The sequence below is a fragment of the Streptomyces sp. NPDC058295 genome, from assembly GCF_042880655.1.
Classification (GTDB): domain Bacteria; phylum Actinomycetota; class Actinomycetes; order Streptomycetales; family Streptomycetaceae; genus Streptomyces; species Streptomyces coriariae.
On sequence record NZ_JBHVYO010000015.1, the window covers coordinates 54,496 to 168,986 of the forward strand.

A 114,491-nucleotide genomic window follows, 5' to 3' on the forward strand; every position below is an offset into this window, starting at 1 on the left:
CGACGTCACCGGCCGAGACCATGGTGTTCTCGGCGGCGGTGTCGGTCTGCACGTACTGCCCGTCCTGGAGCGACCAGCTGCCGCCGCCCGTGTGCGTCCACTGCGAGGCGTCGCCGGAGAAGTCGTCGCCGAGCAGCGCGTTGCCGTCCGCGTCGGTCACCTTCACGTCGTCGTACGCGGCGCCGGTGGCCCAGGTCGACAGACCGACGGCGCCGGTGATGGGGCCCTGGAGGGACGGGGTGCCGGTAGCCGTGGACGGTACCACCCGGTCGCCGACATTGGTCATGAACAGCTTCTGGACCTCGTAGTTGGCCGAGTTCCAGGAGGCGTGGTTGTTGAACCACACCAGGTCCGGGCTCCACTGCACATAGTCCTCGTTCGCGAACAGCGGCGCGTAGGAGGCGAGCTTGACCACGTCCGCGTTGCGTTCCAGACCCGTCATGAAGGCCGCCTCGGCCAGGCCGTTCTTGAAGGCGTTGCCCCAGGAGGCGTACTCGCCGAGGAAGACCTTGGGGCCGCTGCGGTCGTAGGTGTCGTAGCGGTCGTTGTTCTGCAGGAACCACTGCGGGCTGTTGTAGTAGTGCTCGTCGACCATCGCGACATCCGCGTCCCGGTTGAGCTGCCAGGCCGTGTCGAAGGTCGAACCCGCGTCGTCGGGACCGGAGTTGGAGATGACGGTGATGTCGGGGTACTTCGCCCCGATCGCGGCGCGGAACTGCTCGAAGCGGGCGAAGAACTCGGCGGGCAGGTTCTCCTCGTTGCCGACCTCGAGGTGGGTGAGGTGGAAGGGCTTGGGGTGGCCCATCCGGGCCCGCTTCTTGCCCCAGGTGGACGTGACCGGGCCGTTGGCGAACTCGATGAGGTCCAGGGTGTCCTGGATGTGGCGCTTCAGCAGCGCGTCGTCGACGACGGCCTGGTTCTGGCCGCAGCCGGTGACCAGGGCCGGCACGACGGGCAGCGGCATAGCGCCGATGTCCTCGGCGAAGCGGAAGTACTCGTAGTAGCCGAGGCCGTAACTCTGGTTGTAGCCCCAGAAGTTGGAGTTGGTGGCGCGCTCCTCGACGGGTCCGACGGTGTCCTTCCACTGGTAGGAGCGGGCGCGCTGCCAGCCGGAGGCCTCGCTGTAGTCCTGCATGGAGCCGGTGTTGACCAGACAGCCGCCGGGGAAGCGCACGAAGCCCGGGTCGAGGGCGGCGATCTTCTCGGCGAGGTCCTTGCGCAGGCCGTTGGGCTCGTTCTTGTACGTGTCGCGGGGGAACAGGGACACCATGTCGAGGGCGGCCGCGGCCGAGGAGGCCACCGACAGGCGGCCGTCACTGCTGGTGCGGGTGGCGGTGAAGGCCGCCCGGTACTGGACCCAGCCATCGCCGCGCACGGCGACCCTGCGGGCGGTGGCCAGCGCGCCGTCGGCGTCCTGGAGGCCCACGGTGAGCGTGCTGCCGCTCTCGGCGCGGGCCCACACCGAGAAGTCGTACCTCTTGCCCTGCTCGACCCGGACACCGGTGTTGTAGCCGGCGTTGGTCACGGAGGAACCGGCGCCCAGGGAAAGGTAGTTGCGGTTGCGGTCGTTGAGCCGGCCCGCGTCGTCCAGGACCTGCGCGGTGCCGTCGACCGTCCAGGAGGTCAGCGGGGTGTACGACCGGTTGTCGACGGTGGAGTACTCGAAGGACCGGTTCTGCACGAGTTCGGCGTACAGGCCGCCGTCGGCCGCCCGGTTGATGTCCTCGAAGAAGACGCCGTACATCGTGTCGTCGATCTTCGCGCCCTTGGCGGTGGGGTCGACGGTGATGGCGTAGTCGGTCACGGCCTCGGCGTGCGCCGGGACGGGGACGAGGACGGTGGCCGTCAGGAGGGCGGTGGCGGTGAGGCCCAGTCTCCAGCGGGTGCGGGTGGTGCTGCGTGACATGAATACTCCGCGGCTCGGTAAGGCGAGTTGTTCGAAATATCAGACGGTGATCAGCACTTCGAACGGCAAGATAGGGAGGGGGCCGGGACGCGTCAATGGGGCGTGCGGCAGCGAAAGTGTCGGAAGCGAGGAACGCATGGACGAGTTCCGGCCAGTGCCGGACGCCCTGGCCTACCTCCGGGGAAGCTGGCGGGTCACCCGGTCGGTACGGGACCGGGCGAGCGGCGCCGAGGGCCGCTTCGACGGGGTCACGATGTTCAGCGCACTGGACGGGGGCGAGGCCGGCGGCGAGAGCGGGCTGCTGCACCGGGAGTCCGGCACGTTCGTCTGGCTCGGTGTCCCGCGGCCCGCCGAACGCACCCTGCGCTTTCTGCCGGGGCCGACGCCCGGCACGGCGGACGTGCGGTTCGCCGACGACCGTCCCTTCCACGACCTGGACCTGACGACCGGACGGCACATCGCCGACCACCCCTGCTCCGCCGACCTCTACCGGGGCGAGTTCACCGTCCGGGACGCCGACCACTGGCGGACGGTCTGGCGGGTGGCGGGCCCCGCCAAGGACCTGACGCTCACCACCGACTACGCACGGCTGGGCTGAGCCGAGGCCCCTTCGAGGCGGAGGTTCCAGCGACCGGCCCGGCCGGTGACCGTGGTCGTCGACAGCGGACGCACATCAATGTTCCAGTACGTCGCGGGCGGCGCCTTCAGCGCGTACACCAGGGCCGCGCGGATGACGCTCGGCTCGGCGACGGCGACGATCCGGCCGCCGTCGCCCACCGGCCGCGTGTCGAGCCAGCCGGCGACCCTGGTGATGAACGCGAACAGCGACTCGCCGCCGTGCGGGGTGGCGAGCGGATCGGCGAGCCAGGCGTCCACGGCCTCCGGCTCGCGGGCCATCGCCTCGCCCAGCGTGAAACCGCGCCAGCGGCCCATGTCGCAGTCCCGCAGGGCGAGCTGCACCAGCGGGGCGTAACCGAGCGCGTCCCCGGTGGCGCGGCTGCGCGGGGTCGGTGAGCAGTAGCGCAGCTCGGCGGCCGCGAGCGGCAGCAGCGCGTCGGCCACCTGCAACACCTCAGCCCAGCCGTCCTGGTCCAGCGGCCGGTCGTCCTCGAAGCGTTCCGCGAGCAGCGCGGAGCTGCGAGCGGCGGCGACGAACGTGACCCGAAGTGGCATGCGGTGATGGTGAGCCGCGTAACTGCGCAGGTCAAGAGCTGTCGGCCGACGGCCGGAAGAAAACTGACCGACGGGTCAGGACCTGCCGGACAAGTCGCCAGAAAACCGTGTCACCCACACGGTGTCCGGATCACGCCGTCCCCCTCGCGCCGCCCCGCGCACGCGGATCGACCCATCCCGGCCCGCTCACGCCGGCCCGCTCATCCCGGCGCGCTCATGCCGGGGCGCTCACGCGGACCCGGGCTTCGCGAAGATCAGTGCCATCCACTGGTCCGGCTTCTCCAGCGCCTCGAAGCCGACCTGCCGGTAGACCCCGTGCGCGTCGTGCGTGGCGAGCAGGATGCGGCGCAGCCCGTACGCCCGCAGGTGGTCGCGGACGGCGGCGACGAGAGCCGTCCCGAGACCCTTGCCGCGCGCCGCCGGGTCCACGTAGACGTCGCACAGCCACGCGAACTCCGCGAGGTCGGTCACGACCCGCGCGTAGGCGACCTGCTCCCCCGACGCGGTGTCGTAGACGCCGAAGTTCAGCGACCCGGCGATCGCCCGCTCCTGCCTCTCCCGCTCGCGTCCGAGCGCCCAGTACGCGTCCGTGGACAGCCACTGGTGCACCCGCGCGACGTCGACGCGGGCGGAGTCGGCGGAGATCTCGTAGCCCTCGGCGAGGGGCGGAACGGCGTTCATGGCATTCATGGCCGGATCCTCACAGGACGGCGTTCATGATGTCGAACGCTTTCCGGGGAACACCTCGTCGCACGCCGACCGCAGCCGCCGCACTCCCTCCGCGATCTCCTCCGTCCCGGCGACGGCCGCGAAGCTCAACCGCACATGGGCGGCCGGGGGTTCGGCGCTGAAGTAGGGGCGGCCGGGGGTGAGGGCGACCCCCGCGCGCAGGGCGGCGGCCGTGAACGCGCTCTCTCCCCGGGCGCCTTCGGGCAGCCGCAGCCACAGGTGGTAGCCGCCGGACGGGATGTGCGGGAGGGCCAGTTCGGGCAGCCGCAGCCGCAGCGCGGCGGTCATCGTGTCCCGCCGGACCCGCAACTCGGTTGCGACGGACCGCAGATGACGCGGCCAGGCGGGCGAGCCGACGAGTTCGAGGGCCGCTTCCTGCAGCGGGCGGGGCACGAAGAAGGTGTCGACGACCTGAATGGCGCGCAGGCGTTCCAGGACCGGCCCGCGGGCGGCCAGCGCGCTCACCCGGAAGCTCGGCGAGGTCGCCTTCGTCAGCGAGCCGACGTGCACGACGACGCCGTCGGGGTCGTCGGCGGCGAGCGGGCGCGGCAGCTGCCCGGCGTCCTCGTGCGCGAGCCGCCGCACGAAGTCGTCCTCGACGACGAACGCGCCGGCCTCCCGCGCGATGCGCAGCACCTGCGCGCGCCGATCCGGGGCGAGGACGGCGCCGGTCGGGTTCTGGAACAGCGGCTGGCAGACAAACACCCGGGCGCCGGTCGCCCGGAACGCGTCGGCGAGCAGCTCGGGCCTGACTCCGTCCGGGTCGACCGGGACCGGTACGGGGCGCAGTCCCGCCGTCCTGGCGATCGCGAGCATGCCCGGGTAGGTGGGCGACTCGACGAGCACCGGCGCCCCGGGCGGCGCGAGGGCGCGCAGGGCGGTGGTGAGCGAGGTCTGGCCACCGGCGCTGACCAGCACCTCGGCCGCGGTGATGGAGCCGCCGATGGTCCGCGCGAACCACTCGCGCAGTTCGGGCAGACCCTCCATGGGCGGCCTGCCCCATGCGCCCGGCCGCCGCCCGGCCCGGGCCAGGGCCGCGGCCATCGCCCGCTCCGGCTGGAGCGAGGGATGCAGATAGCCGCCGTTGAACTCGATCACGCCGGGCGGCGGGGCGGCCAGCGACACGGTCACGCCCGAGGCGTCCACCGAGCGCGGGACGAGGTCGGCGGCGCCGTCCGCGCTCAGCGCGATCTCCTGCCAGGAGGTGTCGCCCGCGGGGGCGGCACTCGCCCTCGCCGGCCGGGCGCGGAAGGCGCCCGCACCGGGCCGGGTGACCACCAGCCCCTCGGCGGCCAGCTGCGCCAGTGCCCGCGAGACGGTCACCGGGCTCACCCTGAACCGTTCGACCAGGGCTCGGCTCGACGGCAGCTTTCCACCAGGAGAGTAGCGGTCGAACTCCTGCCGCAGCCGATCCGCCAGCTCACCCACACTGCTACGCTCTTGCATGAAGCCACAGAGTAGCGCTACCGACCGGCCCGCGATAGCGGTCAGCACCCGGTCCGACACCCCGGCCGGCACCGGGGGCGACGTCCCGGCCGGTGCTCCCGCGGGAACCCCCGTCGGCGCGCCCCAGGCGAGCGGCCGCGGTACTCTCCTGGCCGCCCTCGGTGTCGTCGCCTTCTCCCTGACGTTTCCCGCGACCGCCTGGGGCCTGGAGGGGTTCGGCCCCTGGTCGCTGGTCGCCGTGCGCAGCGTCCTGGCCGCGCTGATCGCGGGCGGGTGCCTGCTGGCCCTCCGCGTTCCGTCGCCGGCCCGGCGGCACTGGGCGGGCCTCGCCGTCGTGGCCGCCGGGGTCGTGGTCGGTTTCCCGCTGCTCACCACGCTCGCGCTGCGGACGTCCACCACCGCGCACGCCGCCGTCGTGGTCGGCCTGCTGCCGCTGACGACCGCGCTGCTGTCCGCCCTGCGCATGGGGACCCGCCCCTCCCGCACCTTCTGGGCGGCCGCGCTGGCGGGTGCCGCCGCGGTGGTGGCGTTCACCGTGCAGCAGAGCGGCGGGGCCCTGACCACCGCCGATCTGTATCTGTTCGGGGCGCTGCTGGTGTGCGCGGCCGGCTACACCGAGGGCGGCCGGCTGGCCCGGGTCATGCCGGGCTGGCAGGTCATCGGCTGGGCGCTGGTGTTCTGCCTGCCGCTCACGGTGTTCGGCGCCGCGTTCGCCCTGGCCCATGAGCCGGTCCACCTGACCGCGCACAGCGTGGCCGGGCTGCTGTGGGTCGCGGCGGGCTCGCAGTTCCTCGGCCTGGTCGTCTGGTACCGGGGGATGGCGCTCATCGGCATTCCGAAGGCCAGCCAGTTGCAGTTGGCGCAGCCCCTGCTCACACTGGTGTGGTCGGTGCTGCTGCTGGGCGAGCACCTCACGCCCGCCGCTCCGCTGACGGCCGCCGCCGTGCTCGTGTGTATCGCCGTCACGCAGCGGGCGCGCGGCTAGCCACGGCAGACGTACCGTCGCACCCGGTGAGGAGGCCCCGCAGATGCGCGCAACCAAGGGCGACCAGTTCGTCCAGCACGGCAGGGTGGTCGGCCAGCACGACAAGGTCGGCGAGATCGTCGAAGTCATGGGCCAGGGAGGAAATCCCCCGTACCGCGTCCGCTTCACGGACGGGCATGTGGGCGTGTGCTCGCCCGGCCCCGACACCGAGATCCGTCACAGGACGGCCGAGGAACAGCGGTAGATCAGCGCGGGGGCTCCGCCGGCTGCCGGTAGTGGTCGGCGACCACCCGCGCCATCGCCCCGATCCGGTCCGTCCGCACGTCCTTGGCGGCGAAGAAGACATGCCCGCGCACCTGTGGATGGGCGGCGGCCAGATCGAGGTGGTCCGACAGCTCGGCCGGGTCCTGCCAGGCCGCGGGCTGCGCCGGGTCGCCCGCCCGGTACAGGGCCTCGCCGAGATACAGCCGGGTGCGGCTGCCCTTCGCCACCTCCGCCCACCAGGGCACGAGCTTGGCGTAGTCGGCGACCGAGAGCCCGATGTTCCAGTAGAGCTGCGGGACGATGTAGTCGATCCAGCCCTCCCGCACCCACTTCCGGGTGTCCGCGTGGATGTCGTCGTACGACTGGAGCGCCCGGGTGTCCGAGCCGCGTGAGTCGGTGGAGGCGTTGCGCCACACCCCGAAGGGGCTGATCCCGAACTGGGTGGTGGGCCGTGCCGCCTTGATCCGGGTGGCCGTCTCCAGCACCAGCTTGTCGACGTTGTCGCGCCGCCAGGCCGCCCGGCTGGGGAAGGCGCCGCCGTAGGTGTCGTACGCGGCCCCGTCGTCGAAGGTCTGGCCGGCCACCGGGTACGGATAGAAATAGTCGTCGAAGTGCACGGCGTCCAGGGGGTACTTCCTCACGGCGTCGAGGATCGCGTCCTGGACGAAGGCGCGGACCTCGGGCAGACCCGGGTTGTAGTAGAGCTTCCCGCCGAAGGAGACCACCCACTGCGGGTGCCGACGCGCGGGGTGGGAGGCGACGAGCTTGGAGGGGTCGTCGTGGGTGGCGACCCGGTAGGGGTTGAACCAGGCGTGCAGCTGCAGGCCCCGCGCATGTGCCTCCGTGACGGCCGTGCCCAGCGGGTCCCAGCCCGGTGACCTGCCCTGGGTGCCGGTGAGCACCTGCGACCAGGGCTCGTACGGCGAGGGCCACAGCGCGTCGGCCGTGGGCCGCACCTGGAAGATCACCGTGTTGAGCCGCCGGCTCACCGCCAGGTCGAGCATGGCGATCAGTTCGGCACGCTGGGCGGCGGCAGTCAGGCCGGGGCGGGACGGCCAGTCGCGGTTGGAGACGGTCGCCAGCCACATCCCCCGCATCTCGGTCGCCGCCCGCCGTTCCCTCGCGGGAGCGGCCGCCGCGCCCGTCGTGGTGAACGCCGACAGCGCTGCCAGCGCGAACGCCCGCCGGGTCAGTCGACCCATCGCACACATCCCCACACACTCTGCGGATCCGCTCGGTCACGGATCGTTTCGCGCTCCAGCATGCCTCCACCCCGGCGATCGATCATCGATACTTGCTAGTAACGTGCACGATCGGAGCAGGGGCGGCCGGGACCCGGCAGACCTGCCCCGGCCATCTGAGTCAGCGCGGCGAAAGGGACTGATGTGACGGGCACCCCAGCGGGAGATCTCTCACGGGTCGGAGTGGTGGGCTGCGGCCAGATGGGGGCGGGCATCGCGGAGGTCTGCGCCCGCGCCGGTCTCGACGTCAAGGTCGCCGAGACCACCGGCGAGGCCCTGGAGATCGGCCGTACCCGGCTGTTGAACTCCCTGGCCAAGGCAGCCGAGCGCGGCAAGATCTCCGAGGAGGAGCGGGACGCCACACTCGCGCGCCTGAGCTTCACCACCGATCTCGGCGAGTTCGCCGACCGTGACCTGGTCGTCGAGGCCGTGGTCGAGAACGAGCAGGTCAAGACCGAGATCTTCCAGGTTCTCGACCAGGTCGTGACCCGTCCGGACGCGATCCTCGCCTCCAACACCTCCTCCATCCCGCTGGTGAAACTGGCGGTCGCCACCTCGCGGCCCGACCACGTCGTCGGCATCCACTTCTTCAATCCGGCCCCGGTGCAGCAGCTCGTCGAGCTGATCCCGGCGCTGACCACCTCCGAGGGCACGCTCAGCCGGGCCCAGCTGTTCGCCGAGAAGGTGCTGGGCAAGCACGCGATCCGCGCCCAGGACCGGTCCGGTTTCGTCGTCAACGCACTGCTGATCCCCTATCTGCTCTCCGCGATCCGGATGTTCGAGACGGGCATCGCCAGCCGCGAGGACATCGACAACGGCATGGAGATGGGCTGCGCCCACCCGATGGGTCCGCTGAAGCTGTCCGACCTGATCGGTCTGGACACCGTCGCGTCGGTGGCGCAGAGCATGTACGACGAGTACAAGGAGCCGCTGTACGCCGCTCCCCCGCTGCTCCAGCGCATGGTGGACGCGGGCCGGCTGGGCCGCAAGACCGGCTCGGGCTTCTACGCCTACTGATCACCCACCGTGTTCCCCACGGGCCCGGCGCTCCTCGGAGTGCCGGGCCCGCGGCATTCACACGCCGTGTGCGCCACGGGTCCGCATATGCCTGGCGCACACTCTCCCGGTCGGCCCACCAGGCGAGTTCACTCGTCATGCGCATGCAAGGGATGGGAGACGACTACGGAAAGGAGCGGCCACGTGACCGCCGACCCCGAACATCCCGTGGTTCAAGGAGAACTCGCAGAGTTACGTCGCCGGCTCGATGTGGCCTACGCCCGCGTCGAGGGCGGGCTGGCCCTGCTGTCCCACCGCACCGAGCAGACCGCCAAGGAAGTGGACGAGCTGAACACCCGCATGATCTCGCTGGAACACGCGCGCTGGCCGCTGCCCTCGCTCGCGGCGCTCACGGCCCTGGGGGCACTGGTCGCCACGGTCTGGCAGGCGCTGGCCCACTGAACCCGGCCCGTCCACGGCCGGTCCACGGCGGGTCCACGACCGGTCGACAGCCGGTCCACGGCCCGTCCCGCGGCTAGCCCTCGGCGAGCCTGAGATGGTGCAGCAGCATCAGCGCGGCCACCATGTTGGCGGCCGGGACCTCCCCCCGGGCGACCAGGTCGGGAACGACCTTGAGGGGGACCCACTCCCGGCGGTCCGACTCGAAGTCGTCCACCGGGTGTCCCACGTACTCACCGTGCTCCGACCAGTAGATGTGATGGACTGCGTCGGTGAGCCCGTTGGACGGCTCCACGCTCATCAGGTGGCGCAGCGGCCCCGGCCGCCAGCCGGTCTCCTCCTCCAGTTCCCTGGCGGCCGCGCGGACGATGTCCTCGCCGTCCTCGACGACTCCCGCCGCGAGTTCCCAGCCCCAGCTGTCGGTGATGAAGCGGTGGCGCCACAACAGGAGAACCTCGTTGGCCCGGTTCACGACCGTCGCGACCGCGACCGGCCTCAGCCGTATGAGGAAGTGGTCGAGGTGCCGGCCGTCGGGCAGCTCCACATCTGCCAGGTTGACGCTGAACCAGCGGTTTTCATACACAGTTTGTTCGTTCTGTTTCGTCCACTGCACGGTTCTGCCACCTTCCGTCGGGTGAGTGGCAATATCGCAGCAGGAACTATGCAGCGTCGGCGAAGCAGCCGGTGTCGGCGCCCGGGTGGGTGTCGTGACGGTGTCGTGTCAGTGGTCGGATGCTGGTCGGATACCCCACCGCGCCCCGCCTACAGCGGTACGCGCAGTGCCCCGTCGATGAGTTCGGCGGCCTCGGCCGTGCCCGCGCAGCCGCTGCGCACCAGATGCTCGCGCACCGCCCGGAGTCTGTCGCGCAGGCGCTGGGACTCCATGCCCCGGGCCTGTTCGGCCATCTGCACCGCGGTGACCACCGCCTTGTCGGTGTTGCCCTGGCGCAGTTCGATCGTGCTGAGCATGGCGAGCCGGTGTACCCGCCCCCGGTCGTGCGCCGGGGTGTCGACGGCGGCCGCGGCGTGCTCGGCGGCGGCGGCGAGGTCGCCGAGGCTGAGCAGCGCCTCCGCCACCTGGACGTTGACCAGGCCCGGTTGGACATAGCCGGTCTCGTCGGGCTCGCGTCCGCGCCGGATGTGATCGGCGGCGGTTTCGGCACGCCGGATGCACGACAGGGCGCTCGTGCCGTCGCCGAGGTGGGCGTACGCCTTGGCCTGCATCGCGTACAGGTCGGAGGCGAGGGCGGGCGTGATCTGCCGGCCCGCCGCCCGCAGCGCGGCCTCCGCGAAGGCGACGGCCTGCCGGTACTCCCGCATGAACAGCGACTGGTTGACGAGGAGGGCGATGACGTACGCCCCGAGTCCCCGGTCCCCACTGGCCTTTGCCAGCCGCAGCGCCTGGTGGAAGTAGCGCTGGGCCAGGCCGTGCGCGTCCGAGTCGTACGCGCAGATCCCGGCGACCGCCACCAACCCCCCGGTGGCCCGGTGCAGTTGACGGCCCGTCTCGTCGGTGTAGCTGCCGCGCAGCAGCGGCGCCGTCTCCGCGTTGAGGAAGCCGACGACACGGCTGCGGGTCGCGATGCCGCCCGCCTTGCGGTACATCTGCTCGTAGTGGGCGCGGGCGGACCGCAGCATCTCGATGTCGGCCGAGGTGACACGGTGCCGGCCGCCCCGGGAGACGTCGACGTCCTCCGGCGGGTTCTCCCACTCCCACACCGGCATCACGGCCGGCGTGCCGGTGACCGCGGGCGCCCCCAGGAGGTGCGGGCGCTGCTGCTCGTCGGAGCGCCACAGGGCGGTGGCCCGCTCGACGAAGCCGGAGAGCGAGGTGCCGTGCGGGCCGGCCGGTTCGCCGGGCACGCCGAGGCCGATGTCGTCGAGGGTGACCGGCCGGTGCAGCCGCCCCGCGAGCACCTCGCAGATCAGGTCCGGCACCTGGCCCCGCGGCCGCTGGCCCTTCAGCCAGCGGGCCACCGCCGTGTGCTCGTACCGCAGCGCGAGTCCACGGGCCCGTCCGGCCTGGTTGACGTGGGCGGCGAGGCCCGCGTGCGAGACGCCCGCCTCGTCCAGGATCGCGTCGAGCAGAGTGTTGGGCTGCATGGGTGCCCCCCGGGTGCCTCGATGCCGTCAGAGTAGTGGCTCCGTCCTCACACGGGGTGTGAACGGAGTACGCGCATCCGCAGGGTGCGCGCGCTGTCGCGGAGCGTTTCCGGTCGCTTGACTGAAACCCCTCGCAAGAGGTTCGCCGGGCCGTCGGCTCCCCCTCATAAAGCGACGGCCCGGCGGTGCGGTGCGGTGCGCTCCGCGGGTCGGGCGGAGGACTATCTGCGCGTTGTCGGCTGCGGGTGTGTCGTGGCTGGTCGCGCAGTTCCCCGCGCCCCCAGGGGGCTGGACTCGCGGTCGTTCTCCAGTGCCAGCAGGGCGGATGTCGTCCGTGGGTCTGCCGGTCGTGTGGCGCAGGAGTGCGGCCAGGATCGTGCGGAGGATCTGCTGGGGGGAGACGGGATGGTCGTGCGCCGCTTTGGTGAGCGCCTCCGGCAACGAGAAGAACCGGCCCCTGGCGTCCCGCGCGTCCTCCACGCCGTCCGTGAAGAGGACGAGGGACTCGGCACGGAGCAACCGCCCGCAGGGTGTGGCGGACAACTCCGCCGGCAGCGGGAACGGGCCCGGGGGCGGCAGCGGATCCGCCCGGGACAGCGGCCGCACGCTCGCGCCGCTCATCAGGTACGGCCAGGGATGCCCGCAGTTCAGGACGTGCAGCTCGCCGTCCTCCCGGATCTCGAGCACCAGGACGGTGACGAACTCCTCCGTGACCGTGGCAAGGATCCGGCGTGACGGCCGCCTGATGCCGAACATGTCGTTGGTCCCCCGTCCAGGCCCCGACAACGCAGATCGGACCGGCCCCGAAAGGCCGGTCCGATTCTGTCGAGGTCACGGCCCGGAAGGCCAGATCACCAGGAGATCTCATCCGAAGGAGTGAGGTAACCGAGGAAGCGCCCCCAGGGGTCGGGGAACCGCGCGACCAGCCGCGACGACGTCGCGGTCGGCCGCGAACCGCGGCTCCCCCGCCGCCTAACCGCGCAGCACCGCTCCCGTACGCTCGCCCGCCAGGGCAACGGCCGCATCCCTCGCGGCCGACGCCTCGTCGACGGTCAGCGTCCGGTCGTCCGCGCGGAAGCGCAACGCGTACGCGAGCGACTTCCGCCCCTCACCGAGCTGCTCCGCGTTCTCGTACACGTCGAACAGCCGGATCCCCTCCAGCAGTTCACCCGCGCCATCGCGCAGCGCGGCCTCGACGTCGGCGTGCGGGACGAACCTGTCGACGACGAGGGCGACGTCCTGCGTGGCCACCGGGAACGTCGAGATGCTCGGCGCCTGGGGCGTGTCGTCGCCGACCTGCTCCAGCACGTCCAGGTCCAGCTCCATCGCGGAGGTGCGCGAGGGCAGCCCCAGGGCCTTCAGCACCCGCGGGTGCAGCTCACCGGCGTGGCCCACGACGCGCTCGGCACCGTCGACGACGACCAGCAGCTCGGCGCACCGGCCCGGGTGCCACGGCCCGTACTGGCCGCTGCGGACGACCAGTTCGGCCCCCGCCTCACGGGCGACGGCGCGCGCCGCCTCGACGGCGTCGGCCCAGTCCGCGGGGCGGCCCTTGCCCCACCAGCCGGCCTGCTCGCGGGCGCCCGCGAGAACGACGGCGACATGGCGCGGCTGCGCGGGCAGCACGGCGTCCAGGGACGCGATCTCCTCCTCGGTGGGGCGGCGGTCGACGGGCAGATGCCCGGCGACGCGCTGCTCCTCCTGCGGGAGGAAGACCAGCCCGGTCTCGAAGAGCGCCAGGTCGTGCGAGCCCCGGCCGTCGTTGCGGCGCAGGGCGGCCAGCAGGCCCGGCAGCAGCGACGTACGGAGCGCGGGCTCCTCGTCGTTGAGCGGGTTCGTCAACCGGACGACACGGCGGGCCGGGTCGTCGGCGTCCAGGCCGAGCTGGTCGAAGACCTGCTCGGCGATGAACGGGTAGTTCGGCGCCTCGACATAGCCGGAGCCGGCCAGGGCGCGGCCGACGCGGCGGTGCAGCCGCTGGCGGTGGGTGAGACCGCGGCCGGAGGGCGGCTTGGGCAGCGTGGAGGGCAGGTTCTCGTAGCCCTCCAGCCGGATGACCTCCTCCGCGAGGTCGTTGACCTCGGCGAGGTCGGGCCGCCAGGACGGGACGGAGACGATCAGCTCGTCCTGCCCGTACACGTCGCAGCCGATCTCCTGGAGACGGCGGACGACGGTCTCCCGACCGTACTCCACGCCCGCGACCTTGTCCGGGTGGTTCGCCGGGACGCTGATCGTGTGCGGGCCGGAGGGGGCGATGATCTCCGTGACGCCCGCGTCGGCCGTACCGCCGGCGAGCAGGACCAGCAGGTCGACCGTGCGCTGCGCGGCGGCCGCCGCGGCCTGCGGGTCGACACCACGCTCGAAGCGCCTGGACGCCTCGGAGGACAGCTTGTGCCGGCGGGCCGTACGAGCGATCGACACCGCGTTGAAATGGGCGGCCTCGATGACCACGTCGGTCGTCGAGGCGCCGCCGTTCTCGGCGGCCTCGTGATCGGCGATCTCGGTGTTGGCGCCGCCCATGACGCCGGCGAGGCCGATGGGACCGCGGTCGTCGGTGATCACCAGGTCCTCGGCGTGCAGCTCCCGCGTCACCCCGTCGAGGGTGACGATCCGCTCGCCCTCGCCGGCCCGGCGCACGCCGATGGTGCCCTGGACCAGCGAACGGTCGTAGGCGTGCAGCGGCTGGCCGATCTCCATCATCACGTAGTTGGTGATGTCGACGGCGAGCGAGATCGGGCGCATGCCGACCTTCTGGAGCCGTCGCGTCAGCCAGATCGGGGAGCGCGCCTCGGGGCTCAGACCGGTGACGGTGCGGGCGGTGAAGCGGTCGCAGCCCATCGGCTCGGAGACCTGCACCGGGTAGCCGAAGGCGTTCGGCGCCGGTACGTCGATCAGCGCCGGGTCGCGCAGCGGCAGACCGTAGGCGATGGCGACCTCGCGGGCGACACCGCGGATGGACAGGCAGTCGCCGCGGTTGGCGGTGACGGCGATGTCCAGGACCTCGTCGACCAGCTCGAGCAGCTCGATGGCGTCCTTGCCGACCTCGGTCTCCGGCGGCAGCACGATGATGCCGTGGCTGCCGTCGTCGCCCATGCCCAGCTCGTCGCCGGAGCAGATCATGCCGTGGGAGGTCCTGCCGTACGTCTTGCGCGCGGCGATCGCGAAATCGCCGGGCAGGACGGCGCCCGGGAGGACCACGACGACCTTGTCGCCGACGGCGAAGTTGCGGGCGCCGCAGACGATCTCCTGGGGCTCACCGGTGCCGTTGGCGGTGCCGACGTCGACGGTGCAGAAGCGGATCGGCTTCTTGAAGCCCTCCAGCTCCTCGATGGTGAGCACCTGGCCCACGACGAGGGGGCCCTTGAGGTCGGCTCCGAGAGGCTCGACGGTCTCCACCTCGAGGCCCGCCGACACGAGCTTGGCCTGCACGTCACGGCCGGTCTCGGTGGCCGGCAGGTCGACGTACTCCCGCAGCCAGGAAAGCGGGACCCGCATCAGATCTCCATCCCGAACGGCCGGGTGAACCGGACGTCACCCTCGACCATGTCTCGCATGTCTTCGACGTTGTGGCGGAACATCAGCATCCGCTCGATGCCGAACCCGAAGGCGAACCCGCTGTACTTCTCCGGGTCGACGCCGCAGGCGGCCAGCACCTTGGGGTTGACCATGCCGCAGCCGCCGAGCTCGATCCAGCCCTCGCTGGAACAGGTGCGGCAGGGCCGGTCGGGGTTGCCGACGGACTCGCCGCGGCAGACGTAGCACACCATGTCCATCTCGGCGGACGGCTCGGTGAAGGGGAAGAAGTTCGGCCGCAGCCGGGTCTTCATGCCCTCGCCGAACAGCGACTGGACCATGTGGTCCAGGGTGCCCTTGAGGTCGGCCATGGTCAGGCCCTCGTCCACGGCCAGCAGCTCGACCTGGTGGAAGACCGGGGTGTGCGTCGCGTCCAGCTCATCGGTGCGGTACACGCGGCCGGGGCAGATCACGTACACCGGCAGCTCGCGGCCGAGCAGCGAGCGGATCTGGACCGGCGAGGTGTGGGTGCGCAGCACGACACCGGACTCGGTGCCGCCCTGCGGGCCCTGCACGAAGAACGTGTCGGCCTCGCCGCGGGCCGGGTGGTCCGGGCCGATGTTGAGCGCGTCGAAGTTGAACCACTCGGCCTCGACCTGCGGGCCCTCGGCGACCTCGTAGCCCATGGCCACGAAGACGTCCTCGATGCGCTCCGACAGCGTGGTGAGCGGGTGGCGGGCGCCGGCCGGTACGCGGTCGTACGGCAGTGTGACGTCCACCGCCTCCTCGACCAGCACGCGCTGGTCACGCTCGGCCTCGAGCTCCTCCTGGCGGGCGGCGAGGGCCTTGTTCACGGCGCCCCGGGCCTGGCCCACCAGCTTGCCGGCGGCCGCCTTGGCGTGCGGCGGCAGCGCGCCGATCTCGCGGTTGGCCAGGGCCAGCGGGGAGGTGCCGCCGGTGTGCGCGACCTTGGCCTCCTGGAGCGCTTCGAGGGAGTCCGCGGCGGCGAAGGCGGCGAGCGCCCCGTCCCGCATGCGCTCGATCTCTTCCGGTTTCAAGGCCTCGACCTCTACCGGGTCGTACGACTTATTCGGTGCCGACATCTCTTCCCGTGCTTCCGGTTGGCTGGCTGAAGGTCCCCGTCACCGACTCACGCAGAGGTCAGAGGGCCGTCCATGGGACACAAAGGTGCCAAAGGCCGAGTCTAACGGGGTGGAGGTATACGGATGCGCCCGCGGGCTGCCCGGCCGGTTCTCAGGTGAGATACGCCGGGGTGCTCACGGGCAACGTAAATCGGAACTCGGCGCCGCCGCCGGGGGCGCGGCCGACCGTGATGACGCCGCCGTGGGCTTCGACGATGCCCTTGACGATGTACAGCCCGAGGCCCGTGCCGCCGCGCTTGCTGCCCCGCCAGAAGCGGGTGAAGACGCGGTTCATGGACTCCTCCGGGATGCCGGCGCCCTCGTCGCTCACGGTGACCGACGTGCCGGTGTCCTCTCCCTCACGGGGGGACGCGGCGGGCGTGACATCGATCGTGACGGTTCCCTCGCCGTGGCGCACCGCATTTTCGATGAGGTTGCTGAGCACCTGGTCGACCTTGTCGGGGTCCGCCCACAGGGCGGGCAACGGCTGCTCGAGACGCAGCAGGAACCGGTCGGCGGGCTGTCCGGCGGCGACGTAGGCCTGGATGTGCCGGCCCACGGCCGCGCCCATGTCGACGGGCTGACGGCGCAGCTCCAGCCGTCCCGAGTCGATGCGCGAGATGTCGAGCAGCTCGGCGATGAGGCGGGTGACCCGGTCCGCGTCGGCGTCGACGGTCTCCAGCATCAGCCGCTTCTGGTCGTCGGTGAACCTCGACCACTTGGCGAGCAGGGTGGCGGTGAAGCCCTTGACCGAGGTGAGGGGGGAGCGCAGCTCGTGGGCGACGGTGGCGATCAGCTCGGCGTGGCTGCGTTCGGTGCGGCGGCGGGCCTCGGTGTCGCGGATCGAGACGACGACCCGGCGGACCGGTCCGGTGGGTTCGCCGCGGACGTACCGCACCGTGACGAGCACCTCGCGACCGCCCGGCAGCAGCAGGTTGCGCTCGGGCTGTCCGACCCGGATGGCGAGGCCGCCGTAGGGGTCGGTCAGCTGCCACCAGCGGCGGCCTTCGAGGTCCTCCAGCGGCAGCGCCTTCTCCAGCCGCTGTCCGAGGGCGTCCGAGGCGGACACGGCGGTGATGCGCTGGGCGGCGGCGTTGAAGCAGACGACGTGCCCGTGTTCGTCGGCGACCACGAGCCCGTCGGGCAGGTCGTCGGGGTCGATGCCGAGACCGGTGAGGTCACCGGCCGGCCGGGGTGCGGAGGCGTCGGGGACGGCCTGCGTATCCCGTGTACCGCTCATGCCGACGCTCATTCCCCGTACCCCACCTCTCAGACGACTGAGGGGCCCCCGAGCTGGTCACCCTACTAGCTCTCGGTGACGGAGCGGCACCCTCCGGAGGCGCGCTGTGCACGGGCCGATGCATAGAGACATACGGCGGCGGCGGTCGCGAGGTTCAGGCTCTCGGCCTTCCCGTGGATCGGAACCCGCACGACGGCGTCCGCGAGGTCCCGGGTCTCCTCCGGGAGCCCCCAGGCCTCGTTCCCGAACACCCACGCCGTGGGCCCGCCCATCGTCCGCTTGTCCAGCTCGTCGTCGAGGTCGTCGTCCCCGGCGCCGTCGGCGGCGAGGATCCGCACTCCGGCGTCCTTCAGCCCGGCCACGGCCTGTTCGACGGGGACCCCGACCGCCACGGGGAGGTGGAAGAGGGAGCCCACGGAGGCGCGGACGGCCTTGGGGTTGTAGAGGTCGACGGAGGCGTCGGTCAGGACGACGGCGTCGGCGCCCGCGGCGTCCGCGCACCGCAGGACGGTGCCGGCGTTGCCGGGGTCGCGCACATGGGCCAGGACGGCGACCAGCTTCGGCCGGGCGGCGAGGATCTCCTCGAAGGGCGTGTCCAGGAACCGGCAGATGCCGACCAGCCCCTGCGGGGTCACCGTGGTGGAGATGTCCTCGATGACCTGTTCGTCGGCGAGGTGCACCCGGGCGCCGACGGCGCGGGCCTCGCCGATGATGTCGGCGTACCGCTCCGCGGCCTCGACGGTGGCGAACAGCTCCACGAGGGTCGCGTCGCCGCCGGCCCGGTGCGCGGCCGCCTCCCGCACGGCCTGCGGCCCCTCCGCGAGAAACAGCCGTTCCTTGCCCCGGAAGTTCCGCTTGGCTAGCCGCCGGGCGGCGGAGACCCGGGGCGAGCGGGGGGAGATCGGCTCGGGGCTGGCGGCGGGCATGTTCTGGTTCACCTTCGATATCCGTGCAGCTCGCATGGCAGCGAGGGACGACTGCGACCCCTCGGGGGCGCGGGGAACTGCGCGACCAGCCACCGACGGCCCGAACCCGGACGACGGCCGCAACGGGGCAGAAGCAAAGGACCCGCAGGCCGTCAAACCTGCGGGTCCTTTCACGTCGGCCTAAGGCCAGCGCAGCGTCACGCGGCCTTGGGCGCGTTCACGTCCGCCGGGAGGGCCTTCTGCGCGACCTCGACCAGCGCGGCGAACGCGGTGGCGTCGTTCACGGCCAGCTCGGCGAGGATCTTGCGGTCGACCTCGATGTTCGCGGCGTTCAGACCCTGGATGAAGCGGTTGTACGTGATGCCGTTGGCGCGGGCAGCCGCGTTGATGCGCTGGATCCACAGCCGACGGAAGTCGCCCTTGCGCTTCTTGCGGTCGTTGTAGTTGTAGACCAGCGAGTGGGTGACCTGCTCCTTGGCCTTGCGGTACAGGCGCGAACGCTGCCCGCGGTAACCCTTGGCGGCCTCGAGGATCGCCCGGCGCTTCTTGTGGGCGTTGACTGCCCGCTTGACGCGTGCCACTTGTTTAACTCCTTGTAGCGGGGCCGTGGTGGGACTCACACGACCCGGAATCGATGGGGTCCCGGTCTGTCATCAGGCGCGCGTCACGCGCCCGACGTCACTTGCCGAGAAGCTTCTTGATCTTCGCGGCGTCGCCCGGGGCCATCTCGGCGGTGCCGGTGAGGCGGCGCGTCACGCGGGACGACTTGTGCTCGAGCAGGTGGCGCTTGCCGGCACGCTCGCGGAGCACCTTGCCGGAGCCGGTGATCTTGAAGCGCTTGCTGGCACCGCTGTGCGACTTGTTCTTCGGCATAGCGCCGTTATCTCCTCGTCGGTGGCGTTCCGGTGCCCGGTCGTGAAACCGGGCACGGTGGAACGTCGCTTGTATCGGTTACGTCCTTGGGACTCGCGTCCCGCGGATCACGCCTCGGCGGAAGCCTCGGCAGGGGCCTCGGCGTCAGCCTCGGTGCTCACGACGTCGGTGTCGACGTCGCCCTCGGCGTTGACGGCGTCGGCATCCGCGGCGTTCTGCGAACGACCCGGGTTGGCCTTCGCCTCGGCCTTGCGGGCCTCCTGCGCCTGACGGGCCTCGGCCATCGCCTCGGTCTTCTTCTTGTGCGGACCGAGAACCATGATCATGTTTCGGCCGTCCTGCTTCGGGTTCGACTCGATGAACCCGAGGTCCTGGACGTCCTCCGCGAGACGCTGCAGCAGCCGGTAGCCCAGCTCGGGCCGGGACTGCTCACGACCGCGGAACATGATCGTGATCTTGACCTTGTCGCCCTGCTTGAGGAACCGAACGACGTGACCCTTTTTGGTGTCATAGTCGTGCGGGTCGATCTTCGGCCGGAGCTTCATCTCCTTGATGACCGTGTGCGCCTGGTTCTTGCGCGCCTCACGGGCCTTCATGGCCGACTCGTACTTGAACTTCCCGTAGTCCATGAGCTTGCAGACCGGGGGGCGGGCTGTCGCCGCGACCTCGACCAGGTCCAGGTCGTACTCCTGGGCAAGCTCCAGTGCCTTGGCCAGGGGGACGATGCCCACCTGCTCGCCACTGGGACCGACAAGTCGCACCTCTGGAACGCGAATCCGGTCGTTGATGCGGGGCTCGGCGCTGATGGATCCTCCTAGATAGCACCACGCGGCGGTCTGGCGAACGGCCGCGTAACGTCTTGGTTGTTAGTCCTGTAACCACGCCGAAGCACAAAAAAATGCCCCGGACGATCACATGCGGGGCTCCAAGCACTACCGGAGCACCGCCGCGTGAACGCGGGGCGCACTACCGGGCGACTCCATCGTCCGTACGGAACGATGGTGGCCGCCTGACCGGGGTGACCCGCCGTCCGTGAGGACAGTCGGGTGGGAGTTCGGAGCCTCCACTTGTGGGCCGGGCCCGCCTGCTGAGGGGCACGCGTGTCCGACCGGTCGTTACACGAGATTAGCAGTCTGCGCCAGGAACGGCCAATCGAGCCTCGGTACGGAGACCGGGCCGGCCTGCGCCTATCGTGTGGGGCATGAGTGACTCCTCCCCCGCCGGCCCCGCCGAGACCCCCGGCGCCCCCGACTTCGACGAGATGACCCGCGACATCGCCGAGGTCCCCGCCGTCGAGGTGATCGTGACGGTCGCCGTCAACCTGATGAGCGCCGCCGCCGTGAAGCTGGGGCTCACCGAGGAGGGCGACAAGTACAAGGACCTCGACGAGGCCCGCAAGCTCATCCACGCCCTCGCCGGCCTGCTGGACGGCAGCGCGACCGAGATCAGCTCCTTCCACGCGGCGCCGCTGCGCGACGGTCTGAAGTCGCTCCAGCTGGCGTTCCGCGAGGCGTCGATCGTCCCGGACGAGCCGGGCCAGGGCCCGGGCGAGAAGTACACGGGCCCGGTCTACGGCTGAGCCGGCTTCGATCTACGGCTGAGCCGGCTTCTCCGCTTCTCCGCCGGTCCGGCGCAACCGCCGGTTCAGTTCTTCACGTACAGGGGCTCGCCCGGAGGCGTCGTCCCGGCCGGCAGCAGTGCCAGGTCGAGGCCGCGCACCAGGCGGGCCCTCAGTGTCTCGTCGGCGGCGAGCCGCCCGGCCACCGCCCGGGCCGCCTCGGCGGGGACGGCGGCCGGGTCGAGGACGAGGGCGAGGGTGCCGTCCGCCTGCCCCGGCCCGAGGTGGGCGCTGAGGACCGACGGTTCGGCGGCCACGGCAGCCCGTACCGCCGCCCGCACCGCCGGATCGGCGAGCGGGTCGGCCGACGTACGGCCCTCGGCGAGTGCCAGCAGCGCCGGTCCGGTCAGTTCGAAGGCCACCGGTCCCGCCAGGTCGAGGACGACCGTGTCGGCCTTCTCGTGGGCGGCGGCCTGGAGCGCCTGGTGCAGCGGTACGGCGACCGGGCGGGCCTCCGGATCCCAGCGGGCGAGCGAGTCCGTGGACGTGAACGCGGGCAGCGCGGTGCGACCGCCCGCCTTCAGCGTGGGCACCGCCATGTCACTGGTCTTCTCGCGGCGCAGACCCTTCTCGTCCACCTCCACCTCGCCCAGCACGGCCACCACGGGCACCAGGAGCCGGGCGCCCTTGAGGGCCGCCAGGACCGGGCCCACGGCGGTGCGGTCCTCGGCCCAGGCGGCGAGCGCCTCGCTCAGCCGGGGGTCGGCGGAGCCGTCGTCGTCGGAGAAGCCGGAGTCGGGAATGTTCTTGTTCGCCACGGTCGTCGACCCTATCGGGGGGATGATGCTGCGCTTGTGCGGGGCCCGAAACACGGCGGTGACGCCTTTCACCGGATTCTCAGACTTCCCTGACGTGCCTCTAACCTCCGTCTAACGGTGCGCACAGTCGCCGCCCCGAGCATCGACGGTCATGGAGTCCTCCAGAGCACGTCGCAACCGCCGCGCTCGACCCTCCCGGCGCCGTCCGCTCCTCTGCACGGCACTCGCCACGGTCGCCGTCCTCGGGGCGACGGCGGGCGGGACCGTTTATGTGAAGGCACAGGCGCACTCGGGTACGGGAGTCGTATCGTCGTCCTCCGCGACGCCGTCGGCGTCCGGTTCGGGGAGCGGAGAGGTGTCGGTGGAGACGGTGGCGGCGCCCGAGGTGGACCACGACGCGCTGCTGGCGTCCGCGATGAAGTCGGTGACCGTACCGGGCGACGCGGCCGTGTCCGTGGCCGTGCTCGACCTCGGCTCCGGTGACAACGCCACCTACGGCGAGAGCGCCTTCGACACGGCGAGCATCGTCAAGGTGGACATCCTGGCGACGCTGCTGCTCCAGGCACAGGACGCGGACCGGCGTCTCAGCGCGGCCGAGAAGACGTACGCCACCGCGATGATCGAGAACAGTGACAACGACTCCGCGTCGGCGCTGTGGCGGATCATCGGGAAGGCGCAGGGGCTCGACGCCGCGAACGAGCGGTTCGGGCTGACGGACACCGCGGGCGGCGACGACATGCTGTGGGGGCTGACGCAGACCACGGCCGCCGATCAGCTCACCCTGCTCCAGGAGGTCTTCGGGGACGACTCGGAGCTGAGCGAGGCGTCGCGGACGTACCTCCGGGGCCTGATGGGGCAGATAGCCGTCGACCAGCGGTGGGGAGTCTCGGCAGCGGCCGACGGGTCCTCGTGGGCGTTGAAGAACGGCTGGCTGGCGCGCAGCACGACCGGGCTGTGGGACATCAACAGCATCGGCCGGGTGACCGTCGACGGCCACGACACCCTGGTGGCCGTGCTGTCGAACGGCAACGCGACGCAGACGGCCGGGATCTCGCTGGTCGAGAAGGTGGCGCGGACGGCGGTGTCGGCGCTGCGGGACGGTGGCGCCTCGACAGCGGCCTCCGCGTCTGCCGCCGCGTCGGCCTCGCCGTCCGCCGCCGACTAGCCGGCGGGCCTCGTCAGGGCTGGAGCGTCTCGTAGGCCCCGGGCCGGTCGCGCTCGCGGCGGCCGCGCCACAGGACGACCGCCGCCACCAGCAGCACTCCCCCGGCACCGCCCGCCAGCGGCCCCGCCCAGTCGGCCGTGTCGTCGTCCGCCTTCGGCTTGTCCGGGCCGGAGCCGAAGTACCGCTCGCCGTAGGCCGCCGATTGCAGGCCCTCCGGCTTGAGGTCGGCGGCGGCCGTGATCGCGGCGGCCGGGTCGATGAACCCGAAGCCGCGGGAGTCGTCGCGCCCGCCGGTGGGGGCGTTGCGGGCGGTGTCCTCCAGGAGCTTCTTGATCTGGGCCGGGGTGAGGCCGGGCCGGGCGCCCTTGATGAGCGCCACGGCCCCCGAGACGAAGGCGGAAGCGGCGCTGGTCCCCCAGCCCTCGTAGTACTTGTGGTCCGGGTCCGCGATCACGACGTCGACGCCGGGCGCGCTGACCGTGGCGTACCAGCGGCGGGTGGAGAAGGAGGCGCGGGTGCCGTAGCGGTCGACGGCGGTCGCGGCGATGACGCCCGGGTAGGCGGCCGGGTAGGAGATGTGGTCGCCCTTCTCGCCGCCGTTGCCGGCCGAGGCGACGACGACCGAGCCCTTCTTCAGCGCGTACTGGACGGCCTCGTCCTCGGCGGGCTCGGGGTGGGCGGAGGCGGAGTCGTCGCCCAGGGAGAGGTTGATGACGTCGGCGCCCTGGTCGGCGGCCCAGCGGATGCCCTCGGCGAGGGCGTTGCCGCGGGTGTTGCGGGCCTTGGTGCGCTGCGGGTCGCCGTCCTCCAGGATCACGCGGACGGGCAGGATCTTCGCCTCCGGGGCGACGCCCAGCACACCGTCGGCGTTGCCGCTGCCATGGCCGTGACCAGCGATGATGCCGGCCATCGCGGTGCCGTGGCGGGCCCACGCGCGGTCACCGGGACCGGCTCCGAAGCCGACCATGTCCTTGCCGGTGAGCACGTTGCCGGTGAGGTCGGGGTGGTCGGCCTCGACGCCGGTGTCCAGGACGGCGACGGTGACGCCCGCGCCCTTGGTGGTCTGCCAGGCCTCCTGGGTGTGCAGGGCCTCCAGGGCCCACTGCTTGGCACGGATGCCGTCGGCGTAGGCGGTGGAGGGCGGCACGAGGGCGACGGTGGCGGCGAGGAGACAGCACAGGAGCCCGGCCCTGCGGGTCGTACGGCTCGTACGGGTGCTCATGAGGGCTGCTCCGAGGGCGTGACGGCGGTCTTGCGCAGGCCGCGCTCGATGCGGTCGGCGAGGCCCTGGGCCTCGTTGCCGAGACCCGCCTGCGCGGGGGCCGTGGTGGCGCCCGTCGCGGTGGCCGCCGGGGCGGACTGCGGGGTGTCGACCACGCGGCCGTCGGCCCAGCCGGAGACGGCGTAGACGACGACGGGTGCGTCGGTGAGGACGGAGACCGTCCACGCCGCGCGCTGCTTGTCGCCGAAGGCGGCGGCGACGGTGCCCTTCACGGCGTACGGCCGGGGCATCAGATCGGCCCGCTCCGCCAGCTTCTCCTTGGTGAAGCGGGTGTCGAGCGCACGCATGGCGGTCGCGTCGGCCGTGGTGAACAGCAGACCGACGGTGGTCACATAGCTCTGGGTGGCGTCGGTGTAGGTGGCCCGCAGGAGCCGCCCGCAGCCGACCGGGGCGAGGGTCTTGAGCAGCAGCGGGTCGAAGGCGCCGGCGCAGTCGCCGTCCGGGGCGACGGCGATCCGCGTCCAGGTGCGGTCGGCGCCGCCGGGACCCGCGCCCTGCCCGTCGACCGTGGGCGGGAACAGCTGATCGACCGGCACGTTGTGCCACAGGCCGCCGGCGGTGGTGTAGGTACTGCGCTCGGCGGCGTCCGCGGAGTCCCCGACCAGCCAACTGCCGGTGACCGCACCGCCGATGAGCCCCATGCCGAGGACGACACAGACGGCGGCCGCGACGACGCGTCCCCGGCGGCCGAGGATCCCGGACATGTCCCGGTACCCCTCGGGGCGCGCGAAGGTCACCACGGGCCGGGTGGCGCCGCGGGTGCCGCCCGGGGCCATGGGAGCGCTCCAGGACAGGGACGGATCGGGGCCGCTCGCCACGCCCGGGCCGCCGTCGGTCCGCCGCGGAGTCTCCGGCGCGGGAGGCGCGGCGGGAACGGGCGGCACGGCGAAGCCGGGCTGCCGCACGGCCGCCCCGGGGCTCCAGGCGGGCCCGTCGTCGGCCACCGCCGGGCCCGCCCGGGAGTCACCGCGCAGACCGCCCCCGGCGTCCTCCGCCTCCGTCTCCCTCCGACTCCGCCCGGGCGCGGGCACCCAGCTCCGGGGCAACGGCGACCAGGCACTGTCGGACGCGGGCGCGGCAGAGGGGGCACCCGTCGAGCCTGCGGGCCGGGAGGGCGGCGGCGGGCCGACAGGCCGGGAAGGCGGCGGGGCGACGGGGCGGGTGCCCGAGCCCGCGGAGAAGAAGTCGCCCGGGGCGGCGGGCCGGGAGTTGCCCGAACCACTGGGGTACGTGCCCGAGCCCGCGGAGAAGTCCGAGCCTGCGGGACGCGAGCCGTTCGAGCCGGCGGGACGAGCACGCGTGGGACCGGCGGAACGGGGACCGGCAGGGCCCCCGGGAGGGGAGCTCTCGGGGCCGGCCGGGCGGGCGGCCTCCCCGTCGGTGGGACGGGGAGCAGCCGTACCGGCGCGAGGGGCGGCGCCGCCCGGGCCTGCGGGACGGGAGTCCTCGGAGGAGGCGGGGCGGGGGGCCGGCCTGGTGGGCCGGGGGGCGCGGCGGAAGTCGTGTGGCGGGGCCGGACGGGGCACATGAGGGGCCGCCGGGCGTTCTTCGGCTCGCGGGGGCGTCCCCGCGTCGTCGCGGCCTGGGGCCGGGGCGGGGCGGGGTGGCTGCGGCGGGATGTCCGGGAAACGGGCCGACGCGGGCGGCGGGGGCGGGGTCATGGCGTCCGTGTGCTGGGCCCGCAGGTCGGTGAAGCGCGGGGCGGTGCGGGGAAGGGAGGAATCCGTGCCCGCCGAAGGGAAGCGGCCCCCCGCAGAGGAGGAACCGTCCCCCGAGGAAGGGAAACCGTCCCCCGAGGACGGGAAGCCGTCCCTCGGAGACGAGAAGTCGTCCGCCGGGGAGGGGAAGTCGTCTCCGGATGTGGGCTCGCCCGGGGCGGCTGCCTTCGCTCCGGACGCGCCGGGCGTCGCACCGTGCGGGGACTCCCGCTCAGCCCGCTGTCGCGGTGGGCCGGTCGGCGTCCGAGGCGGCGCGGCGGACTCCCGCGGCTCGGCGGCGGGGGTCGCCCGGCGCTCGGGGTCGCGTTTCGGCGGCTCGGCGGGGGCCTGGCCGGCGCTCTCCCGGTCCGTCGGGGCCGTCGGGGGCTGGGTCGGGCGGGGCGGGGTGGCGGGGCGGGGCGGGACACCGGGGTGGGGCGGCACGTCCGGGCGCGGGGGGACCGAGGCGCGGCGTGCTTCCGTGCTCATGCACCCCCCGTTTCCTCGTCCCCGGGCCGTCGTTCTGGTACGCGGGCGGTCGGTCTCGTGCCCGGGCGGCCCGGCGCGGACGCGGTGGTCCGCCCTGGGCACGCATACCCGCACCGGCGGACCGGCATCCCGACGCGGTTGCCCGGCCGGAGCCGTCCTCCGTGCGTGCGCGTCACTCTACGGCTTGTCGCGGGGCGAACGGGAACCAGTCCGCGACGCCCGGGGCTTCTGCCCGGAACGTCCCCCTACCCTGCGGTAATCCTGTCTGGCAGGCTTCGTTCATGACTGCGCGCGCCGCCGACCGGGCCCGTTACGACCGGGCCACCGCCCATCTCGACGCACCTCTCGCCCTCGTGGACCTGGACGCCTTCGACGCCAACGCCGAGGACCTGGTCCGCCGGGCCGGCGGCAAGCCGATCCGTGTCGCCAGCAAGTCCGTCCGCTGCCGGACGCTGCTGGAACGCGTCCTGGCCAAGGACGGTTTCGCCGGCATCATGTCGTTCACCCTCGCCGAGTCCCTGTGGCTGGCCCGGTCCGGGTTCGACGACATCCTCCTCGCCTACCCGTCGGCCGACCGCACCGCCTTCGCCGAACTGGCCGCCGACCCCAAGCTCGCCGCCGCCGTCACCGTCATGGTCGACGACGTCTCCCAGCTCGACCTCATCGACGGCGCGCGCGGCGAAGGGCGCGAAGTCATCCGGGTCTGCCTGGAGTTGGACACCGCGTTGAAGTTCCTCCGAGGCCGGGTCCGGGTCGGCGCCCTGCGCTCGCCGCTGCACTCCCCCGCCCAGGTCGCCGACGTGGCGAGGGCCGTCGCCCGGCGGCCCGGTTTCAAGGTCGTGGGGATCATGGCCTACGAGGGGCACATCGCCGGGGTCGGCGACGCCGTCGCCGGGCGGCCCTTCCGGTCCCGGGCCATCCGGCTGATGCAGGCCACCGCCCGGCGCGAGCTCGCCGAGCGCCGCGCCGCGGTCGTGCGCGCGGTGCGGGCCGTCGTACCGGATCTGGAGTACGTCAACGGCGGCGGCACCGGCAGTGTGCAGCACACCGCCGCCGAGGACGCGGTCACCGAGATCGCGGCCGGGTCGGGGCTGTACGTGCCGCGTCTGTTCGACAACTACACGTCCTTCAGCGGCCGTCCGGCTGCCCTGTTCGCCCAGCCCGTCGTCCGGCGGCCGGGGGTGGGGATCGTCACCGTCCTCGGCGGCGGGTATCCCGCGTCCGGGGCCGCGGGGCCCGACCGGCTGCCCGTGCCGTACCTGCCCGAGGGGCTGCGGTACGACCCCCAGGAGGGGCCGGGCGAGGTGCAGACGCCGCTGCTCGGCTCGCCCGCCGACGATCTGCTGATCGGCGACAAGGTGTGGTTCCGGCACGCGAAGGCCGGTGAGCTGTGCGAGCGGTTCGACGTGCTGCACCTCGTCGAGGGGGACGCGGTGACGGCGACCGTGCCGACCTACCGGGGTGAGGGCCGGACCTTCCTGTAGGCGGCCGGCCGTGCGGCGGCCTAGAGCGGGGTCACGTAGGCCCCGGAGATCCCGCCGTCCACCAGGAAGTCGGAGGCGTTGACGAAGGAGGAGTCGTCGCTGGCCAGGAAGGCGACGGCGGCGGCGATCTCCTCGGCCTCGGCGAACCGGCCGACGGGAATGTGCACCAGCCGGCGGGCGGCCCGCTCCGGGTCCGTGGCGAACAGCTCCTGGAGCAGCGGGGTGTTGACCGGCCCCGGGCAGAGGGCGTTCACGCGGATGCCCTCCCGGGCGAACTGCACGCCCAGTTCACGGGACATGGCGAGGACTCCGCCCTTGGACGCCGTGTACGAGATCTGCGAGGTGGCGGCGCCCATCCGGGCCACGAAGGACGCCGTGTTGATGATGGAGCCCCGGCCCTGGCGCCGCATGTAGGGGATCGCGGCCTTGCAGCACAGGTAGACGGAGGTCAGGTTGACCTCCTGGACGCGCTTCCAGGCCTCGAGGCCGGTCTCCAGGATGGAGTCGTCGTCGGGCGGGGAGATGCCGGCATTGTTGAAGGCGATGTCGACGCTGCCGTAGGTGCCATAGGCGGTCTTGAACAGCGCCTCGACCTGCTCGGGGTCGGTGACGTCGACCTTCACGAAGGTCCCGCCGACCTCCTCGGCGGCCGCCTTGCCGCGGGTCTCGTCGACATCGCCGCAGACGACGTGCGCACCCTCGGAGGCGAGCCGGCGCGCGGTGGCGAGGCCGATGCCGCTGCCGGCTCCGGTGATGACTGCGGTGCGGCCGACCAGACGGCGGCAGATGATCTCGTCAGGCGATGCGGTCACTGTGCGGGGCCCTCCGTGCTGATGAAGACGTTCTTGGTTTCGGTGAAGGCGGTCAGGGCGTCCGGACCCAGTTCACGGCCGACGCCGGACTGCTTGTAGCCGCCGAACGGGGTCCAGTAGCGGACGCTGGAGTGGGAGTTGACGGACAGGTTGCCGGCCCGGACCGCCTGGGAGACGCGCAGCGCCCGGCCGATGTCCCGGGTCCAGATGGAGCCGGAGAGGCCGTAGGGGGTGTCGTCGGCGAGCCGGATCGCGTCCGCCTCGTCGGTGAAGGGGAGCAGGACGGCGACGGGGCCGAAGATCTCCTCGCGGGCGGCGGGCGCATCGGGTGCGGCGCCGGTGAGGACGGTCGGCGGGAACCAGAAGCCGGGTCCTTCGGGCGCGGTGCCGCGCAGTGCCTCGGCGTCGTCCGGGACGAACGACCGTACGCGGTCGACCTGTTGACGGGAGATCAGCGGGCCCATCCGGGTCTTCGCGTCGGCCGGGTCGCCGACCGTCACGGCGGCCAGTTCCCGCGCCAGGTGGTCGGCCACCTCGTCGTAGACCGATTCCTGGACGAGGACGCGGGTGCGGGCGCAGCAGTCCTGGCCGGAGTTGTCGAGGAAGGAGAACGGGTCGACCGCGGCCTTCAGGTCGGCGTCCGCGAAGACGATGTTGGGGCTCTTGCCGCCGAGTTCCAGGGTGACCGGCTTGACCTGCCGGGCACAGCGTTCCATGACCTCGCGGCCGGTGCGGGTGGAGCCCGTGAACACGATCTTCGCCACGCCCGGGTGGTCGACGAGCGCACGGCCGGCGACGGCTCCGTGGCCGGGCACCACCTGGAAGAGGTGCTCCGGCAGGCCCGCCTCCAGGGCCAGTTCGGCCAGGCGCAGGGCGGTGAGCGGGGTGGTCTCGGCGGGCTTGAGGACGACGGCGTTGCCTGCCGCGAGGGCCGGGAAGGAGCCCCAGGCGGCGATGGGCATCGGGAAGTTCCAGGGGGCGATCACCCCGACCACGCCGAGCGGCTCCTGGAAGGTGATGTTCCAGCCGCCGGGTACGGGGATCTGGCGGCCCAGGAGCCGCTCGACGCCGCCGGCCGCGTACAGGAGCAGATCGCGGGCGTTGCCCGCCTCCCAGCGGGCGTTCCCGAGGAGGTGGCCGGCCTCGCGGACCTCGAGGAGCGCCAGTTCCTCGACGTGTGCGTCGACGACGTCGGCGAAGCGGCGCAGCAGCCGGGCCCGGTCGGCCGGGGCGGCGGCCGCCCAGGCCCGCTGGGCGGCGCTCGCGCGGGCGACCGCGCGGTCCACGTCGGCCGCGTCCGCGGCCGGGACGGTGGCGACGATCTCCTCGGTGGCCGGGTTGAGAACGATCAGCTCGGGCGGGTGCGGATCGGGCACGGAAGGGCCTTTCACGGGCGGGTGCGGCACGGACGGGCGGGACGGCTCACAGGCGTTCGAAGGAGCGGCGCAGCTCCCAGTCGGTGACCGCCGCGTCGAAGGCCTCCAGCTCGACGCGTGCCATGTTGCGGTAGTGCGCGACGACCTCCTCGCCGAACGCGGCCAGCGCGATCGGGCTGGCGGCCCAGATCTCGGCGGCCTCGCGGAGGGTGGTCGGGACGTGTGCGTACTCGGCGGTGTAGGCGTTGCCGGGACAGGCCTCGGGCAGCTCCAGCTTCTGTTCGATGCCGTAGAGGCCTGCCGCGACCAGGCCCGCGACCGCGAGGTGCGGGTTGACGTCACCGCCGGGCAGCCGGTTCTCGAAGCGCATCGAGCGGCCGTGGCCGACGACGCGCAGGGAGCAGGTGCGGTTGTCGTATCCCCAGGCGACGGCGGTCGGGGCGAAGGAGCCCGGCTGGAACCGCTTGTAGGAGTTGATGTTCGGGGCGTAGAGGAGGGAGAAGTCGCGCAGGGCGGCGAGCTGTCCGGCGAGGAAGTGCCGCATGACGTCGGACATCCCGCCTTCCCCGTCGCCGGCCATGACGTTGGTGCCGCCGGCGTCGGTGAGCGAGAGGTGGATGTGGCAGGAGTTGCCCTCGCGCTCGTTGAACTTGGCCATGAAGGTCAGCGAGACGCCTTCCTGGGCGGCGATCTCCTTGGCGCCGGTCTTGTAGATCGCGTGCTGGTCGCAGGTGACCAGGGCCTCGTCGTAGCGGAAGGCGATCTCGTGCTGGCCGGGGTTGCACTCGCCCTTGGCGGACTCGACGGTGAGTCCGGCGCCGGCCATCTCGTTGCGGATGCGGCGCAGCAGTGGCTCGACCCGGCCGGTGCCGAGCACCGAGTAGTCGACGTTGTACTGGTTGACCGGGGTGAGTCCGCGGTAGTTCGCGTCCCAGGCAGCCTCGTAGCTGTCCTTGAAGACGATGAACTCCAGCTCGGTGCCGACCTGGGCGGTGAAACCGTGCCCGGCGAGGCGCTCCAGCTGGCGGCGCAGGATCTGGCGCGGCGCGGCGACCACGGGCGAGCCGTCGTTCCAGGTCAGGTCGGCGATGAGCAGGGCGGTGCCGGCGTTCCACGGCACGCGGCGCAGGGTCGACAGGTCGGGGCGCATGGCGAAGTCGCCGTAGCCGCTCTCCCAGGAGGACATGGCGTACCCGTCGACGGTGTTCATCTCCGTGTCGACGGCGAGGAGGTAGTTGCAGCCCTCGGTGCCGTGCTGGAGGACCTCGTCGAGGAAGAACTGGGCGGCGAACCGCTTGCCCTGGAGACGCCCTTGCATGTCGGGGAAGGCCAGGACGACAGTGTCGATCTCACCGCTCGCGACGTGAGCGTGCAGCTCCTCGACGCCGAGCGGGGGTGTGCGGTCTGCCACGGGAAGGGCCTCCTTCGGCTTCCCCGGCTCCCCCGTCTTCTTCGGGCGGGCCGGGAGCCATAAGGTATTGCGGAGAACCATTGCTTGGGAAGGGGGCGCGGCCAGATGTCGGTGGACGCTGACAGCGGACCGGACGACCGGTTGACGCCGGTACTGCGGCCGGTGCGGGCCGGGAACGGCTTCGAGGAGGCGCTGGAGCAGATTCTCCAGGTGGTACGGCTGGGCCTGGTGCCGGGCGGCGAACGGCTGCCCGCCGAACGGGACCTGGCGGAGCGGCTCGGGATCAGCCGGGTGACGCTGCGCGAAGTGCTGAAGGTCCTCCAGGACCAGGGCCTGGTCGAGTCCCGCCGGGGCCGTTACGGCGGAACGTTCGTGCTGCCGCGTACCGACGCCGGCGGCGAGGACGAGCTGCGGCGGCGGATCGCGGAGGTCGACATCGAGGACGTGCTGCGCTTCCGCGAGGTGCTCGAGGTGGGCGCGGCGGGCCTGTGCGCGACGCACGGACTGACGGACGAGCAGGCGGAGCGCCTGCGCGAGGCGCTGGCCCGCACGGCGGACGCGCCGCTGGCCGACTACCGCCGGCTGGACACGATGCTCCACCTCACCCTGGCCGAGTTGTGCGGCTCGCCCTCGCTGACCGCGCGGTACGCGGCGGTCCGGGCCACGGTGAACGACCTGCTCGACTGCATCCCGCTCCTGGTCCGCAACCTGGAGCACTCGCAGCGGCAGCACCTCGCACTGGTGGAGGCGGTGCTGGACGGGGACGCGGACGGGGCGCGGGAGATGATGCGGGAGCACTGCGCGGGGACGGCCGCCCTGCTCAGGGGCTTCCTGACGTGAAATGGTATGACTACGATCCATTGCGGCGATCCCTTGCGGGAGCGGGAGGGCACATGACGGACGGCGCACGTCCGCTGATCGGCGTCAGCACGTATCTGGAGTCCGCGGCACGCTGGAGCGTGTGGGCGCTGGACGCCGCGCTGCTGCCCGTCGGGTACCCGCGGCTGGTGCAGCGGGCCGGCGGGCTGGCCGCGATGCTCCCGCCGGACGCTCCCGAGCACGCGGCGGCGGCCGTGGCCCGCCTCGACGGCCTGGTGATCGCGGGCGGCCCCGACGTGGAACCGGTCCGCTACGGCGCCGAGCCGGACCCCCGCACCGGGCCGCCGGCCCGGGAGCGGGACGCCTGGGAGCTGGCCCTGATCGAGGCGGCGCTGGCGGCGGACCTCCCGCTGCTGGGCATCTGCCGGGGCATGCAGCTGCTGAACGTCGCGCTCGGCGGCACCCTGACCCAGCACATCGAGGGGCACGCCGAGGTCGTCGGCGCCTTCGGCCGGCACCCGGTCAAGCCGATCCCCGGCACGCGGTACGCGGCGGCCGTCGAGGAGGAGACCTCCGTACCGGCCTACCACCACCAGGCCGTGGACCGCCTCGGCACGGGCCTGATCCCGTCGGCGTACGCGGCGGACGGCACCGTGGAGGCCGTCGAACTACCGTCGGCGGCCTGGGTGCTGGGCGTCCAGTGGCACCCGGAGATGGACGAGGACGTACGGGTCATGCACGCCTTGGTAAGAGCGGCGCGACCCAGCCCGTCCGGCGTTTGAGGACGAGGCCCTTTCGGGGCCGAAGGGGGGTCTGGGGGCACCGCCCCCAGGTTCGGGAAGGGAAGGGGCGGCGGGGGCGAGAGAACCTACCCCCGGGTCAACGACAACAGCTCCCGCGCCGGCCCCGCGGGCCGATGCCCCGTGGGCCACACCGCCCGCAGATCGCGCGCCAGCTCAACCCCCTCCACCGGCACCTTCACCAGCCGCCGCAGCCCCAGCTCCTCACCGACCGCCAGCTCACTCAGTACCGCCGGCCCCGCCCCACTGACCGCCGCCGCCTTGACCGCCGTCGTCGAGGAGAGCTCGATCAGCGGCCGGGCCAGACCACCCAGCGCCGTGTCGAGCACCTGCCGGGTCCCCGAGCCCTTCTCGCGCAGGATCAGCGGCGTCGAGGCCAGCTCGGCCGCGGGCAGCGGCCGCCGCCTGCGGGCCCACGGGTGGGCGGGCGCGACCACGACGATCAGATGGTCGTGGGCTATCACGGCCGAGTCCAGGCCGGGCGGCACCGTGAGGCCCTCCACGAAGCCGAGGTCCGCCTCCCCGGAGAGCAGCCGTTCGGCGACGGCCGCCGAGTTGCCCGCGAGCAGCGACACCGCCGTGTCCGGCCGCCCGGCGCGCAGCGCGAGCAGCCAGCCGGGCAACAGGTACTCGGCGATCGTCATGCTGGCCGCCACCCGCAGCCGCGAGTCGCGGCGGACCCGCAGCGCCTGCGCCCCCGCGTCGAACGCCCGTGCCGCCTCGACGACCCGCCCCGCCCAGTCCGTCACCAGCGCGCCGGTGTCCGTGAGCCGGGAGCCGCGTGGCGAGCGGTCCACCAGGGCGACGCCCAGCTGGCGTTCCATGGAACGGATCCGGCTGCTCGCGGCCGGCTGTGTGATGCCGAGCTCCCGTGCGGCCGCGCCCAGGCTGCCCAGCCGTGCCACCGCCAGCAGCAGCTCCAGCGCGCCCAGGTCCGGGACCCGGTGCGCGATCGAACCCGTTCCGCCGTCCGCCGGCTGTTCCTCGACACTCCCCATAAGCCCAGCTTATGTCCCCATAGAGTCATAGTCCCTGGTCGCGGAAGGGCGGCCGGGCGACCGTGGAGGCATGGTCACCGCCGCCCAGCCCCTGTACACCCTCCCCCGGGTGCCCGCCGGCGCCGTCCGTCACCTCGGACCGAACTGGTACGCCACGGTCATGGGAACCGCGATCCTCGCCACGGCGGGAGCCGCGCTCCCCGTCCGCCCGCCGGGGCTGCGGCCGCTGCTCACCGCCTGCTGGGCCCTCGCCCTCGTCCTGCTGCTCGCCCTGCTCGGCGCCCGCGCCCTGCACTGGCGCCATCACCGCGACCAGGCCCGCGCCCATCTGCTGGATCCGGCGACGGCGCCGTTCTACGGCTGCCTGGCGATGGCGCTGCCGGCCGTCGGGGGCGGCGCCCTCACCGTCGGCCGGGACTGGATCGGCGTCCGGGCCGCGGTCGCCCTCGACGCCGTCCTGTTCACCGTCGGGACGGCCGTCGCCCTCACGGCGGCCGTCGCCGTCCCGTACCTGATGGCCGTACGCCATCGGGTGCGGGCGGCCCAGGCGACGCCCGTGTGGCTGCTGCCGCTGGTCGCGCCCATGGTGTCCGCCGCGCTCGGGCCGCTGCTGGTGCCGTATCTGCCGGCCGGGCAGCCGCGGCAGACGCTGCTCCTGGCGTGCTTCGCGCTGTTCGGACTGAGTCTGCTCGCCACGCTCGTCATGCTGCCGGTCGTGTTCGCGCGGCTGCTGACCGGCGGGCCGCTGCCCCTCGCCCTCACCCCGACCCTGTTCCTCGTCCTGGGGCCGCTCGGGCAGTCCACCACCGCCGTCGGAAAGTTCGCGGAGGCCGCTCCGGGGGTCCTGCCCGGCCCGGACAGCCGTGGTCTCGCCGTCCTCGCCGTGCTGTACGGGGTGCCCGTCATGGGGTTCGCGCTGCTCTGGCTGTGCCTGGCCACCGCGCATGTGGTGCGGGCCCGCCGGCACGGGATGGGCTTCGCGATGACCTGGTGGGCGTTCACCTTCCCGGTCGGCACCTGTGTGACCGGAGCGGCGGCGCTGGCCCGGCACACCGGGCTGGTCGCCTACGACGTGCTCGCCTGCGCGTTGTACGTCGTCCTGGTCGCCGCGTGGGCCGTCGCCGCCACGCACACCGTCCGCGGGCTGCTCAGCGGTGAGCTGCTCGCAGCGCCTAAGTGAAAGTAACTTCTCGCTCGCGCCTCCAGCCTTCACCATCCTTGTTGGAGGGCCACGGCTTGTTCCTCATCCGTATCCCCGCTGCCTGGAAGCGGGACCGCATGACGTGGATCAAGCAGCCGCTCCTCTTGATCAACTTCCATCGATGGTGGACTCCTGGCGCCGCTTCAGGAAGTCGCTGATGAAGTGACTCCGGGGGACGCGTAGGGCCGGGGCCCCGCCTTGGACATGATGCGGGGCCTCGGAGCTCTGTTCAGGCTTCCCGGAGCTACGCGCAATGCCGTGATGAACGTCGAGTACTTCGGGCAGGCTGCTTCGCACGCGGCGTTTGACCTTCGCAAATGAGCAGATGAAGAGACCTGTAGGCCTAATTGGATCATGATGTTCTTTCGCGTTAGTCCTTGCTGATCGTGGTCCATGTGCTGAGCCGGTGCTGACTATTCAGCGGTTGCTTGTCCCACTGCGGGCCACCTGAGCGCGGTCGTAGTCGGGCCTGGCCGAGGGCCGGTTGTCACTCGTAGGCACGCTGAGCGGCGGTACCGCGCTTGGTTTGGGGCTGATGGTGTATCCCTCAGTACGTCACGTACCGTCAGAGGCATGAATCTGCTGCCGCTGACGGTCAAGCAGCCCCCTCCAGTTAGCTGAGCCGGGGGCAGGTGGGAAAAAGCAATGGGACGGCTTCGATGAGATCCTGACCGAGGTGCGTGGGTCCGGGTGCACTGGATGCCGTCAGACGCGGTCCTGAGATCTATTGGACCTGATACGGGCCCACGTGTTCACGCAGCCGATGCATGGCGACGGATTAGCCAGCGCAAGAATCGCCCCTTGCTCCACTGTTTCGATGCACGGCGGGTCTCGACCAATTCTCGTTGACTGCTCACTGTCTCTGGGTGGTCGGGGCCGTGGATGCGTGCGTGGTCGGCTGCAACGGCTTCGTGCAAGGTGATGGCTTCGTCGAATCGGTTAGCGACTCGGTATGTGTTGGCCAGATTGCGCCGGCTGGCCAGGGTGTGGGGATGGTCGGGGCCGTGGATGCGTGCGTGGTCGGCTGCAACGGCTTCGTGCAGGGTGATGGCTTCGTCGAGTCGGTTAGCGGCTCGGTATGTCTTGGCCAGACTGTGCCGGCTGGCCAGGGTGTGGGGATGGTCGGGGCCGAAGATGCGTGCGTGGTCGGCTGCAACGGCTTCGTGCAGGGTGGCGGCTTCGTCGAACCGGTTAGCGGTCCGGTATGTGTTGGCCAGACTGTGCCGACTGGCCAGGGTGTCGGGGTGGTCGGGGCCGTGGATGCGTGCGTGGTCGGCTGCAACGGCTTCGTGCAAGGTGATGGCTTCGTCGAATCGGTTAGCGACTCGATAGGCTAGCGCGAGGCAATTACGCGACTCTAGCGTTGCTGGGTGCTCAGGCCCGAACACGCGAAGCCGGTCATCTAGAACTGCCTGGTGAAAAACCATTGCGTCGTCGAATTTCCCTGCCTCCTCATAAGCGTGAGCAAGACCATGTCGCGCCGCCAAAGTGCTTTGATCATTTGGGCCGAAGATCCGTGTGCGTCCTTGCAGTACTTTTTGATAGAGGAGCAAGGCTTCCTTTTTATGCGGAGTTTGGCCATATGCGGAAGCGAGGCAGTGCTGTGCATCCAGTGTAAGCGGGTGATCGGGGCCAAGTATCTTTTCTCGGTGAGAGTACACACCTTGATGCAGAGGGAGGGATTCCTCCACCCTTCCTGCATCCTGATATGTGTGGGCCAAAGTGTGGCGATAGTTAAGAGTCGATCGATGGTCGGGGCCTAGCACCTGCTCTGCAATCGCACAAATTGACTCGAGCGTAGAGATAGCTTCACTATGGTGCCCTGCTGCGCTATAGGCTCGAGCCAAATATTCACGGAAGGAAAGAGTACTGGGGTGCTTTGCCCCCAGCAGCTCCTCTCGCTCCTGTACAAGTACGCGATGAATATCAATAGCCTCTTTTAGGCGCCCGGACGCCGCGTAGGCTGAGGCGAGCTTGCGGCGAGAGTTTAGGGTGCTCGGATGATCGGGCCCGAGAATGCGTTCTCGATCCGCACTCACCTTTCTGTACAGCGGAATTGCTTCATCGAAGTGGCCGGAGATTTCGTAGGCAGAAGCCAAACAGTGGCGAGCTTCCAAGGTTTGTCGCGCGTTGGGCCCAAATATCCTAAGGCGATCCGATAGAACAGCCTTGTGAAGCTCGATTGCTTTTACGTGATGACCGGCAGATTCGTAAGCGTGAGCAAGATTATGGCGTGAGGTGAGCGTGTCAGGGTCATCCTGGCCCAGAAGTCGCTCGCGATCAGCCAGGACAGACTCGTGAATCGCCACACCTTCTGCGATGCGGCCCTCATTGACGTACGCAGTGGCTAGGCAATTTCTATTCTTTAGAGTTCTCAAGTCGTCCGCGCCGAAGATTCGCTCATGCTCAGCCGTAACCGTCTGGTGCATCTCTAGCGCTTCCTCAGCCTGTCCAGCTTTACCTAAGGCATGGGCAATGTTGTGAAAGGCCGACATGGTGAATTCGTTCTCGCGTCCGAGGATTTTTCTACTGTCACTCGCCAACGAGGTGGCAATTGTGACGGATCGATCATATTCCTGGACCTCGGAAAGGAACCGTTGAGCCCAGGAGCGGAGATGCAGCAGCAAAAGTTCCCATTCTGCGCCGTGACGCCGCGACCTCTGAGAAGTAGCATGGGTTAAAGATGTGATCTGCTCACAAAGGTGCAGACCATCGCTTCTCCGTTGCCATGCTTCGCCACTCGAAAATGTGTAATCGCTCAAGGATGCAACGAGCTGTGTGGCAATTCTCTCGAATTCTTCATCGTCGTCGTCCCTGTCGCGCAACACTCGCTGCACGAGCCTATGCATCATTACACTGCTGCGATCTACGCTGTACGTGATAAGCGACGCTTCAGCGAGATTTCCTAGTGCTTGCTCCAGAGATCCTGGCGATATCGTCCGGAGGATTTGGCGTAGGAGTACTTTTTGGATCCCTGTGGGGGATAGGAAAGGGAGAACCTCAAGGACTGCGTGGATGGCTCCGGCTGGATCACTACTTTTGGCCTGCTCAACCGACAGGAGAATGGACTGTGCCGTGCTGTGCGGGTACGAGTCGCCGCGAGCCGCACTTAGGGCATGGGAAATTGGCGCCGAGCGCACGCGGGCAAGGTAATCGGCATAGGTGTAACCGCGGATGTTAATTAGCCAGGCGGCTTGTGCAAGTGCTAGGGGAAGATATCCCAGTTCCTCCGCAACCTGCGCTGCACCATGTGGGTCAGCTATATTCGTCCGCGAAGTCAAGTAGTCTTGTGCTTGCTGCGTGGTATAAACCGATACGTCAATATTATGCGCCGTGTTAGAGAAGGCCTGATGGGTGGTAGTAATGACAACTTGGGTCAGGCCGGCTGTCGGAATCCAGGGTAGAACTTCTTCAGGTTTTTCGGCGTTATCGATGACGACCAACGCGTGATCCGTGGTTGTTTCAAGATAATTGCGAGCTGCTCGTGCTGCGGTGGCAGAATCTTGATCGGAGGTACGAATGCCAAGCTGTTCAGCCATGCTGGCGAGACCCGATATGAGCTGTTCTGGATCTTCACCGTTTAGCCACGCAACCAAGATCCATTTATCACTAATGCATTCGCGAGCGTATGCAGCGGCGAGATGGGTTTTCCCGACCCCGCGAAGCCCGGTCAGAGCATGTACGACGGTCAGCGAGTTTTCGGTCTTTGCCTGTCGAAGGCTTCGCAGGAGATCTGTTCGCTGTTGGTATCCAGGAGGTTCACGCGGGATCTCCCCCAGTCTGATTACTTTTGGGGGCACCACCCCACCCTCACTGTCAGATTTTGTGACTTCAGGGGGAGTCGTGCCGAAAGTGAATGTGGCACCTTGGAAGTTTGTTCCGCCGTTTCCTGCCGAGAGGTTGAACCCAGACCCTCCAATGCTCTGCTGCGTGGCTCCGTTTCCGTCAGATGCCTGTTCAGCTTGATGAGCTGGGTCTCTGTCAGCAGGTGCAGTAGGACCTGTAGTTATCGTATTTGATCGCTCGATTACGGACGGCGCCCATGCGCCAATAAGTCCGCCGACCAAGCTGCCCACTGCCGTCCCTATGGCAATACGGTTTGACACGTCGCCTGGGATTGCCATATATGCGGCACCCACGCAAACCGCCAACACGCCTACAGCAACGCTAATGATCATCAACCACTTGCTAGTGCGAGACACGGTCCCCCGCCTCTATGTGCTTTATTTAGCCAGAGTGAGGCAGTATCTTCCCAGACGTTGCGCGGTTGTGTCTTGCATCCTGCCGAAGTCGTTGCCTTAAGGCGCCGGCGTTCCACCTATCGTCGACGAGCGCTTGGTGGGTACGGTCCTAGTCGTGTCTGGCGTGCGTCGGGTTGGTCGCCCGTGGGCGTGCGCTGGTTGATCGCGCGCGACTAGGGGAGCTGGTACGGGCATGGCGGTTGACGCTGCTCGCACGGATGAGGGGTTCACGTCGGCTGGGGCTGCGCGGGTGTTACGTGCCGCGTGCCGGACGGCGGGGCTCGACGACAGAGGCGCCGAGCTGATCCGCCTCGGGGAGAACGCGCTGTTCCGGCTGGCTTCCGTACCAGTGGTCGTCCGCATCGCTCGGGGCGAGGAATGGGTGCCCACGGCGCGCAAAGAGGTCGCCGTGGCCCGGTGGTTGGCGGCGGAGGGATTCCCGGCTGCTCGGATCGTCGAAGACGTGGAACAGCCACTCCTGATCGATGGGCATCCGGTGACGTTCTGGCATCTGATCGTTGAGGGGGGCCGCAAGGCCACGTACGGGGAGCTGGGTGGCATCCTGCGGGACCTGCACTCGCTGACCGTTCCCGCCGGCCTTGAGCTGCCGTCGTTCGATCCCTTCGAGAAGCAGGAACTGCGGATCGATAGGGCTGCGATCCCGGAGGATGACCGGGCGTTCCTGCGGAAGCGGTGGCGGGAGTTGCAGGACAAGTACTTGGAGCTGCGGTTCGAGTCGTCCAAGGGGCCGGTGCACGGCGATGCGCATGTGCAGAACCTCATGGTGAATGGCCGCGGGCGCGTGATCCTGATTGACTTCGAGGTGTTCTGCTTCGATCATCCTGAGTGGGATCTCATGGTGACTGCCGTGGAGCATCACAGTCTCGGTTGGCAGACCGATGCGCAGTACGCCGATTTCGTCGCGTCGTACGGGCGGGACCTGTACGACTGGCACGGGTACGAGACCTTGCGAGGGATGCAGGAGTTCGGCATGACGACGTGGCTCATGCAGAACGTGCGGGAGAACGAAGAGACCGCGGCTGAGTACCGGCGGCGCATCGCTGGCCTTCGGAATGATCAGGCGCCTCGGGACTGGCGGCCGTCGTAGCCGTTACTCGTCCTCGTCCAGCCGTGCGAACGCGTCGCTCACCTTCTCGTGGAAGGCGGCTACGGCGGGGCTTGTCGCATGCACGCTGATCTCGCGCTGGAAGTCGGTGACGTAGCGCTGGAAGCGTGAGGACTGAAGGGAGTCTCCGCGCTCGACTGCGAGGCTCGCGGTGGTGAGGGCGGCGTCCACCTCGCCGTTCAGTAGCTGGCTCTGGGCCAGCACCATGCGGCAGAAGCCGAGAGTGCGGGCGTACTTCGGGTCGGTGCTGTCCACGGCGCGCTGGGCCTGCTCGACGGCCTGTCGACGCATCTTGAGGTCGCGGAAGCAGTGGCAGAGTTCGCCCATAAGTTCCGCTTCGTCGAAGTAGGCGAGCCAAGCCGGGTCCACGACGGTGTCGGCGTGCTCGAAGTGGCGCGCTGCCTCGTTCATAGCGCGGGCTGCCGCGACGCGGTCGCCTGCGTTGGAGAGGGCTCGGGCCTCCATCGCTGAGCTGAGTGCCATGGCGCGTGGGGTGGCTCGGTTCTTGGCGCCCTCGACTGCGGCCCGCGCTAGCTGAACAGCCTGGGCATGGTTTCCGAGGTAGTTGGCCTGGTGACTGAGGTTGCCGAGAATGCGAGCCCCGAACATGCGGTCGTCGATGACCTGGGACAAGCGCAGCGTGGAAGTGAGATAGCGGTGTGCGAGGCGGTGATTCCCGGTGTCGTAGGCGGTCCACGCCAGTAGCTGAGAGACCTCGGCTGCGGCGCCGAATAAGGCCGTTCCCACCTTCTCGCTGTAGCTCACGTTCAGCAGGGGCAGCACCTCATAGCGGAAGTAGTGACGTAACGCCCGGTGACCGTGGCCTCCGCCGTACTTGAAGTCGAGCTGCATGAAGGTGGCGGCGGCGTCCCTGATCGCGCGGACATCGCGCATGCCAACGCGCTGTTGTGCCGGCCGGTCGGCCTCGATGCCGTCAGGGCGGGCGATCATCCATGACAAGACTGCGGAGCTGAGGTCGGCGTCCGCGATGATCAACGGGTCCGACGTGGGCGCGTCGGCGCGCTCCTGGGCCAGCTCGTCAAGCGCGGAGAGTGCCTCGGGAAGCGTGTTGGGATAGCCGGTCGGCTCCGGTGCGCTTGCTCTGGTGTGGTCGAAGAAGCCGAGATCACCGAGGGCGACTCGGCGTCCGAGCTTGGCTGAGAGAACGTCTGCCATGATCGCTGCCGTCTCGGGCTTGATGCCTGAGCCGTCGCGCCATCGCTGCACTGCGATATGTGTCGTGCCGAGACGGATGCCGCGCTGGGTGGCGGCGTCTTGCATGCGCTTGGCCAGTCCCTTATTCGAAACCTGAGCCTCGGCCATGACGGCGATTAAGTGCGCGTTCTGCTCCCGGCTCATGCTCCCCTGCCAACCCGAGAATGACGGCGAGTGTTCATCCTGACACAGCAGTTTCGTTCAAGGGGGTCCATTGGTGAACCCCCTTGCCTTTGCGGGTGTTCACGTGAACCCCCTGGTGAACGCTGCCGGTCACGTCCGTCTGCCCGTGTACTGGCTTGCGTGATGCAAGCGGTGCCGTGAGGGGGCTTACGGGGCCCGGAGAGGGATGTGATGGAGGCAAGAAGAGCTGAGCGCCTGGCGCACGAGGTGGACGCGTTCGACCACTGGTTCGCGGTGCCGGATCCGTCGGCCGGTGGGCACTTCCTGACGGCTTCGCTGTTCGCCGAGTCACCGAACACTGCGCGGGTCGCCCGTGACATGACGGCCGTGTTCCTGACGGATGCGGACGCGAGTGAGTTCGTGGATGACGCGCGGTTGGTCGTGTCCGAACTGGTCGGCAACGTGGTGAACCATGTGGTGCCCGAACGGGGCCTCGCTCGTCCTGGTGGTGCCCGACGTATCGACCTGACGTTCAAGGTATGGCCCAAGTGGGTGTTCATCGGCATCGCGGATGAGGACTCCTCGCCCCCGCTGCTGCCGCTGGGAGACGCGTTCTCGCCCGGTCTGGCGGGCGAGCTGTCGGAAGCGGTCCTGCCGGACAACGGCCGTGGACTGTTCATCGTCCAGCGGCTGGCCTCCTCGGTCTGGTGGCGTCCCGGCGATCAAGGCGGCAAGACCATCTGGTGCCGCTTCGACCGTGACGACGGCGCTACGGGACGAACAGCCTGCTGATCTCCGGGCCGCCAACCCCTGCCACTCCCACGCGATCGGGAGCGGACGGCGGCCCGGTCCCCGGCTGGAGATGACCACTCCAGCCAAGAGGTGCGGCCCCTCGCCGGGGCTCTCCCAATCCCTCTGAGCGAGGGTCCGCGCTTCACAACCCAATACCGAGACCGGGCCACCCCGTATGCCCTGGAAAGCGAAGGGTGGCCCGGCTGGGAACACGGCGGTTCCCGGTGCCTGATGGTACCGGGGCCGTCGTGCTGCGTTTCCGCCCCGGTCAAAGGAAGTTGATGATCCGTTATCTAGATCGGGGTCGGAAGTGAGTAAGGCAATCGATGCGGGTGAGAATGCGCCGGACGACGGGCCTGATGTCGCAGATGCGGATCACGGTCTTTGGGTGCGTGGGGTGGACTACATGGCTGGCTGGCGAGCAGCGCGGGCGGCGGCCGACCAAGTGAACCGTGCTCTTCACACGGCAGCGTTCGAGCCGTCGCAGTTACGTGCGGTGGCTTCGACGGATGACGTAGGGCGGGGTGTGGTCCGCCTGGTGGGCGTGCCCGCTGCGGCCGTCCGGCTCGCGGAACTTCTCGAGGGTCTCGTCGACGACGGGGGTGCGCTGTGAGGTGTGTGTCCGCGGGTTGGCGGTGCGGGTGGGCACGTCGTCGGGTGGAGAGACTTTGGGCGGGAGCTGCCATGGGGCGAGTGAACAGGGGGCCTTACGCTCGCCCGGCGAATCGGGCAGGTACTGGACCTGCCCGGTGTTGTGCCCGATGGGCCCCCTGTTCTTCGAGGCTCGCCCCATGGTGGCTGCCTAAAGCCTCGGAGGTCGGCGACCCCCAGCCACCCACGCCCCGGCCCTCGACCACCGGTCGACGCTTCGACTCCTTGGGCTGGCTGCGGTGTGGGGCGTCCGGCGTCCGGCCGGGACCGGCGGTCACGCCGCATGCCCGGCCGGGGCGGCCGGGCGGCCCGGCGCGCCGCAGGCGCGCCCTTGAGGAAGTGAAGACTGTTTCGACCGATTGCCGTTCGCGCTCACGCCTTGCCGCGTCGGGTGGGCTCCTTGTCGGCGGTGATCCGGTAGGTGAGTTCGGCGCGGTCGGCTGGGATGCGGAGTTCTTCGAGGATCAGGGCCTGGTCGTCGGTGCCGCAGGTCACGCGGGACACGTGCAGGACCGGGGTCGCGTCGGGAAGCCGCAGCGCGGTGCGCTCGTCGGGCAGCGGCATGCGGGCCCGTACCGTCTCGGACCACCACAGCGTGTGCCCGGCCTTCGTCAGCAGCGCGTACACGCTCGCCGGTTCGGTGTCCGGTGCTTCGGCGAGGGCGGGTACGGCCTCGGCCGTGGTGAAGGGGATCAGCGTGCGGTGCATCGCCCGCGCTCCGGACGCCGGGTCGGCCAGCAGCCGGTCACAGCCGAACAGCGCGTCCTCCACTTTCAGTTCCAGCTGGTGGGCTGTGGCTTCGGTGGCGTGGGTGCGGTAGGTGGCCGGTTCCTCGGTCTGCTGCCAGGCGGCTACGCCGTACAGCGTGAAGTGCCCGGTCGGCGTCTTGCCGACGTGGCGGGAGATGCCCGCGGCGGGCCCGTGGTCGGCGCGTACGAAGCTGCCCTTGCCGTGGCGGACGTCGATCAGCCCTTCCGACCGCAGGGCGGCGACCGCGTTGCGGACGGTCGGGCGCGAGACCTGGTAGCGCTCCATGAGCTGGGCTTCCGAGGGGAGCGGGGCTCCGGGCTCGTGCTCGCCGGACAGGATCGCTTCGCGGATCGCGGCGGCCACCTGCTGGTAGAGGGCTCCGGGGCGCTGGATCTCCGACATCTGGGCATCTCCGACGGGTCGGGGTCATAGGCACGTCGCACGCGCGGCGTCACTCGTCAGCATAAGTAGTTGCGCACTCGCCGTACAGCACTCCAAACTCGTCACTCGTAAGGACAAGTGACGTCAGCATATGACTGGCGTCCGATTGGCCAGGGAGGCCGAAGACATGCAGTCCATTCCCGTGGACACGGCGCGGCTGGGCGTACTGCGGTGCGCCATCGCTCCGGAAGTGAAGATCAGCAACTCCGAGACGCAGGAGGTGAAGAAGGACCGGGACGGCAACCCCGTCTACACCGTCGCCGTCACCGTGCGGCAGGACCGGCGGCGGATCTCCGTCATCGAGATCGCCGTCAGCGGCGAACCGACCGGCATCGAAGAAGGACAGATCGTCAAGGTCACCGGTCTGGTGGCGTTCATGTGGGCCATGGGCGACCGGCACGGCGTCAGCTTCCGCGCCGACGCCATCACCCCCGTCCGCACGAGTGCTGCCCCGCATGGCAAGGGCGGTGACGCGTGATGGGACCGATCGTGTTCGCCTTCGCCCTCGCCGTGCTGGCCTGGATGCTCGTCGTCGGCGACCTCGTGCGCCGGCACCGTCCGGTCTGGCATTGGTACCTCATCGGCTACCCGATCACCGCGTGGCGGGCGGTGTTCACCTGGCGGCGGATCGCCGTCCTGAACGACCTCGCGGTCTCGCGGCTCCCGGCTCGGACCCTCGTCGGTCACCTGCTGGTCAAGGGCGACCCGGTAAGGCCGGTCGCTCCGCGCTGCTCCTTTCCCCGCGTCACACCCATGGGGCTGACCATGGTGGTGCGGCTGCACGCGGGGCAGACCCCGGCGACCTATCTGAAGGCGGCGGACGCATTCGTCCACGCATGGAAGGTCCACGCGGTGCGGGTCACCTCGCCCGAACGCGGCATCGTGCTCCTGACCGCCATGGCCCATGATCCGCTTCAGCGGCCCGGCTTAGCCACCGCCCCGGCCGAACTCCTGTCCGCCCTCATCGGGGCGTTAGAGACCGGCGGGGCATGGGTGATGGACCTGCGGCTGGTCCCGCACTGGCTGATCACCGGGGCCACCCGCTCGGGCAAGTCGACGCTGCTGGCCCGGCTCATCACTCAACTCGCCACGCAGCGGGTCGCCCTGGTCGGCATCGACTGCAAAGGCGGCATGGAACTCGGCCTCTTCGCCGGACGGCTCAGCGCACTGGCCACCTCACGGCGGGAAGCGGTCGCCGTCCTCGCCGCCCTGGTCGTCGACATGCAGGACCGGATGAGTGCCTGCCGGTCGGCCGGGGTCCGCTCGGTCTGGGAGCTCCGGGACAAGCTCCGCCCGGTTCCGGTCGTCGTCCTGGTCGACGAGATCGCAGAGCTGTACCTGTCCGACGGCACCCGCGAGAGCAAGGCGGAAGCCGAACAGTGCTCCACCCTCCTGCTACGTCTCGCCCAGCTCGGTGCCGCCCTCGGCATTCACCTGGTCGTGGCCGGCCAACGCGTCGGATCCGACCTCGGCCCCGGCGTCACCGCCCTGCGCGCCCAACTCGGGGGCCGGATCTGTCACCGGGTCAACGACCCCGGCACCGCCGAAATGACCCTCGGCGACCTCAACAAGGACGCCGTCGCCGTCGCACAGGCCATCACGCCGGAAGAGCGTGGCGTGGCCGTCTGCACCGGCCCTGATGGTGGATGGAGCCGCGCCCGCTCCCACCTCACCCCCACCGATGAGGCCGTGGCCACGGCCCGCAAGTACAGCGCGATGACCCCAGAACTGCCCCTCGTCACCCGCGCTCTGACGGCGCTGGAAGGAGAGTCGAAGTGATCAGCGAAGGTACGGCGTTCACGTTCGCGGTGATCTTCGGGATCATCACCGTCCTCCTCGTCCGCTCCCGCGACGTCCGCGCCTGGGAAGCCGTCTGTGTCGGCCTCTTCGGCGTCTACCTCGGCCAGACCCCCGTGGTCTTCACCGTCCACGGACTCGTGACCTGGTTCATCAGCGGCTTCTCCCACACCTGAGCAGAGAAGGGACGTACCCCCCATGCCTATGCCTCGCGTGAGGTGCCCGCACTGCAAGGGCGACGGAGCCCGCAAGACCTGGACCGGACGCCTCCGGCGCTGCCGCGTCTGCCGCGGCACCGGCACCATCCGCTGAACCCCCACCACACCCACCACCCAAGGGAGTGATCCCCATGACCCACCTCGTGCCACCCACCCACATCCGTGCCGCTGCGGCGGCTCACCCCGGAAGGCCACCACCATCACCCCGCACTACACCCCGGCTGACAGGCGCGCCGCTCTCGACCGCGCGGCGCGCCTGCGCCAGCTCCCCGAAACCGACCGCGACGCAATCCGCCTCGCCCAAGACCCCCAATTCGCCCGCTGGCTGGAACAGATCACCGCAACCGGCGGCTGCTCCCACCCCGTCCACCTCACCGGCTCCACCACCACTCTGGACGGCACGACCGGCGAGATACTCCACCACTACGACACCCGCAACGAACCCGGCGAACGCCTCCTCATCCGCTGCCGCAACAGACGCTCAACCGTCTGCCCCGCCTGCTCCCGCCTCCACGCCGGAGACACCTATCACCTGATCCGCGCGGGCCTCCTCGGTGGCAAGAACATCCCTGCCACCGTGCGCCACCGCCCCCGGCTCTTCATCACCCTGACCGCCCCGTCCTTCGGTTCGGTCCACCGTGCTGGCGAACGGTGCCGTCCCCGCCGCGACGGCGGCGTATGCGAACACGGGCGACCCCTCGGCTGCGGCCTGATCCATGCCCAGGATGACCCGGCTGTCGGTGGACCGCTCTGCCCCGACTGCTACGACTACACCGGCCACGTCCTCTGGTACGCACACGCGGGCCAGCTCTGGGACCGCTTCGTCATCGGCGTCCGGCGTCACCTCGCCTCGTCGGCCGGCATCACACAGTCCCGCTTCCCCCAGCACGCCCGACTGTCCTTCGCTCGCGTTGCCGAATACCAGAAACGCGCCGCCGTCCACGTCCACGCGGTCGTCCGCCTCGACGGCCCGACCGGACCCGACGACGAAGCCCCGGCCTGGGGCGCAAGCAACAGACTCGCCGACTCAGTACGTGCCTCCGCAAGCCGGGTCGTGATCCGTACGGCTCACAGTCCCGCCGTCGGCGAACTCGCCCTCCGCTGGGGTGTCCAACTCGATGTCCGACCGCTTCGCATCGATGGTGACGGACCGGCCGACGATGCCGTAGCTGCCTACGTCGCCAAGTACGTCACCAAAGGAGCGGGCGAGACAGGGGCCGGCACCGACTACCGGCTCACGAGCCGGGAGGACATCGACGCTGCCCGCGTCTCCGACCACGTTCGGGCACTCATGCGGATGTGCTGGCGCCTCGGCGGTCTCCCGGAGTTCGCACCCCTGCATCTGCGGGCCTGGGCTCACACACTCGGCTACCGGGGCCATGTCCTCACCAAGTCGCGCGCCTACTCGACGACATACGCCGCCCTGCGCGCCGACCGCGCCGAACACCGCGGCCACGACACCGCGCCTGGCACGGTCACAGATGCTCAGTGGCGCTACGTCGGCTCCGGCCATACGCCGGGCGCGGCACTCCTGGCCGCCGCGGTCGCTGAAGACCTTGCCGTAAATAGCGAAGTCACTGCGGGAGTGCGGGCCTCCGACAGGGGGCGGATGGGTGCCGCATCCGAGTGACGAAGCAGAAGATCACGACATGGTCTGGGCTCGGACGCACGCAAAAAGGGCTCCCAAGTGGTCGGATGCCAAGTGGCGGAGGATGAACGCTTCCTTGGGGCTCGATGTGTCCACATGTGGCAAGGCCCGTCACCCGCGCCGTACGAAGTGACGGGCTCAGCCTGGTCTCGCTGCTACTTCTCGGCCCACACAGGGACCACGCGGTCCCGCACAGGGACCCTGCGCCCTCTGCCCACCTGGAGAACGACAAGCGCAGTCAGCGTCTGTTCCACATAGGAGCGGCGCTCAGCCAGGGTGACACCGTCGCGGTACCACTCCTTCGCCACGTCCACGGGCTCTCCCTGGGCTGCCAGGATCCTGCGATTCCACGCATTGCGGTCCTTCGCCAACCGACGCTCGTCCGACTCGTACTCTGCAAGATCCGCGTAGTACCGTTCAGCGCTGATCTTGCGTGCCCTGCGAGCCTGCTTCAGGTCGTCGATGTCTTCCCGAACGTTCCTCAGCTCGTCCTCGCCCGGCCATGCCTTCGGGACCGCAACCGCATTCCGCGCAGCGGCTTCTTCCTCGTACTTCGCGATCACCAGTTTCGCAATCAACGCGTCCGTCTCCGGGCCGGGAATCTTCACGCCCCCACAGCCTCGTCCCGTGCTCTTCGCATGACAGCCGTAGTAGAAGTACCCCTCCGGCTTGCCCAGGCTCGGTGAGGCCTTGCACGGGCGGAGGAGCGCTCCGCAGCCCTCCTTGCCGCAGCGCAGCGTCCCGGTCCCCAGGTACTTGCGGGTATTGAATCCTGTACCGCGCACAGGCCCTTCACCGATGACCGCGACCAGCGCCTCCCACTCGGCAATCGTCAAGATCGGTTGCCACTGGCCGATGACAGGGTCGCCTCTGCTGTCACGCGTGATGGTCATGTTCTTGAGTTCGCGACCTGTGTCGGGATCGAACTCGACCACCGTGTAAGGCCGGTAGCCACACAGGCGCGGATTCCGCATGGATTCCCTGAGTGTGCTCTGCGTCCAGGCATTGCCTCGGGACGTGGTGATGCCCTTGCGATTCCAATCGGCGATGATCGCGTACCACGTCGCACCCTCGATGAGCCGCCGAGCTGCCTTTCGGATCAGGTCTGCCTCGGTCGGATTGAGCGTGCGCTTGTCTTCCTGCCACCCGAATGGGCGCGTACCGCCCACTGGTATGCCCAAGTCTCGCCGCGCCTTGTGGTTGCGTTTCAGTCGCCGGGCCGTGTCAGCCGACTGCTTGTTGGCCATGGCGACGACCACTCGGGCCATGGCTCGGCCGTTGTCGGTGAGCAGATCCAGCGTGCCCGTGATGTCGATGATCGGTCGGCGGTAGTGCTCGACGGTCTCGATCGCGTCTTCGAGGTGCCGGGGGTCGCGCGTGAGGCGATCGATGTCATAGACGATCAGTCCGTCGATGCGTTCCCCGTTCGGCGCGGTGCCCTGCTTGAGGTCCTCCAGCGCGCCCTCGAACACCGGCCTCACCACGCGGTAGCCCGTGGTCCCATCGGGCAGGCGCACGCGCCGGCGCTTCCAAGCCGAGGTGTCCGGCTCCAGGTAGGTGTGGATGTACCGGCCGCCTCGGCTCTCGATGAACTGACGGCCGTCTTTCTCCTGCTCCTCCGTGCTCTTGATGTCCCTGCTGGTCATCGGCACGAAGCGCGTCGATTCCCTTGCGCCGTCGTCGAGGGCCTCGCCCTCGATCTCTTCCGTGGACAGTCGGGCCAGTCCGGCCCAGTTCTGCCCTTCCAAGTTGCCCCAGTGCGCTCGCTGTACCAGGTCCTCGGCCATGCCCAGAAGCTACATCCGTGGATGTGCTGCTCGCAGCGCCTCGCCCAGCACCTTCGGCGCCTCGGCGAGCGACGGGCCGTACCACGTCAGGTGCCGTCCGCTGAGCAGCGCGCAGGGCAGACCGGGGAAGGCCTCCGGGCCGTCGTCCGCCGTGAAGCGGTAGGGCTCGTCCGGCAGCACGACCAGGTCCGGTGCGGCGGCGAGCAGTTCCTCGACCGGGATCCGCGGATAGCGTTCGGCGTGGTCGGCGTACAGCTGGTCGACGCCGAGGCGGGCCAGTACGTCCCCGGCGAAGGTGTCGCGGCCCAGCACCATCCACGGGCGGCGCCAGATCGGTACGACGGCCGTCCGGCGGCGGGTGGGCGGCAGCGGCGCCGCCCACGCCTCCTCCGCCTCGTCGAGCCACCTCGGTCGCGAGGACGCCCCGCACGCCCGGAGCACCCGCGCCAGCTCACCGAAGGCCTGCGGGAGGTCGCGGATCCCGGTCACCAGGACCTCGAGGCCGGCCGCGCGCAGGCCGGCCAGGTCCGGTTCCCGGTTCTCCTCCTCGTTGGCGATCACCAGGTCGGGGGCGAGGGCGACGATCCGGTCGACCCGGGGGTTCTTGGTTCCGCCGATCCGGGTGACGTCGAGGCCCGCCGGGTGGGTGCACCAGTCGGTGGCGCCGACCAGGGCGCCGGGCACGGAGGAAGCCACCGCCTCCGTGAGCGACGGCACCAGCGAGACGATCCGCACTACCGCTTCCGGCCCCGGTCCCGGTCCCGTACCGCCTCGATGTGCTCGGCCACGGCGACGACGACCACCCGGGTGTCCGGCACCGTCGCCCGCCAGCGGTGCCTGACCCCGCCGGTGAGGTAGAGGGTGTCGCCGCGGCCGAGGCGGTAGGCGCGGCCCTCCGCCTCGATCTCCACGGCGCCGTCGGCCACGTACATCAACTGGTCGTTGCGGTACTGGAACTCACGGCCCGCGTCATGGTCGCCGGTGAACTCCGAGGCGTGCATCTGGTGGTGACCGCGCACCAGGGAACGCGAGCGCGGCTCCGGCTCGGGCCCCGGACCCGGCTCGGTCACCTCGGCGCGCACGACGTCCACGCTGCACGCCGGGTCGGCGGCGGCGAGGAGCTCGACGGCCGTGGTGCGCAGGGCGTCGGCGACCTTCTCCAGGGAGCTGGTGCTGGGCCGTGCGCGCTCGTTCTCGATCTGGCTGAGGAACGGGACCGACAGGCCGCTGCGCTCGGCCACGACGGCGAGGGTGAGCTCCAGGGACCGGCGTCGGCGCCGCACGGCCGCGCCCACCCGCAGTGGCTGTTCTTTGTGGTCGCCCATCGCTCCGGCTCCCTCCTTAGCTCGTCGCTGCCATGACGTCCTCTACGCCCTCTGAGGAGTTGTCTGCACCCTACGCATGTTCGGCAAACCGTTTCATGCGCCCGTCACATCGAGGACACCTGGCGTAACGCCGGACCTCACAGTTCGCGCCAGCCGATCGGACCCCGGACACGCCGGGCACGGACCCGCCCACCGGTTGTCCGGTTCAATGCGCGAAGGGCCGCGCATGTTCCCGCTCGTCCCCGGCGTCGCACGGACCTCGGCTCTGGCATGGGCGTAGCTCTCCGTACTTGGCCGGATTCTTGCTGTGGCGGGGCGGCGGACGGACGGGGCCGGACCAGCGCGGTGGCGGAGCGGGAGCGGCGGGGAAGGTGCGGGAACGACACGAGGGGCAGGCCCCGACGCGGGCCCGGAGGCCGTACGTCGGTGCCCGCCCCTCGTCAGGCGGCCGCGGTGCTGTCAGGTCACCGGGCCGCCCGGCTTTCCTGCCCCGAATCGGCGACCGGAACCCACTTCTCGACCAGACCTGGATTCTCCTTCAGCCAGGTGCGGACCGCGTCCTGCTCCTTGCCCTTGCCGGCCTTCTGGATCCGCGCCTCCAGACCGGTGAGCTGGGCCTCGGTCATGCGGAAGTTCTTCAGCCACTCGCCGACCTCGGGGTTGTCGGCGGCGAAGCCCTCGCGGGCGACGGTGTGCACGCCGTCTCCCTTGCCCCAGGCGCCCTGGGGGTCCTCGAGCTTCTTCAGGTCGTAGTCGCTGTACGCCCAGTGCGGCGACCACAGGGTGACGACGATCGGCTTCTTGGCGGCGTAGGCGCGCTTGAGTTCGGCGAGCATCGCCGGGGTGGAGCCGTCGACGACGGTGTAGGCGCCGTCGAGGCCGTACTGCCCGAGGACCTTGTCCGTGAGCAGGCCCATCATTCCGGCGCTGGGCTCGATGCCGGTGATCCTGCCGTCGAACTCGGCGGCGTGGCTCTTCAGGTCCGCCAGGGAACCGACGTCCTTCACGTACGAGGGGACGGCGAGCTCCAGGGAGGTGGGGCCGTACCAGGAGCCCAGATCGTCGAGCTGTTCGCCGTACTTCTTCCAGTACTCGTTGTGGGTGGTGGGCAGCCAGGCGTCGGTCTGGAAGTCGATCTGCCCGGTGGCGACGCCGGTGTAGAGGGGGCCCGCGGCGTACTGGGTGGTGGTGACGTCGAAGCCGCGTTCCTCCAGGAGTTCCTTCCAGAGGTAGGTGGAGGCGATGCCCTCGTCCCACGGGATGTAGCCGATCTTGACCTCCTTGCCCTTGCCGATGTCCGAGGCGGAGGCCTCGGCGGTGCCGGAGGAGGGGCCGAAGACGTTCATCCCGCCGGCGACCAGGGCGAGCACGACCACGCCGACCACGGCCACGGCCGGGCGCGGACGGTACGTCCACACCGTGCCCCTGGCCTTGGCGGCGGCGCGGCGGCCGAGCGGGGAGATCCGGGTGCCGAGGGCGCCGGTCATCCGGTCCAGGTAGATGGCGAGGATCACGATGCCGAGGCCCGCCTCGAAGCCGAGGCCGATGTCGAGCTGGCCGATGGCTTCGTTGACGGCGCCGCCGAGGCCGCCGGTGCCGACCATGCCGGCGATGACGACCATCGACAGGCCCAGCATGATGACCTGGTTGATGCCCGCCATGATCGTCGGCAGGGCGAGCGGCAACTGCACGCGCAGCAGGGTGTCGCGCGGCGTCGTGCCGAACGCCTCGGCGGCCTCGACGAGTTCGGCGTCGACCTGGCGGATGCCGAGCTCGGTCATCCGGACGCCCGGGGCGAGCGCGAAGATCAGGGTGGCGATGACGCCCGCGGGGACGCCCATGCCGAAGAACAGGATGGCCGGGATCAGCAGCACCATCGACGGCATCGTCTGGAGCAGGTCCAGGACGGGACGGAGGGTGGCGCTGACGGCCTTGGAGCGGGCGGCCCAGATGCCCAGCGGGAGGGAGATCACCAGGGCGATCACCGTGGCCACGAGCACCAGGGAGAGCGTCGACATCGCCTCGTCCCACAGGGCGAGAGAGTCGATGAGGGCGAACCCGGCGAAGGCCAGGACGCCCGCGACGAGGCCGCGCAGCCACCAGGCGAGCACCGCGAGGATGCCGGCGAGGAGGAGCGGTTCGGGGGCGGTGAGGACCGTGTCGAGCCCGTCGTACATGCCCTCCACGACCGTCTTGATCGCGTCGAAGAGCCAGGACATGTGGGTGACGAGCCAGTCGACTCCGGAGTCGACCCAGTCGCCGAGGTGCAGCCTAGGCACGGGCCATCACCTTCTTCCCGCCGTCGCGCGGACTGTCGCAGGCCGTCGCCTGCCCCTGCTCGTCGCCGAGGAAGCGGACGAGGCGCTGTCCCGACACGGCGCCGACGAGTTTCCGCTTCCCGTCGAGGACGGCCACCGGGTGGGTCAGGCGGGCGCTGAGCGCGCACAGCGCGGTGAACGGGGTGTCGGGGGTGGCGGTCTCGCAGCCGCAGTCGGCCTCGTCGCCGCGCACGGCGGTGTCCATGACGGCGGAGGCGGTCAGCACGCGGGAGCGGTCGACGTCCTGGATGAAGGAGGCGACGTAGTCGTTCGCGGGGCGGAGCAGGATGTCCTCCGCCGTGCCCGTCTGCACGATCCGGCCGTCGCGCATGACGGCGATCCGGTCGCCCAGGCGCATGGCCTCGTTGAGGTCGTGGGTGATGAAGACGATGGTCTTCTTCAGCGTCTGCTGGAGCGTGAGGAGCTGGTCCTGCATGTCGCGGCGGATCAGCGGGTCCAGCGCGCTGAAGGACTCGTCCATCAGGAGCAGGTCGGCGTCGGTGGCGAGCGCGCGGGCCAGTCCGACGCGCTGCTGCATGCCGCCGGACAGCTCGTCCGGCCAGGACTTCTCCCAGCCGGCCAGACCGCAGAGCCGCAGGGCCTCGGCGGCGCGCTCCTCGCGTTCGCGGCGGGGGACGCCCTGGACGGCGAGGCCGTAGGCAGCGTTGTCGAGGACGCTGCGGTGCGGGAAGAGCGCGAAGTGCTGGAAGACCATGCTGATCTTCTTCGCCCGGACCTCGCGCAGTTCGCGGTCGGCGAGGGCGGTGAGGTCCTGGCCGTCGAAGAGGACGCGTCCGGCGGTCGGCTCCAGCAGCCCGTTGAGCATCCGCAGCAGGGTGGACTTGCCCGAGCCGGACAGGCCCATCACGACGAAGATCTCGCCCGGGGCCACCGTGAAGGAGGCGTCGATGACGGCGGCCGTGGTGCCGTCGGCGCGCAGCTCCTCCCGGTCGGCTCCCTCCCGGAGCCGCTCGACTGCCTGCTGCGGTCGTCTGCCGAACACCTTGTGCAGATGTTCGGCCTCAAGCCTGGAGGACACGCGTACCTCTCGTCGGGGACAGGAATCGGAGCAGTCGCCAACAGCAAACAGTTGAAAGCGCAACCTGGCGCTGCTCCGAGGCGGCCCCTGCCCTGGTCCGATGGGGGCAAACGTACGAGTGGTTCAGTTCACAGCAGGTTTCACAAGAGGTTCACTCCTGCCACGGGAGTGAATACGCACCGGATACCGGGGCACGCGTGCGGCATGATGCGAGGCGTGACCGGACGACTGATGCTCCTCGACACCGCCTCGCTCTACTTCCGCGCCTACTTCGGCGTCCCGGACTCCGTGAAGGCGCCGGACGGCACTCCGGTGAACGCCGTGCGCGGACTGCTGGACTTCATCGACCGGCTGGTCAAGGACCACCGGCCGGACGAGCTGGTCGCCTGCATGGACGCCGACTGGCGCCCCCAGTGGCGGGTCGACCTCATCCCCTCCTACAAGGCGCACCGCGTCGCCGAGGAGCGCGAGTCGGGGCCGGACGAGGAGGAGGTGCCGGACACCCTCTCGCCGCAGGTGCCGATCATCGAGGCGGTCCTGGACGCGCTCGGCATCGCACGAGTGGGCGTCGCCGGCTACGAGGCGGACGACGTGATCGGCACGTTCACCGGGCGGGCGAAGGGCCCGGTCGACATCGTCACCGGCGACCGCGACCTCTACCAGCTGGTGGACGACGCCCGCGGGGTCCGCGTGCTGTATCCGCTGAAGGGCGTCGGCACGCTCCAGCTCACGGACGAGGCGTGGCTGCGCGGGAAGTACGGCGTCGGCGGGAGCGGCTACGCGGATCTGGCCCTGCTGCGCGGCGACCCGAGCGACGGCCTGCCGGGCGTGCCGGGTATCGGCGAGAAGACCGCGGCCAAGCTGCTGGCCGAGTTCGGCGACCTGGCCGGGATCGTGGCGGCGGTCGACGACCGCACGGCGAAGCTGGCACCGTCGCAGCGGCTGCGGCTGGACGAGGCCCGGCCGTATCTCGCCGTCGCGCCGAAGGTGGTCAAGGTCGCCGACGACGTGCCGCTGCCGGACGTGGACACCGCTCTGCCGCACACGCCGCGGGACGGAGCGACACTGGAGGCACTGGCGCAGCGCTGGGGACTGGGCGGCTCGCTCCAGCGGCTGCTGACGACACTGGGCGCACCGCCCGCGTGATCATTGCTCTCGCGTCGGGGAATGACACGGGCGCCGGCCGGGAGTCATCCTCTGCATGAGATCCGGGTGAGAGGTCGGTCGACCTCTCGCAACGGGGGAGCACCACCGGGGGGACAGGTGCTAACTTAGGTATACCTAACCATACCCTCATGGGAGGCCGTCATGGCAGAACGTCCGGCACGGAAGCCGCGGAAGCCCCACTCCGCGCAGGTCGTCCGCACCGAACGGCTCACCCCCCATATGCAGCGCGTCGTCCTCGGCGGCGAGGGCCTGGCCGACTTCACCGCGGGCGCCTGCACCGACCACTACGTCAAACTGCTCTTCGGCCCCGAGGGCGTGACCTACCCCGAGCCCTTCGACCTGGAACGCATCCGCGCCGAGTTCCCCCGTGAGCAGTGGCCGGTGACCCGCACGTACACCGTGCGCAACTGGGACGCCGAACTGCGCGAGCTGACCCTGGACTTCGTGGTCCACGGCGACGAGGGCCTGGCCGGGCCGTGGGCGGCCCGCGTCCAGCCGGGCGAGGTCGTCCGTTTCATGGGCCCCGGTGGCGCCTACGCGCCCGACACCACCGCCGACTGGCATCTGCTGGCCGGCGACGAGAGCGCCCTGCCGGCCATCGCGGCCGCCCTGGAGTCGCTGCCCGCCGGCAGCGTCGCCCACGCCTTCATCGAGGTGTCGGGCCCCGAGGAGGAGCAGAAGGTCGACTCCGACGTGGAGGTCGTCTGGCTGCACCGTGGCGACCGGCCGGTCGGCGAGATGCTCGTCGAGGCCGTACGGGCGCTGGAGTTCCCCGAGGGCCGCCTGCACGCCTTCGTGCACGGCGAGGCCGCCTGCGTGAAGGAGCTGCGCAAACTCCTGCGCGTCGAGCTCCAGATCCCGCGCGAGGACCTGTCGATCTCCGGCTACTGGCGGCTCGGCCACAACGAGGACGGCTGGCAGGCCTCGAAGCGGGACTGGAACGCGCGTGTGGAGGCGGAGCAGGAGGGCGCGGCACCGGCCGCGTGACCTGACGGAAGCGGCCCGGACCCGTGGCGCGGGCCGCCCCTGCGACCCCCGGGGGGCCGCACCGCCCGCGGCTACACCGACCGCTGGTACGACCGGAACGTCCTGATCGAGAGCCACACGGCCGCCGTCGCGAGCGCCAGAAGCGCCCCGCCGCGCAGAAGCACCGCGCCCCAGTCGGGGTCGGCGGACAGGGCCGAACGACCGGCGACCATCGCCCAGTCCAACGGGTTGAAGCGGGCCACCTGCCGTATCCAGCCGGGCATCCGGTCCGGCGCCATGAACGCGCTGGAGAGGAAGGTCAGCGGCAGCAGCAGGAAGGTGTTGACGCCGATGATCGACTCCCGCTCCCGCACCAGCATGCCCAGGGCGTTGGACAGCGCCCCGAAGACCGTGCCCAGCAGCACCGAGGCGACGACCAGGACGACGACGCCCATGACCCCGCCGGGGTACTCCGCGCCTCCCGCCAGGCCCAGCAGCACGATGACGGCCGACTGCAGGGCGGTGACGATGCCGTTGTGGACGACATTGCCGTTCATCAGCGCGGCCCGGCTGGCCGGGGTGGTCAGAAAGCGGTTGAGGGTGCCGCGCTGGATCTCCTCCAATGTGCCCATGCCCGCCCACAGGTTGGAGGCGAGCGCGCTCATCACGACCACGCCCGGCACCAGGTAGTCGAGGTAGGAGGCCGTGCCGAAGCCGCCCAGCGCCACGACGTTCTTGAAGAGGCTGCCGAAGAGGAACAGCCAGATCACCGGCTGGATCAGCGTGATCACGGCGTACGCGGGCTGGCGGGCGAACACCATCAGCTGGCGCTGCGTCATGTACCAGGTCTGGACGATCGCGGTGCTCATCGCGCACCCCCGGTGAGGACGAGGGTGTCGGCGGCGGTCCCGCTCTCGGCCTCGGCCTCGGCGTAACGGCGGCCCGCGTACCGCAGGTAGACGTCGTCGAGGGAGGGGCGGGCGACGGTGGCGGTGGCGACGGCCACCCCGGCCCGCTCCAGGGCACCGAGCAGCGCGGGCACCGCCGCCGCTCCGTCCTCGGCGCGGGCACTGATCCGTGGCCCGTCGCACACCACCTCGTGGATGCCCGGCAGCCCGCTCAGGGCGCCCTCCAGCAGCACCCGGCCGCTCTCGCCCGGCGTGGTCCGCAGCTCCACATGCACGGCGTCGCCCCGGAGTTCGCCCTTGAGGCCGTCGGGAGTGCCGGTGACGACGATCCGGCCGCGGTCGACGATGGCGACGCGCTCGGCGAGCCGGTCGGCCTCCTCCAGGTAGTGCGTGGTGAGCAGGATGGTCAGCCCCTCCTCGCCGGCCAGCCGGCCGATCTCGTCCCACATCGCGGTGCGGGCCTCCGGGTCCAGACCCGTGGTGGGCTCGTCGAGGAAGAGCACCTCGGGCCGGTGCACCAGACCGAGGGCCACGTCGAGCCGGCGCCGCATGCCGCCGGAGTAGCCCTTGACCGGGCGCCGGGCGGCCTCGGTGAGCGCGAAGCGTGCCAGCAGCTCGTCGACGCGCCGGTCGAGGGCGACGCCCCGCAGGCCGTAGAGCCTGCCCTGGAGGCGGAGGTTGTCGCGGCCGGTGGCGACCGGGTCGGCACCGGAGTTCTGGGCGACCACGCCGATCGCGCGGCGCACCCGGTCCGGGTGGCGCAGCACGTCGTGACCGGCGACGTCGGCCGACCCGGAGTCGGGGCGGGCGAGGGTGGTGAGGATCTTGACGGTGGTGGACTTGCCGGCGCCGTTGGGGCCGAGCAGCCCGAAGACCGTACCGGGCTCGACGGTGATATCGAGGCCGTTCAGGGCGGTGACGCCACCCGGGTAGGTCTTGACGAGTCGACGCGCCTCGACGGCGGGCGCGCGGGTGTTGCTCATGACGGTGCTCCTTCGTGAGCGGACAGGACTACTGATCCGCGTGAAGAGCGCCGGGCTATCCTGGGTGTGCCGCACCTCGATGGCCCGGAGCCGCTTCACCGCGGATTCCGTTCGGGGTTGGGGACCCCGGCGGAGCTGCTGCAACAGCCCTGCCGGGGTCGTTCTCAAGAGGTGAATTCCGTCGGCAGCTCCCCCGTCTCGTGAAAACGCCGCCAGTCCTCGACGCCGGGCAGTGAGCCCTTCCTGATCTCCTCGAGGAATCCGCCGACCCATCCGGCCTGCGCCTCGACCATGTGCAGCTGGTACTCGACCTCGACGAGGAAGAGCCTCGGCAGCGTCTCGTAGAGCTTTTCGAGGGCGCCGCGGCCGGCGGCCACCTGGACCTCCAGCGAGCTCAGCCGGGTCTCCAGCAGGCGCACCACCTCGTCGGGAGGCAGCGCCGCCATCAGCGAGAGCGCCGTCTCGAAGATCGGGTACTCCTTCGCGGGGATGGCGATCAGATCGGACAGCCACTCGGCCATCTCCTCACGCCCGGCCTCGGTGAGCCCGTAGACCGTGCGCTCGGGGCGGTTGCCCTGGCGTTCCACACCCGTCACCTCGACGAAGCCGTACTTCTCGAGGTTCTGCACGACGGTGTAGAGCGAGCCGTAGTTCGTCTTCGTACTGGTGTCCTTGCCCTGGCTGCGCAGGGTCTGGGCGATCTCGTACGGATGCATCGGCTTCTGCCAGAGGGTGGTCATCACGGCGAGCGCCAACGGATTGCTGAGCTTTCGGCGTTTCCTCGCCACGACGACCACCTCGCTCCACGACCAGCAGTTCACCGCGCGCGGCCCACGGCGACAGCTCGCTTCGACGACTCGCGAACAGCCGGCTTCGAACAGCCGACTCCAGACAGTTCGCTTCCGAATATCCGTAGCCGAACATATCGCGAGTCGCCACCCGCTCGCAAGAGACGCGATGTAACGCGATCGGGTGAGGTGGGCGAGGACGTGAGGACTTGGGCCCGCCCCGGACACGGCGGCGTGACGCCCACGAAACAGCGCGTCCCTAATTTCTGTCGCCCGACAGGAATGACGTTCCCTCTGGGCCCAAGGCAGGTTCCGCCGTGACGACAACAGCCCCTTCCGACGTACGCCCCGACCCGCCGCGCTCCCCCGGCGCGGGCGACAGCCCCCTCGCCGAGTTCGGCTACCGCCAGGAGCTGCACCGCAGCCTGGGCCGGTACGCCTCGTTCGCCGCCGGGTTCTCCTTCATCTCCGTGCTGACGACCGTCTTCCAGTTCTTCGCCTTCGGGTACGCCTTCGGCGGCCCGGTCTTCTTCTGGGCCTGGCCGGTCGTGCTGGTCGGTCAGTTGCTGGTCGCCGCGTGCTTCGCGGAGCTGGCGGCGCGCTACCCGATCTCGGGCGCGATCTACCAGTGGTCCTCGCGGCTGTCGACGCCGTCGTTCGGCTGGTTCGCCGGCTGGATCATGGTGATCGGTCAGATCGTCGTGGTCGCCGCGGCCGCGCTGGCGCTCCAGATGGTGCTGCCGGCGATCTGGTCGGGCTTCCAGCTGATCGGCACCGACCCGGCGCCCACCTCGCCCGACGGCGCGGCCAACGCTGCGCTGCTCGGCGTGCTCCTGCTGGCGCTCACCACGTTCGTCAACGTCGTCGACAACCGCGTGATGTCCGTGATCAACCGGGTCGGCGTGACCGCCGAGATCATCGGCGCGGTGCTCATCGTCGTGCTGCTGCTCACCCACTCCGAACGCACGCCGAGCATCACCTTCCACACCGAAGGGGCCGCCCAGAACGGCCTGTTCGGGGCGCTGCTCGTCGGCTCGTTCACGGCCGCGTACGTGATGATCGGGTTCGACAGCGCGGGCGAGATGAGCGAGGAGACACACCACCCGCGGCGCACCGCGCCCCGCACGATCCTCACCGCGCTCGGCGCGGCCGGCCTGCTCGGCGGGCTGATCGTGCTGGGCGGACTGCTCGCCGCCCCCAGCCTCACCGACGGACGGCTCGGGGTCGACGGCCTCAGCTACGTCCTCACCAGCAGCCTCGGCGACGGGGTCGGCAAGGTGCTGCTGGCGGACGTGGTGGTCGCGATCGCGGTGGCGACGCTCGCCATCCAGACGGCGGCCTGCCGGATGCTGTTCTCCATGGCCCGTGACGGACAGTTGCCGTTCTCCGGCCGCCTCGCGCGCGTGAACCCCCGTACCGGTATGCCGAGCGCCCCGGCGCTGGTGGTCGGCGTCCTCGCGGCTACCCTGCTGCTGCTCAACTTCGCCTCCCCGGACGCCTTCCTGGCCATCGGCACGACCTGCATCGTGATGCTGTACCTGGCGTACGCGATGGTCACCGGCCCGCTGCTGGTGCGCCGGCTGCGCGGACGGTTCTCCTCGGCCGGCACGGACGAGACGGGCGCCCCCCTGTTCTCGCTGGGCCGCTGGGGCGTCCCGGTGAACGCCCTCGCGCTCCTCTACGGCCTGCTGATGACGGTCAACCTGGCCTGGCCGCGCGTGGCGGTGTACGACCCGGCGGGCGGCCACTGGTACTTCCAGTGGTTCACGGTGCTGTTCCTCGGCGCGACACTCGCGGCCGGCGTGGTCTTCCGGGCCTACCGCAGGCGGTCACCGGCACCGGCGCCGGCCACCGCGGTACCGGAGAAGGCGGCCGTATAGCCCCGACGGCCACGGTGCCGCCCGACGTCCGGCAGGTACGCAGAGCGGACGAACACGTCAGGCCGACGCGCGCGTGGGACAGCCATGAGCGCGCCGGCCCGACCGCCGGACCCGCCCGCCTGGCCGACAACCCCATCGCCCCGACAAGCGGGCTGGACAGGCACGCGCAGCGGAGCCGCCGGGCCCGTGCCCGTGGGCGGGCCTCGCTCAGTAGCCCTGCACGCGTGCGTGGAGATGCATGTCGTGCCAGCCGTCCTGGTGGAGCGCCGCACTGCGCTTGGTGCCCTCCAGGAGGTAACCGGCCTTGCCGGCGACCCGGCAGGAGGCCTCGTTGGCCGTGGCGTGCATCAGCTCCAGTCGGTGGAAGCCGATCTCGTCGAAGGCCCAGCGGGTGAGGGCGGTCGTGGCCCGGGGTGCCACTCCCCGGCCGCGGGCCGCCATGGTCGTCCAGTACGCGACCTCGGCCACGCCCTCGGCGAGCAGGATGCCGCGCAGCGCCACCCGCCCGAGCAGTTCGCCGGTGTCCGTGTCGACGACGGCCCACTGGGCGTTCCGCTCCTCCGCCCAGCTCTCGCGCCACTCCTCGATCCAGCCGCTGACCTCCTCCTCGGAGTCGGCGGCCCTGATGTGCCACTGGTGCATGGCCGGGTCCTGGAAGGCGGCGTACACGGCGGGGGCGTCCTCGGCCCGCCACGGACGCAGCAGCAGTCCGTCGCCGCTGCGGAGCACGGGCTGCGGGGCCCCGGAGAGGGTTCCGGCGGGCAGGACGGCGTCGGCGGTGAAGGGCATGAGCCGCATCCTGCCAACGGACCACGGCCCGACCAACGGGTTTTCCGGCCCGTAGGCTTGACCCCGATGAGACGCCGTACGCCGCCCCCGCCCTCCCCGTTGCCGCAGCGCGACGGGATCGACCCGGTGCGGGTGCGGTTGCCCGGCGAGGGCGCCTGGGCCACCGTGCGGGAGCACCTGGTGGAGCGGCTGGGCGCGGCGCGCGCCGGGGTCGTGGACGGGATGCTGGAGGCGGGGCTCGTCGTCGATGCCGACGGGCGGGCGGTGCCGCCGGACGCGGCCTACGTACCGGGGATGTTCGTCTGGTACCACCGCGAGCTGCCGCCCGAGGTGCCCGTGCCGTTCCCGCTGGGGATCGTGCACCGCGACGAGCACATCGTCGTCGTCGACAAGCCGCACTTCCTGGCCACCACCCCGCGCGGCAGCCATGTCACCGAGAGCGCGCTGGCCCGGCTGCGGCGGGAGCTGGACATCCCCGCGCTCGGCGCCGCGCACCGGCTCGACCGGCTCACCGCCGGACTCGTGCTGTTCACCGTGCGCCCCGAGGAGCGCGGCGCCTACCAGTCACTGTTCCGCGACCGCCTGGTGCGCAAGGTGTACGAGGCCGTCGCGCCGTACGACCCGGAACTCACCCTGCCCGCGACCGTGCGCAGCCGGATCGTCAAGGAGCGCGGGATCCTGGCCGCCTACGAGGTGGCGGGCGAGCCGAACGCCGTGAGCCGCGTCGAGCTCGTCGAGCACGGTGCGCGGGGACTCGGCCGGTACCGGCTGCTGCCCGCCACCGGGCAGACCCATCAGCTGCGCGTCCACATGAGCACGCTCGGCGTGCCCATCCTCGGCGATCCGCTCTACCCCGAGGTGGCCGCCCCCGTGCCGGCCGGTGACTTCCGGCGCCCGCTTCAACTACTGGCGCAGGAGCTGGAGTTCACCGATCCGGTCACGGGGACGGAGCACCGGCTGCGCAGCGGCCGGGTGCTCGAGGCCTGGACGTCGTACGACGGCTGGGCCGCCGCCCCGTCGGCGGGCGCCGCTGCTCAGTAGCCGCGCCACCAGGACAGGAAGCGCCGCCAGGCGTTGGGCCTGCGGACCGGCCCGGTCGGCTGCGGGACGGGCGGCGCGGACTGCGAGGCCGGCTGAGGCGCGGGCTGCGGCGCGGGCTGCGGCACCGAACGCCGCGTGGGCGCCGGCGTGGCCACCGGTTCGGGGGCGGGCGCCGGCGTGGGCCGCGGCTCCGTGCTCACCGGCCGCGTGATCCGCTGCGGCGGGATCGGGGCGTGGCTCGGTTTGTGCTTGACGTCCTGCTGGTCCTTCGGCTCGAACCGGACCGGCAGCTCCACCAGGTGCCGCGAGGCGATCGACATCGTCCACCGCAACTCGTCCTCGTCACAGTCGAGTTGGACGTCCGGCAGCCGCATCAGCAGGGCGTCGACGCCGACGTCGGCGATGGCGCGGCCGATGTCCTGGCCGGGGCACTCGTGGGGACCGCTGCCGAAGGCGAGGTGGGAGCGGTTGCCCTGCATGTGGGCGGAGAGGTCGGGGCGTACCCGGGGGTCCACATTGCCGGGCGCGGGCGCGAAGAAGAGACCGTCGCCCCGGCGGATCCGCTGACCGCCCAACTCCGTGTCCTGCTTGGCGAAGTAGCCGAAGATGGTGCTGAACGGGGGCTCGTCCCACAGGGACTGCTCGACCGCCTCCGCCACCGTCATCTGGCCGCCGTTGAGCTGGGCGAGGAAGCGCGGGTCGGTGAGGACCATGCGCAGCGCGTTGGAGAGCAGGTTGACGGTGGCCTCGTAGGCGGCGAAGAGCACCAGGCGCAGATGCTCCCTGACCTCGTCGTCGGTGAGTCCCGCCGGGTGGCCGATGAGGTGGCTGGTGAAGTCGTCCTCGGGCTCGGCCCGGCGGCGGGTGGTGAGCCGGGCCAGCGCCTGTACGACGTACTCGTGGCTGGCGAGGGCGGTCGCGCTGCCCTTGAGCGCGTCGCGGGCGGCGTGCACCATCTTGTCGTTGTACTCGTCGGGCATGCCGAGGACATGGCACATCACGGCCATCGGCAGGTGCTCGGCGAAGTCGCCGACCAGGTCGGCCCGGCCCTCCTCGCAGAAGCGGTTGACCAGGCGCTGGCTGGAGCGGTTGATGTAGCGGCGCACACTGCGGTCGTCGATGGTGGCCATGGCGGCGGTGACCGCGCCGCGCAGCCGCTTGTGCTCGTCGCCCTCGGCGTGGGCGCAGATGGGCTGCCAGGCCATGTGCGGCATGAGCGGGTGGTCGGGCCTGACCTTGCCGTCCAGCATCTGCGACCAGATGCGGCTGTCCTTGGTGAACTGCGAGGGGGTGCGCACCATGCGCAGGTTCTCGGCGTGCCCGAGGACCATCCACATCGGCAGGTCGTCCTGGAGCAGGACCGGTGCGACGGGGCCGTGTTCCTCGCGCAGCCGTTCGTACAGCTCGTTGAGGTCCTCCGCGCCGGGGCCATAGAGGCGGGCCAGTCCGCCGGGTCCCCGGACGTGCGCGGGGCAGCCGGGCGGCGGGTCCAGGGCGAGGTCGTGCGGACCGTTCGGGGTGGGGTGTTCGGGAGTCACAGGGGGTCGCTCCGAAACTGTGCTGAATCGGGTGGTGGGGGAGGTGCCGTGCGGGTCAGGTGAGGCTGCGGGTCAGAGCCAGGGAGTGCAGAAAACGCATGAGGGTCATCAGGACGTCGCGGCTGGAGGCGCGGCGGCGGACGTCGCACTCCACGATCGGGATCTCGGGCGGCAGGTCGAGGGCCGCGCGCAGGTCGTCGACGGGGTAACGGGGCCCGTCGGGGAAGGTGTTGACGGCGACGACGAAGGGCACGCCGCCCTCCTCGAGCCGGCCCATGACCTCGAAGCTGACCTCGAGGCGGCGGGTGTCGACCAGGACGACCGCGCCGAGCGCGCCCTCGAACAGTCCGTTCCACAGGAACCAGAAGCGTTCCTGGCCGGGCGTGCCGAAGAGGTAGAGCACGACCTGTTCGGTGATGCGGATCCGGCCGAAGTCCATGGCCACGGTGGTGGCGGTCTTGGTCTCGGAGCCGTAGTTGTCGTCGACCCCGATGCCCGCCTGGGTCATGGTCTCCTCGGTGGTCAGCGGCCTGATCTCGCTGACGGAGCCGACCATGGTGGTCTTGCCGACGCCGAAGCCGCCCACGATGACGATCTTCGCCGCGGCCGTGGTGGTGTGCGGCAGATGGTCCTCGGCCCGTGGGCCGGGGATCGTGTCAGAGCCGTTGAAGTCCATGCATCACCGCTTCGAGAAGGGAACGGTCGGGGAGCTGCTGCCGGACGATGGGGGCGCGTGCCTGTACGAGTTCGGCCGCCAGCATCTCGGTGAGCAGTACCGTCACCACGCTGAACGGCAGGCCGAGGTAGGCCGAGATCTCGGCCACGGACAGCGGGGCGGCGCACATCCGCAGGACCGCCGTCTGCTCCGGGGTGGCCGACGAGGGCGGTTCGGCACGCGCCACGACTAACGTGACGAGGTCGACGGGTGCGCGCTCGCCGTCCGCGCCCGTGATGATGTAGAGCCGTTCGGGGTTCTTGCCCTCCCCCTCCGCCCCCTCCTTCGAGTCCTTCGGAAGCGGTGGGGGCGGCGGCGGGGGCGGTTGGGGCAGGGGTTGTCGCCGGCGGCGTTGCGGAGGAGTCATACGCTCTGCCCGTTGCGCCGGGGCGGACTGGTCAGATGGGCGCCGATGCGGACCACGAGGTCGCGCATCATGCCGCTCATCCGACTGGCCTCGCAGCGCACGTCGGCGAGGACGGCGAGGTAGGCGTTGGCGCCGGCCGACATCATGTAGAAGTAGCCGCCGCTCAGATCGATGACGACCATGTCCATCTCGCCGGTGCTCGAGTGGATCTCCTGGCCGACCGCGGCGGCCAGGCTCTGGAGGCCCGCGCAGGCGGCGGCGACCCGGTCGGCGGCGTCGGGGTCACCGGCGTAGCGGGCGATGCGCAGTCCGTCGGCCGAGAGGACCACGATCATCTCGATGCCGGGAACCCCGTCGTAGAGCTCCTTGAGCAGCCAGTCGAAGTTTTGGCGCTGCTGGATCACGTGAGGTCCCCTTCATCGTCGGCCTCGGGCTTGGCCTTGTCTTCGATCAGGTGCAGATATGCGGTGGGATTACGGGTGAAGTCGGTGGGGTGCACGCCGGGCGGGGCCGCCTTGACCAGGCCCTCCCAGAAGGCCTCGAACGCCAGGCCGGGCTCCCGCTTCTTCTGGGGCTCCGGCTCGGGCTCCGGCCGGCGCTGTGCGAACGGGTCGGGCTTGCCGAGCCGCTCGGCCTCCTGGGCGGCGTACGCCTCGGCGTAGCGCTGGGTGATCGGGATCGTGGTCTTGCTGCGGCGCTGCGGCAGACCCTGATCGGTCCACTCGGTGACCTCGGGCACCTCGTCGTCGGTCAGGGAGACTCCGGCCGGGATACGCGCGTTGGTGGGGCGGCGCTTCTTGGGCGGGCGCTTGGGGCCCTCGCCGATCTGGCTCAGGTCGATCTGCGGTACGGCGGTGGCTCCGATGCCGTGCGCGAAGCCGGGGGCGGGGTCGGAGGTCTGCATCTCGCTCGGCACGATGAGCACGGCCCGGACGCCGCCGTAGGCCGAGGTGCGCAGCGAGACCTGGAGGTTGAACGACGTGCACAGCCGGCCGACGACGGCGAGGCCCAGGCGCGGGGTGCCGCCCACGTCCTGGATGTCGACGCCCGCCATGGCCTGCTCCAGCATGCGTTCGGCCTTGGCGCGGGCCTCTTCGCTGAGGCTGACGCCGGCGTCCTCGATCTCGATGGCGATGCCGGTCTGCACCTCGACGGCGTTGACGTGCACCTTGCTCTGCGGGGGCGAGTAGCGGGTGGCGTTGTCGAGGAGTTCCGCGAGCGCGTGGATGAGCGGCTCCACGGACAGGCCGCGGATGTTCACCTTGGCGATGGAGTCCAGCTGGATGCGGCGGTAATCCAGGATCCGGGACATGGCGCCGCGCAGCACGCTGTACAGCGGGACCGGCTGGGGCCAGTTGCGGCCGGGCCGGCCGCCGCCGAGCACGCCGATGGAGTCGGCGAGGCGGCCGATCAGCGAGGTGCCGTGGTCGATGCGCAGCAGGTCGTCGAAGACCTCGGGGTTGCGGCCGTGGTCCTCCTCCATCTCCCGCAGTTCCGCGGACTGCTGGTGGACGATGGCCTGCACCCGGCGGGCGATGCTGACGAAGGAGCGCTGGGCCGAGTCGCGCAGGGACTCCTCGTGGTCGACGATGTCGAGGATCTTCCGGATCACGGCGCGCTGCGCGTCGTCGAGTTGACGGAAGTCGGGATCACCCTCGCTGAAGTCGCGCATCACCTCCCTGGGGGAATTTCCGGCCCGCAGCCACTCCACCGCGTTGGGCACGAACTCCTCGGCGAGGCGGCGGTTCTCCTCCGCGTGGCCGGCCACCCGCCGTTCCAGGTACGCGACGCGCTGGTCCCGCTCCGCGCGCAGCTCCCGCAGGCGCCGCCCACGACGCACCGACTCGGCTCCCGCCGCGATCACCAGGACGGTGGCGACGGATCCGCAGACGCCGACGGCGAGCCGGGCCTGCGTCGCCACCAGGGCGACGGCGGCTCCGGTCGCCGCGGCCATCAGTATCGCCGGCAGCAACAGCACGCGCGCGTAGGGAAGTTCTCGGCGACCGGGTGGGGACTGAACACTCACCATGTGGGCACCCTCTGTAGGGATCTGTCGGCATCTTCGGGAAGTTTGGGAACAAGCGCACGAATACGCCTCAACTCGGTGCGCCGCGGGCGAGCTTAGTCCGACCGGATCATCGCCGTGTCATATTCCGCAACCGCCTGAAACCACTTCCGTACGTGGAGTAACCTCAACCCATTTACACGCACGGCATTCGTTCGAACACCGTGCGTAACGTGGAACGGGCGTGCGGAACAGTTCACCGGGACGGATGAGACGAGCACCCGCGAGTGGCTCGGACGGTGTTCAGTTCCCCGCGATACGCAGCGCCGCGTCGGCTGTGGCGCGGGCGAACTCCGAGACCGAGCGGTCGGGATCCGAGCGGTGCACGAGAATGACGCCCTCGATGAGACCGAAGACCAGATCGGTGCGCAGATCCAGCGCGCTCTTCGCGAGCGCGCCGCCCGCCGCCGTGGCGGCGATCAACTGGCGGTAGCCGTCCTTGAGTTCGGCGCGCACGGCATGGAAGCCGGCGAACCGCTCGGTGCGCACCTCCGGCAGCAGGTAGAGGCCGCCGAGGTTGTGCGAGCCGCCGCACAGCAGCTCGACGTCGGTTCGGCACAGCTCCCACAGCCGGTCCTCGGCCGTCCGGTCGTCGTCCGCGAGCAACTCTCGGGCGCAGGTCAGCGAGGGCGTGACCGTCGACTCCAGCAGCGCGGCGAGCAGCTCCTCCTTGCCGGAGACGTAGTGGTACATGGAGGCCTGGCGCATTCCCGCGCGTTCGGCGACGGCCCGGGTGGTGGTGGCGGCATAGCCGCGCGTGGTGAACAACTCCGCGGCGGCCACGAGCAGTTCGGCGCGCGGCGTGAGCCCGCTGTCCGGCCGCTGCGCGGCCCGCGGCCGGCCCACTCGACGTCCGCTGCTCGTCCCCATGTCTTCGATCCTCGCACACGGTCCCGGACGGCGATCTTCGGACGACCCGGTGAGGAGTCGGTAACCGCCCCGCAACCGGAGGGCAACGGCGGCGACCCGCCCCGGACCTAATTTCTGTCGGGCGACAGAAATACCGCGACAGCGACGGAACCGAGCTGCGGAGGTCCGCAATGGCGGCGACAGCGACCACATACGGGGCACGCGCCCACGCCCGGGCACAGGAAGGTGCCCGCGCCGAGGCCATGCCGGTCGTCCCGGCCCGGGACTGGCAGGACCCGCCCTGCGAGGCGGGCCACCTGGTGTGGGCCGAGACGGTCGCGGGCGGCAACTACACCCACCGGGTCCTCGCGCGCGGCACCGAGCTGCGCCTGACCGACCTGCACGGCGACGCCTGCGCCCATCTGCTCCTGCACGTGGACGGCCGGCCCTGGGAGCGGCTGAACGTCGCCGACACGGTCAAGGTCCAGTGGAACGCCTACCTCGGCGAGGGCGTGCTGCTCCTGTCCGACCAGGGCCGCGTCCTCGCCTCGGTCGTCGCCGACACCGCCGGCCGGCACGACGCCCTGTGCGGCACCTCCACCCTCGTACGCAACACCGAGCGCTACGGCGACGGCAGCCCGCAGTCCGCCTCCCCGGCCGGCCGGGAGCTGTTCAAGCTGGCCGCCGCGAAGCACGGCCTGGAGCCCCGCGACCTGCCGCCCTCGCTCTCCTTCTTCCAGGGGGTGCGGGTCCGGGACGACGGCACGCTCGACTTCACCGGCTCGGCCGGCCCGGGCGCCGGCGTCACCCTGCGCGCCGAGCAGGACGTGACGGTCCTGATCGCCAACGTGCCGCACCCGGCCGACCCCCGGCCGGAGTACGTCAGCACCCCGCTGGAGGTCCTCGCCTGGCGGGCGGCGCCCACCTCCCCCGGCGACCCGCTGTGGGACGTCACACCGGAAGGCCGCCGTGCCTTCCTCGAGACCGCCGAATTCCTGACCGCGAGGGGGCTCGCATGAGCACGAAGACAGTGGTGGCGGCCCGCGCCTCCTGGTCGTCCGTCGTCCGCGAAGGCGAGACGCTGACCATCACCGACCTGCACGGCAACCAGGCCGTCGACTTCCTCGTGTACGACGCCCACGACACGTCCGTGCGCTACAGCGCGCCCGACACGATCCACGCCCAGGGCGGCATCTTCCTCACCACGGGCAGTGTGCTGATGTCCAACGAGCACACTGCGCTGATGACGGTGACCGCCGACGGCGTGGGCCGCCACGACACGGTCGGCGGCGCCTGCTCCAAGGAGTCCAACACCCTGCGCTACGGCCACCACACCTACGCGCAGCACGCGTGTGTGGACAACTTCCTCGCCGAGGGCGCCCGGCACGGCCTCGGCAAGCGGGACCTGGTCTCCAACATCAACTGGTACATGAACGTGCCCGTCGAGAAGGACGGCACCCTCGGCATCGTCGACGGTCTCTCCGCGCCGGGCCTCTCCCTCACGCTCCGAGCCGAACGGGACGTCCTCGTACTGGTCTCCAACTGCCCCCAGATCAACAACCCCTGCAACGGCTTCGAGCCGACGGCGGTGCAGATGACCATCGACGAGGCGGGCGTCGCATGACCTTCGACACGCTGCTGGTCGCCAACCGGGGCGAGATCGCCGTCCGCGTCATCCGGACGGCCCGCGAACTCGGCCTGCGGACGGTGGCGGTGTACTCCGACGCCGACCGCTCGGCACCCCATGTCCGGCTCGCCGACCAGGCCGTACGGCTCGGCCCGGCCCCCGCGAAGGAGTCGTACCTCGACCCCGACCTGGTCCTGGCCGCGGCCAAGGACACCGGGGCGGGCGCGATCCACCCGGGCTACGGCTTCCTCTCCGAGGACGCGGCCTTCGCACGCCGCTGCGCCGACGCCGGGATCGTGTTCGTGGGCCCGACGCCGGAGCAGCTGGAGCTGTTCGGCGCCAAGCACACCGCGCGGGCGGCGGCCGAGGCGGCGGGCGTGCGGCTCGCCCCCGGCACCGGACTGCTGGCGGACCTGCCCGAGGCGCTGGAGCAGGCCCGGCTCGTCGGCTACCCGGTCATGCTCAAGGCCACCGGCGGTGGCGGCGGGATCGGCATGTCGGCCTGTCGCTCGGCCGCCGAACTGACCGACGCCTGGGAGCGCGTCCAGCGTGTCGCCGCCGCCTCCTTCTCCTCCGCCGGCGTCTTCCTGGAACGGCTCGTGGAGCACGCCCGCCATGTCGAGGTGCAGGTCTTCGGCGACGGCGCGGGAAAGGTCGTCGTTCTCGGCGACCGGGACTGCTCCCTCCAGCGCCGCAACCAGAAGGTCGTGGAGGAGGCCCCGGCCCCCGGCCTTCCCCCGCACGTCCGCGAGCAACTCGCTTCGAGTGCGCGGGACTTGTGCGCCTCGGTCGGCTATCGGTCCGCCGGCACCGTCGAGTTCGTCTACGACGCGGCCCGCGCGGAGGCCTACTTCCTGGAGGTCAACACCCGCCTCCAGGTGGAACATCCCGTCACCGAGGAGATCCACGGCGTCGACCTGGTCGCCTGGATGCTGCGCCTGGCGCGCGGCGAGCGGGACGTCGTACGCGACCCGGGCCCGCCCCGCGGCCACGCCGTCGAGGCGCGCCTCTACGCGGAGGACCCCAGCCGCGACCACCGGCCCAGCGCCGGCCTGTTGACCCGGGTCGAGTTCCCGCGGGGCGTGCGCGTCGACGGCTGGGTGGAGACGGGCACCGAGGTGACGACCTCGTACGACCCGATGCTCGCGAAGGTGATCGCGTACGGCTCGGACCGGGAGCACGCGCTGCGACGCCTGGACGAGGCGCTGGCCCGGACCCGCGTCGACGGCATCGAGACGAACCTCGGACTGGTCCGGGCGGCGCTGGCGGACTCCCGGTTCGTGACGGCGGCCCACTCCACGGCGACCCTCGCCACCGTCACCGACCCGACCCCCCGCGTCGAGGTCGTCTCCGGCGGCACCCTCACCACCGTGCAGGACTGGCCCGGCCGCACCGGCCACTGGCAGGTCGGCGTCCCGCCGTCCGGCCCGATGGACGACCGCTCGTTCCGCCTCGGCAACCGGGCGCTCGGCAACCCCGAGGGCGCCCCGGGACTGGAGTGCACCCTCCAGGGCCCGGCCCTGCGCTTCACCCACGCCACCACGGTGTGCGTGACGGGCGCGCCGGCCCCGGTCACCGTGGACGGCACGCCGGTGGCACGCTGGGAACCGGTGACCGTACCGGCCGGGGCCCTGCTGGAGATCGGCGCGCCCGACGAGCACGGACTGCGGACCTACGTCCTGTTCGCGGGCGGTCTGGACGTCCCCGCCTTCCTGGGCAGCGCGAGCACGTTCACGCTGGGCCGCTTCGGCGGCCACGGCGGGCGGGCGCTGCGCACGGGTGACGTCCTGCACGGCGGGACGGTCGTCGAAGGCACCGCCGTGCCCGCCCCTGACCGCCCGGAGTTCACCCCGGTCTGGCACCTCGGCGCGGCCGAAGGCCCGCACGCGGCACCGGAGTTCTTCACCGAGGACGACATCCGCGACTTCTACGCCGCCGACTGGAAGGTCCACTTCAACTCGGCCCGCACCGGTGTGCGCCTGGTCGGGCCCAAGCCGCGCTGGGCACGCACCGACGGCGGCGAGGCGGGGTTGCACCCGTCCAACATCCACGACACCCCCTACTCCGTCGGCGCCGTCGACTACACCGGCGACATGCCGGTGCTGCTCGGCCCGGACGGCCCGTCCCTCGGCGGGTTCGTGTGCCCGGCGACGGTGCTCAGCTCCGAGCGCTGGAAGCTGGGCCAGCTGCGCCCGGGCGACACGGTCCGCTTCGCGCCGGTGACCGGGGACGGCGCGCCGCGCCCCGCGATCGTCGACGGGGGCGTTCTGGCCCGGGACGGCGACGTGACCTACCGGCGCAGCGGCGACGACAACCTGCTGGTCGAGTTCGGACCGCTCCAGCTGGACCTGGCGCTGCGCATGCGGGTCCACGCGCTGATGGAGGCGGTGTCCGCGGCGGACCTGGCCGGCGTCACCGATCTCACCCCGGGCATCCGCTCCCTGCAGATCCGGACGGACCCCGGCATCCTCCCCCAGCGTGAACTCCTCACGGTGGTACGGAAGATGACGGCCGCCCTGCCGCCATCGGACGAACTGGTCGTCCCCTCCCGCACCGTGCACCTCCCGCTGTCCTGGGACGACCCCGCGACCCGCGAGGCCATCGCCCGCTACATGGCGGGCGTCCGCGACGACGCCCCCTGGTGCCCCTGGAACATCGAGTTCATCCGCCGGGTCAACGGCCTGGACGCGGTGGCGGACGTCTACGACACGGTGTTCGCCGCGGAGTACCTGGTGCTGGGCCTGGGAGACGTCTACCTGGGCGCCCCGGTCGCCACCCCGCTCGACCCGCGCCACCGTCTGGTGACGACGAAGTACAACCCCGCACGCACCTGGACGGCCGAGAACTCGGTGGGCATCGGCGGCGCGTACCTCTGCGTCTACGGCATGGAGGGACCCGGCGGCTACCAGTTCGTGGGCAGGACGACCCAGGTGTGGTCGCCCTGGCAGCAGCGCGGCGCATTCGAACCGGGCTCGCCCTGGCTGCTGCGCTTCTTCGACCGGATCCGCTGGTATCCGGTCGACGCGGACGAACTCCTCGAACTACGGGCCGACATCATCTCGGGCCGCTTCGTGCCGCGCGTCGAGGAGGGCACCTTCTCCCTGGCCGAGTACCAGGCCTTCCTTGCCGAGAACGCCGGCCCCATAGCCGAGTTCAGGGCCCGCCAGCAGACCGCGTTCGCGGCGGAGCGGGACGCCTGGGAGGCGGCCGGGGAGTTCGCGCGGGCCGCGGCCGCCGAGGCGCCGGCCGCTCCCCCGGCCGAGGTGGCGGTACCACCGGGCGGCCGCCTGGTCGAGGCCGAGTTCGCCGCCTCCGTCTGGCAGCTGAACGTGTCGCCGGGCGACGAGGTGACGGCGGGGCAGCCGCTGCTCGCCCTGGAGGCGATGAAGATGGAATCCAGGGTGCACGCGCCGGTCGACGGCGTGGTGACACAGGTCCTGGCCCGCCCCGGCGACCAGGTCGAGGCGGGGACGGCACTGCTCGTCCTGGCCCCGGTCGCGAGCTGACCGGGCCGATCGGCCCGACACCATGCAAGGAGCACGCATGTCCACGACTGTGTCCCGCGTCCGCGCCGCCTACGCCCGCATCGAGGCCACGGACCGCCCGGAGATCTGGATCGACCTACGGCCGCGGACGGACGTCGAGGCGGAGGCCCGCACGCTCGACGAACGGCTGGCACGCGGTGAGCGTCTGCCGCTCGCCGGCCGGCTGCTCGCCGTCAAGGGAAACATCGACGTGGCGGGGCTGCCGACCACCGCGGGCTGCCCCGCGTACGCCTACCGGCCCGCCGCCGACGCCCCGGTCGTGGCCCGCCTCCGCGCGGCCGGCGCGCTGGTGCTGGGCACCACCAACCTGGACCAGTTCGCGACCGGGCTGGTCGGGACCCGCTCCCCGCACGGCGCGGTGCGGGGCGCCGTCGACCCGTCGCGGGTGAGCGGCGGCTCCAGCTCCGGTTCGGCCGTCGCGGTGGCCCTCGGCATCGCCGACCTCGCCCTGGGCACGGACACGGCGGGTTCGGGGCGGGTCCCGGCCGCCTTCAACGGCATCGTCGGTCTCAAGCCCACCCGGGGGCTGGTCCCCACCGAGGGCGTCGTCCCGGCCTGCGCCTCGATCGACTGTGTGACGGTCTTCGCCCGCACGCTTCCCGAGGCGGAACGGGCCCTGGCCCACATGGCGTCGCCGGCCGGCCGCGCCCTCCCCGCGCTCCCCGCCCGCGCCCCCGGGCCCTGGCGGATCGCGGTCCCGCCCCGCGACCAGCTGGGCGAGCTGGACCAGGGCTGGGCGGCGGCCTACGAGGCGGCGGTACGGCGGCTCGGGGCGGCCGGGGCCGAGATCCGCAGTATCGACCTCACCCCGTTCACCGAGGCCGCCGCGATGCTCTACGAGGGCGCGTTCGTCGCCGAGCGCTACACCGCCGTGGGTGCGTTTGTCGACAAGTTGACCGCGGAGGGCGGCGAGGGCCTGGACCCGACCGTCGCGGGCATCATCACCCGGGCCCGGGACATCCCGGCCCACCGGCTCTACACGGACACCGAACGCCTGACGGCCCTGCGCACCCGCGCCCTGGCCGAACTGGCCGACTCCGATGCCCTGTTGCTGCCCACCGCCCCCGGCCACCCCACCCTCGCCGAGGTCGCCGCCGACCCGCTGGGCGCCAACGCCCGCCTGGGCCGGTTCACCAACTCCACCAACCTCTTCGACCTGGCGGCGGTGGCCGTCCCGGCCGGCGAGGTGAACGGCCTGCCCTTCGGCGTGATGCTGGTCGGCCCGGCCTTCACGGACGACCGGCTGGCCCGGATCGCGGACCTGCTGCGCCCCGAGGTGTACGTGGCGGTGGCGGGCGCCCACCTGACCGGCCAGCCCCTCAACCCCCAGCTGCTCTCCCTGGGCGCGGTGCTGGACCGTACGACCACGACGTCCCCCGTCTACCGCCTGCACGCCCTGCGCACGGCCCCGCCCAAGCCGGGTCTCGTGCACGTGGGCGAGGGCGGCGCCGCGATCGAGGTGGAGGTCTGGCGTCTCCCGGCCGAGGGTCTCGGCAACCTGCTCGCCGCGCTCCCCCGCCCGATGACCCTGGGCAGCGTCGAACTCACCGACGTCACCCGGGCCCCCGGCTTCCTGTGCGAACCGGGCGCCCTCGGCGACGCGGCGGACATCACGGCGTACGGGGGGTGGCGGGCGTATCTCGACCGGGGCTGAGGTGAGCTGCCGGGAAGCGCGGGGTCGTGTCGACATGCGGCCCCGCCGCGCGGGTGTGACCAGCCACGCGCCACCCGCGTCCGCCGGACGCCGTCACCCGACCGACGAGTAGGCGACAACCCCCCGCAACAGCTCGTCGACCGCCTTTCGGGCGTTCTTCGCCACCGTCGAGCCCCCGGCCGAGGCGGGCGCCGCCGCCGCGATCTGCCCGAGTACGTCGATGACCTGCTTGCACCAGCGCACGAAGTCACCGGCGGGCATCTCCGCCTCGCGCAGCACCTCGTCGAGGCCCTTGCCGGAGGCCCACATATAGGCCGACCAGGCGAAGCCGAGATCGGGCTCGCGCTGCCCCACGCCTTCGGTCTGGCTGATCCGGAAGTCCTCCTCCAGGGCGTCCAGCCGGCCCCAGATGCGCACCATCTCGCCGAGCGCGGCCTTCGCCTTGCCCGAGGGCAGCTTCGGCGCCATGGCGTCGTCCCCAGCCCGCGACTCGTAGACCAACGCCGAGACACAGGCGGCCAGTTCGGCGGGAGCCAGCCCCTCCCAGACGCCCGCGCGCAGGCATTCGCTCGCGAGCAGATCGAGCTCGCCGTAGAGCCGGGCGAGCCGCTTGCCGTGCTCGGTGACCTCGTTGCCCCGCAGATAGTCGAGCTCGGTCAGGAGCGCCACGATCCGGTCGAACGTGCGGGCGATCGTGTTGGTGCGTCCTTCGATACGGCGCTCCAGCTGCGAGGTGTCCCGCAGCAGCCGGTGGTAGCGCTCGGCCCAGCGGGCGTGGTCCTCACGGTCGGAGCAGCCGTGGCAGGGGTGGGCGCGGATCTCGGTGCGCAGCCGGGCGATCTCACGGTCGTCCGCGGCCTGCGAGCGCTGCTTGCGGGCCCGCTCCGGGTGGATGTGCCCGGCCTTGGTGCGCAGCGCGGAGGCGAGATCGCGGCGGGACTGCGGCGAGCGCGGGTTGAAGGACTTGGGGATCCGCATCCGGTCCAGCGCCTCGACCGGCACCGGAAAGTCCATCGAGGCCAGCCGCTTGACCTGTCGCTCGGAGGTGAGGACCAGCGGCCGCGGCCCGTCGTGCTGCTCGAAGCCGCGATGGCCGTTGGCCCGGCCGGCGGGCAGACCCGGGTCGAGGACCAGCGCCAGTCCGGCGTACTTGCCGGTCGGCACATGGATGACATCCCCCGGCTTGAGCTTCTCCAGCGCCACGGCGGCCTCGACGCGCCGCTGGCTCGCGCCCTGCTTGGCCAGTTCGGTCTCGCGGTCCTTGAGGTCGCGGCGCAGCCGCGCGTACTCGTCGAAGTCCCCGAGGTGGCAGGTCATGGACTCCTTGTAGCCCTCGAGCCCCTCCTCGTTGCGCTGCACCTGCCGGGAGATCCCGACCACCGACCGGTCCGCCTGGAACTGCGCGAACGAGGTCTCCAGCAGCTCGCGCGAGCGGTGCCGCCCGAACTGCTCGACCAGGTTGACCGCCATGTTGTACGACGGCTTGAAGCTGGAGCGCAGCGGATACGTGCGGGTGCCCGCGAGCCCGGCGAGGTGCTCGGGGCTCATCGCGCGCTGCCAGAGCACGACGGCGTGCCCCTCGACGTCGATGCCCCGTCGGCCCGCGCGGCCGGTGAGCTGGGTGTACTCGCCGGGGGTGATGTCGGCGTGCTGCTCGCCGTTCCACTTGACGAGCTTCTCCAGCACCACCGAGCGGGCGGGCATGTTGATGCCGAGGGCGAGCGTCTCGGTCGCGAAGACGGCCTTGACCAGGCCGCGCACGAACAGCTCCTCGACGACCTCCTTGAAGGTCGGCAGCATGCCCGCGTGGTGGGCGGCGATGCCGCGCTCCAGGCCCTCCAGCCACTCGTAGTAGCCGAGGACGTGCAGGTCCTCGTGGGGGATGGCGACGGTGCGCTCCTCGACCAGGGCGCGGACCTCGGCGCGCGCCTCCTCGTCGTTCAGCCGCAGCCCGGCGTGCAGGCACTGCTGGACGGCGGCCTCGCAGGCGGCACGGCTGAAGATGAAGGTGATGGCGGGCAGCAGCCCGGCGGCGTCGAGCCGCTCGATGACCTCCGGCCGTCCCGGTGTCCACACGCGCGAGCGCTGCCTGCGCTCCCGCTCGCGGTCGGCCTCGCGCATGTTGCGGCCACGCCTGCGGTCCTGGTACGAGGGCCGGCTCGCCTCCATGCGGGCCAGCCGCGTGAGGTCGGGGTTGACGGCTCTGCGCTGGCCCTCGCCCTCCTCGAAGAGGTCGTACATCCGCCGCCCGGCGAGCACGTGCTGGAACAGCGGCACGGGCCGGTGCTCGGAGACGATCACCTCGGTGTCGCCGCGCACGGTGTCCAGCCAGTCGCCGAACTCCTCGGCGTTGGACACGGTCGCCGACAGCGAGACCAGGGTGACCGACTCGGGGAGGTGGATGATCACCTCTTCCCACACGGCGCCCCGGAAGCGGTCGGAGAGGTAGTGCACCTCGTCCATGACCACGTACCCGAGGCCGAGAAGGGTCTGCGAGCCGGCGTACAGCATGTTCCGCAGCACCTCGGTGGTCATCACGACCACCGGGGCGTCGGAGTTGACGCTGTTGTCGCCGGTGAGCAGACCGACCTTGTCGCTGCCGTAGCGCCGGCACAGGTCGGAGTACTTCTGGTTCGACAGCGCCTTGATGGGTGTCGTGTAGAAGCACTTCTTGCCCTGCTGGAGAGCGAGGTGGACGGCGAACTCGCCCACGATCGTCTTGCCGGAGCCGGTGGGGGCGGCGACCAGGACGCCCTTGCCCGCCTCGAGTGCCTGGCAGGCCTCGATCTGGAAGGGGTCGAGACCGAAGTCGTACATCTCGCGGAAGGACGCGAGCGAAGTGGCCTGCTCGACAGCGCGCTTGCGTGCTGCCGCGTACCGCTCGGCCGGTGAGAGATCCTCTGTCATCGTGCTTTCGAGCGTACCGGGCCGCACTGACAACAGGACGATCATTATCCGGATCCGGTCTTGCCAAACCTCGGTACGCCCAGCTCACGGGCGCACGGGCGGCCCGTTTCAGGGGCCGATGAGCCGCACCGCGCCCGGCACGCACCGCGCGGTGAGCGGCAGCTCCCCGAGCCGCTCCCCGTCCGCGTAACCCGACACGCCCTCCGCCGCGATCTCGACCTTCGCCGCCCGGAACACGGTGACCTTCGGATGGTCGATGTGCGTCCCCCGGTACACCCTCGGGAACACCCGCAGCAGCGTCGTCCGGCTGCAGTCCCCGACGACCGTGACGTCGAACAGTCCGTCGGTGAGGTCGGCGCCCGGGCAGATCCGCATGCCGCCGCCGTAGGAGGATCCGTTGCCGACGGCGACGAGGGTGGCCTCGACCTCCCGGACGGCTCCGTCGTCGAGCGTGATGCGGTACGGGAACGGGCGGAACGCGGCCAGTTCCGCCAGCATCGCGAGGTCGTACCTGGCGCGTCCGACAGGCCATCGCATGCGGTTGCCCCGGTCGTTGACGCGGGAGTCGAAGCCGGAGGCGAGGACGGTGCCGAACCAGCGGTCGCCGACCCGGCCGAGGTCGAGGTCGCGGATCCGGGCGCCCTTGAGGGCGTCGGCGACCAGCCGGGCCGCGGCCGCCGGATCCCGGACGGGCAGGCCGAGGGCGCGGGCGAAGTCGTTGCCGGTACCGGCGGCGACCAGGCCGAGCGGGGTCCGGGTGCCGGCGACGGCCTGGAGCGCGAGGTGGGCCAGCCCGTCGCCGCCGACGGCGATCACGGCGCCGGTGCCGTCGGCGACCGCGGCACGCGCGCGGACGAGGGCGTCCTCGGCGTTCACGCCGAGGACCGTGCGCACCGTGTAGCCGGCCGACCGCAACGCGGAAGCGGCCGGCCGCGCTGCGTGAGCGCCCCGGCCGCGGCCCGCCGCGGGATGGACGAAGAGGGTGATCTCGCTGGTCACGGGGATGACCTTAGGAGCTCTCCGGTGCTCGTCAGGTCACGTCGTCATAACCGTTCACCCGCTCCGTGGTCGACTGCTCCGGCAGCGCGCGGCTCGCGGTCACCGACTCGACCTCGCCGATGGCCTCGGGGCTGAGGTCCAGCTCGGAGGCCTCGTCGTCGGCGGGCCCGAGGGCGTCTCGGCGGCGCCTGCGTCGGTCGTTCAACAGGGAGAAGGCGGTCGCGCCGAAGTACAGGATCCAGATCGGTCCGGCGAGCGCCAGCATCGAGATGGGGTCGGTGCTGGGCGTGGCGACGGCGGCGAACACCGTGATGCCGATGATCATGGCGCGCCACCAGCCGAGCATGCGCTTGCCGGTGACCATCCCGGTGAGGTTGAGGAAGACCAGCAGCAGCGGCAGCTCGAAGGAGAGGCCGAAGACGACGACCATGCGCGTGACGAGCTGGAGCAGGTCGTCCAGCGGCAGGAGGTTGCTGACGCCGCCCGGGGTGAAGTCGATCAGCACCTTCGCGGTGGTCGGCAGCACCGCGTAGGCGAAGTAGCCGCCGCCCAGGAAGAGCGGGGCGCCCAGGCCGACGAACGCGTAGGCGTACTTGCGCTCGTGGTTGTGCAGGCCCGGGGCGATGAAGGCCCACAACTGGTAGAGCCAGACCGGCGAGGCGAAGACGACGCCGGCCATCAGGGAGACCTGGAGGGCGAGCGTGAAGGGCGCGAGCAGACCGTTGATCGTGATGCTCGCGCACTTGTTGGTGGCGTCGCCCGAATTGAGCTGGCCCGCGATCTCTTCGAAAGTCTTCCCACAGCCGACCGAGTCGAGGATCGGCTTGGTGAGGAAGTTGATGATGTCGTTGTAGAAGAAGGCGGCTACGACCGTCACGAGGACGATGGCCAGCATCGCCTTCGCGAGCCGGTTGCGGAGCTCACGAAGATGATCCGCGAGGGGCATCCGCCCCTCGGGGTCCTTCTCCTCTTTGCGGGCAGGCTTCAGCAACCCACGTTCCCATCTCGTGCGGCGGGCCGGAGGTCACCGGCCCTGCGTCAGCGCTTGGTCGTGTCCGTCGGCTCGGAGACCGGACGGGAGCTGGTCACGTCGCCGGGGGAAGCCTGGATGGTGCGCTGAGCCGGGGGCTGCTCGTCGTTGTTGGGCGGTCCGGCCGGGGTGGCCGTGCTGCCGCCCTCTTCCTTCATCGCCTTCGCCTCGCTCTTGAGGATGCGAGCGGACTTGCCGAGCGAGCGCGCCATGTCGGGAAGCTTCTTGGCGCCGAACAGCAGGATGACGACGACGAGGATGAGAATGATCTCGGGGGCGCCGAGCCTTCCGAACATAAGTCTTTACCTTCTCACCGAGGCTGCGGGGGTGGGTTGCCGTCCGACCGGTCGGACACCTGTCCGAACGATCGTGTTGACAGCGATCGTAACGCTCAGGGGTAAACGTGAGGCAATCCCTGTGCGTACTCCCGGTCCGCGGTCCGGGCCTCGTTCTCCGAGCCGCGACCAGCAGCGTACCTGCCCGCCCCATCGGGGCGGGAGGGCGAAGTGGCCCAAAACGCATTGGCCGCAGGACTCACAGGACGCCCACAGCGCCGCCCGAGGGTCGCCACAGCGGTCGTCACAGAGTGTCCACAGCGCGGGCCGCGCTCGCGGCCGCCCGTTCCAGATCCTGGGCCGCCCGGTCGATCCGGCGCGCGGACTCCGCGACCTGCCGTCCCAGAAGCCGCGCCTCCGAGAAGACCTGTACGGCGAACACCGCGAGAACGGCGAGACCGGCGAAACCCATGGCAACCGCGAACATCGGCCAGAACATGGGGCCGAGCCTAGACCGTCCTAAGGGGTGTGCAGCCGCAGGGTCCTGACTCCGCCGCCGGTGAGCAGTTCGACGATCCGCTCGCCGGCCGGCTTGCGCACGGCGGCACCGCAGCCGGGGCAGGTGAAGGAGTAGAAGGTGGTCCGGCTGGACGCGCCGATCGCCAGGCGCAGGGCACTCGCCGCCAGCTCGAAGGCACCCCGGCAGTCGGGGCACCCGGCCCGGAAGCGCACCGGGCCCGCACTGCGCATGCCGGCGAACGCGGAGGACACCGAGATGCCCCGCACACCGGACGCCGTCGACTCGCTCAAAGCCCCTGCTCCCGCCCCTCGAACGGACTTTCGCCCCGCTGTCCCGGCTGCTCGCCGCGCACCGCGTGCGGCCCCCCGGCCGCGCCCGGCACCTCGATCCCGTCGTACGCCGCCAGCGCCTCACTGGCGGCCCGGCGGGCGCTGTCGGCCAGCTCCGGCGGCGACACGATCCGGCCGTCCCGGCCGAGCCGCAGCGCCAGCCGCCTGAGCGAGGCGGGTTCGGGCGTGCGCAGGGTAATACGCAGTCCGCCGTCGGGAAGCTCATCGGCGCTGTCGTGCGGGTAGTACTCGGCGACCCAGCGGCCGCCCGGGCCGACCTCGACGACGACCTCCGGGTCCTCGGCGGCCGGCTGCACGAGCCCCTCCGACAGGTCCCGCAGCTCGATCTCGGGCGGTGCGGACGGCTCGTCGAGGATCTTGATCTCGGCGACCCGGTCCAGCCGGAAGGTGCGGCGCGCCTCGGAGCGGCGGCACCAGGCCTCCACGTACGTGTGCCCGACGCTGACCAGCCGGATGGGGTCGATCTCGCGCTCGGTGACCTGGTCGCGCGCGGGCGAGTAGTAACGGATCCACAGCCGGCGCCGCTCGGAGATCGCCCGGTCGACGTCCGCGAAGACCCCACCCTCCGACTCGAACGTCACCGACAGCCGCGCGCTCGCGCCCGCCGCCTCACCGGCCGCGGCCTCCACCTTGGCGGTCGCCCGCAGCAGCGCCTGCCGGTCGCCCTCGCGCAGGCCGGGCAGCGTGGACACCGCCCGGGCCGCCACCAGCAGCGCGGTCGCCTCGTCGGCGGCCAGCCGCAGCGGTTCGGCGGCCTCCGCGCCGAGCGCGGCCGGGTTGTGCCACCAGATGCGTTCACCGTCTGTGTCGATGTCGAGGAGATCGCCGCCGCGGAAGCTGGTGCCGCACATCGGCAGCACGTCGAGGTCCGAGACCAGTTCGTCCTCGGTGATCCCGAACGCGCGCGCCACGTCCTCGATCCGCGCGCCGGGGCGCTCCCTGAGATACGTCACCAGGGAGAGCATCCGCCGCGTCTGGTCGATGGCGTTCGTCGGCCTGACCGGTTTGCCTGCCACTGTGTTGCTCGCTCCCCCTCAGCCCTTGGCCACGGCGCGTAGCCGGTCCACGACGTCCGCGCGCAGCTCGGCGGGGTCGAGGACCACCACGTCCGGCCCGAACTCCACCAGCCAGGCGTCCAGACCGTGCCCGTACGGAATCTCCAACTCGTCCCAGCCGTCGCCGAGTTCCCGCACCGCGGTGGCCTTCGCCCGCAAGGGGTACCCGGCGTCCGTACGCAGCCGGATCAGCGCGCTGCGGTCGGCGGTCTCGCCCGCCCAACTCGCGACGGTCTCACGGACGGTGACGACATCGGGGACCGGCACGGTGAAGCTCGCCCCGCGCGAGCGCACCCTGCCAGTGATCCTCGACAGCCGGAAGACCCGCTCGGCGCCCCGGTCGCGGTCGAAGCCGGCCAGGTACCAGTGGCCGCGCCAGCACTCCAGCGCCCACGGTTCGACGTTGCGGGGTTCCGGGCGCGCGGCGGTGGCCTTGCGGTAGTCGAACATGACGGGCCGACGGTCGCGGCAGGCCAGCATCAGCGGCTCGAACGCGGCCTCGTGCACGGGGATCCGGGGCTCCAGGGCGCCGTGTGCCTCGTACGGGTCGACGTCCTCGGGGAGCCCCGCCGCGCGCAGCTTCTGCAGGGCGCCGCTCGCGGCACCGGCCAGCCGCGCCTGCTGCCACACCTTGGCGGCCAGGCCCAGCGCCGCGGCCTCCTCGGCGTCCAGGGTGATGGGTGGCAGCCGGTTGCTGTCGCGGCGGGCGAGGTAGCCGATCTCGCCGTCCAGGCTCTCCACGGTCTCGATGACCAGGCCGAGCTCGCGAAGATCGTCCTTGTCCCGCTCGAACATCCGGTTGAAGGAGTCGTCCGACCCCGCCCCGCCGTTGCCCGGCCGGAAGGTCTCGACATACGCCTCGATGGAATCGCGCAGCTCACGCTTGCTGAGCGGCCGGCGCGTCCCGAGCAGACACAGCGCCAGGTTCATCAGCCGCTCGGCCTTGGCAATGGCCATCGACGCCCTTCGCCTCCCCTATGGTGCTTACGATCGACGACCGTACCGCCCCGCGGCGCCCGGACAAAAGCCGAGGGTCCATGCCCGGGCGGGCATGGACCCCAGATGATCAACACTGGTCGTACGACGGTCAGACCCCGAGCAGGTCCACGACGAAGATCAGCGTCTCACCGGGCTTGATCGCCGGGGTGGGGCTCTGGTCGCCGTAGGCGAGGTGAGCCGGGATGGTCAGCTGGCGACGGCCGCCGACCTTCATGCCCTGCACGCCCTGGTCCCAGCCCTTGATGACGCGTCCGCCGCCGAGCGGGAAGCGGAACGGCGTCCCGCGGTTCCAGCTGGCGTCGAACTCCTCACCGGTGCTGAAGGCGACACCGACGTAGTGGACGCTGACGTTGTGGCCGGCCTGCGCGACCTCGCCGTCGCCCTCCCAGATGTCCTTGATCTCGAGGTCCGCCGGGGGCTCGCCGCCGGGGAAGTCGATCTCGGGCTTCTCAATGCTCACGTCACTGGCTCCTGCATGTCTCACGGAAAGGCAACACGGACAGTCTTACACCTTCGCCCGCCTCACACCTTGGCGATGATGTCCACCGAGAAGACCATCGTGGAGTCCTTCTCGATGCCGCTGCCGCTCGGCGGGCTGTCGCCGTACCCCAGCGACGGCGGAACGACGATGACGACCCGGCTGCCCACCTTCTTGCCGGTCAGTCCCTGCGCCCAGCCCTTCACCACCTGCTGGAGCGAGAACGAGGTCAGCGAACTGCGGCTGTACGAGGAGTCGAACTCCTTGCCGGTGTCCCAGACGACGCCCTTGTACTGCACCAGCACGGTGTCGTCCGCCGCGAGCTTCGGGCCGTCTCCCTCGATCACGTAGTTCGACACCAGCTTGGCCGGCGGGTCCGACTTGGGGATCTCGATCGAGGGCGCCTTGCCGTCGGTGTTGGTACCCACCTTCGGCACGGAGGCGTCGTCCTGCGGCACGTCCTCGCCCTTGGCCGAGCTCTTCGCGTTGAAGGTGTCCTGGATGTCGAAGACGAACACCAGCGTGTCGGTGCCCTTGATGCCGGTGTCCGCGTCGCCGTCCTTACCGAAGGCCCAGGTCGGCGGCACCGAGAAGAGCACCCGGCTGCCGGTCTTCTTGCCCGTCAGCGCATAGCGCCAGCCGTCGATGGTGCCGCCCTGCGCGAGCTGGGTGAACAGCGGCTTCTTGGTGTCGTAGGTGTTGAGGAGGACCTTCGCGCTGTCCCAGATCTGACCGAGACAGTTGGCCTGGATGTAGTCGTTCTCGGCGACGGTCTTGCCACTGCCCGCGATCACCGTCTTCACCGCCAGCTGGTCCGAGGGCTCACCGCTGCCCTTGGCGACCGTCGGCTTCTCGTCGAACTTCACGCCCGCCGTGATGGCCGGCAGCGGGCCGTCCACGATCTTCGGTGGAGGCGTGGCCCCGGCGGAGGACGACGCGCTGTCGCTCGCCTTGCTCGAGTCGGACTTGTCGTCGCCGCACGCGGCGAGAGTGACCAGTCCCGCGGGTACGGCGGCAAGGATGAGTGAGCGTCGGCGCACGATGAAAGCCTCGTAATCGGTCGATCTTCTGATGGCGTGCGCGCTACCTTAGCGACGTTTGCGGACATGCGAAGGGCGCCGTACGGGAACGTACGGCGCCCGTGTCGCGTTCCGCAGCGCGTGCGGAACGCGTCACTCACATTCCGGCGATCAGCTTCTCCACCCGGTCGTCCACCGACCGGAACGGGTCCTTGCACAACACGGTGCGCTGTGCCTGGTCGTTGAGCTTCAGGTGCACCCAGTCCACCGTGAAGTCCCGGCGCTGTTCCTGTGCGCGGCGGATGAAGTCGCCGCGCAAACGGGCCCTGGTGGTCTGCGGCGGCACCGACTTGCCCTCGAAGATCTTCAAGTCGTTGCAGATCCGCGCGGCTTGGCCCTTTCGCTCCAACAGGTAGTACAGACCACGACGACGGTGAATGTCGTGATAAGCGAGGTCTATCTGCGCCACCCGGGGATGCGACATGGTCATGTTGTGCTTGGCCCGGTACCGCTCGATGAGCTTGTACTTCATGACCCAGTCGATCTCGGTGCCGATCCGGTCGAGGTCCTCCGCCTCGATCGCGTCCAGCGTGCGGCCCCACAGCTCCAGGACCTGGTCGACGGTGCCGGTACGCACGCCCCGGCGCTCGACGAAGTCCACGGCCTTCTCGTAGTACTCCCGCTGCACCTCCAGCGCGGAGGCCTCCCGGCCGCTGGCCAGCCGCACCTTGCGTCGGCCGGTGATGTCGTGGCTGACCTCGCGGATCGCCCGGATCGGGTTCTCCAGCGTCAGATCCCGCATCACCGTGCCCGCTTCGATCATGCGCAGCACCAGGTCGGTCGCGCCGACCTTCAGCAGCATGGTCGTCTCGGACATGTTGGAGTCGCCGACGATGACATGCAGACGGCGGTAACGCTCGGCGTCCGCGTGCGGCTCGTCGCGCGTGTTGATGATGGGCCGCGAGCGGGTCGTCGCGGAGGAGACGCCCTCCCAGATGTGCTCGGCCCGCTGACTGACGCAGTAGACCGCCCCACGGGGCGTCTGAAGCACCTTGCCCGCGCCGCACAGCAGCTGGCGGGTCACCAGGAACGGGATCAGGATGTCCGCGAGCCGGGAGAACTCCCCGTGCCGGGCCACCAGGTAGTTCTCGTGGCAACCATAAGAGTTGCCCGCCGAGTCCGTGTTGTTCTTGAAGAGGTAGACGTCGCCCGCGATTCCTTCCTCGTGCAGGCGTCGTTCCGCGTCCACCAGGAGTCCTTCGAGAATGCGCTCGCCGGCCTTGTCGTGGGTGACCAACTCGGTCACGTTGTCACATTCCGGTGTCGCGTATTCCGGATGCGATCCCACGTCGAGATAGAGGCGGGCGCCGTTTCGCAGAAAGACATTGCTGCTTCGGCCCCATGACACGACACGGCGGAAGAGGTACCGCGCCACCTCGTCGGGAGACAGCCGGCGCTGTCCCCTGAACGTACATGTGACGCCGTACTCGTTCTCCAGCCCGAAAATGCGGCGGTCCATGAGTGAACATTACGCCCGATCCCCTGAACTGAAACGGGGTTCGGCAGCACGGTTTGGATCATTTTCCGATGAAGCCGCAACCACCCCACTCCCGGCGGGAACTGCAAGTACCCGCCCTGTGGCCAGCAAAACCACCAGCGATACGGCACCCGCGACAGCCGGCACCGTGAACCCCCACAGCGCGCCGCCGGCCTCTATCACCGGACCCGCCAGGCCCGTTCCCACCGACGCGCCGACCGTGAAGGTCGTCACCAGCCAGGAGAACGCCTCCGTCACCGTCCCGCGCGGCGCGTGCCGGTCCACGATGACGAACGCGCACGCGATGGCGGGCGCCAGGAACACGCCCGCGAGCGCCGTCAGCGCCACCATGGCCACCGCACCCGGCATCAGCGTCAGGGGCAGATAACACACCGCCAGAAGCGCCACCAGCCACCGCAGTCGCCGCTCCGGCGGCCCCGCCCACTGCCGCGCCCCGTACACCACACCACCGAGCAGCGCGCCGAGCCCCAGCGCCGCCATCAGCCAGCCGTAGACCGCGTCACCACCGTGGTCGTCCGCGTACGGCACGGACGCCACCGTGATGGAGCCGAGCGCGACACCGATGAACAGGAACGCGCCGAGGAGCGCCAGCAGACCGGGCGACCGCAGCGCGCCCAGCCAGTGCGCCGCGCGGGGGGCCGACCGCCACGCGCGCGAGGGGGGCGACACGACCACCGACAGCGCGCCCAGCACCCCGACCGCGTTCAGCACCAGCAGGGCACCCTGCGCCGACCACACCGACACGCACAGGGTCACCAGCAGCGGCCCCACGGTGAACATCACCTCCTGCGCCACCGCGTCCATCGCGTACGCCGTGTGCACCTGGTCCTCGCGGCGCAGCACCGACGGCCAGAGCGCCCGCAGACCGCCCTCCAGGGGCGGCGTGAAGAGTCCGGCGGCCGCCACCGACAGGTACGCGAGCGGCAGCGGGTCCGCGCCCACGAAGGCGAAGACCGCCATGGCGAGGGCCGAGACGAGCGCCGCGGGCAACTGGACCCGCGGCTGACCGTGGGTGTCGACCAGCCTTCCCAGCAGCGGCTGCCCGACGGCGTTGGCGACGCCGTACACGGCCGCCAGCGCGCCCGCGAGGCTGTAGGTGCCCCCCTGCGCGCGCACGAACAGCACGATCGCGATGGCGGCCGTGGCGTTGGGCAGCCGGCCGACGAGCGTGCCGGTCAGCAGCCGGGCGGCGTGCTTCGCCCTGAGGATCTCGAGGTATCCCGCGGCCAATGTCCCGCCTCCGTCGGCTCGCCCGAGGCGGTGGATCACCTCGAGGTTTTACGTATAACGTCTCCAGTCATACGTACCATGTGCGCTGTTCGCCAGTCCATACGAAGGAGCAGGCCCACGGTGGCACGAGGTAGCACGCGCCCCACGAGCCGTGACGTCGCCCAGGCCGCGGGGGTCTCCCAGGCCGCCGTCTCCCTCGTCCTCGGCGACAAATGGCGCGGCCGCGTCTCCGAGACCACCGCGCAGCGCGTACGGGAGGCGGCCCGCGAACTCGGCTACCGGCCCAACCTCGCCGCCCGCAACCTGCGCCTCGGCCGCACCCGCACGGTCCTGCTCGTGGTCCCCGCGCTCACGACGGAGTTCTTCGCCGGCGTCTACACCGGGGCGGCGCGGGTCGCGGCCGAGCACGGCTTCGGAGTGGTCCTCTACCCCTCCCCCGAGGGCGTGGGCCCCGCCCGCGACCCCTTCGCCTCCGCCCAGGCCGCCCTCGACGGCGTCCTCGCCTCCTCGATGGCCGCCGACGCGCTGACCGCCATCCGCGGCGACCAGCTGCCCCTGGTGATGCTGGACAGCGACCCCTCCGGAAGCCTGGGCGCCGCCACCGTCAACCTCGACATCGTCGACGGCGTCCGCCAGGTCGCCGACCATCTGCTGGGTCTCGGCCACCGCCGTTTCCTGCACCTCGCGGCCGACATCCCGTCCTGGACCTTCGAGGTACGCGCGCGTGAGCTCGCCGCCCGGGTCGGCGCGGCGGCGGGGACCTCGCTGCGCACCGCCTCCGCCCCGATCTCCATCGACGGCGCCCTGGCCGCCGCGGAGGCGGCGCTGAGCGCTCCGGGGCCCCGCCCCACCGCCGTCGTCTGCGACGACGACAAACTCGCGGCCGGCGCCTACAAGGCCCTACGGCGCCTCGGCCTGCGTGTCCCCGACGACGTGTCCGTCACCGGCCTGGACGATCTCGCCCTGGCCACCGCCCTCGACCCCGAGCTGACGACCGTACGGCTGGACGCCGAGCTGTTCGGCGAACGAGGCATGCGGGCCCTCCTTGCCGTCCTGGAGGGCCGCACGCCGGACGGCGGGGACATCCCCGTCGAACTGGTCGTACGGGCCTCCACGGCGCCACCGAACGCCTCCTGAGACGCCCTGCGCCCCGGCCGAATCATCGACCGGGGCGCACAAGGGGTGAATCGCGAGCGGTGTCACTCCTCCTCGGAGCTCTCCGCCTCCGTGGTCGCGCCGTCCGTCTCCAGCAGCCGGCCCAGCTGACGGCCCACGATCCGCTTGAACTTGCGCGACTGCGGCCGCGTGCGGTCCAGCACGGCCACCTCCAGGCGCTCGGCGGGAATCTCCCGCTCCGTGCCGCTGGTGTCGCGCGACAGGGCCTGTACGGCCAGCTTCAGCGCCTCGGCCAGGTTCATGCCCTCCCGGTGACGCTGATCCAGGTAGCTGCTGATCTGCTCGGCGTTGCCCCCGACCGCCACCGAACCGTGCTCGTCCACGATCGAGCCGTCGTGCGGCAGGCGGTAGATCTGGTCCCCGTCCGGCGTGGCGCCGACCTCGGCCACCACCAGCTCCACCTCGTAGGGCTTCTCGCCCGCCGAGGAGAAGATCGTGCCCAGTGTCTGGGCGTACACGTTGGCCAGACCGCGGGCGGTCACGTCGTCACGGTCATAGGTGTACCCACGGAGATCGGCGTACCGCACGCCACCGATCCGCAGGTTCTCGTACTCGTTGTACTTGCCGGCGGCCGCGAAGCCGATCCGGTCGTAGATCTCGCTGAACTTGTGCAGCGCACGGGACGGATTCTCACCGACGAACACGATGCCGTCGGCGTACTGGATCACAACGAGGCTGCGGCCGCGCGCGATGCCCTTGCGGGCGTACTCGGCGCGGTCGGCCATCGCCTGCTGGGGTGAGACATAGAACGGCGTCGACACCGGTTATCCGTCCCTTTCTGTCGAAGTCACTGGATCACCTGGGATGAGAACGGGGCCGCCGCTACAGCAGGGCGGCGCGCGGGCCGTCCGGCTGCTCCAGGCGACGCGCCAGGATCGAACGGGCGATCTCCGACGACTCCTCGTCGGTGAGCCGGCGGAAGCCGTCCTCGGTGATCACGGTGACGATGGGGTAGATCCGGCGCGCGACATCGGGACCACCGGTCGCCGAGTCGTCGTCCGCCGCGTCGTAGAGGGCCTGGACCACGAGGGTCGTGGCCTCGTCCTCGGTCAGGCTGTTGTGGAAGAGCTTCTTCATCGCCCCGCGCGCGAAGACCGAGCCGGAGCCGGTGGCGGCGTAGTTGTGCTCCTCGGAGCGGCCGCCCGTGACGTCGTAGGAGAAGATCCGGCCGCGGTCCCGGTCCACGTCGAATCCGGCGAAGAGGGGCACGACCGCCAGCCCCTGCATGGCCATGCCCAGATTGGAACGGATCATGGTCGACAGGCGGTTCGCCTTGCCCTCGAGCGAGAGCTGCGCTCCTTCGACCTTCTCGAAGTGCTCCAGCTCCAGCTGGAACAGCTTCACCATCTCGACGGCCAGACCGGCGGTACCGGCGATTCCGACGGCCGAGTACTCATCAGCCGGGAAGACCTTCTCGATGTCCCGCTGCGCGATGACATTGCCCATCGTGGCGCGACGGTCACCGGCGAGCACGACACCACCGGGGAACGTCACCGCGACGATCGTCGTGCCGTGCGGCGCCTCGATCACACCCTGCGTCGGGGGCAGCTGCCGCTTGCCGGGCAGCAGCTCCGGCTGGTGATCGGAGAGAAAGTCCATGAAGGACGAGGACCCGGGCGTCAGGAAGGCAGCCGGTAGACGCCCGGTGCTACGAGTGTTGGCTTCCACGCGTTTCCTTCCAGGTATTCGGCTGCTCGGTGCGCGCCTGCGGGGTCAACCCTCAACAGGCCGAGGCCGGAATTGCAGTTGAAGCACGATATGCCACGGACCCTACCCCTCCGACGGCAGTGATCAACCTGCGTAACAGGCACTGCCTCCGCAGGCCGTCGGAGTCCGACCGCCGCGGGCGGGGGCTGCGCGCGGCTTGATCGTCCTACCGCGCACAGCACTTCACGTCGCCTTCGCTTCCCAACCCGCGAGTCCCCGATTCCTTCAGATCGAAGGCTACTCGCCGCCCTTTTGAACGAAGCTTCGAACGAAGTCCTCGGCATTCTCCTCGAGGACATCGTCGATCTCGTCGAGAACCGAGTCCACGTCGTCGCTCAGCTTCTCCTGGCGCTCCTTGAGGTCCTCCGAAGCCTGCGCCTCGGGCGCCTGCTCCTCGACCTCCTCCGTGGAGCGCGTCGCCTTCTGCTGGCCGCCGCCGGTGTCCTTGGTCGCCATAACCCTCACCCCGCTCTTTCGCCCGACATGGTCGACAGGTCGGCATTCCTGCCGATCGGTGATGATCAGACCCTACAAGCCGGGTCCGACATCGGCCCCGCAGTTGCCACAACGTACGGGGGCCACCTCGATGATTCCCTGACGGGAGGGTTTCCACCCCGCCCGGGAGGTCGCGTCCGGGTGGTCGTTCAGCCGCCCGAGAGCACCTTGACCAGGTCTTCTGCCGTGCGGCAGCGGTCCAGGAGCGCCTTGACGTGATTTCGCGTTCCGCGAAGAGGTTCGAGGGTTGGGACGCGCTGGAGCGAGTCCCGACCCGGCAGATCGAAGATCACCGAGTCCCAGGAGGCGGCGGCGACATCGTCGGCGTACTGCTCCAGGCAGCGGCCGCGGAAGTACGCGCGAGTGTCCTCCGGGGGCTTCGTGATCGCCCGCTCGACCTCGGTCTCGTCCAGCAGGCGCTTCATGCGGCCACGGGCCGCGAGACGGTTGTAGAGGCCCTTGTCGGCCCGTACGTCGGCGTACTGGAGGTCGACGAGGTGGAGGCGGGCGGCGTCCCAGTCGAGGCTGTCACGGCGCCGGTAGCCCTCCATGAGCTCCCGCTTGGCGACCCAGTCCAGTTCGCCGGCGAGGCTCATCGGGTCGTTCTCCAGGCGGTTCAGGGTGTCCTCCCAGCGTGCGAGGACGTCCTTCGTCTGATCGTCGGCGTCCGAGCCGTACCGCTCCTCCACGTACTTGCGCGACAGCTCGAAGTACTCCATCTGCAACTGGACCGCGGTGAGCGTGCGGCCGCTGCGCAGGGTGACCAGCCGCTTCAGGGTCGGGTCGTGGGACACCTGGTGCAGGGTGCGGACCGGCTGGTCGACCGCCAGGTCCACCGCGATGAAGCCGTCCTCGATCATCGACAGGACCAGGGCCGTCGTGCCCAGCTTCAGATAGGTCGAGATCTCGGAGAGGTTCGCGTCACCGATGATCACATGGAGGCGGCGGTACTTCTCCGCGTCGGCGTGCGGCTCGTCGCGCGTGTTGATGATCGGGCGCTTCAGCGTCGTCTCCAGGCCGACCTCGACCTCGAAGTAGTCGGCGCGCTGACTGAGCTGGAAGCCGTGCTCGTGACCGTCCTGGCCGATTCCCACGCGGCCTGCGCCGGTGACGACCTGGCGCGAGACGAAGAAGGGCGTCAGGTGGCGCACGATGTCCGAGAAGGCGGTCTCCCGCTTCATCAGGTAGTTCTCGTGCGTCCCGTAGGAGGCGCCCTTGTTGTCGGTGTTGTTCTTGTAGAGGTGGATGGGCTGCGCGCCGGGCAGTGCGGCGGCACGCTCGGCGGCCTCGGCCATGATCCGCTCGCCGGCCTTGTCCCAGAGGACGGCGTCGCGGGGATTGGTGACCTCGGGCGCGCTGTACTCGGGGTGCGCGTGGTCGACGTAGAGGCGCGCGCCATTGGTGAGGATGACGTTGGCGAGGCCGATGTCCTCGTCGGTGAGCTGGCTGGAGTCGGCGACCTCGCGGGCGAGGTCGAAACCACGCGCGTCCCGCAGCGGGTTCTCCTCCTCGAAGTCCCAGCGGGCCCGGCGGGCCCGGTGCATCGCCGCCGCGTAGGCGTTGACGATCTGGGACGAGGTGAGCATGGCATTGGCGTTGGGGTGGCCGGGGACGGAGATGCCGTACTCCGTCTCGATGCCCATTACTCGCCGTACGGTCATGCGGCCCTCCTTGCCCGGCGGCACCCTCGGTCGTGGGCGCCGCTCAGATACCGGTGGTGCTCCGGCGCGTGTGCGGTGCCCGTCCCCGCACTGCGCGACCCGGCGGTACGGAAGAGCCTAGAACGCCTCCGCGCTGGTGGGGAGATCATTTGCGTCATTGCCTTGCTCCAGCCGTGGCCCGGAAAGCAGTCGGCTGCGGGTACCCGTGGTGGGCACCCGCAGCCGCCCTGTTCTTACAGGTACTGTCCGGTGTTCGCCACCGTGTCGATGGAGCGTCCGGTGTCCGCGCCCTGCTTTCCGGTGATGAGGGTACGGATGTACACGATCCGTTCGCCCTTCTTTCCGGAGATCCGGGCCCAGTCGTCGGGGTTGGTGGTGTTCGGCAGGTCCTCGTTCTCCTTGAACTCGTCCACGCACGCCTGGAGGAGGTGGGAGACCCGAAGGCCCTTCTGGTTGTGGTCGAGGAAGTCCTTGATGGCCATTTTCTTGGCCCGGCCGACGATGTTCTCGATCATCGCGCCGGAGTTGAAGTCCTTGAAGTAGAGGACTTCCTTGTCGCCGTTGGCGTAGGTGACTTCCAGGAAGCGGTTTTCCTCGGATTCGGCGTACATGTGTTCCACAGCCGTCTGGATCATGCTCTGGACGGTGGTGGTCCTGTCGCCGCCGTGTTCGCCCACGTCCTCGGCGTGCAGGGGAAGGCGTTCGGTGAGGTACTTCTGGAAGATGTCCTTCGCCGCTTCGGCGTCCGGACGCTCGATCTTGATCTTCACGTCGAGGCGGCCGGGGCGCAGGATCGCGGGGTCGATCATGTCCTCGCGGTTGGAGGCACCGATGACGACCACGTTCTGCAGGCCCTCGACACCGTCGATCTCCGCCAGAAGCTGCGGAACGATGGTGTTCTCCACGTCCGAGCTGACGCCGGAGCCCCGGGTGCGGAAGAGGGACTCCATCTCGTCGAAGAAGACGATGACGGGGGTGCCCTCGGAGGCCTTCTCCCTCGCACGCTGGAAGACGAGGCGGATCTGCCGCTCGGTCTCACCGACGTACTTGTTGAGCAGCTCGGGACCCTTGATGTTGAGGAAGAAGCTCTTGCCGGTGGCCTGACCGGTGACCTCGGCGACCTTCTTGGCCAGCGAGTTGGCGACGGCCTTGGCGATGAGCGTCTTACCGCATCCGGGGGGCCCGTAGAGCAGGACGCCCTTGGGCGGGCGCAGCTCGTGCTCCTTGAAGAGGTCGGGGTAGAGGTACGGGAGCTCGACGGCGTCGCGGATCATCTCGATCTGCCCGCCGAGGCCACCGATCTGCTCGTAGCCGATGTCGGGAACCTCTTCGAGGACGAGTTCCTCCACCTCGCTCTTGGGCACGACCTCGTAGACGTAGCCGGAGCGGGGTTCGAGCAGGAGGGCGTCGCCGGGGCGGATGACGACGTCGAGGAGCGGCTCGGCGAGCCGGACCACCCGTTCCTCGTCGGTGTGCCCCTGCACGAGGGCGCGTACGCCGTCCTCGAGGATCTCCTTGAGGGTGACGATGTCGCCGACGCTCTCGTACTCCATGGCCTCGACCACGTTGAGCGCTTCGTTGAGCATCACTTCCTGGCCGCGCCGGAGCTCTTCGAGCTCGACGCTGGGGCTGACGTTCACCCGGAGTTTGCGGCCCCCGGTGAAGATGTCGGCCGTGCCGTCCTCGTTCGCCGTGAGGAAGACGCCGAAGCCGGCCGGCGGCTGGGCGAGCCGGTCGACTTCTTCCTTGAGGGCCACGATCTGGTCGCGGGCCTCACGGAGTGTGTTCGCGAGTCGTTCGTTCTGGGCGGACACGCCGGCCAGGTTTGTCTGTAGCTCGACGATCCGCTCTTCGAGAATCCTCGTGTGCCGCGGAGAGTCGGCGAGCTTGCGTCGCAGGACGGCGATCTCCTGCTCAAGGTAGGCAATCTGCCCGGACGGGTCGTCGGACCCTCGTCCCGGGCGGATGCCGCGGTTCATGTCGTCGTCGTGGGCTGCCACGGTCCTCACCTCCTCCAAGGGGAGCTGGACGCTTCCAGACCCTACCTGGGTGGGTGTCGATTGAAACCCCTAGATCACAAAGACTGTCGGGGTGTGTCCGATCTTCACCCTTGCGCTCTCCCTCACGCCAGGGGAATACCCACCGAACACGGTCCGGAAGCCGCCGAGGGTAGGGTCGAAGTGTTCAACACCCGTCAGAGCCTGCATGGTTCCCTTGCGGCTCGACAGTAAACGGCAGGAGATATGGGCGTGCAGCAGGAGACCGGTGTCGGCAGCGAAGAGCTGGAGGTCTGGATCGACCAGGATCTCTGTACCGGCGACGGGATCTGCGCCCAGTACGCACCCGAGGTGTTCGAGCTGGACATCGACGGCCTGGCCTACGTCAAGGGCGCCGACGACGAGCTGCTCCAGGCCAAGGGGGCCACGACCCCGGTGCCGTTGCCGCTGTTGACGGACGTGGTGGACTCGGCGCGGGAGTGTCCGGGCGACTGCATTCATGTGCGACGCGTTTCGGACAGCGTCGAGATCTACGGCCCGGACGCGGAGTGACGCGTCGGCCGCGGACCGTGACGCCTGTCTGATTTCTCACAGGCCGGTGGCCCGGATCAGACGCTGTGGGCGCCCGCGGGTGTCGAGCGGATGAACCTGTCGTCCTTCCACTGCCACTTGGCGCTGTCCTTCACGTCGGGGCAGCAACTGGGTACGTCGGCCGTGGAGTAGCCGAGCAGTGTGGCGAGGACGGCTCCGTCGGTGACGGAGAGGCTCGTGACGGTGTTGCGGGCCTTGGGGTCGACGAGGGTCGCCACCACGCGCGCGTGCGTGCTGTCCGCGCCCTGGGTGAGGACGTAGACGCCGTCGGGCGGGGTTCCCATGGGGGCGTCGCAGTGCACCGCGGCGATCGTCTCCGGGGCGCCGTCGCCGTCGAGGTCGCCGCTGGCCTTCTTGACCACGAGGGCCTGTACGGGGCCGCATTCGAGGGGGAAGTCGACGCCGGTGGTGGCGGGGGCCGCGGTGGTGACGGGGGCGGGCCCGGCCTCCGGGCCCGCGGCCTGGGCGGCTGTCGCGGGTTTGGGCTGCAGAAGGGAGGAGAGGGCGACGACGCCGGCGAGCGCGGTGGCGGTCGCGACCCAGTGGATCGGCCTGGTGTGGGTGTGTGCCAGTTCCGGGAGGGCGGATTGCTGCACTGGCAGTGTCTCCTGTGGTGGCTGTGCCGGTGGGGGTGGGGGATTGGCCAGCATCGTGCCACACGTCACAGGGTGGGGGAACGGCGGGGTACGGGATATCGGACGTGGATATCGGCCGCGTCGCCCCTCGGTACCGAGCCGCCCCGACGGGGGCCGGACCGGGGTCCGGCAGACGCCAACGACAGGGCGCCGTGGCCGAGTTCCGTGTCGTCCGGGAACTCGGTCACGGCGCCCTGTCGTTGAACGCTGTGCTGGGGCGGCGTCAGCGGCCGCTGCCTCCGTCGGCATTGGGGCCGGTGTAGTCCTCGCCGTAGGCGCCCTTGGCCGGGCGGCGGCGCCGCATCGGCGGCTCGACGCCGTCGGCGAGGCGACGGGCGGTGAGGAGGAAGCCGGTGTGGCCGATCATCCGGTGGTCCGGGCGGACCGCCAGGCCCTCCACGTGCCAGTTGCGGATCATCGACTCCCAGGAGGTCGGCTCGTTGAAGGAGCCGATCTCGCGGATGGACTCGACGGTGCGGGCGAGCTGGGTGGTGGTGGCCACGTAGCAGCACAGGATGCCGCCGGGCACGAGCGCCTTGGAGACGGCCTCCAGGCACTCCCAGGGGGCGAGCATGTCGAGGATGACGCGGTCGACGTCGGTGTCGGACAGATTGTCCTGGAGGTCGCCGACGGTGAGCTGCCAGGCGGGGTGCGGACCGCCGAAGTAGCGCTCCACGTTCTGCTGGGCGATCTCGGCGAAGTCCTCGCGGCGCTCGTAGCTGTGCAGCATGCCCTGGTCACCGATGGCGCGCAGCAGGAAGCTGCTGAGCGAGCCGGAGCCGACGCCGGCTTCGACGACGCGGGCGCCGGGGAAGATGTCGGCGAAGGCGAGGATCTGCCCCGCGTCCTTCGGGTAGACGACAGCTGCCCCGCGGGGCATGGACAGGACGTAGTCGGGGAGCAGGGGGCGCAGCGCGAGGTAGGCGACGTTCCCGGTGGTGCGGACAACGCTGCCCTCGGGAGCACCGATCAGTTCGTCGTGCGGGAAGGAACCCTTGTGGGTGTGGAAGTTCTTCCCGGCCTCGAGCGTGAACGTGTAGTGGCGGCCCTTGGGGTCGGTCAGCTGAACCTGGTCCCCGACCTTGAAGGGCCCGCGCCTGCGGGCGGCACCGGTCGGTTCGGACATGTGAACAGCCTACCGGGGTTTGCCGGGGCCACCGACCACGGCGACGGCCCCGGCTAGGACGGCCTGGCCATGGCCTTGACGAAGGCACGTTCGACGTCGGCGGCGGACAGGACGCCGAAGATCTCACCGGTCTCCTCGACCACGAGGTACTCGGTGGCGGGGGTGGCCCGCAGGACGTCGAGGAGGTCCTCGCCGGCCAGCTCGGCGGAGACGCGCATGCCGTCGGTGAGGTCCTGGGCGAGGCCGCTGACGGCGACCCAGGGGCGGCGGTGTTCGGGCACCCCGACGATGGCCGCCTCGCGGACGAGGGACAGGGGTTCGCCGTGGGCGTCGACGACGACCAGAGCGCGGGCGCCCGCGTCGTTGGCGCGGCGCAGCGCCTCGGAGAGGGGGGTGTGGGTCTCGACGGGGACGGCCCGCCGGGTGAGGGTGCGGGCGCGCAGCTCGGGGAGGTGTTCGCGCAGGCGGGCCATGCGCAGGCTGTTGCCGGCACCGGTCCAGATGATCGCGGCGAGGATGGCCGCGAGGAGGGCGTCCGTGACGGTGTCCATGCCGACGCTGTCCTCGGCGCTGGAGCCGAGGGCACCGGACTGGGTGAGCAGGGGCAGGCCGATGAGGACGGAGACGGCGAGCGCGCGGCCGACCCAGGCGGCGGCGATGGTGCCGTTCATGGGCTTGCCGGTGAGCTTCCAGACCACGGCACGGAGCATGCGGCCGCCGTCGAGCGGGAGGCCGGGCAGCAGGTTGAAGATCGCCACGATGAGGTTGGAGATCATCAGCCCGGCCAGCAGGACGCCCGGGACGGTGCCGGGCTCCACAGGCTGCATGGCGAGGTAGAAGACGCCGGCGAGGACGAGGGAGAGCAGCGGGCCGACGAAGGCGAGCCAGAACTCCCGGCCGGGGGTCTCGGCCTCCTTCTCGATCTCGGAGACGCCGCCGAAGAACTGGAGCTGGATGCGGCGGACCGGGAGCTTGAAGCGGAGGGCCGCGATGGTGTGGGCGAGTTCGTGGATGAGCACGGAGGCGTAGAAGGCGACCGCGAAGAAGAGGGAGACGAGGTAGCGGAGGGCGCCGAGTTCGGGGAGTACGCGGTCGAGCTGGTTGCCGAACACCCAGGTGATGAGGGCGGCGACGAGGAACCAGCTGGGCGCCACGTAGACGGGGACGCCGAAGGGGCGGCCCATGAGGAGACCGCCGCGCGGCTGCTCCGGGGGGCGCTGGGGCGGAGGGCCCTTGGGGAGGATCAGGGCGGGGGCAGGAGGCGTCGCCTGCCCGGCTTCGCTCCTGGTCTCGGTTCCCGTCTCGGTTCCGGTTCCGGTCGCGGCCTCGGTTCCGGTCCCGGTCCCAGCCTTGGCCTCGCTTCCGGTCGCGGCCTCGGTTCCGGTCGCGGCCTCGGTTCCGGCCCCTGTCTCGGTTCCGGCCTCGGCCCCGGGCTTGGTTTCGCTCGTGCTGTCCCCGTTCGCACCCGCCGTGCGGTGGTCGTCGTCGGCTGCCGGGGGCCCCTGTGGAGCGTTCCCGTCGTCGGCCGCGGCTGCGGCGGGCGCGCCTTCGCTCGGCGCCGGTGTCTCGGGCGGGGTCGGCGCGGCTTCCCGGTCGGGCGTGGCCCGGTCCGGGGTGCCGGGGTCAGGGGACTGCGCGAGGTCGGTGGCCGGGGACGCAGGTGTCGCGGGGTGCTCGGCCGACTCTTCGTTGTCCGGCCGCGGCCGCCCGGTCCCGCCGCTTTCCACCACGGTGTCCCCTCGTCGAAGCGTCTCCCGCTCGTGCAGGGCGGGAGGGTCTCGGACCGATGGTATGCGGCGGTCGTGACGTGTTCCGCCCCGGCACCCCCCGCGTTTCCCCGGTCATCGCCGGTGTTCGAGGCGAGGCGGGTCCGCGGGCTGGGTGACTGTCAGTGGTGGGCCGTAAGGTCTGGGGTCATGGAGAGCAGCAGCGAGGGCGTCGGCCGGGTGGGCGACGGCGGTGTCGTGGAGGAACCGGCACACACGGAGGCGAGCGCCCCGGAGACGGTCGTCCCGGGAGCGGTCGTCCAGGAGGCGGTCGTCCAGGAGGCGGTCGTCCCGGAGACGGTCGTCCCGGAGACGGTGGCCCCGGAGACGGTCGTCCCGGAGACGGTGGCGACGGCGGTCGCAGCCATGGCGCCCGCCTCGCTCTCGCCCTCGCGGGCCGGTGACTTCATGCAGTGCCCGCTGCTGTACCGGTTCCGGGTGATCGACCGGCTGCCGGAGAAGCCCAGCCCGGCGGCCACGAAGGGCACCCTGGTGCACGCGGTCCTCGAGCGGCTGTTCGACGCGCCGGCGGCCGAGCGGACCGCGCCGCGGGCCAAGTCGCTGATCCCGGGCCAGTGGGACCGGCTGCGGGAGACCAGGCCGGAGGTCGTGGAGCTGTTCGCCGACGATCCGGAGGGCGAGCGGCTGGCCGGCTGGCTGGTGGAGGCGGAGCGGCTGGTAGAGCGCTGGTTCACGCTGGAGGATCCGACACGGCTGGAGCCCGCCGAGCGAGAGCTGTTCGTCGAGGCGGAGCTGGACTCGGGGCTGCGGCTGCGCGGGATCATCGACCGGGTCGATGTCGCGCCCACCGGCGAGGTGCGGATCGTCGACTACAAGACCGGCAAGGCGCCCCGGCCGGAGTACGCCGAGGGCGCGCTGTTCCAGATGAAGTTCTACGCCCTGGTCGTGTGGCGGCTGAAGAACGTCGTCCCGCGGCGGCTTCAGCTCGTGTACCTGGGCAGTGGTGACGTGCTGACGTACGACCCGGTCCTGGCCGATCTGGAGCGCGTGGAGCGCAAGTTGCTCGCGCTGTGGGAAGCCATCCGGCTGGCGACACAGACGGGTGAGTGGCGGCCCCGGCCGACCAAGCTGTGCGGCTGGTGCGACCACCAGGCGCACTGCCCGGAGTTCGGCGGCACTCCCCCGCCGTATCCGCTTCCCGTGACGCTGCCGGTGAGGGCGGCGGAGTCCGAGAGCGGGGCGCAGGGCAGAATGGGGCCGGGCTAAAGAAGGAGACATACGTGGCCATCCGCGTCCTACTGGTCGATGACCAGCCGCTGCTGCGTACCGGCTTCCGGATGATCCTGGAGGCCGAGCAGGATCTCGCGGTCGTCGGCGAGGCCGGAGACGGCCTCCAGGCGCTCGACCAGGTGCGGGCGTTGCAGCCCGATGTGGTGCTGATGGACATCCGCATGCCGCGGATGGACGGGGTGGAGGCGACCCGGCAGATCACCGGGCCGGGGCGGGACGGGCCGGCGAAGGTGCTGGTGCTGACCACCTTCGACCTCGACGAGTACGTGGTGGAGGCGTTGCGGGCCGGGGCGAGCGGGTTCCTGCTGAAGGACGCGCCCGCCAATGAACTGGTCCAGGCGATCCGGGTGGTGGCCTCGGGCGAGGCCATGCTGGCGCCGAGCATCACGCGGCGGCTGCTCGACAAGTACGCCACGCATCTGCCCTCCGGCGACGAGCCGGTGCCGGACACGCTGCACACGCTCACCGACCGTGAGGTGGAGGTGCTGAAGCTGGTGGCGCGCGGGCTGTCGAACGCCGAGATCGCCGCCGACCTCTTCGTCAGCGAGACCACCGTGAAGACGCACGTGGGCCATGTGCTGAACAAGCTCGGGTTGCGCGACCGGGTGCAGGCCGCGGTGTACGCGTACGAGAGCGGTCTGGTGCGTCCCGGCGCGCAGTAGCGCCGGAAGAACCGGAAGAACCGGAAGAACTGAAGAACTGAAGAACTGGACGAAACAGGAAGGCGCCCCCCGGCCCGGGGGGCGCCTTCCTGCGTGCGGCTGTCGGGTCGTCAGCTCTTGCTGAGTTCCCAGAAACGGAACACCGTGGAGGCGTCCAGGCAGTTCTCCAGGCCGTAGACGTTCTCGCCGACGACCGCGTACTGCTTGGCCTGCCACAGGGGCAGCACGGGCACTTGCTCGGCGACGATGTTCTGGAGCTCGGCGTAGTCCGCGTCGGTCGCGGTGCGGTCGCTCTGCGCCGCGGTGCGCGGGATGAGCGTGCCGGTGATGGCGGTGTCGGTGTAGTTGTTGCTCAGCACGTTGCCCTTGCCGAAGAAGGGCGAGGTGAAGTTGTCGGCGTCCGGGTAGTCGGGCACCCAGCCCTTGACGTAGACGCCGTACTTGCCGGCGGCGACGTCCTTCTCGTACTGGCCGTAGGCGACGGAGCGGACGTCGGCGTCGAACAGGCCGCTGGCGTTCAGCTGGGCCGCGATCGCCTTCAGTTCCTGGTCGGTGGCCGGGCCGTAGCGGGTCGGGGTGGACCAGAGGGTGAGCTTCACCTTGTCGGTGATGTCCTCGTCGGCGAGCGCGGCGGCGGCCGCGGCCCGGGAGGGGCGGGCGCCGTAGCGGTCGAAGAAGGCGGTGTTGTGGCCCGCGACACCGGCCGGGATGATCGAGTAGAGGGGGTCGGCGGTGCCCTCGTAGACGTCCTTGATCAGGGCTTCGCGGTCGATCAGGTGGGCGATGGCCTGACGGACGCCGAGCTTTCCGGCGACCGGGTCGTCCATGTTGAAGACGAGGTGCTGGACCTCGGCGCTGCTGCCCTCGACGACCTCGGCGCCCCCGTCGGCACTGCTCCGCTGGATGTCGGAGACGTCGGCGGCGGTGAGGCCCCGGTAGGCGATGTCGATCTCGTTCCCGAGCAGGGCCTGCTTCAGGGCCTTCTGGTCGCCGCCGAAGAACTTCAGGGTGACGCCGGTGTTGTCGGCTTCACCGGCGCTGCCTCGGTAGTTGTCGTTGACGGAGAAGACGGCCTCGTCGTCGCCGAAGGAGTCCAGCGTGTAGGGGCCGGAGCCGACGGCGGCGCCGTCCTCGCGCAGGCTGTCGGCCTCATACTCCTCGTGGTCGACGATGGAGCCGGCGCCCGAGGCGATCTTGCTGGGGAAGGTGGCGTCGGGAACCTTGAGCCGGAAGACGACCGTCTTGGCGTCGGGTGTCTCCACCTTGTCGAGCATGGGGAACATGATCGCCGGGCCGGCGTCGTCGTCGATCTTCAGCATCCGGTCGAAGGAGAACTTGACGTCCTCGGAGGTGAGCGCGTCGCCGTTGCTGAACTTCAGGCCGTCCTTCAGCGTGCACGTGTAGACCTGGGTCCGCGTGTCCGTGAAGGAGCATTCCCGGGCTGCGTCCGGTTCGGGTTCCGTGCCGCCCTTGGGGAAGCTCAGCAGTGACTGGAAGACGTTGTTGAACAACAGCCAGGAGCCCGGGTCGTAGCCGGAGGCGGGGTCGGTGGCGAGGACGTCGTCGGACATCCCCAGGACCACGGAGGAGGTATCGCCCCCGGAGCCCCCGCTCTGGGTGCCGCAGCCGGTCAACAGGCCGGAGGCCAGTCCCGCCACGATCGGCAGGACTGGCCACGGGTTACGCATGTTCACAAAAAGCCTTGTCGTCGTTTCTCTGCACACCGGGGCCGCCGTCCCGGGCCCCGGAGGGGGTGCGTCAGTTGCTCACGCCGGTGCCGAGCTCCCACAGCTGAAGGGTCGCGGAGGAGTTCAGCACGTAGGCCGTGCCGGTGACGTCGTTGTTCGCGGCCACGTACTGCTTGCCCTGCCACAGCGGCAGGACCGGGACGTCCCTGGCGACGATGTCCTGGATCTCGGTCAGGTTCTTGGCGGCGCTGAGGCGGTCGGCCTCGCGGCGGGACGCCGGGATCAGGTTGTCGATGATGTCCGCGTTGGAGTACGGGGACTTGAGGAAGTTGTCCTTGTCGAGGAACGGGGCGACGAAGTTGTCGGCGTCCGGGAAGTCGGGGAACCAGCCCATGCCGTAGACCGCGTACTCGCCCTTGCGCTCGGCCGGGACGAACGCGTCCCAGGCGGTGCCCTTGATGGTTACGTCGAACAGGCCGCTGTCGTTGAGCTGCTTCTGCAGCACCTCGAACTCCTGCTTGGTGGCAGGGCCGTAGTGGTCGGTCGTGTAGTTCAGCGTCAGCTTCACCGGGGTGGTGATGTCCGAGTCCTTCAGCAGGTCCTTCGCCTTGGCGACGCTCGGGTCGCCGTAGGTGTTGAAGAACGAGTTGGAGTGGGCGGTGAGGGTGGCCGGGACCAACGAGTAGAGGGGCTCGGCCTGGGAGCCGTAGACCTCGGAGACCAGCGCGCTGCGGTTGATGATCTGGGCCATCGCCTGGCGCACGGCCTTGGACTTGACCGCCGGGTCGGTGGTGTCGAAGGCCAGGTAGCGGATCTCGAGGCCGTTCAGCTCGACGAGGCTGATGTCGCCGGCCGCGGAGGTCTCGGAGAGCTTCTGGATCTGCTCCGGCGACATGGTGCGGGTCATCAGGTCGATGTCGCCCTTTTCGAGGGCGGTGCCCATGTCGTCGGCGTCCTCGTACGAGACCATGTCGACCTGGTCGTTGTTCACACTGAGCGTCCCCTTGTAGTTGGGGTTCTTGGTGAACACGGCCTTGGTCATCTCGTCGCCGTCGGTCTCGGCCTTGAGGGTGTAGGGACCCGAGCCGTCGATCGAGAAGCCGTCGCGCAGCTTGTCCTTCTCGTAGTCGTCGGGGTTGACGATGCCGGCGACCGGAGTCGACAACTTGAAGGGGAAAGTGGCGTCGGCGGTCTTGAGATGGAAGATGACTTCGTTGTCACCCTGCGTCTCGATGGTGTCGATCGTCGAGAGCAGGGCGAACACGCCGGAGTCGGCCTTGATGGTGCGGGCGCGCTCGATGGAGAACTTGACGTCCTCGGCGGTGACCGCGTCGCCGTTCGCGAACTTGAGGCCGCTGCGCAGCTTGCAGGCGTAGCGCTCGTTGCCGGTGTCGGTGAAGCCGCAGCTCTGGGCCGCCTCGGGTACGGGCTCACCCTCGCCCTTGGGCTGGATCATCAGGGTCTGCACGGTCTGGCGCAGGATGTTCCAGGTGCCGACGTCGTAGGAGTACGCCGGGTCGAGCGGTGCCGGGGCGTCCTTGGTGACGGTGAACCGGTCGGTGGTGCCCATGACGATGGCGTCCCCACTGCCGCTACCGCCGTCGGACCCGCCGCAGGCGGCGAGTACGGGCGCGAGCAGACTGACCACGGCCGGCAGCACCAAAGTCTTGCGGTTCATGCTCGAGTTTCTCCAGAGCTGTCGAGTCCGTGTACCCGGCATGCAGGGGTGTCGCGGCGGATCACGGGGGTTGGGGCGAGGTTCTCGCGATGAGATTAGTCCGCACCGGCACGAGCGTTCGCAATCACCGGAGTTGAAACTCCATCACGCTGTGAAACCGGCTGCGGACGCACTGAACAGCCGTCACCGGAAGGATTCGTACAGCCACCCATCAATCGGGACACAAGGGCGCGCCGAAGCCCTCCCCACCAGGGCTTCATGCACACAGAGAGTCAGCTGTCGACCCTCGGACGGGTGGGGAACGTCACACGCCGTACAGGGTTCGGGTGGGGGTGGAATTCGGCCGCCGCCGAGGTCTGGCCGAAGATCGGAATTCACCGCGCGCACACCCGCCGAATTCCCGGTTATCGGCGGTGCACGCTGGGTGAACGCCTATCGCATTTCCGTCATCGGCCGATCACCAATGATCGCGGCGCCGATCATCGGAGCGGCATCAGGTCACGCAGAAATGCCAGGTCGACCTGTTCGAGCGACGGAACGACGGTGCGTCGGCGGGACGGCGTGATCGGTGCCACGGAGGGCACCGCGACCACGTGACAGCCCGCCGCCTCGGCCGAGGCGACCCCGGTCGCGGTGTCCTCGATGACGGCGCATCTGGTGGGGTCCACGCCGAGTCCGGCGGCCGCGAACAGATAGGGGTCGGGGTACGGCTTGGTGCGCGGGACCTCGTCTCCTGCCACGCTCAGGCGGAAGTTGTCGGCGCCGAGCGCGGTCAGGACGCGGTCGATGATGCGCCGGTGGGAGGCGGAGACGAGGGCGGTGGGCACCTCGTGCTCGGACAGTTCGGCGAGGAGCTTGGCGGCGCCCGGCATCAGGGGCAGGGCGCGGGTGATGCGGTCCTCGAACCCCTCGTTGAGCAGGACGGTGAGCGCGGCGAGGTCGATGTCGGCCCCGGTCACCTCGATCAGGAACCCGGCGCTGCGGCTCATCGGGCCGCCGACCACGACATGGCGCCACGAGTCGTCGAGGGTGTGGCCCAGGCCGGCGAAGACCTCGACCTCGACGTCCCACCAGAAGCCCTCGGTGTCCACCAGGGTGCCGTCCATGTCGAGCAGCACGGCCTGCAGGGCGGAGCCCTCGGCCGTACGGGTTACTGGCGCGGGAACCGTACTGGTCATCCACATACCTCCTTGAGGGACGAGCAGGCCGGTTCCCGCTGTGGGGAACCGGCCTCCGGTGGACCGACCAGTGTACGACTTATCCGATCAGTGTGCTCAGTGGCACGCCCGCGTCACCGTGCGTTGAAGTACTTCGCCTCGGGGTGGTGGATCACGATGGCGTCCGTGGACTGCTCGGGGTGGAGCTGGAACTCCTCCGACAGGTGGACGCCGATCCGCTCCGGCTGGAGCAGCTCGGCGATCTTGGCGCGGTCCTCCAGGTCGGGGCAGGCGCCGTAACCGAGGGAGAAGCGGGCGCCGCGGTACTTCAGGGCGAACATGTCCTCGACGTCGGCCGGGTCCTCGCCGGCGAAGCCGAGTTCGGAACGCACGCGCGCGTGCCAGTACTCGGCGAGGGCCTCGGCCAGCTGCACGGACAGACCGTGCAGTTCGAGGTAGTCGCGGTAGGAGTTCGACTCGAACAGCCTCGCGGTCTCCTCGCCGATGCGGGAGCCGACGGTGACGATCTGGAAGCCGACGACGTCCGTCTCCCCCGACTCCTCGGGGCGGAAGAAGTCGGCCAGGCACAGGCGGCGGCCGCGGCGCTGGCGGGGGAAGGTGAAGCGGGTGCGTTCGTTGCCCTGTTCGTCCAGGACGATCAGGTCGTCGTCCTTGGACACACAGGGGAAGTAGCCGTAGACGACGGCCGCCTCGAGGAGGTTGTCGGTCTGGAGCTTGTCCAGCAGGCCGCGCAGCCGGGGCCGGCCCTCGGTCTCGACGAGTTCCTCGTAGCTCGGCCCGTCGCCGGTGCGGGCCTGCTTCAGGCCCCACTGGCCCTTGAAGAGGGCGCCTTCGTCGAGCCAGGAGGCGTACTCCTTGAGCTGGATACCCTTGATGACGCGGGTGCCCTCGAACGGCGGCTTCGGGACCGGGTTGTCGGTGGCCACGTCGGAACGGACGTGGCCCTCCTCCGGGCGTTCCTCGGTCTCGACGGCGGCGGCGCTCGGGCGGACCCGGCGCTGCTTCAGCTCCGGCAGCTGCACTCCGGGCACGCCCCGCTTGACGCCGATGAGGGCGTCCATCAGGCGCAGGCCCTCGAAGGCGTCACGGGCGTAGCGGACCTCGCCCTGGTAGATCTCGTGCAGGTCCTGTTCGACGTAGGCCCTGGTCAGGGCGGCGCCGCCGAGGATGACCGGGTAGTCGGCGGCCATCTTGCGCTGGTTCAGCTCCTCCAGGTTCTCCTTCATGATCACCGTGGACTTGACCAGCAGACCCGACATGCCGATGACATCGGCCCGGTGCTCCTCGGCGGCCTCCAGGATCGCGGAGACCGGCTGCTTGATGCCGAGGTTGACGACGTTGTAGCCGTTGTTGGACAGGATGATGTCGACGAGGTTCTTGCCGATGTCGTGGACGTCGCCGCGCACGGTGGCCAGCACGATGGTGCCCTTGCCCTCGGCGTCCGACTTCTCCATGTGCGGTTCGAGGTAGGCGACCGCGGTCTTCATGACCTCGGCGGACTGGAGCACGAACGGCAGCTGCATCTGGCCGGAACCGAACAGTTCGCCGACCACCTTCATGCCGTCCAGGAGCGTCTCGTTGACGATGTCGAGGGCGGGGCGGGTCTGGAGGGCCTCGGCGAGGTCGGTGTCCAGGCCGTTCTTCTCGCCGTCGATGATCCGTCGCTTGAGGCGCTCGTCCAGCGGCAGCGCGGCCAGTTCCTCGGCCTTGCCTGCCTTGAGGGACTTGGTGGTGGCGCCCTCGAACAGCGCCATCAGCTTCTGGAGGGGGTCGTAGCCCTCGGCGCGGCGGTCGTGGATCAGGTCGAGGGCGGTGTTGACCTCTTCCTCGCTGAAGCGGGCGATGGGCAGGATCTTCGACGCGTGGACGATCGCCGAGTCCAGGCCCGCCTTCACACACTCGTCGAGGAAGACCGAGTTGAGCAGGATGCGCGCGGCCGGGTTCAGGCCGAAGGAGATGTTCGACAGGCCCAGGGTGGTCTGTACGTCGGGGCGGCGGCGCTTGAGTTCGCGGATCGCCCCGATGGTGGCGATGCCGTCCCCCCGGGACTCCTCCTGGCCGGTGCAGATGGTGAAGGTCAGGGTGTCGATGAGGATGTCCGACTCCTGGATGCCCCAGTTCGTCGTCAGGTCATCGATGAGCCGCTCGGCGATGGCGACCTTGGTCTCGACGGTACGGGCCTGGCCCTCCTCGTCGATGGTCAGCGCGATCAGCGCGGCGCCGTGCTCCCGGGCCAGCTCGGTGACCTTGGCGAAGCGGGACTCGGGGCCGTCGCCGTCCTCGTAGTTGACGGAGTTGATGACCGCGCGGCCGCCGAGCCGCTCCAGGCCCGCCCGGATGACCGGGACCTCGGTGGAGTCCAGGACGATCGGCAGCGTGGAGGCGGTGGCGAAGCGGCCGGCCAGCTCGTCCATGTCAGCGACGCCGTCGCGGCCCACGTAGTCGACGCACAGGTCGAGCATGTGCGCGCCCTCGCGGATCTGGTCCCGGGCCATCTCCACGCAGTCGTCCCAGCGGCCTTCCAGCATCGCCTCACGGAACTTCTTCGAACCGTTGGCGTTCGTGCGCTCGCCGATCGCCATGTAGGCGGTGTCCTGGCGGAACGGAACGGTCTGGTAGAGCGAGGCGGCGCCGGGCTCGGGCTGCGGGTGCCGCTCGGCGGGCGAGGCCCCCCGGACCCGCTCCACGAGCTGGCGCAGGTGTTCGGGCGTCGTACCGCAGCAGCCGCCGACCAGGTTCAGCCCGTAGTCGCGGACGAAGGTGTCCTGGGCGTCGGCCAGGCCCTCGGCGTCGAGCGGGAAGTGGGCGCCGTCCTTGGTGAGGATCGGCAGACCGGCGTTGGGCATGCACAGCAGCGGGGTGCGGGAATGGCGGGCCAGATAGCGCAGGTGCTCGCTCATCTCGGCCGGGCCCGTCGAGCAGTTCAGGCCGATCATGTCGATGCCGAGGGGCTCCAGGGCGGTCAGGGCCGCGCCGATCTCCGAGCCCAGCAGCATGGTGCCGGTCGTCTCGAACGCCATCGAGACCAGCAGGGGCACCTCGACGCCGGTCGCCTCCATGGCGCGCTTGGCGCCCAGGATCGACGACTTCGTCTGGAGGAGGTCCTGCGTCGTCTCGACGATCAGGGCGTCCGCGCCACCGGCCAGCAGGCCCTCCGCGTTGGCCTGGAAGCCGTCGCGCAGGGTGCCGTAGGCGATGTGGCCGAGCGTGGGCAGCTTGGTGCCGGGGCCGATCGAGCCCAGCACCCAGCGCGTGCGTCCGTCGCGTCCGGCGAAGGCGTCGGCGGTCTCCCGGGCGATACGGGCGCCCGCCTCGGACAGCTCGAACACCCGCTCGGAGATCTCGTACTCGGCCATGGCCGAGTGGTTTGCGCCGAACGTGTTGGTCTCGACGCAGTCCACGCCCGCGTCGAAGTACTCCTCGTGCACGGAGCGGACGATGTCCGGCCGGGTGACGTTGAGGATCTCGTTGCAGCCCTCGAGGTTCTCGAAGTCCTCGAGGGTGGGCTCCTGGGCCTGGAGCATGGTGCCCATGGCTCCGTCGGCCACCACCACACGGGTGGCCAGCGCCTCTCGGAGCGCGGACACACGGGTCCGGCTGTCGGCGGAAGGGGTCGGCGGCACAGAGGCCATGAAAGGGCTCCCTCAGATGCGACGGCTGTCGGCTTTGCGTCACCTCAGGATGCGGGCAGAAAGGCTTCCCGAGACGAGCGCACGCCGTCAGGGTAGCCGGGACGGAGGCCTTATGGTCAGGGGCGTCCACGGGACGGACGGGCGTGGCGGCCTTTCACAGGGCGGCCACGAGCCGGGCACGACCGGAGCACGAGCGCGGCACGAGCGTGCGACGGCCGCGTCACTCCGTGGAGGCGAATGGCGTAACACGTATCGACCGAACATTAGCGAGAGGTCGGCATCGACCGGTAGTGTTCGACATTGCCGAACGGGCGGCAGTAGATGCCGCGCGTGGACGGTCCAGGGGACGGAGGCAGGGCGGCGATGGCACGGAACATCCAGTCGGTCGAACGTGCGGCATCGATGCTGCGGCTGCTCGCCGGCGGCGAGCGGCGACTGGGCCTGTCGGACATCGCCTCGTCCACGGGCCTGGCCAAGGCCACCGCCCACGGCATCCTGCGCACCCTCCAGCAGGAGGGCTTCGTCGAGCAGGACGACGCCTCCGGGCGATATCAGCTGGGCGCGGAGCTGCTGCGCCTGGGCACCACCTATCTGGACGTGCACGAGCTACGCGCGCGCGCCCTCGTGTGGACGGACGACCTGGCCCGGTCCAGCGGCGAGAGCGTCCACCTGGGGGTGCTGCACCAGCAGGGCGTGCTGATCGTGCACCACGTCTTCCGGCCCGACGACAGCCGGCAGGTGCTGGAGATCGGGGCGATGCAGCCGCTGCACTCCACGGCCCTGGGCAAGGTGCTGTCGGCCTACGACCCGGTCGCGCACAGCGAGGTCCTGGAGGCCGAGCGCAAGCCGTTCACGGACCGCACGGTGTGCGAGACGGAGGCCTTCGAGCGGGTCCTCGACCTGACCCGCGCGCGGGGCTACGCGGCCGACGTCGAGGAGACCTGGGAGGGCGTCGCCTCCATCGCCGCACCCATCCACGACCGGCGGCGCATGCCCGTGGGCGCGGTCGGCATCACCGGCGCGGTGGAGCGGCTGGGGCGGGACGGCGAGGTGCGCCCCGAGCTGATCGCCGCGGTGCGGGACTGCGCCCGCGCGGTCTCGCGCGACCTGGGCGCCGGGCGATTCTGAGCGGCTACCGCTCGACCCACCGCTCGACCCGCAGTTTCCGAGAAGTACGTATGAGCAGGCCGGAACGTCCCACGACGTTGCCGGCCTTTGTCATACGCGGAGATAGCCGTTCCAAACGGTCAAAAAAGGGCGAGTGCGTGCGCACCGGCGCGAAGATCGATAACTCGCAGCGATCAATAACGATCGCGCTTTCGATAACAACACTCTTGACGCACACGTAACACCGCGGCAAGACTCCCGTCCACCGGTCGACATTGTCGAACACCTAACGGCAATACGCGCTAGAGTGTGACAACGCCAAAGGCCGGCATCGCTCTCACCCCCGAGGGCGCTCGAACCCCCGGCGGGACCCGGGGTTCGGCTTCCCTGGACGAAGGACAAAGGAGTCGCGGGTGTCCAGCTCCGACATCTTCATCGGCGAGACCATCGGTACCGCCATACTCATCCTGCTCGGCGGTGGCGTCTGCGCCGCCGTCACGCTGAAGGCCTCCAAGGCCCGTAACGCCGGCTGGCTCGCCATCACCTTCGGGTGGGGTTTCGCCGTTCTGACGGCCGTCTACACCTCGGCGCCCCTCTCGGGCGCCCACCTCAACCCGGCGGTCACCCTCGCACTCGCGATCAAGGACGACGACTGGAGCAACGTTCCGGTCTACTGGGCCGGGCAGCTGCTCGGTGCCGCCATCGGCGCCACCCTGGTCTGGGTCGCCTACTACGGCCAGTTCCACGCCCACCTCACCGACAAGGAGATCGTCGGCGAGCCGGAGGCGGAGACCACGAAGGCCAAGTCGGTCGAGGCGCGGGAACAGGGCGCCGGCCCGGTCCTGGGCGTCTTCTCCACCGGCCCGGAGATCCGGGTCGTCTGGCAGAACCTCGCCACGGAGATCATCGGCACCATCGTGCTCGTCCTCGCCGTGCTCACGCAGGGCCTGAACGACAAGGGCAACGGCCTCGGCAACCTGGGCGCACTGATCACCGCGCTGGTGGTCGTCTCGATCGGTCTGTCCCTCGGCGGCCCGACCGGTTACGCGATCAACCCGGCCCGTGACCTCGGTCCGCGCATCGTGCACGCTCTCCTGCCCCTGCCCAACAAGGGCGGCTCCGACTGGAGCTACGCCTGGATCCCGGTGGTCGGTCCGCTGATCGGCGGCGCGATCGCTGCGGGTATCTACAACGTCGCTTTTGCTTAAGAGCACCAGCCACACGCGTAGTCAGCAGCGCCGTACAGACAGCCCCCTCACCACGGAAACCCAGGAGCACACCGTGACCGACGCGCACACCGCCGGCCCCTTCATCGCCGCCATCGACCAGGGCACCACCTCCTCGCGCTGCATCGTCTTCGACCGGGACGGCCGTATCGTCTCCGTCGACCAGAAGGAGCACGAGCAGATCTTCCCGAAGCCGGGCTGGGTGGAGCACAACGCCACCGAGATCTGGACCAACGTCGAGGAGGTCGTCGCCTCCGCCATCGCGAAGGCCGGCATCACCCGCGACGACATCAAGGCCATCGGCATCACCAACCAGCGTGAGACCACGCTGCTCTGGGACAAGAACACCGGTGAGCCCGTCCACAACGCCATCGTCTGGCAGGACACCCGCACCGACGCGCTCTGCAAGGAGCTGGGCCGCAACGTCGGCCAGGACCGCTTCCGCCGCGAGACCGGCCTGCCGCTGGCCTCGTACTTCGCCGGCCCCAAGGCCCGCTGGCTGCTCGACAACGTCGAGGGTCTGCGGGAGCGCGCCGAGGCCGGCGACATCCTCTTCGGCACCATGGACAGCTGGGTCATCTGGAACCTGACGGGCGGTGTGAACGGCGGCCGGCACGTCACCGACGTCACCAACGCCTCCCGCACCATGCTGATGAACCTGCACACCATGGAGTGGGACGAGAAGATCGCCGAGTCCATCGGCGTCCCGCTCCAGATGCTCCCGGAGATCCGTTCCTCCGCCGAGGTGTACGGCGAGATCACCGGCGGCAAGCTGGGCGACCTGCTCGGCGGTATCCCCGTCGCCTCCGCGCTCGGCGACCAGCAGGCGGCCCTGTTCGGCCAGACCTGTTTCGCGGAGGGCGAGGCCAAGTCCACGTACGGCACCGGCACCTTCCTGCTGATGAACACCGGTGAGAAGCCGGTCAACTCCTACAACGGCCTGCTGACCACGGTCGGTTACCGCATCGGCGACCAGAAGGCGGTCTACGCCCTCGAAGGGTCGATCGCCGTCACCGGTTCGCTGGTGCAGTGGATGCGCGACCAGATGGGCCTGATCTCCACCGCCGCCGAGATCGAGACCCTCGCGCTCTCGGTCGAGGACAACGGCGGCGCCTACTTCGTGCCGGCCTTCTCCGGCCTGTTCGCCCCGTACTGGCGCTCCGACGCCCGCGGTGTGATCGCCGGCCTCACCCGGTACGTCACCAAGGCGCACCTCGCGCGCGCCGTCCTGGAGGCCACGGCCTGGCAGACCCGTGAGATCACCGACGCCATGACGAAGGACTCCGGCGTCGAGCTCGCGGCGATCAAGGTCGACGGCGGCATGACCTCCAACAACCTGCTGATGCAGACGCTCTCGGACTTCGTGGACGCCCCCGTGGTGCGCCCGATGGTCGCCGAGACCACCTGCCTCGGCGCCGCCTACGCCGCCGGCCTGGCCGTCGGCTTCTGGACCAGCACCGACGATCTGCGCGCCAACTGGCGCCGGGCCGCCGAGTGGACCCCCCGCATGGACGCGGAGACCCGCGACCGTGAGTACAAGAGCTGGCTCAAGGCCGTCGAGCGGACCATGGGCTGGCTCGAGGACGAGGAGTAAGAACCCCACATGACCAGTCAGACCACCCTGAAGTCCGTGCCTGCCCTGGGGACGCACCCGGCGTCCGGCTCGAACCCGAGCCGCGCCGAGACCCGGGAACAGCTCTCCAAGGCGTCGTTCGACCTTCTCGTCATCGGCGGCGGCATCCTGGGCATCTCCACCGCCTGGCACGCCGCGCAGTCCGGGCTCAGGGTGGCTCTGGTCGACGCCGGGGACTTCGCCGGCGCCACCTCCTCCGCCTCGTCCAAGCTCCTCCACGGCGGTCTGCGCTACCTGCAGACCGGCGCGGTGAAGCTGGTGGCGGAGAACCACTTCGAGCGCCGTGCGGTCTCCCGCCAGGTGGCCCCCCACCTGGCGAACCCGCTCACGTTCTACCTCCCCGTGTACAAGGGCGGGCCGCACGGCGCGGCGAAGCTCGGAGCGGGCGTCTTCGCCTACTCCGCGCTGTCGGCGTTCGGCGACGGCGTCGGTCACCTCCTGTCCCCGGCCAAGGCCGCGCAGGACGTGCCCGAGCTGCGCACCGACAACCTCAAGGCCGTGGCCGTGTACGGCGACGACCAGATGAACGACGCGCGCATGGCGCTGATGACGGTCCGCGCGGCCGTCGAGGCGGGCGCCGTCGTCCTGAACCACGCCGAGGTCTCCGGGCTGCGCTTCACCAAGGGCCGGGTCACCGGCGCCGAGCTGCGCGACCGGCTCTCCGGTGACGAGTTCGGCGTGAGCGCCCGCCTGGTGCTCAACGCGACCGGTCCCTGGGTCGACCACCTGCGCAGGATGGAGGACCCGAACGCGGCTCCGTCCATCCGCCTGTCCAAGGGCGCCCACCTGGTTTTGAAGCGCACCGCCCCCTGGAAGGCCGCGCTCGCGACCCCCATCGACAAGTACCGCATCACCTTCGCCCTCCCCTGGGAGGACATGCTGCTGCTCGGCACCACCGACGAGGAGTTCGAGGGCGACCCGGCGGACGTCGCGGTCACCGAGAAGGACACCGCCCAGATACTCGACGAGGCCGCGTTCTCCATCCGCGACCAGCAGCTCGACCGTGACCTGATCACCTACGCCTTCGCGGGTCTGCGCGTGCTGCCGGGCGGTCCCGGCAGCACGGCGAAGGCCAAGCGCGAGACCGTGGTGACCGAGGGCAGGGGCGGCATGCTGTCCGTCGCCGGCGGCAAGTGGACGACCTTCCGGCACATCGGCCGTACGGTGATGCAGAAGCTGGAGGCGCTGCCCGGCCACCCGCTGGGCGACGACTTCGAGCCGATCTCCTCGCTGCCGAAGAAGCTGCCGCTGCCCGGCGTCGCCAACCCGCGCGCGGTCGCCCACCGGCTGCTGGTCGACAACCCGGCGCCCGGCCCGCGCATGGCGGCCGACACCGCCAGGCACCTGGCCACCCACTACGGCTCGCTGGCCTTCGACATCGCGCGGCTGGCCAACGAGAACCCCGAGCTGGGCGCGCGCGTCCACCCGGACGCCCCCGAGATCTGGGCGCAGGTGGTCTACGCCCGCGACAACGAGTGGGCGCAGACGGCGGACGACGTGCTGCGCCGCCGTACGACGCTGACGATCCGCGGTCTCGCCACGGACGACGTCCGCGGCAAGGTGCAGGACCTGCTCGACAAGAAGTAGGTCCGGGTCGCCCGAA

The 114,491-nt window shown here is 70.5% G+C and carries 98 protein-coding genes and 1 pseudogene (1 of these 99 running past the window's edge); 33 read left to right on the forward strand and 66 right to left on the reverse strand.

The genetic code is table 11. The features are described from left to right. Positions 1-1,906, reverse strand: partial view of an alpha-L-arabinofuranosidase C-terminal domain-containing protein gene (locus ACFVYS_RS18070; protein ID WP_389503069.1) — the 5' portion only. The gene continues 584 nt to the left of window position 1, outside the view; 1,906 of the gene's 2,490 nt are visible here — the first part of the coding sequence; its start codon is at positions 1,904-1,906; its stop codon lies beyond the left edge, outside the window. A 136-nt stretch (positions 1,907-2,042) separates the two neighbouring features. On the opposite strand from ACFVYS_RS18070, the gene ACFVYS_RS18075 reads away from it, so the two are divergent. Then, positions 2,043-2,504, forward strand: coding sequence for a DUF6314 family protein (locus ACFVYS_RS18075; RefSeq protein WP_389503071.1), 462 nt, complete (start codon positions 2,043-2,045; stop codon positions 2,502-2,504). Here the strand turns inward: ACFVYS_RS18075 and ACFVYS_RS18080 are convergent. The 3 genes from ACFVYS_RS18080 to ACFVYS_RS18090 all read right to left on the reverse strand — a co-directional run bounded on the left by ACFVYS_RS18080 (position 2,486) and on the right by ACFVYS_RS18090 (position 5,254). Continuing rightward, entirely contained in the window at positions 2,486-3,079 is a 594-nt protein-coding gene (locus ACFVYS_RS18080) for a histidine phosphatase family protein (protein ID WP_362271877.1), read from the reverse strand. The genes ACFVYS_RS18075 and ACFVYS_RS18080 overlap by 19 nt on opposite strands. 228 nt (positions 3,080-3,307) lie before the next feature. Then, positions 3,308-3,760 (reverse strand): GNAT family N-acetyltransferase, encoded by a 453-nt coding sequence (locus tag ACFVYS_RS18085; RefSeq protein ID WP_389503264.1) that lies wholly within the window; start codon positions 3,758-3,760, stop codon positions 3,308-3,310. Between the two features lie 33 nt (positions 3,761-3,793). Continuing rightward, complete coding sequence (locus tag ACFVYS_RS18090) at positions 3,794-5,254, reverse strand: PLP-dependent aminotransferase family protein (protein WP_389503073.1); 1,461 nt, start codon at positions 5,252-5,254, stop codon at positions 3,794-3,796. On the opposite strand from ACFVYS_RS18090, the gene ACFVYS_RS18095 reads away from it, so the two are divergent. Together ACFVYS_RS18095 and ACFVYS_RS18100 are read left to right on the forward strand one after the other, a co-directional pair. Next, positions 5,253-6,239 carry a DMT family transporter gene (locus ACFVYS_RS18095; protein ID WP_389503075.1) on the forward strand — a complete coding sequence of 329 codons (987 nt, stop codon included), beginning with the start codon at positions 5,253-5,255 and terminating at the stop codon, positions 6,237-6,239. The two genes, ACFVYS_RS18090 and ACFVYS_RS18095, sit on opposite strands and share 2 nt — an antisense overlap. 43 nt (positions 6,240-6,282) lie before the next feature. After that, positions 6,283-6,483 (forward strand): DUF1918 domain-containing protein, encoded by a 201-nt coding sequence (locus ACFVYS_RS18100; protein WP_020132326.1) that lies wholly within the window; start codon positions 6,283-6,285, stop codon positions 6,481-6,483. 1 nt (position 6,484) lies between these two features. Here the strand turns inward: ACFVYS_RS18100 and ACFVYS_RS18105 are convergent, their stop codons facing one another. Next, positions 6,485-7,705, reverse strand: a complete 1,221-nt coding sequence (locus ACFVYS_RS18105) for a glycoside hydrolase family 10 protein (protein ID WP_389503077.1) — start codon at positions 7,703-7,705, stop codon at positions 6,485-6,487. Positions 7,706-7,888: 183 nt separating this feature from the next. Here ACFVYS_RS18105 and ACFVYS_RS18110 point away from each other — a divergent pair, with 183 nt between their 5' ends. Continuing rightward, complete coding sequence (locus ACFVYS_RS18110) at positions 7,889-8,761, forward strand: 3-hydroxybutyryl-CoA dehydrogenase (protein ID WP_389503079.1); 873 nt, start codon at positions 7,889-7,891, stop codon at positions 8,759-8,761. Positions 8,762-8,944: 183 nt separating this feature from the next. Then, complete coding sequence (locus ACFVYS_RS18115) at positions 8,945-9,202, forward strand: hypothetical protein (RefSeq protein WP_389503081.1); 258 nt, start codon at positions 8,945-8,947, stop codon at positions 9,200-9,202. 73 nt (positions 9,203-9,275) lie between these two features. Here ACFVYS_RS18115 and ACFVYS_RS18120 read toward each other — a convergent pair whose 3' ends face one another. The 10 genes and pseudogenes from ACFVYS_RS18120 to infC form a co-directional block, all read right to left on the reverse strand. Continuing rightward, positions 9,276-9,812, reverse strand: coding sequence for an NUDIX hydrolase (locus ACFVYS_RS18120; RefSeq protein WP_078616030.1), 537 nt, complete (start codon positions 9,810-9,812; stop codon positions 9,276-9,278). A gap of 149 nt (positions 9,813-9,961) precedes the next feature. After that, the gene (locus ACFVYS_RS18125) at positions 9,962-11,302 is read right to left on the reverse strand and encodes a transcriptional regulator (protein WP_389503083.1); all 1,341 of its coding nucleotides are present in this window, start codon (positions 11,300-11,302) and stop codon (positions 9,962-9,964) included. Positions 11,303-11,523: 221 nt separating this feature from the next. After that, positions 11,524-12,016 (reverse strand): annotated as a pseudogene (locus ACFVYS_RS18130) (PP2C family protein-serine/threonine phosphatase); the annotation flags it as partial. Between the two features lie 258 nt (positions 12,017-12,274). Then, a complete protein-coding gene (gene pheT / locus ACFVYS_RS18135; protein ID WP_389503085.1) occupies positions 12,275-14,797 on the reverse strand; it encodes a phenylalanine--tRNA ligase subunit beta in 2,523 nt (840 codons plus the stop codon). Beyond that, positions 14,797-15,918 carry a phenylalanine--tRNA ligase subunit alpha gene (pheS, locus tag ACFVYS_RS18140; RefSeq protein ID WP_389503087.1) on the reverse strand — a complete coding sequence of 374 codons (1,122 nt, stop codon included), beginning with the start codon at positions 15,916-15,918 and terminating at the stop codon, positions 14,797-14,799. Before pheS ends, pheT begins: the two co-directional genes overlap by 1 nt. A gap of 151 nt (positions 15,919-16,069) precedes the next feature. Next, on the reverse strand, positions 16,070-17,209 hold the full coding sequence (locus tag ACFVYS_RS18145) for an ATP-binding protein (protein ID WP_389503089.1): 1,140 nt from the start codon (positions 17,207-17,209) through the stop codon (positions 16,070-16,072). Positions 17,210-17,262: 53 nt separating this feature from the next. After that, positions 17,263-18,123, reverse strand: coding sequence for a TrmH family RNA methyltransferase (locus ACFVYS_RS18150; protein WP_389503091.1), 861 nt, complete (start codon positions 18,121-18,123; stop codon positions 17,263-17,265). Positions 18,124-18,320: 197 nt separating this feature from the next. After that, positions 18,321-18,704, reverse strand: coding sequence for a 50S ribosomal protein L20 (rplT, locus tag ACFVYS_RS18155; RefSeq protein WP_319094073.1), 384 nt, complete (start codon positions 18,702-18,704; stop codon positions 18,321-18,323). A gap of 97 nt (positions 18,705-18,801) precedes the next feature. Further along, entirely contained in the window at positions 18,802-18,996 is a 195-nt protein-coding gene (rpmI, locus tag ACFVYS_RS18160; protein WP_006374321.1) for a 50S ribosomal protein L35, read from the reverse strand. Positions 18,997-19,103: 107 nt separating this feature from the next. Further along, entirely contained in the window at positions 19,104-19,802 is a 699-nt protein-coding gene (gene infC / locus ACFVYS_RS18165; protein ID WP_389503265.1) for a translation initiation factor IF-3, read from the reverse strand. A 395-nt stretch (positions 19,803-20,197) separates the two neighbouring features. Between infC and ACFVYS_RS18170 the strand changes: the two genes are divergently transcribed. After that, on the forward strand, positions 20,198-20,575 hold the full coding sequence (locus tag ACFVYS_RS18170; RefSeq protein WP_389503094.1) for a DUF1844 domain-containing protein: 378 nt from the start codon (positions 20,198-20,200) through the stop codon (positions 20,573-20,575). 65 nt (positions 20,576-20,640) lie between these two features. Here the strand turns inward: ACFVYS_RS18170 and ACFVYS_RS18175 are convergent, their stop codons facing one another. Further along, entirely contained in the window at positions 20,641-21,372 is a 732-nt protein-coding gene (locus tag ACFVYS_RS18175; RefSeq protein WP_389503095.1) for an SseB family protein, read from the reverse strand. A gap of 151 nt (positions 21,373-21,523) precedes the next feature. On the opposite strand from ACFVYS_RS18175, the gene ACFVYS_RS18180 reads away from it, so the two are divergent. Continuing rightward, complete coding sequence (locus ACFVYS_RS18180) at positions 21,524-22,537, forward strand: serine hydrolase (RefSeq protein ID WP_389503096.1); 1,014 nt, start codon at positions 21,524-21,526, stop codon at positions 22,535-22,537. Positions 22,538-22,550: 13 nt separating this feature from the next. Here ACFVYS_RS18180 and mycP read toward each other — a convergent pair whose 3' ends face one another. Together mycP and ACFVYS_RS18190 are read right to left on the reverse strand one after the other, a co-directional pair. Then, positions 22,551-23,759: a type VII secretion-associated serine protease mycosin gene (gene mycP / locus ACFVYS_RS18185; protein WP_389503098.1), complete on the reverse strand. Its 1,209-nt coding sequence runs from the start codon at positions 23,757-23,759 to the stop codon at positions 22,551-22,553. Continuing rightward, the gene (locus ACFVYS_RS18190) at positions 23,756-24,850 is read right to left on the reverse strand and encodes a hypothetical protein (protein ID WP_389503100.1); all 1,095 of its coding nucleotides are present in this window, start codon (positions 24,848-24,850) and stop codon (positions 23,756-23,758) included. The genes mycP and ACFVYS_RS18190 overlap by 4 nt, the downstream gene beginning before the upstream one ends. Positions 24,851-26,286: 1,436 nt before the next feature. Here ACFVYS_RS18190 and ACFVYS_RS18195 point away from each other — a divergent pair. Further along, the gene (locus ACFVYS_RS18195; RefSeq protein ID WP_389503102.1) at positions 26,287-27,489 is read left to right on the forward strand and encodes an amino acid deaminase/aldolase; all 1,203 of its coding nucleotides are present in this window, start codon (positions 26,287-26,289) and stop codon (positions 27,487-27,489) included. Between the two features lie 20 nt (positions 27,490-27,509). Here the strand turns inward: ACFVYS_RS18195 and ACFVYS_RS18200 are convergent, their stop codons facing one another. Genes ACFVYS_RS18200 through ACFVYS_RS18210 form a run of 3 tightly spaced genes read right to left on the reverse strand, consistent with a single transcriptional unit; the run spans position 27,510 to position 31,088 of the window. After that, the gene (locus ACFVYS_RS18200; protein ID WP_389503104.1) at positions 27,510-28,301 is read right to left on the reverse strand and encodes a 3-oxoacyl-ACP reductase; all 792 of its coding nucleotides are present in this window, start codon (positions 28,299-28,301) and stop codon (positions 27,510-27,512) included. Next, positions 28,298-29,677 (reverse strand): aldehyde dehydrogenase family protein, encoded by a 1,380-nt coding sequence (locus ACFVYS_RS18205; protein WP_389503106.1) that lies wholly within the window; start codon positions 29,675-29,677, stop codon positions 28,298-28,300. Before ACFVYS_RS18205 ends, ACFVYS_RS18200 begins: the two co-directional genes overlap by 4 nt. Positions 29,678-29,723: 46 nt before the next feature. Continuing rightward, positions 29,724-31,088, reverse strand: coding sequence for a glutamine synthetase family protein (locus ACFVYS_RS18210; protein WP_389503108.1), 1,365 nt, complete (start codon positions 31,086-31,088; stop codon positions 29,724-29,726). Positions 31,089-31,193: 105 nt separating this feature from the next. Here ACFVYS_RS18210 and ACFVYS_RS18215 point away from each other — a divergent pair, with 105 nt between their 5' ends. Both ACFVYS_RS18215 and ACFVYS_RS18220 read left to right on the forward strand, forming a co-directional pair. After that, on the forward strand, positions 31,194-31,928 hold the full coding sequence (locus tag ACFVYS_RS18215; RefSeq protein ID WP_389503110.1) for a FadR/GntR family transcriptional regulator: 735 nt from the start codon (positions 31,194-31,196) through the stop codon (positions 31,926-31,928). 53 nt (positions 31,929-31,981) lie between these two features. Beyond that, positions 31,982-32,689: a gamma-glutamyl-gamma-aminobutyrate hydrolase family protein gene (locus tag ACFVYS_RS18220; protein ID WP_389503112.1), complete on the forward strand. Its 708-nt coding sequence runs from the start codon at positions 31,982-31,984 to the stop codon at positions 32,687-32,689. 86 nt (positions 32,690-32,775) lie between these two features. On the opposite strand, the gene ACFVYS_RS18225 is transcribed toward ACFVYS_RS18220, so the two are convergent. Continuing rightward, on the reverse strand, positions 32,776-33,705 hold the full coding sequence (locus ACFVYS_RS18225) for a LysR family transcriptional regulator (protein ID WP_389503114.1): 930 nt from the start codon (positions 33,703-33,705) through the stop codon (positions 32,776-32,778). Positions 33,706-33,775: 70 nt separating this feature from the next. Between ACFVYS_RS18225 and ACFVYS_RS18230 the strand changes: the two genes are divergently transcribed. Further along, positions 33,776-34,885 carry a TDT family transporter gene (locus tag ACFVYS_RS18230; protein ID WP_389503116.1) on the forward strand — a complete coding sequence of 370 codons (1,110 nt, stop codon included), beginning with the start codon at positions 33,776-33,778 and terminating at the stop codon, positions 34,883-34,885. 773 nt (positions 34,886-35,658) lie between these two features. Here the strand turns inward: ACFVYS_RS18230 and ACFVYS_RS18235 are convergent. Further along, on the reverse strand, positions 35,659-38,445 hold the full coding sequence (locus ACFVYS_RS18235) for a tetratricopeptide repeat protein (RefSeq protein WP_389503118.1): 2,787 nt from the start codon (positions 38,443-38,445) through the stop codon (positions 35,659-35,661). An 895-nt stretch (positions 38,446-39,340) separates the two neighbouring features. Between ACFVYS_RS18235 and ACFVYS_RS18240 the strand changes: the two genes are divergently transcribed. Then, complete coding sequence (locus ACFVYS_RS18240; RefSeq protein WP_389503120.1) at positions 39,341-40,255, forward strand: aminoglycoside phosphotransferase family protein; 915 nt, start codon at positions 39,341-39,343, stop codon at positions 40,253-40,255. 3 nt (positions 40,256-40,258) lie between these two features. Here ACFVYS_RS18240 and ACFVYS_RS18245 read toward each other — a convergent pair whose 3' ends face one another. Further along, complete coding sequence (locus ACFVYS_RS18245; protein ID WP_389503122.1) at positions 40,259-41,632, reverse strand: sporulation protein; 1,374 nt, start codon at positions 41,630-41,632, stop codon at positions 40,259-40,261. A gap of 210 nt (positions 41,633-41,842) precedes the next feature. Between ACFVYS_RS18245 and ACFVYS_RS18250 the strand changes: the two genes are divergently transcribed. Continuing rightward, positions 41,843-42,403: an ATP-binding protein gene (locus ACFVYS_RS18250; protein WP_389503124.1), complete on the forward strand. Its 561-nt coding sequence runs from the start codon at positions 41,843-41,845 to the stop codon at positions 42,401-42,403. A 487-nt stretch (positions 42,404-42,890) separates the two neighbouring features. On the opposite strand, the gene ACFVYS_RS18255 is transcribed toward ACFVYS_RS18250, so the two are convergent. Both ACFVYS_RS18255 and ACFVYS_RS18260 read right to left on the reverse strand, forming a co-directional pair. Beyond that, positions 42,891-43,052 carry a hypothetical protein gene (locus tag ACFVYS_RS18255; RefSeq protein WP_389503125.1) on the reverse strand — a complete coding sequence of 54 codons (162 nt, stop codon included), beginning with the start codon at positions 43,050-43,052 and terminating at the stop codon, positions 42,891-42,893. 374 nt (positions 43,053-43,426) lie between these two features. Beyond that, positions 43,427-44,206, reverse strand: coding sequence for a GntR family transcriptional regulator (locus ACFVYS_RS18260; RefSeq protein WP_389503127.1), 780 nt, complete (start codon positions 44,204-44,206; stop codon positions 43,427-43,429). Positions 44,207-44,372: 166 nt separating this feature from the next. Here ACFVYS_RS18260 and ACFVYS_RS18265 point away from each other — a divergent pair, with 166 nt between their 5' ends. The 4 genes from ACFVYS_RS18265 (at position 44,373) to ACFVYS_RS18280 (ending at position 47,890) form a co-directional block, all read left to right on the forward strand. After that, entirely contained in the window at positions 44,373-44,723 is a 351-nt protein-coding gene (locus ACFVYS_RS18265; RefSeq protein WP_389503128.1) for a hypothetical protein, read from the forward strand. Continuing rightward, complete coding sequence (locus ACFVYS_RS18270; RefSeq protein WP_389503130.1) at positions 44,723-46,024, forward strand: FtsK/SpoIIIE domain-containing protein; 1,302 nt, start codon at positions 44,723-44,725, stop codon at positions 46,022-46,024. Before ACFVYS_RS18265 ends, ACFVYS_RS18270 begins: the two co-directional genes overlap by 1 nt. After that, positions 46,021-46,218 carry a hypothetical protein gene (locus ACFVYS_RS18275; RefSeq protein ID WP_389503132.1) on the forward strand — a complete coding sequence of 66 codons (198 nt, stop codon included), beginning with the start codon at positions 46,021-46,023 and terminating at the stop codon, positions 46,216-46,218. Before ACFVYS_RS18270 ends, ACFVYS_RS18275 begins: the two co-directional genes overlap by 4 nt. Positions 46,219-46,516: 298 nt before the next feature. After that, the gene (locus ACFVYS_RS18280) at positions 46,517-47,890 is read left to right on the forward strand and encodes a replication initiator (protein ID WP_389503267.1); all 1,374 of its coding nucleotides are present in this window, start codon (positions 46,517-46,519) and stop codon (positions 47,888-47,890) included. 173 nt (positions 47,891-48,063) lie between these two features. Here ACFVYS_RS18280 and ACFVYS_RS18285 read toward each other — a convergent pair whose 3' ends face one another. The 5 genes from ACFVYS_RS18285 to ACFVYS_RS18305 form a co-directional block, all read right to left on the reverse strand. Next, complete coding sequence (locus ACFVYS_RS18285) at positions 48,064-49,695, reverse strand: recombinase family protein (protein ID WP_389503134.1); 1,632 nt, start codon at positions 49,693-49,695, stop codon at positions 48,064-48,066. A 9-nt stretch (positions 49,696-49,704) separates the two neighbouring features. Continuing rightward, a complete protein-coding gene (locus tag ACFVYS_RS18290) occupies positions 49,705-50,430 on the reverse strand; it encodes a helical backbone metal receptor (RefSeq protein WP_389503136.1) in 726 nt (241 codons plus the stop codon). Continuing rightward, positions 50,430-51,020 carry a helix-turn-helix domain-containing protein gene (locus tag ACFVYS_RS18295; protein WP_020128360.1) on the reverse strand — a complete coding sequence of 197 codons (591 nt, stop codon included), beginning with the start codon at positions 51,018-51,020 and terminating at the stop codon, positions 50,430-50,432. Before ACFVYS_RS18295 ends, ACFVYS_RS18290 begins: the two co-directional genes overlap by 1 nt. A gap of 464 nt (positions 51,021-51,484) precedes the next feature. Further along, positions 51,485-53,299, reverse strand: coding sequence for an ABC transporter permease/substrate binding protein (locus tag ACFVYS_RS18300; protein WP_389503138.1), 1,815 nt, complete (start codon positions 53,297-53,299; stop codon positions 51,485-51,487). Next, positions 53,292-54,377, reverse strand: a complete 1,086-nt coding sequence (locus tag ACFVYS_RS18305) for a glycine betaine/L-proline ABC transporter ATP-binding protein (RefSeq protein WP_389503140.1) — start codon at positions 54,375-54,377, stop codon at positions 53,292-53,294. The genes ACFVYS_RS18300 and ACFVYS_RS18305 overlap by 8 nt, the downstream gene beginning before the upstream one ends. 207 nt (positions 54,378-54,584) lie before the next feature. Between ACFVYS_RS18305 and ACFVYS_RS18310 the strand changes: the two genes are divergently transcribed. Together ACFVYS_RS18310 and ACFVYS_RS18315 are read left to right on the forward strand one after the other, a co-directional pair. Continuing rightward, positions 54,585-55,523, forward strand: coding sequence for a 5'-3' exonuclease H3TH domain-containing protein (locus ACFVYS_RS18310; RefSeq protein WP_389503268.1), 939 nt, complete (start codon positions 54,585-54,587; stop codon positions 55,521-55,523). 162 nt (positions 55,524-55,685) lie between these two features. After that, positions 55,686-56,531: a siderophore-interacting protein gene (locus tag ACFVYS_RS18315; RefSeq protein WP_389503142.1), complete on the forward strand. Its 846-nt coding sequence runs from the start codon at positions 55,686-55,688 to the stop codon at positions 56,529-56,531. Between the two features lie 71 nt (positions 56,532-56,602). Here the strand turns inward: ACFVYS_RS18315 and ACFVYS_RS18320 are convergent, their stop codons facing one another. The 3 genes from ACFVYS_RS18320 to ACFVYS_RS18330 form a co-directional block, all read right to left on the reverse strand. Then, positions 56,603-57,379 carry an ABC transporter permease gene (locus ACFVYS_RS18320; protein ID WP_389503144.1) on the reverse strand — a complete coding sequence of 259 codons (777 nt, stop codon included), beginning with the start codon at positions 57,377-57,379 and terminating at the stop codon, positions 56,603-56,605. Further along, positions 57,376-58,401 (reverse strand): ATP-binding cassette domain-containing protein, encoded by a 1,026-nt coding sequence (locus ACFVYS_RS18325; protein ID WP_389503146.1) that lies wholly within the window; start codon positions 58,399-58,401, stop codon positions 57,376-57,378. The genes ACFVYS_RS18320 and ACFVYS_RS18325 overlap by 4 nt, the downstream gene beginning before the upstream one ends. A gap of 164 nt (positions 58,402-58,565) precedes the next feature. Further along, positions 58,566-59,189: a PadR family transcriptional regulator gene (locus ACFVYS_RS18330; RefSeq protein ID WP_389503148.1), complete on the reverse strand. Its 624-nt coding sequence runs from the start codon at positions 59,187-59,189 to the stop codon at positions 58,566-58,568. A 317-nt stretch (positions 59,190-59,506) separates the two neighbouring features. Here ACFVYS_RS18330 and ACFVYS_RS18335 point away from each other — a divergent pair, with 317 nt between their 5' ends. Beyond that, positions 59,507-61,069 carry an amino acid permease gene (locus ACFVYS_RS18335; RefSeq protein WP_389503150.1) on the forward strand — a complete coding sequence of 521 codons (1,563 nt, stop codon included), beginning with the start codon at positions 59,507-59,509 and terminating at the stop codon, positions 61,067-61,069. A gap of 207 nt (positions 61,070-61,276) precedes the next feature. Here ACFVYS_RS18335 and ACFVYS_RS18340 read toward each other — a convergent pair whose 3' ends face one another. After that, the gene (locus ACFVYS_RS18340; protein WP_389503152.1) at positions 61,277-61,858 is read right to left on the reverse strand and encodes a GNAT family N-acetyltransferase; all 582 of its coding nucleotides are present in this window, start codon (positions 61,856-61,858) and stop codon (positions 61,277-61,279) included. 66 nt (positions 61,859-61,924) lie between these two features. On the opposite strand from ACFVYS_RS18340, the gene ACFVYS_RS18345 reads away from it, so the two are divergent. Then, the gene (locus ACFVYS_RS18345; protein WP_389503154.1) at positions 61,925-62,899 is read left to right on the forward strand and encodes an RluA family pseudouridine synthase; all 975 of its coding nucleotides are present in this window, start codon (positions 61,925-61,927) and stop codon (positions 62,897-62,899) included. Here ACFVYS_RS18345 and ACFVYS_RS18350 read toward each other — a convergent pair. From ACFVYS_RS18350 to ACFVYS_RS18375, 6 genes are all read right to left on the reverse strand, one after another. Continuing rightward, positions 62,893-64,437: a cytochrome P450 gene (locus tag ACFVYS_RS18350; protein WP_389503156.1), complete on the reverse strand. Its 1,545-nt coding sequence runs from the start codon at positions 64,435-64,437 to the stop codon at positions 62,893-62,895. The genes ACFVYS_RS18345 and ACFVYS_RS18350 overlap by 7 nt on opposite strands. Positions 64,438-64,492: 55 nt before the next feature. After that, on the reverse strand, positions 64,493-65,113 hold the full coding sequence (locus tag ACFVYS_RS18355) for an ATP/GTP-binding protein (RefSeq protein ID WP_267020790.1): 621 nt from the start codon (positions 65,111-65,113) through the stop codon (positions 64,493-64,495). Beyond that, positions 65,094-65,519: a DUF742 domain-containing protein gene (locus ACFVYS_RS18360; protein WP_389503158.1), complete on the reverse strand. Its 426-nt coding sequence runs from the start codon at positions 65,517-65,519 to the stop codon at positions 65,094-65,096. The genes ACFVYS_RS18355 and ACFVYS_RS18360 overlap by 20 nt, the downstream gene beginning before the upstream one ends. Continuing rightward, positions 65,516-65,923, reverse strand: coding sequence for a roadblock/LC7 domain-containing protein (locus tag ACFVYS_RS18365; RefSeq protein ID WP_062646899.1), 408 nt, complete (start codon positions 65,921-65,923; stop codon positions 65,516-65,518). The genes ACFVYS_RS18360 and ACFVYS_RS18365 overlap by 4 nt, the downstream gene beginning before the upstream one ends. Next, positions 65,920-67,548 (reverse strand): sensor histidine kinase, encoded by a 1,629-nt coding sequence (locus ACFVYS_RS18370; RefSeq protein WP_389503160.1) that lies wholly within the window; start codon positions 67,546-67,548, stop codon positions 65,920-65,922. Before ACFVYS_RS18370 ends, ACFVYS_RS18365 begins: the two co-directional genes overlap by 4 nt. A gap of 279 nt (positions 67,549-67,827) precedes the next feature. Further along, a complete protein-coding gene (locus ACFVYS_RS18375; RefSeq protein ID WP_389503162.1) occupies positions 67,828-68,454 on the reverse strand; it encodes a TetR/AcrR family transcriptional regulator in 627 nt (208 codons plus the stop codon). 170 nt (positions 68,455-68,624) lie between these two features. On the opposite strand from ACFVYS_RS18375, the gene ACFVYS_RS18380 reads away from it, so the two are divergent. The 4 genes from ACFVYS_RS18380 to atzF are packed head-to-tail and all read left to right on the forward strand — an operon-like array spanning position 68,625 to position 75,259. Next, positions 68,625-69,452 carry an urea amidolyase associated protein UAAP1 gene (locus ACFVYS_RS18380; RefSeq protein WP_389503164.1) on the forward strand — a complete coding sequence of 276 codons (828 nt, stop codon included), beginning with the start codon at positions 68,625-68,627 and terminating at the stop codon, positions 69,450-69,452. Beyond that, positions 69,449-70,057, forward strand: coding sequence for an urea amidolyase associated protein UAAP2 (locus ACFVYS_RS18385; RefSeq protein WP_389503166.1), 609 nt, complete (start codon positions 69,449-69,451; stop codon positions 70,055-70,057). The genes ACFVYS_RS18380 and ACFVYS_RS18385 overlap by 4 nt, the downstream gene beginning before the upstream one ends. Beyond that, positions 70,054-73,566 carry a 5-oxoprolinase/urea amidolyase family protein gene (locus tag ACFVYS_RS18390; protein ID WP_389503168.1) on the forward strand — a complete coding sequence of 1,171 codons (3,513 nt, stop codon included), beginning with the start codon at positions 70,054-70,056 and terminating at the stop codon, positions 73,564-73,566. The genes ACFVYS_RS18385 and ACFVYS_RS18390 overlap by 4 nt, the downstream gene beginning before the upstream one ends. 37 nt (positions 73,567-73,603) lie before the next feature. Next, positions 73,604-75,259 (forward strand): allophanate hydrolase, encoded by a 1,656-nt coding sequence (atzF, locus tag ACFVYS_RS18395; RefSeq protein ID WP_389503169.1) that lies wholly within the window; start codon positions 73,604-73,606, stop codon positions 75,257-75,259. Between the two features lie 93 nt (positions 75,260-75,352). On the opposite strand, the gene ACFVYS_RS18400 is transcribed toward atzF, so the two are convergent. From ACFVYS_RS18400 to ACFVYS_RS18455, 12 genes are all read right to left on the reverse strand, one after another. Further along, positions 75,353-78,211: a DEAD/DEAH box helicase gene (locus ACFVYS_RS18400; protein WP_389503171.1), complete on the reverse strand. Its 2,859-nt coding sequence runs from the start codon at positions 78,209-78,211 to the stop codon at positions 75,353-75,355. A gap of 63 nt (positions 78,212-78,274) precedes the next feature. Then, positions 78,275-79,165, reverse strand: coding sequence for a diacylglycerol kinase (locus ACFVYS_RS18405; RefSeq protein WP_389503172.1), 891 nt, complete (start codon positions 79,163-79,165; stop codon positions 78,275-78,277). A gap of 31 nt (positions 79,166-79,196) precedes the next feature. Continuing rightward, a complete protein-coding gene (gene tatC / locus ACFVYS_RS18410; RefSeq protein ID WP_389503174.1) occupies positions 79,197-80,156 on the reverse strand; it encodes a twin-arginine translocase subunit TatC in 960 nt (319 codons plus the stop codon). Between the two features lie 47 nt (positions 80,157-80,203). Beyond that, positions 80,204-80,491: a Sec-independent protein translocase subunit TatA gene (tatA, locus tag ACFVYS_RS18415; RefSeq protein WP_389503176.1), complete on the reverse strand. Its 288-nt coding sequence runs from the start codon at positions 80,489-80,491 to the stop codon at positions 80,204-80,206. Positions 80,492-80,774: 283 nt separating this feature from the next. Then, entirely contained in the window at positions 80,775-80,969 is a 195-nt protein-coding gene (locus ACFVYS_RS18420) for a hypothetical protein (protein ID WP_389503178.1), read from the reverse strand. Positions 80,970-80,989: 20 nt separating this feature from the next. Next, the gene (locus ACFVYS_RS18425; protein ID WP_389503180.1) at positions 80,990-81,280 is read right to left on the reverse strand and encodes a hypothetical protein; all 291 of its coding nucleotides are present in this window, start codon (positions 81,278-81,280) and stop codon (positions 80,990-80,992) included. Continuing rightward, positions 81,277-82,356: a helix-turn-helix transcriptional regulator gene (locus ACFVYS_RS18430; protein ID WP_389503182.1), complete on the reverse strand. Its 1,080-nt coding sequence runs from the start codon at positions 82,354-82,356 to the stop codon at positions 81,277-81,279. Before ACFVYS_RS18430 ends, ACFVYS_RS18425 begins: the two co-directional genes overlap by 4 nt. 18 nt (positions 82,357-82,374) lie before the next feature. After that, positions 82,375-83,352 carry a helix-turn-helix transcriptional regulator gene (locus tag ACFVYS_RS18435; protein WP_389503184.1) on the reverse strand — a complete coding sequence of 326 codons (978 nt, stop codon included), beginning with the start codon at positions 83,350-83,352 and terminating at the stop codon, positions 82,375-82,377. A 130-nt stretch (positions 83,353-83,482) separates the two neighbouring features. After that, positions 83,483-83,854 carry an FKBP-type peptidyl-prolyl cis-trans isomerase gene (locus ACFVYS_RS18440; protein WP_389503186.1) on the reverse strand — a complete coding sequence of 124 codons (372 nt, stop codon included), beginning with the start codon at positions 83,852-83,854 and terminating at the stop codon, positions 83,483-83,485. A gap of 62 nt (positions 83,855-83,916) precedes the next feature. Continuing rightward, the gene (locus ACFVYS_RS18445; RefSeq protein WP_389503188.1) at positions 83,917-84,912 is read right to left on the reverse strand and encodes an FKBP-type peptidyl-prolyl cis-trans isomerase; all 996 of its coding nucleotides are present in this window, start codon (positions 84,910-84,912) and stop codon (positions 83,917-83,919) included. Between the two features lie 136 nt (positions 84,913-85,048). Then, positions 85,049-86,410, reverse strand: a complete 1,362-nt coding sequence (gene pafA / locus ACFVYS_RS18450) for a Pup--protein ligase (RefSeq protein WP_057607036.1) — start codon at positions 86,408-86,410, stop codon at positions 85,049-85,051. 9 nt (positions 86,411-86,419) lie between these two features. Continuing rightward, entirely contained in the window at positions 86,420-87,679 is a 1,260-nt protein-coding gene (locus ACFVYS_RS18455) for an MFS transporter (protein ID WP_389503190.1), read from the reverse strand. 120 nt (positions 87,680-87,799) lie between these two features. Here ACFVYS_RS18455 and ACFVYS_RS18460 point away from each other — a divergent pair, with 120 nt between their 5' ends. Next, positions 87,800-88,816, forward strand: coding sequence for a LacI family DNA-binding transcriptional regulator (locus ACFVYS_RS18460; protein ID WP_389503192.1), 1,017 nt, complete (start codon positions 87,800-87,802; stop codon positions 88,814-88,816). Between the two features lie 62 nt (positions 88,817-88,878). On the opposite strand, the gene prcA is transcribed toward ACFVYS_RS18460, so the two are convergent. From prcA to arc, 6 genes are all read right to left on the reverse strand, one after another. Further along, a complete protein-coding gene (prcA, locus tag ACFVYS_RS18465) occupies positions 88,879-89,616 on the reverse strand; it encodes a proteasome subunit alpha (RefSeq protein ID WP_389503194.1) in 738 nt (245 codons plus the stop codon). Positions 89,617-89,677: 61 nt separating this feature from the next. Next, entirely contained in the window at positions 89,678-90,523 is an 846-nt protein-coding gene (prcB, locus tag ACFVYS_RS18470) for a proteasome subunit beta (protein WP_389503196.1), read from the reverse strand. Continuing rightward, entirely contained in the window at positions 90,475-90,861 is a 387-nt protein-coding gene (locus ACFVYS_RS18475) for an endonuclease domain-containing protein (protein ID WP_389503198.1), read from the reverse strand. Before ACFVYS_RS18475 ends, prcB begins: the two co-directional genes overlap by 49 nt. Beyond that, the gene (locus ACFVYS_RS18480; RefSeq protein WP_020128324.1) at positions 90,800-91,018 is read right to left on the reverse strand and encodes a ubiquitin-like protein Pup; all 219 of its coding nucleotides are present in this window, start codon (positions 91,016-91,018) and stop codon (positions 90,800-90,802) included. The genes ACFVYS_RS18475 and ACFVYS_RS18480 overlap by 62 nt, the downstream gene beginning before the upstream one ends. A 188-nt stretch (positions 91,019-91,206) precedes the next feature. Then, positions 91,207-92,718, reverse strand: a complete 1,512-nt coding sequence (dop, locus tag ACFVYS_RS18485) for a depupylase/deamidase Dop (protein ID WP_171396251.1) — start codon at positions 92,716-92,718, stop codon at positions 91,207-91,209. 233 nt (positions 92,719-92,951) lie between these two features. Next, positions 92,952-94,718: a proteasome ATPase gene (arc, locus tag ACFVYS_RS18490; RefSeq protein WP_020665692.1), complete on the reverse strand. Its 1,767-nt coding sequence runs from the start codon at positions 94,716-94,718 to the stop codon at positions 92,952-92,954. A 243-nt stretch (positions 94,719-94,961) separates the two neighbouring features. Between arc and ACFVYS_RS18495 the strand changes: the two genes are divergently transcribed. Next, entirely contained in the window at positions 94,962-95,267 is a 306-nt protein-coding gene (locus ACFVYS_RS18495) for a ferredoxin (protein ID WP_020128320.1), read from the forward strand. Between the two features lie 56 nt (positions 95,268-95,323). Here the strand turns inward: ACFVYS_RS18495 and ACFVYS_RS18500 are convergent, their stop codons facing one another. From ACFVYS_RS18500 to ACFVYS_RS18510, 3 genes are all read right to left on the reverse strand, one after another. Continuing rightward, positions 95,324-95,902 (reverse strand): hypothetical protein, encoded by a 579-nt coding sequence (locus ACFVYS_RS18500; RefSeq protein ID WP_389503201.1) that lies wholly within the window; start codon positions 95,900-95,902, stop codon positions 95,324-95,326. 262 nt (positions 95,903-96,164) lie between these two features. After that, positions 96,165-97,067, reverse strand: coding sequence for a tRNA (adenine-N1)-methyltransferase (locus ACFVYS_RS18505; RefSeq protein ID WP_046261810.1), 903 nt, complete (start codon positions 97,065-97,067; stop codon positions 96,165-96,167). Positions 97,068-97,120: 53 nt separating this feature from the next. After that, positions 97,121-98,797 carry a site-2 protease family protein gene (locus ACFVYS_RS18510; protein WP_389503203.1) on the reverse strand — a complete coding sequence of 559 codons (1,677 nt, stop codon included), beginning with the start codon at positions 98,795-98,797 and terminating at the stop codon, positions 97,121-97,123. Positions 98,798-99,199: 402 nt separating this feature from the next. Here ACFVYS_RS18510 and ACFVYS_RS18515 point away from each other — a divergent pair, with 402 nt between their 5' ends. Continuing rightward, the gene (locus ACFVYS_RS18515) at positions 99,200-100,060 is read left to right on the forward strand and encodes a RecB family exonuclease (RefSeq protein WP_389503270.1); all 861 of its coding nucleotides are present in this window, start codon (positions 99,200-99,202) and stop codon (positions 100,058-100,060) included. Positions 100,061-100,074: 14 nt separating this feature from the next. Continuing rightward, complete coding sequence (locus ACFVYS_RS18520) at positions 100,075-100,746, forward strand: response regulator transcription factor (RefSeq protein ID WP_020128315.1); 672 nt, start codon at positions 100,075-100,077, stop codon at positions 100,744-100,746. 110 nt (positions 100,747-100,856) lie between these two features. Here ACFVYS_RS18520 and ACFVYS_RS18525 read toward each other — a convergent pair whose 3' ends face one another. The 4 genes from ACFVYS_RS18525 to metH all read right to left on the reverse strand — a co-directional run bounded on the left by ACFVYS_RS18525 (position 100,857) and on the right by metH (position 108,922). Beyond that, positions 100,857-102,440: an ABC transporter substrate-binding protein gene (locus ACFVYS_RS18525; protein WP_389503205.1), complete on the reverse strand. Its 1,584-nt coding sequence runs from the start codon at positions 102,438-102,440 to the stop codon at positions 100,857-100,859. Between the two features lie 64 nt (positions 102,441-102,504). Beyond that, positions 102,505-104,112: an ABC transporter substrate-binding protein gene (locus tag ACFVYS_RS18530; protein ID WP_389503207.1), complete on the reverse strand. Its 1,608-nt coding sequence runs from the start codon at positions 104,110-104,112 to the stop codon at positions 102,505-102,507. 479 nt (positions 104,113-104,591) lie between these two features. Continuing rightward, positions 104,592-105,290, reverse strand: a complete 699-nt coding sequence (locus ACFVYS_RS18535; protein WP_389503209.1) for an HAD family hydrolase — start codon at positions 105,288-105,290, stop codon at positions 104,592-104,594. A gap of 113 nt (positions 105,291-105,403) precedes the next feature. Further along, positions 105,404-108,922 carry a methionine synthase gene (metH, locus tag ACFVYS_RS18540; protein WP_389503211.1) on the reverse strand — a complete coding sequence of 1,173 codons (3,519 nt, stop codon included), beginning with the start codon at positions 108,920-108,922 and terminating at the stop codon, positions 105,404-105,406. 363 nt (positions 108,923-109,285) lie between these two features. Here metH and ACFVYS_RS18545 point away from each other — a divergent pair, with 363 nt between their 5' ends. From ACFVYS_RS18545 to ACFVYS_RS18560, 4 genes are all read left to right on the forward strand, one after another. Beyond that, positions 109,286-110,050 (forward strand): IclR family transcriptional regulator, encoded by a 765-nt coding sequence (locus tag ACFVYS_RS18545; RefSeq protein ID WP_389503213.1) that lies wholly within the window; start codon positions 109,286-109,288, stop codon positions 110,048-110,050. A gap of 392 nt (positions 110,051-110,442) precedes the next feature. Then, entirely contained in the window at positions 110,443-111,237 is a 795-nt protein-coding gene (locus ACFVYS_RS18550; RefSeq protein ID WP_389503215.1) for an MIP/aquaporin family protein, read from the forward strand. Between the two features lie 73 nt (positions 111,238-111,310). Beyond that, on the forward strand, positions 111,311-112,849 hold the full coding sequence (gene glpK, locus ACFVYS_RS18555; RefSeq protein ID WP_389503217.1) for a glycerol kinase GlpK: 1,539 nt from the start codon (positions 111,311-111,313) through the stop codon (positions 112,847-112,849). A gap of 9 nt (positions 112,850-112,858) precedes the next feature. After that, the gene (locus tag ACFVYS_RS18560; protein WP_389503219.1) at positions 112,859-114,475 is read left to right on the forward strand and encodes an FAD-dependent oxidoreductase; all 1,617 of its coding nucleotides are present in this window, start codon (positions 112,859-112,861) and stop codon (positions 114,473-114,475) included. Positions 114,476-114,491: the final 16 nt, after the last annotated feature.

Coding starts and splice junctions, on each gene's coding strand:
- ACFVYS_RS18090 (WP_389503073.1), bottom strand. CDS start 5,254: ATGCAAGAGCGTAGCAGTGTGGGTGAGCTGGCGGATCGGCTGCGGCAG.
- ACFVYS_RS18215 (WP_389503110.1), top strand. CDS start 31,194: ATGTCGGTGGACGCTGACAGCGGACCGGACGACCGGTTGACGCCGGTA.
- ACFVYS_RS18235 (WP_389503118.1), bottom strand. CDS start 38,445: ATGGCTGAACAGCTTGGCATTCGTACCTCCGATCAAGATTCTGCCACC.
- ACFVYS_RS18145 (WP_389503089.1), bottom strand. CDS start 17,209: ATGAGCGTCGGCATGAGCGGTACACGGGATACGCAGGCCGTCCCCGAC.
- dop (WP_171396251.1), bottom strand. CDS start 92,718: ATGACCGTACGGCGAGTAATGGGCATCGAGACGGAGTACGGCATCTCC.
- ACFVYS_RS18375 (WP_389503162.1), bottom strand. CDS start 68,454: ATGGGGACGAGCAGCGGACGTCGAGTGGGCCGGCCGCGGGCCGCGCAG.
- ACFVYS_RS18310 (WP_389503268.1), top strand. CDS start 54,585: ATGCGAGGCGTGACCGGACGACTGATGCTCCTCGACACCGCCTCGCTC.
- ACFVYS_RS18355 (WP_267020790.1), bottom strand. CDS start 65,113: ATGGACTTCAACGGCTCTGACACGATCCCCGGCCCACGGGCCGAGGAC.
- metH (WP_389503211.1), bottom strand. CDS start 108,922: ATGGCCTCTGTGCCGCCGACCCCTTCCGCCGACAGCCGGACCCGTGTG.
- ACFVYS_RS18385 (WP_389503166.1), top strand. CDS start 69,449: ATGAGCACGAAGACAGTGGTGGCGGCCCGCGCCTCCTGGTCGTCCGTC.
- ACFVYS_RS18260 (WP_389503127.1), bottom strand. CDS start 44,206: ATGTCGGAGATCCAGCGCCCCGGAGCCCTCTACCAGCAGGTGGCCGCC.
- ACFVYS_RS18080 (WP_362271877.1), bottom strand. CDS start 3,079: ATGCCACTTCGGGTCACGTTCGTCGCCGCCGCTCGCAGCTCCGCGCTG.
- ACFVYS_RS18250 (WP_389503124.1), top strand. CDS start 41,843: ATGGAGGCAAGAAGAGCTGAGCGCCTGGCGCACGAGGTGGACGCGTTC.
- pafA (WP_057607036.1), bottom strand. CDS start 86,410: ATGGACCGCCGCATTTTCGGGCTGGAGAACGAGTACGGCGTCACATGT.
- ACFVYS_RS18105 (WP_389503077.1), bottom strand. CDS start 7,705: ATGGGTCGACTGACCCGGCGGGCGTTCGCGCTGGCAGCGCTGTCGGCG.
- ACFVYS_RS18535 (WP_389503209.1), bottom strand. CDS start 105,290: ATGACCAGTACGGTTCCCGCGCCAGTAACCCGTACGGCCGAGGGCTCC.
- ACFVYS_RS18435 (WP_389503184.1), bottom strand. CDS start 83,352: ATGGCCATTGCCAAGGCCGAGCGGCTGATGAACCTGGCGCTGTGTCTG.
- ACFVYS_RS18220 (WP_389503112.1), top strand. CDS start 31,982: ATGACGGACGGCGCACGTCCGCTGATCGGCGTCAGCACGTATCTGGAG.
- ACFVYS_RS18085 (WP_389503264.1), bottom strand. CDS start 3,760: ATGAACGCCGTTCCGCCCCTCGCCGAGGGCTACGAGATCTCCGCCGAC.
- ACFVYS_RS18320 (WP_389503144.1), bottom strand. CDS start 57,379: ATGAGCACCGCGATCGTCCAGACCTGGTACATGACGCAGCGCCAGCTG.
- ACFVYS_RS18225 (WP_389503114.1), bottom strand. CDS start 33,705: ATGGGGAGTGTCGAGGAACAGCCGGCGGACGGCGGAACGGGTTCGATC.
- rpmI (WP_006374321.1), bottom strand. CDS start 18,996: ATGCCGAAGAACAAGTCGCACAGCGGTGCCAGCAAGCGCTTCAAGATC.
- ACFVYS_RS18075 (WP_389503071.1), top strand. CDS start 2,043: ATGGACGAGTTCCGGCCAGTGCCGGACGCCCTGGCCTACCTCCGGGGA.
- ACFVYS_RS18545 (WP_389503213.1), top strand. CDS start 109,286: ATGGCACGGAACATCCAGTCGGTCGAACGTGCGGCATCGATGCTGCGG.
- ACFVYS_RS18560 (WP_389503219.1), top strand. CDS start 112,859: ATGACCAGTCAGACCACCCTGAAGTCCGTGCCTGCCCTGGGGACGCAC.
- ACFVYS_RS18100 (WP_020132326.1), top strand. CDS start 6,283: ATGCGCGCAACCAAGGGCGACCAGTTCGTCCAGCACGGCAGGGTGGTC.
- tatA (WP_389503176.1), bottom strand. CDS start 80,491: ATGTTCGGAAGGCTCGGCGCCCCCGAGATCATTCTCATCCTCGTCGTC.
- ACFVYS_RS18325 (WP_389503146.1), bottom strand. CDS start 58,401: ATGAGCAACACCCGCGCGCCCGCCGTCGAGGCGCGTCGACTCGTCAAG.
- ACFVYS_RS18340 (WP_389503152.1), bottom strand. CDS start 61,858: ATGCCCTTCACCGCCGACGCCGTCCTGCCCGCCGGAACCCTCTCCGGG.
- ACFVYS_RS18230 (WP_389503116.1), top strand. CDS start 33,776: ATGGTCACCGCCGCCCAGCCCCTGTACACCCTCCCCCGGGTGCCCGCC.
- ACFVYS_RS18270 (WP_389503130.1), top strand. CDS start 44,723: ATGGGACCGATCGTGTTCGCCTTCGCCCTCGCCGTGCTGGCCTGGATG.
- ACFVYS_RS18360 (WP_389503158.1), bottom strand. CDS start 65,519: ATGACTCCTCCGCAACGCCGCCGGCGACAACCCCTGCCCCAACCGCCC.
- pheS (WP_389503087.1), bottom strand. CDS start 15,918: ATGTCGGCACCGAATAAGTCGTACGACCCGGTAGAGGTCGAGGCCTTG.
- atzF (WP_389503169.1), top strand. CDS start 73,604: ATGTCCACGACTGTGTCCCGCGTCCGCGCCGCCTACGCCCGCATCGAG.
- mycP (WP_389503098.1), bottom strand. CDS start 23,759: ATGAGCACCCGTACGAGCCGTACGACCCGCAGGGCCGGGCTCCTGTGC.
- ACFVYS_RS18245 (WP_389503122.1), bottom strand. CDS start 41,632: ATGAGCCGGGAGCAGAACGCGCACTTAATCGCCGTCATGGCCGAGGCT.
- ACFVYS_RS18180 (WP_389503096.1), top strand. CDS start 21,524: ATGGAGTCCTCCAGAGCACGTCGCAACCGCCGCGCTCGACCCTCCCGG.
- ACFVYS_RS18495 (WP_020128320.1), top strand. CDS start 94,962: ATGGGCGTGCAGCAGGAGACCGGTGTCGGCAGCGAAGAGCTGGAGGTC.
- ACFVYS_RS18170 (WP_389503094.1), top strand. CDS start 20,198: ATGAGTGACTCCTCCCCCGCCGGCCCCGCCGAGACCCCCGGCGCCCCC.
- ACFVYS_RS18475 (WP_389503198.1), bottom strand. CDS start 90,861: ATGTCCTCGAGGAGAATGCCGAGGACTTCGTTCGAAGCTTCGTTCAAA.
- ACFVYS_RS18530 (WP_389503207.1), bottom strand. CDS start 104,112: ATGAACCGCAAGACTTTGGTGCTGCCGGCCGTGGTCAGTCTGCTCGCG.
- ACFVYS_RS18315 (WP_389503142.1), top strand. CDS start 55,686: ATGGCAGAACGTCCGGCACGGAAGCCGCGGAAGCCCCACTCCGCGCAG.
- ACFVYS_RS18095 (WP_389503075.1), top strand. CDS start 5,253: ATGAAGCCACAGAGTAGCGCTACCGACCGGCCCGCGATAGCGGTCAGC.
- ACFVYS_RS18125 (WP_389503083.1), bottom strand. CDS start 11,302: ATGCAGCCCAACACTCTGCTCGACGCGATCCTGGACGAGGCGGGCGTC.
- ACFVYS_RS18515 (WP_389503270.1), top strand. CDS start 99,200: ATGGCGCCCGCCTCGCTCTCGCCCTCGCGGGCCGGTGACTTCATGCAG.
- ACFVYS_RS18380 (WP_389503164.1), top strand. CDS start 68,625: ATGGCGGCGACAGCGACCACATACGGGGCACGCGCCCACGCCCGGGCA.
- ACFVYS_RS18480 (WP_020128324.1), bottom strand. CDS start 91,018: ATGGCGACCAAGGACACCGGCGGCGGCCAGCAGAAGGCGACGCGCTCC.
- ACFVYS_RS18370 (WP_389503160.1), bottom strand. CDS start 67,548: ATGGTGAGTGTTCAGTCCCCACCCGGTCGCCGAGAACTTCCCTACGCG.
- ACFVYS_RS18400 (WP_389503171.1), bottom strand. CDS start 78,211: ATGATCGTCCTGTTGTCAGTGCGGCCCGGTACGCTCGAAAGCACGATG.
- pheT (WP_389503085.1), bottom strand. CDS start 14,797: ATGCGGGTCCCGCTTTCCTGGCTGCGGGAGTACGTCGACCTGCCGGCC.
- ACFVYS_RS18195 (WP_389503102.1), top strand. CDS start 26,287: ATGACTGCGCGCGCCGCCGACCGGGCCCGTTACGACCGGGCCACCGCC.
- ACFVYS_RS18265 (WP_389503128.1), top strand. CDS start 44,373: ATGCAGTCCATTCCCGTGGACACGGCGCGGCTGGGCGTACTGCGGTGC.
- ACFVYS_RS18505 (WP_046261810.1), bottom strand. CDS start 97,067: ATGTCCGAACCGACCGGTGCCGCCCGCAGGCGCGGGCCCTTCAAGGTC.
- ACFVYS_RS18390 (WP_389503168.1), top strand. CDS start 70,054: ATGACCTTCGACACGCTGCTGGTCGCCAACCGGGGCGAGATCGCCGTC.
- ACFVYS_RS18345 (WP_389503154.1), top strand. CDS start 61,925: ATGAGACGCCGTACGCCGCCCCCGCCCTCCCCGTTGCCGCAGCGCGAC.
- ACFVYS_RS18420 (WP_389503178.1), bottom strand. CDS start 80,969: ATGTTCTGGCCGATGTTCGCGGTTGCCATGGGTTTCGCCGGTCTCGCC.
- ACFVYS_RS18150 (WP_389503091.1), bottom strand. CDS start 18,123: ATGCCCGCCGCCAGCCCCGAGCCGATCTCCCCCCGCTCGCCCCGGGTC.
- ACFVYS_RS18285 (WP_389503134.1), bottom strand. CDS start 49,695: ATGGCCGAGGACCTGGTACAGCGAGCGCACTGGGGCAACTTGGAAGGG.
- ACFVYS_RS18295 (WP_020128360.1), bottom strand. CDS start 51,020: ATGGGCGACCACAAAGAACAGCCACTGCGGGTGGGCGCGGCCGTGCGG.
- ACFVYS_RS18240 (WP_389503120.1), top strand. CDS start 39,341: ATGGCGGTTGACGCTGCTCGCACGGATGAGGGGTTCACGTCGGCTGGG.